General features: G+C 26.9%; 126 protein-coding genes, 1 tRNA gene, 1 pseudogene, 1 riboswitch and 1 other annotated feature (2 of these 130 running past the window's edge). Of the genes and pseudogenes, 81 read left to right on the top strand and 47 right to left on the bottom strand.

From position 1 onward, the window contains the following. From AAHF53_RS05390 to AAHF53_RS05360, 7 genes are all read right to left on the bottom strand, one after another. Positions 1-519, bottom strand: the 5' portion of a protein-coding gene (locus AAHF53_RS05390; RefSeq protein WP_342189739.1) for a hypothetical protein. Its footprint begins 471 nt before the window's first position; 519 of the gene's 990 nt are visible here — the first part of the coding sequence; the start codon lies at positions 517-519; its stop codon lies beyond the left edge, outside the window. 31 nt (positions 520-550) lie between these two features. Then, complete coding sequence (locus tag AAHF53_RS05385; RefSeq protein ID WP_342189738.1) at positions 551-793, bottom strand: hypothetical protein; 243 nt, start codon at positions 791-793, stop codon at positions 551-553. 15 nt (positions 794-808) lie between these two features. After that, positions 809-1,039 carry a hypothetical protein gene (locus AAHF53_RS05380; RefSeq protein ID WP_342189737.1) on the bottom strand — a complete coding sequence of 77 codons (231 nt, stop codon included), beginning with the start codon at positions 1,037-1,039 and terminating at the stop codon, positions 809-811. 164 nt (positions 1,040-1,203) lie between these two features. Beyond that, positions 1,204-1,416: a hypothetical protein gene (locus tag AAHF53_RS05375; RefSeq protein ID WP_215826178.1), complete on the bottom strand. Its 213-nt coding sequence runs from the start codon at positions 1,414-1,416 to the stop codon at positions 1,204-1,206. Between the two features lie 73 nt (positions 1,417-1,489). Next, on the bottom strand, positions 1,490-2,332 hold the full coding sequence (locus AAHF53_RS05370; protein WP_342189736.1) for a rolling circle replication-associated protein: 843 nt from the start codon (positions 2,330-2,332) through the stop codon (positions 1,490-1,492). A gap of 133 nt (positions 2,333-2,465) precedes the next feature. Continuing rightward, positions 2,466-2,765 (bottom strand): hypothetical protein, encoded by a 300-nt coding sequence (locus tag AAHF53_RS05365; protein ID WP_338966992.1) that lies wholly within the window; start codon positions 2,763-2,765, stop codon positions 2,466-2,468. Next, positions 2,758-2,913 (bottom strand): hypothetical protein, encoded by a 156-nt coding sequence (locus AAHF53_RS05360; RefSeq protein WP_338966990.1) that lies wholly within the window; start codon positions 2,911-2,913, stop codon positions 2,758-2,760. The genes AAHF53_RS05365 and AAHF53_RS05360 overlap by 8 nt, the downstream gene beginning before the upstream one ends. Positions 2,914-3,482: 569 nt before the next feature. Here AAHF53_RS05360 and AAHF53_RS05355 point away from each other — a divergent pair. Beyond that, positions 3,483-7,178: pseudogene (locus AAHF53_RS05355) on the top strand (DNA-directed RNA polymerase subunit beta); the annotation flags it as partial. 32 nt (positions 7,179-7,210) lie between these two features. Beyond that, positions 7,211-10,975, top strand: a complete 3,765-nt coding sequence (gene rpoC / locus AAHF53_RS05350; protein ID WP_342189734.1) for a DNA-directed RNA polymerase subunit beta' — start codon at positions 7,211-7,213, stop codon at positions 10,973-10,975. A 71-nt stretch (positions 10,976-11,046) separates the two neighbouring features. On the opposite strand, the gene AAHF53_RS05345 is transcribed toward rpoC, so the two are convergent. Further along, positions 11,047-11,697 carry a nitroreductase family protein gene (locus tag AAHF53_RS05345; RefSeq protein ID WP_342189733.1) on the bottom strand — a complete coding sequence of 217 codons (651 nt, stop codon included), beginning with the start codon at positions 11,695-11,697 and terminating at the stop codon, positions 11,047-11,049. A 202-nt stretch (positions 11,698-11,899) separates the two neighbouring features. Between AAHF53_RS05345 and rpiB the strand changes: the two genes are divergently transcribed. The 3 genes from rpiB to AAHF53_RS05330 all read left to right on the top strand — a co-directional run bounded on the left by rpiB (position 11,900) and on the right by AAHF53_RS05330 (position 13,986). Then, entirely contained in the window at positions 11,900-12,352 is a 453-nt protein-coding gene (gene rpiB, locus AAHF53_RS05340; protein ID WP_215826141.1) for a ribose 5-phosphate isomerase B, read from the top strand. Beyond that, positions 12,345-13,694 carry a serine hydroxymethyltransferase gene (gene glyA, locus AAHF53_RS05335; protein WP_342189732.1) on the top strand — a complete coding sequence of 450 codons (1,350 nt, stop codon included), beginning with the start codon at positions 12,345-12,347 and terminating at the stop codon, positions 13,692-13,694. The genes rpiB and glyA overlap by 8 nt, the downstream gene beginning before the upstream one ends. 61 nt (positions 13,695-13,755) lie before the next feature. Continuing rightward, positions 13,756-13,986 carry a hypothetical protein gene (locus AAHF53_RS05330; protein ID WP_342189731.1) on the top strand — a complete coding sequence of 77 codons (231 nt, stop codon included), beginning with the start codon at positions 13,756-13,758 and terminating at the stop codon, positions 13,984-13,986. A gap of 299 nt (positions 13,987-14,285) precedes the next feature. On the opposite strand, the gene AAHF53_RS05325 is transcribed toward AAHF53_RS05330, so the two are convergent. The 7 genes from AAHF53_RS05325 to AAHF53_RS05295 form a co-directional block, all read right to left on the bottom strand. Further along, positions 14,286-14,792 (bottom strand): hypothetical protein, encoded by a 507-nt coding sequence (locus AAHF53_RS05325; RefSeq protein ID WP_342189730.1) that lies wholly within the window; start codon positions 14,790-14,792, stop codon positions 14,286-14,288. A 31-nt stretch (positions 14,793-14,823) separates the two neighbouring features. Beyond that, complete coding sequence (locus tag AAHF53_RS05320) at positions 14,824-15,066, bottom strand: hypothetical protein (protein WP_342189729.1); 243 nt, start codon at positions 15,064-15,066, stop codon at positions 14,824-14,826. A gap of 15 nt (positions 15,067-15,081) precedes the next feature. After that, positions 15,082-15,312: a hypothetical protein gene (locus tag AAHF53_RS05315; RefSeq protein WP_338981367.1), complete on the bottom strand. Its 231-nt coding sequence runs from the start codon at positions 15,310-15,312 to the stop codon at positions 15,082-15,084. Between the two features lie 164 nt (positions 15,313-15,476). Further along, complete coding sequence (locus AAHF53_RS05310) at positions 15,477-15,689, bottom strand: hypothetical protein (protein WP_215825617.1); 213 nt, start codon at positions 15,687-15,689, stop codon at positions 15,477-15,479. 73 nt (positions 15,690-15,762) lie between these two features. Next, positions 15,763-16,605: a rolling circle replication-associated protein gene (locus tag AAHF53_RS05305; protein WP_342189728.1), complete on the bottom strand. Its 843-nt coding sequence runs from the start codon at positions 16,603-16,605 to the stop codon at positions 15,763-15,765. Between the two features lie 132 nt (positions 16,606-16,737). Next, positions 16,738-17,037, bottom strand: coding sequence for a hypothetical protein (locus tag AAHF53_RS05300; protein ID WP_338966992.1), 300 nt, complete (start codon positions 17,035-17,037; stop codon positions 16,738-16,740). Next, a complete protein-coding gene (locus tag AAHF53_RS05295; RefSeq protein ID WP_338966990.1) occupies positions 17,030-17,185 on the bottom strand; it encodes a hypothetical protein in 156 nt (51 codons plus the stop codon). The genes AAHF53_RS05300 and AAHF53_RS05295 overlap by 8 nt, the downstream gene beginning before the upstream one ends. Before the next feature lie 709 nt (positions 17,186-17,894). Here AAHF53_RS05295 and AAHF53_RS05290 point away from each other — a divergent pair. The 12 genes from AAHF53_RS05290 to AAHF53_RS05235 all read left to right on the top strand — a co-directional run bounded on the left by AAHF53_RS05290 (position 17,895) and on the right by AAHF53_RS05235 (position 26,374). After that, entirely contained in the window at positions 17,895-18,623 is a 729-nt protein-coding gene (locus AAHF53_RS05290) for a class I SAM-dependent methyltransferase (RefSeq protein WP_342189727.1), read from the top strand. A 77-nt stretch (positions 18,624-18,700) separates the two neighbouring features. Then, on the top strand, positions 18,701-19,327 hold the full coding sequence (gene upp, locus AAHF53_RS05285; RefSeq protein WP_338966889.1) for a uracil phosphoribosyltransferase: 627 nt from the start codon (positions 18,701-18,703) through the stop codon (positions 19,325-19,327). Between the two features lie 9 nt (positions 19,328-19,336). Next, entirely contained in the window at positions 19,337-19,750 is a 414-nt protein-coding gene (locus AAHF53_RS05280; RefSeq protein ID WP_338966887.1) for an MG406 family protein, read from the top strand. Beyond that, the gene (locus tag AAHF53_RS05275; protein ID WP_342189726.1) at positions 19,740-20,486 is read left to right on the top strand and encodes a F0F1 ATP synthase subunit A; all 747 of its coding nucleotides are present in this window, start codon (positions 19,740-19,742) and stop codon (positions 20,484-20,486) included. The genes AAHF53_RS05280 and AAHF53_RS05275 overlap by 11 nt, the downstream gene beginning before the upstream one ends. Before the next feature lie 56 nt (positions 20,487-20,542). Next, positions 20,543-20,827 carry an ATP synthase F0 subunit C gene (atpE, locus tag AAHF53_RS05270; protein ID WP_342189725.1) on the top strand — a complete coding sequence of 95 codons (285 nt, stop codon included), beginning with the start codon at positions 20,543-20,545 and terminating at the stop codon, positions 20,825-20,827. Between the two features lie 13 nt (positions 20,828-20,840). After that, a complete protein-coding gene (gene atpF, locus AAHF53_RS05265; RefSeq protein ID WP_342189724.1) occupies positions 20,841-21,377 on the top strand; it encodes a F0F1 ATP synthase subunit B in 537 nt (178 codons plus the stop codon). Positions 21,378-21,388: 11 nt separating this feature from the next. Then, on the top strand, positions 21,389-21,913 hold the full coding sequence (locus tag AAHF53_RS05260) for a F0F1 ATP synthase subunit delta (RefSeq protein ID WP_338966879.1): 525 nt from the start codon (positions 21,389-21,391) through the stop codon (positions 21,911-21,913). 14 nt (positions 21,914-21,927) lie between these two features. After that, complete coding sequence (atpA, locus tag AAHF53_RS05255) at positions 21,928-23,538, top strand: F0F1 ATP synthase subunit alpha (RefSeq protein ID WP_338966876.1); 1,611 nt, start codon at positions 21,928-21,930, stop codon at positions 23,536-23,538. A gap of 5 nt (positions 23,539-23,543) precedes the next feature. Continuing rightward, positions 23,544-24,380, top strand: coding sequence for an ATP synthase F1 subunit gamma (gene atpG, locus AAHF53_RS05250; protein WP_338966874.1), 837 nt, complete (start codon positions 23,544-23,546; stop codon positions 24,378-24,380). A gap of 14 nt (positions 24,381-24,394) precedes the next feature. Beyond that, positions 24,395-25,813, top strand: a complete 1,419-nt coding sequence (gene atpD / locus AAHF53_RS05245; RefSeq protein WP_338966871.1) for a F0F1 ATP synthase subunit beta — start codon at positions 24,395-24,397, stop codon at positions 25,811-25,813. Between the two features lie 4 nt (positions 25,814-25,817). Continuing rightward, positions 25,818-26,135: a F0F1 ATP synthase subunit epsilon gene (locus AAHF53_RS05240; RefSeq protein WP_338966869.1), complete on the top strand. Its 318-nt coding sequence runs from the start codon at positions 25,818-25,820 to the stop codon at positions 26,133-26,135. 17 nt (positions 26,136-26,152) lie between these two features. Beyond that, complete coding sequence (locus AAHF53_RS05235; RefSeq protein ID WP_342189723.1) at positions 26,153-26,374, top strand: hypothetical protein; 222 nt, start codon at positions 26,153-26,155, stop codon at positions 26,372-26,374. 56 nt (positions 26,375-26,430) lie between these two features. On the opposite strand, the gene hpt is transcribed toward AAHF53_RS05235, so the two are convergent. Both hpt and AAHF53_RS05225 read right to left on the bottom strand, forming a co-directional pair. Beyond that, complete coding sequence (hpt, locus tag AAHF53_RS05230) at positions 26,431-26,994, bottom strand: hypoxanthine phosphoribosyltransferase (RefSeq protein ID WP_342189722.1); 564 nt, start codon at positions 26,992-26,994, stop codon at positions 26,431-26,433. 382 nt (positions 26,995-27,376) lie between these two features. Beyond that, on the bottom strand, positions 27,377-27,976 hold the full coding sequence (locus AAHF53_RS05225; RefSeq protein WP_338966861.1) for a YigZ family protein: 600 nt from the start codon (positions 27,974-27,976) through the stop codon (positions 27,377-27,379). Positions 27,977-28,313: 337 nt separating this feature from the next. Here AAHF53_RS05225 and AAHF53_RS05220 point away from each other — a divergent pair, with 337 nt between their 5' ends. From AAHF53_RS05220 to uvrB, 4 genes are all read left to right on the top strand, one after another. Beyond that, positions 28,314-29,348, top strand: a complete 1,035-nt coding sequence (locus tag AAHF53_RS05220) for a phosphotransacetylase (protein WP_342189721.1) — start codon at positions 28,314-28,316, stop codon at positions 29,346-29,348. Between the two features lie 25 nt (positions 29,349-29,373). Beyond that, positions 29,374-30,594 carry an acetate kinase gene (locus AAHF53_RS05215; RefSeq protein WP_342189720.1) on the top strand — a complete coding sequence of 407 codons (1,221 nt, stop codon included), beginning with the start codon at positions 29,374-29,376 and terminating at the stop codon, positions 30,592-30,594. Between the two features lie 128 nt (positions 30,595-30,722). After that, on the top strand, positions 30,723-33,119 hold the full coding sequence (gene secA / locus AAHF53_RS05210) for a preprotein translocase subunit SecA (RefSeq protein ID WP_425289532.1): 2,397 nt from the start codon (positions 30,723-30,725) through the stop codon (positions 33,117-33,119). Positions 33,120-33,130: 11 nt separating this feature from the next. Further along, positions 33,131-35,095, top strand: coding sequence for an excinuclease ABC subunit UvrB (gene uvrB / locus AAHF53_RS05205; protein ID WP_342189718.1), 1,965 nt, complete (start codon positions 33,131-33,133; stop codon positions 35,093-35,095). A gap of 2 nt (positions 35,096-35,097) precedes the next feature. On the opposite strand, the gene coaE is transcribed toward uvrB, so the two are convergent. Beyond that, positions 35,098-35,685 (bottom strand): dephospho-CoA kinase, encoded by a 588-nt coding sequence (gene coaE, locus AAHF53_RS05200; protein WP_342189717.1) that lies wholly within the window; start codon positions 35,683-35,685, stop codon positions 35,098-35,100. 120 nt (positions 35,686-35,805) lie between these two features. Beyond that, a riboswitch (TPP riboswitch) is annotated at positions 35,806-35,895 on the top strand. Between the two features lie 39 nt (positions 35,896-35,934). Here coaE and AAHF53_RS05195 point away from each other — a divergent pair. The 23 genes from AAHF53_RS05195 (at position 35,935) to AAHF53_RS05085 (ending at position 52,739) form a co-directional block, all read left to right on the top strand. Then, complete coding sequence (locus AAHF53_RS05195) at positions 35,935-36,828, top strand: energy-coupled thiamine transporter ThiT (RefSeq protein WP_342189716.1); 894 nt, start codon at positions 35,935-35,937, stop codon at positions 36,826-36,828. Between the two features lie 31 nt (positions 36,829-36,859). After that, positions 36,860-39,730 (top strand): excinuclease ABC subunit UvrA, encoded by a 2,871-nt coding sequence (uvrA, locus tag AAHF53_RS05190; RefSeq protein WP_342189715.1) that lies wholly within the window; start codon positions 36,860-36,862, stop codon positions 39,728-39,730. Between the two features lie 10 nt (positions 39,731-39,740). Next, the gene (locus tag AAHF53_RS05185) at positions 39,741-40,598 is read left to right on the top strand and encodes a hypothetical protein (RefSeq protein WP_342189714.1); all 858 of its coding nucleotides are present in this window, start codon (positions 39,741-39,743) and stop codon (positions 40,596-40,598) included. Positions 40,599-41,095: 497 nt separating this feature from the next. Continuing rightward, positions 41,096-41,422: a hypothetical protein gene (locus AAHF53_RS05180; RefSeq protein WP_338967683.1), complete on the top strand. Its 327-nt coding sequence runs from the start codon at positions 41,096-41,098 to the stop codon at positions 41,420-41,422. Between the two features lie 2 nt (positions 41,423-41,424). Then, a complete protein-coding gene (locus AAHF53_RS05175; RefSeq protein WP_342189713.1) occupies positions 41,425-41,595 on the top strand; it encodes a hypothetical protein in 171 nt (56 codons plus the stop codon). A gap of 284 nt (positions 41,596-41,879) precedes the next feature. Continuing rightward, positions 41,880-42,164, top strand: a complete 285-nt coding sequence (locus tag AAHF53_RS05170) for a hypothetical protein (protein ID WP_342189712.1) — start codon at positions 41,880-41,882, stop codon at positions 42,162-42,164. Between the two features lie 309 nt (positions 42,165-42,473). Continuing rightward, the gene (rplK, locus tag AAHF53_RS05165) at positions 42,474-42,908 is read left to right on the top strand and encodes a 50S ribosomal protein L11 (protein ID WP_338968191.1); all 435 of its coding nucleotides are present in this window, start codon (positions 42,474-42,476) and stop codon (positions 42,906-42,908) included. A gap of 2 nt (positions 42,909-42,910) precedes the next feature. Next, a complete protein-coding gene (rplA, locus tag AAHF53_RS05160) occupies positions 42,911-43,615 on the top strand; it encodes a 50S ribosomal protein L1 (RefSeq protein ID WP_342189711.1) in 705 nt (234 codons plus the stop codon). Positions 43,616-43,787: 172 nt separating this feature from the next. Further along, entirely contained in the window at positions 43,788-44,723 is a 936-nt protein-coding gene (locus AAHF53_RS05155) for an NAD(P)/FAD-dependent oxidoreductase (protein WP_342189710.1), read from the top strand. A gap of 39 nt (positions 44,724-44,762) precedes the next feature. Beyond that, complete coding sequence (locus tag AAHF53_RS05150; protein WP_342189709.1) at positions 44,763-45,149, top strand: flavin monoamine oxidase family protein; 387 nt, start codon at positions 44,763-44,765, stop codon at positions 45,147-45,149. Between the two features lie 598 nt (positions 45,150-45,747). Then, on the top strand, positions 45,748-46,074 hold the full coding sequence (locus AAHF53_RS05145; protein WP_338967683.1) for a hypothetical protein: 327 nt from the start codon (positions 45,748-45,750) through the stop codon (positions 46,072-46,074). Positions 46,075-46,076: 2 nt separating this feature from the next. Further along, positions 46,077-46,298, top strand: coding sequence for a hypothetical protein (locus AAHF53_RS05140; protein ID WP_338967681.1), 222 nt, complete (start codon positions 46,077-46,079; stop codon positions 46,296-46,298). After that, complete coding sequence (locus AAHF53_RS05135) at positions 46,298-46,459, top strand: hypothetical protein (RefSeq protein WP_339023857.1); 162 nt, start codon at positions 46,298-46,300, stop codon at positions 46,457-46,459. Before AAHF53_RS05140 ends, AAHF53_RS05135 begins: the two co-directional genes overlap by 1 nt. Before the next feature lie 3 nt (positions 46,460-46,462). Beyond that, complete coding sequence (locus AAHF53_RS05130) at positions 46,463-46,693, top strand: hypothetical protein (protein ID WP_338967679.1); 231 nt, start codon at positions 46,463-46,465, stop codon at positions 46,691-46,693. A gap of 164 nt (positions 46,694-46,857) precedes the next feature. Beyond that, positions 46,858-47,100 (top strand): hypothetical protein, encoded by a 243-nt coding sequence (locus AAHF53_RS05125; RefSeq protein ID WP_338967677.1) that lies wholly within the window; start codon positions 46,858-46,860, stop codon positions 47,098-47,100. A 24-nt stretch (positions 47,101-47,124) separates the two neighbouring features. Beyond that, positions 47,125-48,108: a hypothetical protein gene (locus AAHF53_RS05120; RefSeq protein WP_342189708.1), complete on the top strand. Its 984-nt coding sequence runs from the start codon at positions 47,125-47,127 to the stop codon at positions 48,106-48,108. A 6-nt stretch (positions 48,109-48,114) separates the two neighbouring features. Beyond that, positions 48,115-48,399 carry a hypothetical protein gene (locus AAHF53_RS05115; protein WP_338967674.1) on the top strand — a complete coding sequence of 95 codons (285 nt, stop codon included), beginning with the start codon at positions 48,115-48,117 and terminating at the stop codon, positions 48,397-48,399. Positions 48,400-48,401: 2 nt separating this feature from the next. Beyond that, the gene (locus AAHF53_RS05110) at positions 48,402-48,650 is read left to right on the top strand and encodes a hypothetical protein (protein ID WP_338968622.1); all 249 of its coding nucleotides are present in this window, start codon (positions 48,402-48,404) and stop codon (positions 48,648-48,650) included. Positions 48,651-48,737: 87 nt separating this feature from the next. Continuing rightward, positions 48,738-49,295, top strand: a complete 558-nt coding sequence (locus AAHF53_RS05105) for a hypothetical protein (RefSeq protein ID WP_342189707.1) — start codon at positions 48,738-48,740, stop codon at positions 49,293-49,295. After that, positions 49,261-49,614 carry a hypothetical protein gene (locus tag AAHF53_RS05100; RefSeq protein WP_338967669.1) on the top strand — a complete coding sequence of 118 codons (354 nt, stop codon included), beginning with the start codon at positions 49,261-49,263 and terminating at the stop codon, positions 49,612-49,614. The genes AAHF53_RS05105 and AAHF53_RS05100 overlap by 35 nt, the downstream gene beginning before the upstream one ends. 265 nt (positions 49,615-49,879) lie before the next feature. After that, positions 49,880-51,193: a hypothetical protein gene (locus AAHF53_RS05095; RefSeq protein WP_342189706.1), complete on the top strand. Its 1,314-nt coding sequence runs from the start codon at positions 49,880-49,882 to the stop codon at positions 51,191-51,193. A gap of 214 nt (positions 51,194-51,407) precedes the next feature. Continuing rightward, a complete protein-coding gene (locus AAHF53_RS05090) occupies positions 51,408-52,070 on the top strand; it encodes a hypothetical protein (RefSeq protein WP_342189705.1) in 663 nt (220 codons plus the stop codon). 186 nt (positions 52,071-52,256) lie between these two features. After that, on the top strand, positions 52,257-52,739 hold the full coding sequence (locus AAHF53_RS05085) for a hypothetical protein (protein ID WP_338967666.1): 483 nt from the start codon (positions 52,257-52,259) through the stop codon (positions 52,737-52,739). Between the two features lie 255 nt (positions 52,740-52,994). Here the strand turns inward: AAHF53_RS05085 and AAHF53_RS05080 are convergent, their stop codons facing one another. Beyond that, entirely contained in the window at positions 52,995-57,884 is a 4,890-nt protein-coding gene (locus AAHF53_RS05080) for an ankyrin repeat domain-containing protein (RefSeq protein WP_342189704.1), read from the bottom strand. 248 nt (positions 57,885-58,132) lie between these two features. Here AAHF53_RS05080 and AAHF53_RS05075 point away from each other — a divergent pair, with 248 nt between their 5' ends. From AAHF53_RS05075 to AAHF53_RS04975, 21 genes are all read left to right on the top strand, one after another. Further along, on the top strand, positions 58,133-59,515 hold the full coding sequence (locus AAHF53_RS05075) for an Mbov_0401 family ICE element transposase-like protein (RefSeq protein WP_342189703.1): 1,383 nt from the start codon (positions 58,133-58,135) through the stop codon (positions 59,513-59,515). Between the two features lie 372 nt (positions 59,516-59,887). Next, positions 59,888-60,844: an SIMPL domain-containing protein gene (locus AAHF53_RS05070; RefSeq protein ID WP_342189702.1), complete on the top strand. Its 957-nt coding sequence runs from the start codon at positions 59,888-59,890 to the stop codon at positions 60,842-60,844. Between the two features lie 114 nt (positions 60,845-60,958). Then, positions 60,959-62,830, top strand: coding sequence for a tRNA uridine-5-carboxymethylaminomethyl(34) synthesis enzyme MnmG (mnmG, locus tag AAHF53_RS05065; RefSeq protein WP_342189701.1), 1,872 nt, complete (start codon positions 60,959-60,961; stop codon positions 62,828-62,830). A gap of 27 nt (positions 62,831-62,857) precedes the next feature. Then, positions 62,858-64,000, top strand: coding sequence for a hypothetical protein (locus tag AAHF53_RS05060; protein WP_342189700.1), 1,143 nt, complete (start codon positions 62,858-62,860; stop codon positions 63,998-64,000). Next, positions 64,000-65,670 carry an ATP-binding cassette domain-containing protein gene (locus tag AAHF53_RS05055; RefSeq protein ID WP_342189699.1) on the top strand — a complete coding sequence of 557 codons (1,671 nt, stop codon included), beginning with the start codon at positions 64,000-64,002 and terminating at the stop codon, positions 65,668-65,670. The genes AAHF53_RS05060 and AAHF53_RS05055 overlap by 1 nt, the downstream gene beginning before the upstream one ends. A gap of 2 nt (positions 65,671-65,672) precedes the next feature. Then, positions 65,673-66,800 carry an ABC transporter permease subunit gene (locus AAHF53_RS05050; protein ID WP_342189698.1) on the top strand — a complete coding sequence of 376 codons (1,128 nt, stop codon included), beginning with the start codon at positions 65,673-65,675 and terminating at the stop codon, positions 66,798-66,800. A gap of 2 nt (positions 66,801-66,802) precedes the next feature. After that, positions 66,803-67,696: an ABC transporter permease subunit gene (locus tag AAHF53_RS05045; RefSeq protein ID WP_342189697.1), complete on the top strand. Its 894-nt coding sequence runs from the start codon at positions 66,803-66,805 to the stop codon at positions 67,694-67,696. Position 67,697: 1 nt separating this feature from the next. Then, positions 67,698-68,384, top strand: a complete 687-nt coding sequence (gene rsmG / locus AAHF53_RS05040; RefSeq protein ID WP_342189696.1) for a 16S rRNA (guanine(527)-N(7))-methyltransferase RsmG — start codon at positions 67,698-67,700, stop codon at positions 68,382-68,384. 78 nt (positions 68,385-68,462) lie between these two features. Next, entirely contained in the window at positions 68,463-69,251 is a 789-nt protein-coding gene (locus AAHF53_RS05035) for an AAA family ATPase (RefSeq protein ID WP_338967619.1), read from the top strand. Beyond that, a complete protein-coding gene (locus AAHF53_RS05030; protein WP_342189695.1) occupies positions 69,223-70,137 on the top strand; it encodes a ParB/RepB/Spo0J family partition protein in 915 nt (304 codons plus the stop codon). The genes AAHF53_RS05035 and AAHF53_RS05030 overlap by 29 nt, the downstream gene beginning before the upstream one ends. Positions 70,138-70,331: 194 nt before the next feature. Continuing rightward, the gene (ychF, locus tag AAHF53_RS05025; protein WP_342189694.1) at positions 70,332-71,432 is read left to right on the top strand and encodes a redox-regulated ATPase YchF; all 1,101 of its coding nucleotides are present in this window, start codon (positions 70,332-70,334) and stop codon (positions 71,430-71,432) included. Between the two features lie 117 nt (positions 71,433-71,549). Continuing rightward, positions 71,550-73,007 carry a glutamate--tRNA ligase gene (gene gltX / locus AAHF53_RS05020; protein WP_342189693.1) on the top strand — a complete coding sequence of 486 codons (1,458 nt, stop codon included), beginning with the start codon at positions 71,550-71,552 and terminating at the stop codon, positions 73,005-73,007. A gap of 1 nt (position 73,008) precedes the next feature. Beyond that, positions 73,009-74,232, top strand: coding sequence for an HD domain-containing protein (locus tag AAHF53_RS05015; RefSeq protein ID WP_342189692.1), 1,224 nt, complete (start codon positions 73,009-73,011; stop codon positions 74,230-74,232). 19 nt (positions 74,233-74,251) lie between these two features. Continuing rightward, positions 74,252-74,647, top strand: a complete 396-nt coding sequence (gene rpoE, locus AAHF53_RS05010; protein WP_342189691.1) for a DNA-directed RNA polymerase subunit delta — start codon at positions 74,252-74,254, stop codon at positions 74,645-74,647. Positions 74,648-74,675: 28 nt separating this feature from the next. Then, positions 74,676-76,277: a CTP synthase gene (locus AAHF53_RS05005; RefSeq protein WP_342189690.1), complete on the top strand. Its 1,602-nt coding sequence runs from the start codon at positions 74,676-74,678 to the stop codon at positions 76,275-76,277. A 25-nt stretch (positions 76,278-76,302) separates the two neighbouring features. Further along, positions 76,303-77,172, top strand: a complete 870-nt coding sequence (gene fba / locus AAHF53_RS05000; RefSeq protein ID WP_342189689.1) for a class II fructose-1,6-bisphosphate aldolase — start codon at positions 76,303-76,305, stop codon at positions 77,170-77,172. Positions 77,173-77,403: 231 nt separating this feature from the next. Then, positions 77,404-77,673 carry a hypothetical protein gene (locus AAHF53_RS04995; protein ID WP_342189688.1) on the top strand — a complete coding sequence of 90 codons (270 nt, stop codon included), beginning with the start codon at positions 77,404-77,406 and terminating at the stop codon, positions 77,671-77,673. A gap of 234 nt (positions 77,674-77,907) precedes the next feature. Next, the gene (locus tag AAHF53_RS04990) at positions 77,908-78,033 is read left to right on the top strand and encodes a hypothetical protein (protein WP_342189687.1); all 126 of its coding nucleotides are present in this window, start codon (positions 77,908-77,910) and stop codon (positions 78,031-78,033) included. Positions 78,034-78,037: 4 nt separating this feature from the next. After that, positions 78,038-78,622 (top strand): hypothetical protein, encoded by a 585-nt coding sequence (locus tag AAHF53_RS04985; protein ID WP_342189686.1) that lies wholly within the window; start codon positions 78,038-78,040, stop codon positions 78,620-78,622. Beyond that, complete coding sequence (locus tag AAHF53_RS04980; protein WP_342189685.1) at positions 78,588-78,950, top strand: hypothetical protein; 363 nt, start codon at positions 78,588-78,590, stop codon at positions 78,948-78,950. The genes AAHF53_RS04985 and AAHF53_RS04980 overlap by 35 nt, the downstream gene beginning before the upstream one ends. 41 nt (positions 78,951-78,991) lie before the next feature. Next, the gene (locus tag AAHF53_RS04975) at positions 78,992-79,627 is read left to right on the top strand and encodes a hypothetical protein (RefSeq protein WP_342189684.1); all 636 of its coding nucleotides are present in this window, start codon (positions 78,992-78,994) and stop codon (positions 79,625-79,627) included. Positions 79,628-80,058: 431 nt separating this feature from the next. Here AAHF53_RS04975 and AAHF53_RS04970 read toward each other — a convergent pair whose 3' ends face one another. Beyond that, complete coding sequence (locus tag AAHF53_RS04970) at positions 80,059-80,193, bottom strand: hypothetical protein (RefSeq protein ID WP_338966916.1); 135 nt, start codon at positions 80,191-80,193, stop codon at positions 80,059-80,061. 526 nt (positions 80,194-80,719) lie between these two features. On the opposite strand from AAHF53_RS04970, the gene AAHF53_RS04965 reads away from it, so the two are divergent. Further along, positions 80,720-82,486 carry a ribosome-inactivating family protein gene (locus tag AAHF53_RS04965; protein WP_342189683.1) on the top strand — a complete coding sequence of 589 codons (1,767 nt, stop codon included), beginning with the start codon at positions 80,720-80,722 and terminating at the stop codon, positions 82,484-82,486. Between the two features lie 470 nt (positions 82,487-82,956). On the opposite strand, the gene AAHF53_RS04960 is transcribed toward AAHF53_RS04965, so the two are convergent. From AAHF53_RS04960 to rplJ, 7 genes are all read right to left on the bottom strand, one after another. Next, a complete protein-coding gene (locus tag AAHF53_RS04960) occupies positions 82,957-83,244 on the bottom strand; it encodes a hypothetical protein (RefSeq protein WP_342189682.1) in 288 nt (95 codons plus the stop codon). A 527-nt stretch (positions 83,245-83,771) separates the two neighbouring features. Then, positions 83,772-84,383 (bottom strand): type IV secretion system DNA-binding domain-containing protein, encoded by a 612-nt coding sequence (locus AAHF53_RS04955; RefSeq protein ID WP_342189681.1) that lies wholly within the window; start codon positions 84,381-84,383, stop codon positions 83,772-83,774. Positions 84,384-84,659: 276 nt separating this feature from the next. Then, a complete protein-coding gene (cas9, locus tag AAHF53_RS04950) occupies positions 84,660-85,862 on the bottom strand; it encodes a type II CRISPR RNA-guided endonuclease Cas9 (RefSeq protein WP_342189680.1) in 1,203 nt (400 codons plus the stop codon). 185 nt (positions 85,863-86,047) lie between these two features. After that, positions 86,048-87,061, bottom strand: a complete 1,014-nt coding sequence (locus AAHF53_RS04945) for a hypothetical protein (RefSeq protein WP_342189679.1) — start codon at positions 87,059-87,061, stop codon at positions 86,048-86,050. 21 nt (positions 87,062-87,082) lie between these two features. Then, positions 87,083-88,222, bottom strand: coding sequence for a hypothetical protein (locus AAHF53_RS04940; RefSeq protein WP_342189678.1), 1,140 nt, complete (start codon positions 88,220-88,222; stop codon positions 87,083-87,085). Between the two features lie 370 nt (positions 88,223-88,592). After that, positions 88,593-89,051, bottom strand: a complete 459-nt coding sequence (gene rplL, locus AAHF53_RS04935) for a 50S ribosomal protein L7/L12 (protein ID WP_338968401.1) — start codon at positions 89,049-89,051, stop codon at positions 88,593-88,595. Positions 89,052-89,087: 36 nt separating this feature from the next. Then, positions 89,088-89,612 carry a 50S ribosomal protein L10 gene (gene rplJ / locus AAHF53_RS04930; protein ID WP_342189677.1) on the bottom strand — a complete coding sequence of 175 codons (525 nt, stop codon included), beginning with the start codon at positions 89,610-89,612 and terminating at the stop codon, positions 89,088-89,090. 26 nt (positions 89,613-89,638) lie between these two features. Beyond that, positions 89,639-89,775 (bottom strand) — a sequence feature (ribosomal protein L10 leader region). Positions 89,776-89,993: 218 nt separating this feature from the next. Here rplJ and AAHF53_RS04925 point away from each other — a divergent pair. The 7 genes from AAHF53_RS04925 to AAHF53_RS04895 all read left to right on the top strand — a co-directional run bounded on the left by AAHF53_RS04925 (position 89,994) and on the right by AAHF53_RS04895 (position 92,914). Then, the gene (locus AAHF53_RS04925) at positions 89,994-90,149 is read left to right on the top strand and encodes a hypothetical protein (RefSeq protein WP_342189676.1); all 156 of its coding nucleotides are present in this window, start codon (positions 89,994-89,996) and stop codon (positions 90,147-90,149) included. After that, entirely contained in the window at positions 90,142-90,441 is a 300-nt protein-coding gene (locus AAHF53_RS04920) for a hypothetical protein (protein ID WP_338966992.1), read from the top strand. Before AAHF53_RS04925 ends, AAHF53_RS04920 begins: the two co-directional genes overlap by 8 nt. 132 nt (positions 90,442-90,573) lie before the next feature. Next, a complete protein-coding gene (locus tag AAHF53_RS04915) occupies positions 90,574-91,416 on the top strand; it encodes a rolling circle replication-associated protein (RefSeq protein ID WP_342189675.1) in 843 nt (280 codons plus the stop codon). Between the two features lie 73 nt (positions 91,417-91,489). After that, a complete protein-coding gene (locus AAHF53_RS04910; RefSeq protein WP_215826178.1) occupies positions 91,490-91,702 on the top strand; it encodes a hypothetical protein in 213 nt (70 codons plus the stop codon). Between the two features lie 164 nt (positions 91,703-91,866). Next, positions 91,867-92,097 (top strand): hypothetical protein, encoded by a 231-nt coding sequence (locus tag AAHF53_RS04905; protein WP_342189674.1) that lies wholly within the window; start codon positions 91,867-91,869, stop codon positions 92,095-92,097. A gap of 15 nt (positions 92,098-92,112) precedes the next feature. After that, complete coding sequence (locus AAHF53_RS04900) at positions 92,113-92,355, top strand: hypothetical protein (protein WP_342189673.1); 243 nt, start codon at positions 92,113-92,115, stop codon at positions 92,353-92,355. 31 nt (positions 92,356-92,386) lie between these two features. Further along, the gene (locus AAHF53_RS04895; RefSeq protein WP_342189672.1) at positions 92,387-92,914 is read left to right on the top strand and encodes a hypothetical protein; all 528 of its coding nucleotides are present in this window, start codon (positions 92,387-92,389) and stop codon (positions 92,912-92,914) included. Positions 92,915-93,176: 262 nt separating this feature from the next. Here the strand turns inward: AAHF53_RS04895 and AAHF53_RS04890 are convergent, their stop codons facing one another. The 3 genes from AAHF53_RS04890 to AAHF53_RS04880 all read right to left on the bottom strand — a co-directional run bounded on the left by AAHF53_RS04890 (position 93,177) and on the right by AAHF53_RS04880 (position 94,633). Next, on the bottom strand, positions 93,177-93,386 hold the full coding sequence (locus AAHF53_RS04890; RefSeq protein ID WP_342189671.1) for a hypothetical protein: 210 nt from the start codon (positions 93,384-93,386) through the stop codon (positions 93,177-93,179). 75 nt (positions 93,387-93,461) lie between these two features. Next, positions 93,462-93,878: a hypothetical protein gene (locus AAHF53_RS04885; protein ID WP_215826268.1), complete on the bottom strand. Its 417-nt coding sequence runs from the start codon at positions 93,876-93,878 to the stop codon at positions 93,462-93,464. Between the two features lie 53 nt (positions 93,879-93,931). Beyond that, positions 93,932-94,633, bottom strand: coding sequence for a hypothetical protein (locus AAHF53_RS04880; RefSeq protein WP_342189670.1), 702 nt, complete (start codon positions 94,631-94,633; stop codon positions 93,932-93,934). A gap of 195 nt (positions 94,634-94,828) precedes the next feature. On the opposite strand from AAHF53_RS04880, the gene AAHF53_RS04875 reads away from it, so the two are divergent. Continuing rightward, a complete protein-coding gene (locus AAHF53_RS04875) occupies positions 94,829-95,929 on the top strand; it encodes a hypothetical protein (protein ID WP_342189669.1) in 1,101 nt (366 codons plus the stop codon). 46 nt (positions 95,930-95,975) lie between these two features. Here the strand turns inward: AAHF53_RS04875 and AAHF53_RS04870 are convergent, their stop codons facing one another. The 3 genes from AAHF53_RS04870 to AAHF53_RS04860 all read right to left on the bottom strand — a co-directional run bounded on the left by AAHF53_RS04870 (position 95,976) and on the right by AAHF53_RS04860 (position 99,789). After that, positions 95,976-96,725, bottom strand: a complete 750-nt coding sequence (locus AAHF53_RS04870; protein ID WP_342189668.1) for an ECF transporter S component — start codon at positions 96,723-96,725, stop codon at positions 95,976-95,978. 96 nt (positions 96,726-96,821) lie between these two features. Then, positions 96,822-96,896 (bottom strand) — tRNA-Trp (locus tag AAHF53_RS04865). 130 nt (positions 96,897-97,026) lie between these two features. Further along, a complete protein-coding gene (locus AAHF53_RS04860) occupies positions 97,027-99,789 on the bottom strand; it encodes a hypothetical protein (RefSeq protein WP_342189667.1) in 2,763 nt (920 codons plus the stop codon). 670 nt (positions 99,790-100,459) lie between these two features. On the opposite strand from AAHF53_RS04860, the gene AAHF53_RS04855 reads away from it, so the two are divergent. From AAHF53_RS04855 to AAHF53_RS04830, 6 genes are all read left to right on the top strand, one after another. Continuing rightward, positions 100,460-101,320, top strand: coding sequence for a hypothetical protein (locus AAHF53_RS04855; RefSeq protein ID WP_342189666.1), 861 nt, complete (start codon positions 100,460-100,462; stop codon positions 101,318-101,320). Between the two features lie 3 nt (positions 101,321-101,323). After that, on the top strand, positions 101,324-101,608 hold the full coding sequence (locus AAHF53_RS04850; protein ID WP_342189513.1) for a hypothetical protein: 285 nt from the start codon (positions 101,324-101,326) through the stop codon (positions 101,606-101,608). Between the two features lie 2 nt (positions 101,609-101,610). Beyond that, positions 101,611-101,859: a hypothetical protein gene (locus AAHF53_RS04845; RefSeq protein ID WP_215826579.1), complete on the top strand. Its 249-nt coding sequence runs from the start codon at positions 101,611-101,613 to the stop codon at positions 101,857-101,859. 21 nt (positions 101,860-101,880) lie between these two features. Further along, on the top strand, positions 101,881-102,273 hold the full coding sequence (locus tag AAHF53_RS04840) for a hypothetical protein (protein WP_342189665.1): 393 nt from the start codon (positions 101,881-101,883) through the stop codon (positions 102,271-102,273). Between the two features lie 265 nt (positions 102,274-102,538). Continuing rightward, on the top strand, positions 102,539-103,414 hold the full coding sequence (locus AAHF53_RS04835; RefSeq protein WP_342189664.1) for a hypothetical protein: 876 nt from the start codon (positions 102,539-102,541) through the stop codon (positions 103,412-103,414). A gap of 404 nt (positions 103,415-103,818) precedes the next feature. After that, the gene (locus AAHF53_RS04830) at positions 103,819-104,496 is read left to right on the top strand and encodes a hypothetical protein (RefSeq protein ID WP_342189663.1); all 678 of its coding nucleotides are present in this window, start codon (positions 103,819-103,821) and stop codon (positions 104,494-104,496) included. Positions 104,497-104,622: 126 nt separating this feature from the next. Here AAHF53_RS04830 and AAHF53_RS04825 read toward each other — a convergent pair whose 3' ends face one another. The 14 genes from AAHF53_RS04825 to AAHF53_RS04760 form a co-directional block, all read right to left on the bottom strand. Beyond that, positions 104,623-105,705, bottom strand: coding sequence for a DDE-type integrase/transposase/recombinase (locus tag AAHF53_RS04825; protein ID WP_342189662.1), 1,083 nt, complete (start codon positions 105,703-105,705; stop codon positions 104,623-104,625). A 75-nt stretch (positions 105,706-105,780) separates the two neighbouring features. Beyond that, positions 105,781-106,221: a hypothetical protein gene (locus tag AAHF53_RS04820; protein ID WP_342189465.1), complete on the bottom strand. Its 441-nt coding sequence runs from the start codon at positions 106,219-106,221 to the stop codon at positions 105,781-105,783. A 512-nt stretch (positions 106,222-106,733) separates the two neighbouring features. Further along, the gene (locus tag AAHF53_RS04815) at positions 106,734-108,632 is read right to left on the bottom strand and encodes a hypothetical protein (RefSeq protein WP_342189661.1); all 1,899 of its coding nucleotides are present in this window, start codon (positions 108,630-108,632) and stop codon (positions 106,734-106,736) included. Then, entirely contained in the window at positions 108,625-109,008 is a 384-nt protein-coding gene (locus tag AAHF53_RS04810; protein WP_342189467.1) for a hypothetical protein, read from the bottom strand. The genes AAHF53_RS04815 and AAHF53_RS04810 overlap by 8 nt, the downstream gene beginning before the upstream one ends. A gap of 2 nt (positions 109,009-109,010) precedes the next feature. Then, positions 109,011-109,256, bottom strand: coding sequence for a hypothetical protein (locus AAHF53_RS04805; RefSeq protein WP_338967003.1), 246 nt, complete (start codon positions 109,254-109,256; stop codon positions 109,011-109,013). A 33-nt stretch (positions 109,257-109,289) separates the two neighbouring features. Beyond that, complete coding sequence (locus AAHF53_RS04800; RefSeq protein ID WP_342189660.1) at positions 109,290-109,472, bottom strand: hypothetical protein; 183 nt, start codon at positions 109,470-109,472, stop codon at positions 109,290-109,292. Positions 109,473-109,606: 134 nt separating this feature from the next. Next, complete coding sequence (locus tag AAHF53_RS04795; RefSeq protein ID WP_342189659.1) at positions 109,607-110,596, bottom strand: hypothetical protein; 990 nt, start codon at positions 110,594-110,596, stop codon at positions 109,607-109,609. A 35-nt stretch (positions 110,597-110,631) separates the two neighbouring features. Next, positions 110,632-110,874, bottom strand: a complete 243-nt coding sequence (locus tag AAHF53_RS04790; protein WP_342189470.1) for a hypothetical protein — start codon at positions 110,872-110,874, stop codon at positions 110,632-110,634. Between the two features lie 15 nt (positions 110,875-110,889). Continuing rightward, positions 110,890-111,120, bottom strand: a complete 231-nt coding sequence (locus AAHF53_RS04785; protein WP_342189471.1) for a hypothetical protein — start codon at positions 111,118-111,120, stop codon at positions 110,890-110,892. A 164-nt stretch (positions 111,121-111,284) separates the two neighbouring features. Beyond that, positions 111,285-111,497, bottom strand: coding sequence for a hypothetical protein (locus AAHF53_RS04780; protein WP_215825617.1), 213 nt, complete (start codon positions 111,495-111,497; stop codon positions 111,285-111,287). A gap of 13 nt (positions 111,498-111,510) precedes the next feature. Continuing rightward, on the bottom strand, positions 111,511-111,744 hold the full coding sequence (locus AAHF53_RS04775; protein WP_342189472.1) for a hypothetical protein: 234 nt from the start codon (positions 111,742-111,744) through the stop codon (positions 111,511-111,513). Further along, a complete protein-coding gene (locus AAHF53_RS04770; protein ID WP_342189473.1) occupies positions 111,728-111,868 on the bottom strand; it encodes a hypothetical protein in 141 nt (46 codons plus the stop codon). Before AAHF53_RS04770 ends, AAHF53_RS04775 begins: the two co-directional genes overlap by 17 nt. A gap of 12 nt (positions 111,869-111,880) precedes the next feature. Continuing rightward, positions 111,881-112,717, bottom strand: coding sequence for a rolling circle replication-associated protein (locus AAHF53_RS04765; protein ID WP_342189658.1), 837 nt, complete (start codon positions 112,715-112,717; stop codon positions 111,881-111,883). Positions 112,718-112,850: 133 nt separating this feature from the next. Next, positions 112,851-113,150, bottom strand: coding sequence for a hypothetical protein (locus AAHF53_RS04760; protein ID WP_338966919.1), 300 nt, complete (start codon positions 113,148-113,150; stop codon positions 112,851-112,853). A gap of 1,390 nt (positions 113,151-114,540) precedes the next feature. On the opposite strand from AAHF53_RS04760, the gene AAHF53_RS04755 reads away from it, so the two are divergent. Beyond that, positions 114,541-115,343, top strand: the 5' portion of a protein-coding gene (locus AAHF53_RS04755) for a DEAD/DEAH box helicase (protein ID WP_342189577.1). The gene runs 340 nt beyond the window's last position; 803 of the gene's 1,143 nt are visible here — the first part of the coding sequence; it begins with the start codon at positions 114,541-114,543; the stop codon falls past the right edge of the window.

The raw sequence follows: 115,343 nt of genomic DNA, 5'->3' as shown, positions 1-115,343 counted from the left end.
GGTAAATTGCCGAGCCGAAGCGAAATATTCTTGTAAGCCTTGGGTTACCCTATCATTTTCTTTATAGTCAGTACCTTCTAAAAATAAGTTGGTTTCATCTCATAACAGTAAATGCTTTTCATCTAAAATTGGATAATTATAATCTAATAAAGACATATGTCCTAATGAAAGCATTTGTTTATTGGTAATCGGAAAAGTAGAAATCGTCTTTCAACCACTTAATAAGTAAGAAGCTAAAACCATTAAAGCGGTTTTTCCAGTCCCTAAGGCACCAATGACTAAATTTAAGGGTGAATTTAATAAGAAATTAATAAAACTACGGCGAGCAAAGAAATGAGAAATTTTAGTATATAAAATATACAAAGCAATTAATAAATAAGTAATATCAAATAACATTCGTCAACTCTGAGGATTATAATAATGCAAAATTGTACCATAGAATCACGCAATAATAAATAAAGTGCGATTTAAAGCGACAAAATCATATAATCTTAAATTTATTTTTTTAAAAAATAGCATCACTTAAATCACACTTTCTTTATTTTTATTATTATCTGTCGGGCATTAATTTTTCAAACATTTTGAAAGCGATTAAAAATAAACCAATAATCACACCAAGCAAGAAAACTCAATATGTAGCAAAGAAATTAACAACATTTGGCATATTACCACCAATAATATCAGTTCAAATATTACCGAACGCTTTAATTAATGCTTTTCATAAGTTAGTAACCGCTTGTTCACCAGTAACAGCTATTGGCGTAACCACTCCTGTTAAGAAAGTTCCAATCATATAATCACCCCCTTTCTAAACAAAATATGATTTAACCTTATAAAATAAAATAACCATAAATAAGATAATGAATACTAACACCATTCAAAAGGCAATATTTGCTATTAAAAGTCAAAGTGGTTCTTTGATTAAATCAATCTCGTTACCAGTAACCCACGCCGGAATGGTTGTAATTTGGATAAATAAATCTCAAAAATACAATTTTGTCATTTCTCAGTCTAAATCTTTTCAAGCAACTAAAAACATAATAATTACCGCTTAAAAGGTCAAAATAGTAGAAAAATAATTGCGGAGAAGAGCATTACAATTATCAAAATTGAAAACAAAAATACAACTTGGGGTGGTAAATCGGTAGTCGGATAAATTAATTCAATTAACTCAATAATTATTTTTTTAAACATTTTCTAAACCTACTTTTTAATTTCTTTTTCATCTTGTTCTAATAAATTTCGCTTAAACTTTGCAATAAATATTCGTTGTGCATAAGTAAAATCTTTTGGCAACTGCTTTGCTTCACTACCATATTTCTTTTTATCTTTAAAAAAACGATAAATATTAACCGCAATATAGTATGCTAGTAATAATGTTAAAATCGTAAAGAACACTAGGCCAAATATACTCATCTTTCTTTTCTCCTTAATTTTTTAATTTTTAATTCTTATTTTAAATTGCAATTTTTCTTTCATTTTTTAACTCCTAATGTTTCATTTTTCTTAGTTGATTTCTAAATCTTAAACTTTCTAATGAAGCATAATTTGCACTTTCAAAGTCTATATAATTAATATTTTTAAATTCATAGATTGCTCCGCACATTTTGGTTTTAAATTTATTAACTGTTGATTTTAAGTATTTTACAAATTCAGAATTTACAGTTCGATTAACAATATTATTCAAAGTGTCGGTAAATACTTGTTTTCTAGTAATGGGATTTTGACAATTATATGAGAATTGATAAGCCTTGATATTTAAGTCATACTGGTTTAATGATTTTTCGTTCAGGACATTTTTAGTTATATATTTAGAGCAATATTTTACAACCATTTCATTAGTGTTTTCACGAACTCTAATATTTTTATTAATTCCATAAGGTCAAAATTGTAAAATAATTTTATGAGGTATTTTTTCGGTGATTAAAATATGAAAATGAATAACGCCTCGTTTCTGATATTCATAGGTATACAAGTACTTAATATTTTTATTTTTAACTTTAAATCAGTATTTTAATTTTTTAAAAAATTTATTTAAATCACTCTTACATTTTCTAATATCAAATTCATTAACATCAGCATAAGTAAGCGTTAAGAATGTAAGTTTTTTACAGTCTCAAAAATTATGATATGCCTTCCGAATGACATTAGATTTTGCACGAATATTGCTATTAAGCAATTTTGTATCACAATTACCTTTATTTTTGACTCCATTAGCATTACGAGTATTTGCTTTGATGCGTTCTAAAGGCATAACAATATTGCGAATATATTGCCCGTAATAAATGGTTTTCATATAAAAATCAGTCGGATTTTGAGGTTGTAAATTCATATTTTATGCTCCTATTTTAGGTTTTCGTTCAGTTGTGTTATTTAATCAAGTAATAGTCGGCTTCGCCGACTAACCCGCTAGCGGGCGGGGCATACGCCTTCCGCACCGCTTCGCAGACCGAAGTGATTATCAATTAACTGGACAAGTTTTTTTGATTTTTTGATAATTCAATTTTTTGCAAGTTAACTATTTTGGGGGTTTTTTCAAAAGTTAATTCGCAACTAAAAAATGATTTAACATTTTCTTTTAACAGTTTATAAATTTCTTGTTGTTCTAGATTGTTATCATCAATTCATAAAGCCTTTTGTTCGCCGGTAGGCTCAAATAAGTCATTTTCATAACGCAAAAATTCGGCAGAATAACCTGACATCATAGAGCCATCTTTATTTTTAAATATTTTTCTTTTTATACTAACTAATTTAACTTTAAACATTATTTTTTAAATTCCTTTTACTTTTATTTTTTAAAATTTTTTTAATATGATTAATAAATTTTTTCTCACAAGCAACATGCAAATATCGTTTATCACTAAATAGATGTAAACACCAGCGACATATTTTATAATCTATCGTTCCTTTCAAAATTTAAAAACCCTTTTCATCGCAAGAATTACAGATTCCAACTGTATTTTTATTACCAACAACATAACTTTCGTTGTCGCATTCAATACAAAATATTACTGCCAAAAGAAAACACCCCCTAAAAGTTTGTAGAAAACAAAATCTTGTCATATGTATATGGTTTCTACAACCTTATCAAAAGGGTGCATAAAGTTTTGTTAGGTGGGTAAAGATTTGAATAATTTTGAAAGAAAAGCAACTAAAAATTTATTACCTTTTTACTTGAAAAATAATTAATAAAACAAAATATTTAATATTAACAAACATATTCTTAATTAAAAGGTTATAAAAACTAAGTAAAATGCTTATAAAAACAACATTAAAATAATTTTTTACAACAAAAATCATACATAAGAAATATATACTTAATTTGCATATTGAAATAATTTATAGTAAATGACTATTTTTTCTTTTTTAAAAAATACCTAAGAAAACTAAACGCGACCTTATCAAAAGTATGTATTGATTTAAGAGTATAATTAGTATAAAATTATATAGTTTTAGTTATGAAAAACAAGGGGGATTTGTTAATGGCATTTAAGATGAAACATTTTGGAGATTATGTTCAAAGAAGAGATTATTCCAAAGTTTCAGGGAAATTAGAATTACCCAATTTGATTGAAGTACAAACTGATAATTATCAATGATTTATGAAAGATGGCATTCAGGAGGTTTTTGATGAAATATTTCCAATAACTGACCCTGAAGGTAAGACAATATTATCATTGTTAAGTTGAGAAGTAAAAAAACCACGACGCAACTTAAAACAAGCACAAGAAGAATCAAAGATTTATGAAGTACCAATTTATGCTAAATTGCAATTAACTGTTATTAAAGATGATGAAAGAATTAATAGTCAAATTGCTAAAACGCCAGATCAAGCAATGTTATTATGAGTAAGAGAAGAATTTGGTTTTAAAAATCCAGTATTATCAAAACAAGATGATAATGTTTTTTATTTTGAAGATATTAATGCTGATGATAAAATTGCTATTGAAATTATTATTAAAAAGCAAGATGAAGAAGAAATGTTAGTTGATTATACCCTTTGAAGAGCCGGTGAAGTTTTTTTAGGTGATTTTCCGTTGATGACCGATAAAGGAACTTTTATTATTAATGGTAGTGAAAAGGTTGTTGTTTCGCAATTAGTAAGATCGCCAGGAAGTTATTACAAAAAGAATATTGATCTGAAAACAGGAAAAATTATTTATTTTAATGATATTATCCCTTCACGGGGAACATGATTAGAGTTTGAAAGTCATATTAAAAAGGTTAAAAATAAACAAAATAATTTATATAAACATATTTTTCAAGTAAAAATTGATAAGTCACGAAAAACTAATGCTACTGTTTTGTTTACAGCGTTAGGTTTAAAAAAAGATGATTTATTAGCATTGTATAATGATGATCAGTTATTAATTGACACTTATGAAAGTGATTATATTAGTGGTTTAGAAAAAGATAGTTGAGAATTTGCGGTTCAAGAAATTTATAAAAAAATTCGATCAGGGGAAACAGCAACTGTTGATGGTGCTAGTAAGTTTCTTTTTGGATTATTATTTGATAAAAGAAAATATGATTTAACTAAAGCCGGCCGATTTAAATTGATTCAAAAGTTATCAATTGTTGATCGGTTATTAAATCGGATTTTGGCTGAAGATATTAAAGATGTTAAAGGTAATGTTGTTTTTAAAAAGGGATATTTAATTACTAAAAAAGATTTAGAATTGTTGCATACGATTTTAAATGCTGGGGCAATGTTGCAAGAAATTAATTTTCATCCAGATATTAAAAGTCATAATAAAATTCAAAGAGTTTTAGTTTATGCTAATAATGAAATGATTAATCCTGATGATAGTATTGCAATTTTAGGTGTTGATCCAAGTAATAAAATGGAACATATTACGATTCCAGATATTATTGCTTCTTTTTCATATTTATTAAATATAACTAAAGATTTGGGAAATATTGATGATATTGATCATTTAGGTAATCGTCGTGTGCGAACAGTTGGTGAGTTATTACAAAATCAATTTCGGATTGGGATGGCAAGAATTGAAAAAAATGTTAAAGAAAAGATGTCAACTGCTGATAGTTCTGTTATTAAGCCATCAAATATTATTAATAATAAACCGTTAACAGCTGTTATTGGTGAGTTTTTTAACTTATCACAGTTATCACAGTTTATGGATCAAACTAATCCGTTATCAGAGTTAACTAATAAAAGAAGAATTACTGCGTTAGGTCCGGGGGGATTATCTCGTGAACGAGCTGGTATAGAAGTTCGTGATGTGCACTACTCGCATTATGGCAGAATTTGTCCGATTGAAACTCCTGAAGGACCAAATATTGGTTTAATTAATAATTTATCAACTTACGCTCATATTAATAAATATGGTTTTATTGAAACGCCATATCGGAAAGTAAATAATGGTATTGTATTTGAAGTTAATCATTATTTAACGGCAGATCAAGAAAAAAATTATGTTATTAGTCAAGCAAATATTGCAATTGATGATCAAGGAAAGATTATTGAAAAGCAAGTTGCTGCTCGTTTTAGTGGTGAAAATATTATTGCGCCTAACAATGAAGTTGATTATATTGATGTTTCACCACGACAAATTGTTTCCATTGCGACATCTTGTATTCCTTTTTTAGAAAATGATGATGCTAACCGTGCTTTAATGGGCGCTAATATGCAACGTCAAGCAATCCCTTTAATTAAACCACAATCACCGTTAGTAGGTACGGGTGTGGAGCATGCTGCTGCTAGAGATTCAGGATTAGCAATTATTTCTTTAGATGATGGAATTGTTGATTATGTTGATAGTAAAAAAATTACTATTAAGCATAAGGAACGAGTTAAAGTTTATGAATTAAATAGTTTTGATCGTAGTAATAGTGGTACGGCTTTAATTCATTCACCATTGGTAAAACCAGGTGATACTGTTAGCAAAGGTCAAATTTTAGCTGATGGTGCTTCAATGGAAAAAGGTGAATTAGCGTTAGGTCAAAATGTTATGGTGGCATTTACAACTTGAAATGGTTATAACTATGAAGATGCGATTATTATTAGTGAACGCTTAGTATATGATGATGTCTTTACATCAATTCATATTGAAGAATATACTATTGAACGTCGCCAAACAAAACAAGGTGAAGAAGAAATAACTCGTGAAATTCCTAATATTCCAGATAGTATGCGTCGTTATTTAGATGCTGATGGGATTGTAATGGTTGGTGCGGAAGTTAAAGAAGGCGATATTCTTGTTGGGAAAGTAACACCTAAAGGACAAACCCAACTGTCAGCAGAAGATAAATTATTACAAGCTATTTTTGGTGAAAAGTCTCGTAATGTTAAAGATAATTCTTTAATTGTTCCAAATGGTGGTGCGGGAATTATTCAAGCTGTGAAAAGATTTTCTCGTAAAGATGGACATGATTTACCAGTTTCGGTATTAGAAATTGTTAAAATCTATGTTGTTCAAAAACGAAAAATTCAAGAAGGTGATAAAATGGCGGGAAGACACGGTAATAAGGGTGTTATTTCTAAAGTTTTACCGATTGAAGATATGCCCCATCTTATTGATGGTACACCTGTAGATATTATGTTAAATCCTTTAGGAGTTCCTTCGCGAATGAATATTGGTCAAGTACTAGAATTACATTTGGGAATGGCTGCTAAAAAGTTAGGGTTAAAAGTAGCTACCCCAGTTTTTGAAGGCGTAAGTAATGAAGAATTAATTGCCATTATGACAGAAGCCAAGATGGATAATTTTGGAAAAGAAACTTTAATTGATGGTCAAACAGGTGAAACATTTGGTAATAAAATATCTGTTGGTGTAATGTATATGTTAAAACTATCACATATGGTGGAAGATAAAATTCATGCTCGTAATGTTGGGCCATATTCTTTAATCACTCAACAACCATTAGGTGGAAAAGCACAAAATGGTGGCCAAAGATTTGGAGAAATGGAAGTATGAGCTTTGGAAGCTTATGGGGCGGCTCATACTTTAAGAGAAATATTAACAATTAAATCTGATGATATTATTGGAAGAACGAAGTTATATACTAAAATTGCTAAGGGTGAAAAATTGCCATTGTCAGGAATTCCTGAGTCATTTAATGTTTTAATTAAAGAATTACAAGGTTTATCAATCAATGTTGTTTTAAAAACTAAAGATGGTAAAGAACATAAGATGTTAAATTATGAAGAAGATGAAGAAAGTAAATTCTAGAGAGGAAGAAATGATAAATGTTTAATGATCACAAAAACTTTAAAGAAATTAAAATTAGTTTAGCTTCTCCAGAAGATATTCGTTCTTGATCGTATGGTGAAGTAACAAAACCAGAAACTATTAATTATAAATCATTAAAACCAGAAAAAGATGGTCTTTTTGATCAACGAATTTTTGGGCCGATTAAAAATTATGAATGTGAATGTGGAAAATATAAAAAAGAAAATAATCGTGGTAAAATCTGTGAACGATGTGGGGTGCAATTAACAGAATCAATTGTTAGAAGAAAAAGAATGGGACATATTGAATTAGAAGATTCCGTATCACACATTTGAATGTTAAAAGCATCACCTTCCCAAATTGCTTTGGCATTAAATATGCGTACTAAGGATTTAGAGGAAGTGATTTATTTTGTTTCTTATATTGTTTTAGATGCTGGTGATGCTAAAAATTTAAGAGATAAAATGGTTTTAGATTTAGGTAATGCTAAAACTTCACAAGAAACTCGTGAACGATTAATTAAAACTTTAGAAAATATTAAAAAAGATTTAACTGTGAAATCAATTGCTTTTGAAAGAGCACAAGGAATGATTGAAGATTTAAAAACTACTAATATTCCTTTTTCAATGGATGAATGTGCTCAATTTATTAATAAATATACTAATGCTAAATTTGGTATTGGTGCTGAAGCAATTGAACATTTACTTAAAAATTTAGATTTGAAAGAAGAAATTAAGAAAATTAAAAGAAAAATTCAAGGTAAAAAATCGCAAACGGATAAATTAAAATTAATGCGTTCTTTAAAAACCTTAAATGATTTTTTGCGTTCAGGAAATAAACCTGAGTGAATGATTTTACATGCTATTCCGGTGTTACCACCAGATATTAGACCAATTATTCAATTAGATGGAGGTAGATTTACAGCATCAGAATTAAATGATTTATATCGTAAGATTATTATAAGAAATGAACGATTAAAACGCGTTAAACAAATGGGAGCCCCTTCAATTATCATTAATAATGAAAAAAGGATGTTACAAGAAGCAGTTGATGCTTTAATTGATAATGATCGCAAAGCGCGTCCTGTAACCGGAAGAGATAAGCGACCTTTAAAATCATTAACAGCAATTTTAAAAGGAAAACAAGGCCGTTTTCGTCAAAACTTGTTAGGAAAACGAGTTGATTATTCTGGAAGAAGTGTTATTGCTGTTGGTCCAGAATTAAAAATGTATCAGTGTGGTTTACCACGCGATATGGCAATTGTTCTTTTTAAACCATTTATTATTGCTGAATTATTAAGAGATGCTAAAGAAAATAATAGTAATTTAACTTATAAGATGGCAGAAAAGATGATTGATCAACGCGATGAACGCGTGTGAGATTTTTTAGAAGTAGTTATTAAAGAGCGTCCAGTATTATTAAATCGGGCACCAACACTGCATCGTTTAGGAATTCAAGCTTTTGAACCGAAATTAGTAAAAGGGAAAGCAATTCGCTTGCATCCATTAGTAACACCAGCATTTAATGCTGATTTTGATGGTGACCAAATGGCAGTTCATGTGCCGATAACAGCAGAAGCTGTTGCTGAAGCGCGATATTTAATGTTAGGTTCAAAAAATATTTTAGGACCGAAAGATGGAAAACCAATTGTAACGCCAACTCAGGATATGGTTTTAGGAAATTACTATTTAACTTTTGAAAGTAAAGGTAAAATTGGTGAAGGAAATATTTATCGAAATTTTGATGATGCTGTTTTAGCTTATGATAATAAACAATTACATTTACATGCGATAATTGCTATTCCTGTTGATGCTATGGATGGTAAGATTAAAGTTAATGATAGTAAAAATAAGGTATTAATAACAACGGTTGGAAAATTAATTTTTAATAAAATTTTTCCTGTTGATTTCCCTTATTTTAATGAACCAACAGCAGAAAATCTTGATTATTTAGATGACCGTCATATTATTTTAATTACTGAGGATATCCGAAAATTTATTGCATCACGAGAAGCAATTTCTCCATTTAAGAAAAGTAGTTTATCAAATATTATTACTAAGTTTTTTAAGCAATATGGAACGCAAAAAACTGCTGAAATGTTAGATAATATGAAAAATTTAGGATTTAAATTTTCAACAATTTCTGGTATTACGATTTCGTCACAAGATATGCAAGCATATGATGATAAAAAAGAAAACTTTATTGAAGCTGATAAATATATTGCTGAAGTTCAAGAATTTTATCGTTTAGGAATGATAACTGAACGCGAAAAACATAAATTAATTATTGAAAAATGATCGGATGTTAAAGATTTAATTCAAAAGAAATTAGAAGTAGTGTTAAAGCAAGATATTAATAATCCGATTACGATTATGACTGATTCCGGTGCGCGGAGTAATCTTTCTAACTTTACACAGTTAGTAGGGATGCGAGGATTAATGAATAATCCTAAGGGAGAAGTTATTGAATTACCGATTCTTTCTTCTTTTATACAAGGATTAACGGTTCTTGAATTCTATATTTCTACGCATGGGGCGAGAAAAGGAATGGTTGATATGGCTTTAAAAACAGCTGATTCTGGTTATTTTACAAGAAGATTAGTAGATGTTGCCCAAGAAATTATTATTGTGATGGAAGATTGCCAATCAGAAAAAGGATTCTTAATTAAAGATATTGTTGATACTAAAAATTATATTATTATTGTGCCCTTACAAGATCGTGCTTTTGGACGATTTACAAAGTCAGCGATAATTAACAAAAATGGTAAGGAAATTGTTCCTGCTAATACTTTAATTACTGAAGATATTAATAATAAAATTGCCAAAAATAATATTACGGAATTTGAAATTCGTTCTGTTTTAACTTGTGATGCTTCTAAAGGGGTATGTAAAAAATGTTATGGACTTAATTTAGCAACGGGTGCAATTGTTGATATTGGTGAAACTGTTGGGATTATAGCAGCCCAATCAATTGGCGAACCAGGGACACAATTAACAATGCGTACTTTCCATACAGGTGGGGTTGCTGGTGGTTTAGATATTACTCAGGGGTTACCAAGAATTAAAGAATTATTAGATAATACAATTCCTAAGGGAGCAGTTGCCATTATTTCTGAAATTGATGGTACCGTTCAAGAAATAAGTGAAGAAAATGGTATTAATGTTATTACTGTTGTTTCTGAACATAATGAAAGAAAATATAAAACTCCTTATAACTCTAATATTCGTGTTAAAGTTGGTTCGCTAGTTAAAGCTGGTCAAAAATTAACTGAAGGAGCAATTAATGTTAAACATTTATTAGAAATTGCTGGGATTAAAGAAGTTCAAGAATATATTTTAAAAGAAGTTCAAAAAGTGTATCGTTTGCAAGGAATTCAAATTTCTGATAAATATATTGAAATTATTATTAAACAAATGTTAAATAAAATTCAAATTATTGATAATGGTGATAGTGACTTATTAGTTGGGGAAACAGTTACGATTAAAGAATTTAAAGATATTGTTGGTAAGTTATTATCAGAGGATCGTCGTCCGCCTTATGGATTTCCAATTATGTTTGGTATTAAAAAAGCACCATTGGAATCTAATTCTTTCTTATCGGCAGCATCATTTCAAGATACTACACGAGTATTAACAAAAGCAATTATTAAAGGTAAAGTTGATAATTTAGAAGGATTAAAAGAAAATGTTATTTTAGGTAATTTAATTCCTGCGGGGACAGGATTATTAGATTCCGAAGATATCATTGCTAGAGGAAAAATTGCTTATGAAGAGGAATATTAAAATTTAAATTATTAGATATTTTTTAAACATAAAAGAAACGCCATTATTGTAAAGATAATGGCGTTTTTGTTTTATTCAATTTTAGTAACTAATTGTTCATAAGTTAAGGATTGTGGTTTTCTTGGTAATTCGTTATTTTTAGGTAAATATCCGGCAGCAAGAACAACGGCAACATTGTATTCATTAGGAGCGATATGGTTATTTGTTTCTAAATAATTAATGATGTCAGCACCATCAAACCCTTCCATTGGACTAGTACCAATGCCTTTAGCAAAAGCACAAAGAATAATGTTTTCTAATAAAATATATGCTTGTCGTTTAGCTCATTCTTCTGGGTCATTAATATATTTTTTTAAATAATTTATTAAGTTATTTTGTAATTGTTCAAATTTTTCATCAAAATTCTGATAACGCGTTTGATATCTTAAACGAAGAAAGGCACTATTTTTTGTAAAGGCATTTTTTTTATTAGTTAAAATTAAAAATAGATGTGAAGCGTTAAGGACTTGTTTTTGTTTTCATATTAAAGGATGTAATTCTTGTTTTACTTTGTTATTACTAACAACAATAAGATGTCATGGTTCTGATCCAAATGCTGATGGTGAATGACGGGCTACTTCTAAGATTTCATTAATATCTTGTTCATTAATTTTTTGGGAATCATATTCTCGTCAAGAATGACGCGCTAAGAGGATTTCTTTTAGGATATCAAATTTATTCATAAGTTTACCTACTTTCTTGTAGTTATAATTATAAAACATTTTTTTACGAAGAGATAAATAAAGTTAAAAATTTAACTAATAATAAAATTAATGAAGGGGTTGTTACTTTTAAAATAAATTAATATTTGTTCAAAATAATTAATTTCTTTCTTTCATACTATATAATTAAATAAAAGGATATTGGAAGGAGGGAATTATAAATATGAAAGATAAAATTGCTATTGGATGTGATCACGCTGGATATGTATTAAAAACTGCTCTTATTGAATATTTAAAAAATAATGAATATGAGGTTATTGATTTAGGAACTAATAGTGAAGAAGAACAAGTGGATTATCCTGATTATGCCAAATTGGTTGGTAAAGAAGTAGGAAATGGTAATGCTAAGTATGGAATTTTAATTTGTGGCACAGGTATTGGAATAAGTATTAGTGCTAATCGCATGCCGAAAATTAGAGCGGCATTATGTTATGAAACAAAGTTAGCGGCCTTAGCTCGCGAACATAATGATGCTAATATTTTAGTTTTAGGAGGAAGAATTATTGCGCCTCAAAAAGCGATTTGAATTTTAGAAGAATTTTTAAATACTAAATTTTCAAACCGTCATCAACAACGAGTTGAAAAAATTGAATTAGGAGATATTAAAGATGTTTAAAGATGATACGCAAATAAATGATATTAGTTTAGAAGGAAAGGATATTGATTCATTAATAACTGATATTGATTCAGAAATACAAAATATTAATCGCAAAACAAATGATATTGATCCCGAACTAAAAGCAGTTGTTAAAGAAGAACTTATTAGACAACAACGCCATGTGGAATTAATTGCTTCGGAAAATTATGTTTCGCTTCCTGTATTAAGATTAGCAGGTTCAATATTAACTAATAAATATGCTGAAGGATTTCCAGGAAGAAGATATTATGGTGGTTGTGAATTTGTTGATAAAAGTGAAAATTTAGCGATTGAAAGATTAAAGACTTTATTTAATGCTGAGCATGCTAATGTGCAACCGCATTCTGGTAGTCAAGCTAATGCTGCTGCATATCAAGCGATTTTAAAGCCGAATGATATTGTTTTGGCAATGAGTTTAGATGCAGGGGGTCATTTAACCCATGGACATAAATTGAATTTCTCAGGAATTGTTTATCAATTTCATGGTTATGGTGTTGATGAAAAGACTCAACAATTAGATTATGAAGCAATTAGACAACAAGCATTAGAACTTAAACCAAAATTAATTGTTGCGGGAGCCAGTGCATATTCAAGAACAATTGATTTTACTAAGTTTCGTGAAATTGCTGATGAAGTTGGAGCATTATTAATGGTTGATATGGCTCATATTGCTGGTTTAATTGCTGCTGGATTACATCCAAATCCTGTATTAGTAGCAGATATTGTAACAACAACAACACATAAAACATTACGCGGTCCAAGAAGCGGTGCAATTTTATGTAAAAAAGAATTAGCAAAAGCGATTGATCGGGCAGTATTTCCAGGTCAACAAGGAGGTCCTTTAGAACATATTATTGCTGCTAAAGCACAAGCATTTTATGAAGCGGCAACACCAGAATTTAAAGCATATCAACAGCAAATTATGGCTAATTGTAAAGTTTTAGAAAATATTTTTAGAAAACATGATGTTAAATTGATTAGTGGTGGTACTGATAATCATTTAATGATTATTGATGTTAAAACATCATTTAATCGTACGGGGCAGGAATGTGAAAATATTTTGCATCAAGTTGATGTTATTTGTAATAAAAATATGATTCCATTTGATAAAGAAAAACCAATGACTACTAGTGGCATTCGAATTGGAACAGCAGCGATGACCACTAGAGGTTGAAAAGAAAAGGAATTTGAACAATTAGCAAATATAATTATTAGTGTTCTTAAAGAAAATGGTAATACTGAAGAGAATATTGCTAAGCATAAACACCAAATTGGTATTTTATTAAAAGATTTTCCAATATATGAAAATTACCAATTATAAGTTTAATTTATAATATTTAGTAATTTAAGAGGTGGTATGTATTTTTAGGGAATTTTTACTATTGTATTCAACAACTCTGTTAAGTGTTTCTAGTGTTGCTAGCATTACGATGTTAAACCAATCTTTGCAAGCAATTAATACTGATTTTAGTTGACGAGTTACTAATCGGAGTAAAAGTAATAATGGCTATTTACAAATTGAAGAAAGTTTTGTAATATACCACAGACTTATGACAAGCACAAGAATTTTTTTAAAAAGGGTGAATTTATTTTTTTATTTAAAATTTTTATAAATAACGAGGGCGCATAAAGTTTTGTTAGGTGGGTAAAGATTTGAATAATTTTGAAAGAAAAGCAACTAAAAATTTATTACCTTTTTACTTGAAAAATAATTAATAAAACAAAATATTTAATATTAACAAACATATTCTTAATAAAAGGTTATAAAAACTAAGTAAAATGCTTATAAAAACAACATTAAAATAATTTTTTACAACAAAAATCATACATAAGAAATATATACTTAATTTGCATATTGAAATAATTTATAGTAAATGACTATTTTTTCTTTTTTAAAAAATACCTAAGAAAACTAAACGCGACCAATATCTTGTAAACCTTGAGTTACTCTATCATTTTCTTTATAGTCAGTTCCTTCTAAAAATAAGTTGGTTTCATCTCATAACAGTAAATGCTTTTCTTCTAATATCGGATAATTATAATCTAATAAAGACATATGCCCTAATGAAAGCATTTGTTTATCCGTAATCGGAAAAGTAGAAATCGTTTTTCAACCACTTAATAAGTAAGAAGCCAAAACCATTAAAGCGGTTTTTCCAGTTCCTAAGGCACCAATTACTAAATTTAAAGGTGAATTTAATAAGAAATTAATAAAACTACGGCGAGCAAAGAAATGAGAAATTTTAGTATATAAAATATACAAAGCAATTAATAAGTAAATAACATCAAATAACATTCGTCAACTCTGAGGATTATAATAATGCAAAATCGCACCATAGAATCACGCAATAATAAATAAAGTGCGATTTAAAGCGACAAAATCATATAATCTTAAATTTATTTTTTTAAATAATAGCATCACTTAAATCACACTTTCTTTATTTTTATTACTATCTGCCGGGCATTAATTTTTCAAACATTTTGAAAGCAATTAAAAATAAACCAATAATCACACCAAGCAAGAAAACTCAATATGTAGCAAAGAAATTAACAACATTTGGCATATTACCACCAATAATATCAGTTCAAATATTACCGAACGCCGTAATTAATGCTTTTCATAAGTTAGTAACCGCTTGTTCACCAGTAATTGCTACTGGTGTAGTTGTTTCTACTAAGAAATTTATTAACATATAATCACCCCCTTTCTAAACAAAATATGATTTAACCTTATAAAATAAAATAACCATAAATAAGACAATGAATACCAATACCATTCAAAAGGCAATATTTGCTATTAAAAGTCAAAGTAGTTCTTTGGTTAAATCAATTTCTTTACCAGAAACTCACGCCGGAATAACTTTAATTTGAATAAATAAATCCCAAAAATACAATTTTGTCATTTCTCAATCTAAATCTTTTCAAGCAACTAAAAACATAATAATTACCGCTTAAAAGGTCAAAAGAGTAGAAAAATAATTGCCGAGAACAGAATTACAATTATTAAAATTGAAAACAAAAATACAACTTGGGGCGGTAAATCGGCAGTTGGATAAATTAATTCAATTAACTCAATAATTATTTTTTTAAACATTTTCTAAACCTACTTTTTAATTTCTTTTTCATCTTGTTCTAATAAATTTCGCTTAAACTTTGCAATAAATATTCGTTGTGAATAAGTAAAGTCCTTTGGCAACTGCTTTGCTTCACTACCATATTTTTTTTTATCTTTAAAAAACCGATAAATATTAACTGCAATATAATATGCTAGTAATAATGTTAAAATCGTAAAAAACACTAATCCAAAAATACTCATTTTTCTTTTCTCCTTAATTTTTTAATTTTTAATTCTTATTTTTAATTGCATTCTTTCTTTCATTTTTTAATTCCTAATGTTTCGTTTTTCTTAGTTGATTTCTAAATCTTAAACTTTCTAACGAAGTATAATTTTCACTTTCAAAGTCTACATAATTAATATTTTTAAATTCATAGATTGCTCCGCACATTTTGGTTTTAAATTTATTAACTGTTGATTTTAAGTATTTTACAAATTCAGAATTTACAGTTCTATTAACAATATTATTCAAAGTATCGGTAAATACTTGTTTTCTAGTAATGGGATTTTGACAATTATATGAGAATTGATAAGCCTTGATATTTAAGTCATACTGGTTTAATGATTTTTCGTTCAGAACATTTTTAGTTGTATATTTAGAGCAATATTTTACAACCATTTCATTAGTGTTTTCACGAACTCTAATATTTTTGTTAATTCCATAAGGTCAAAATTGTAAAATAATTTTATGTGGTATTTTTTCGGTGATTAAAATATGAAAATGAATAACGCCTCGTTTTTGATATTCATAGGTATACAAGTACTTAATATTTTTATTTTTAACTTTAAATCAGTATTTTAATTTTTTAAAAAATTTATTTAAATCACGCTTACATTTTCTAATATCAAATTCATTAACATCAGCATAAGTAAGCGTTAAGAATGTAAGTTTTTTACAGTCTCAAAAATTATGATATGCCTTCCGAATGACATTAGATTTTGCACGAATATTGCTATTAAGCAGTTTTGTATCACAATTACCCTTATTTTTAACTCCATCAGCATTACGAGTATTTGCTTTGATGCGTTCTAACGGCATAACAATATTGCGAATATATTGACCGTAATAAATGGTTTTCATATAAAAATCAGTCGGATTTTGAGGTTGTAAATTCATATTTTATGCTCCCGTTTTAGATTTTCGCCAGTTGTGTTATTTAATCAAGTAATAGTCGGCTTCGCCGACTAACCCGCTAGCGGGCGGGGCATACGCCTTCCGCACCGCTTCGCAGACCGAAGTGATTATCAATTAACTGGACAAGTTTTTTTGATTTTTTGATAATTCAATTTTTTGCAAGTTAACTATTTTGGGGGTTTTTTCAAAAGTTAATTCGCAACTAAAAAATGATTTAACATTTTCTTTTAACAGTTTATAAATTTCTTGTTGTTCTAGATTGTTATCATCAATTCATAAAGCCTTTTGTTCGCCGGTAGGCTCAAATAAGTCATTTTCATAACGCAAAAATTCGGCAGAATAACCTGACATCATAGAGCCATCTTTATTTTTAAATATTTTTCTTTTTATACTAACTAATTTAACTTTAAACATTATTTTTTAAATTCCTTTTACTTTTATTTTTTAAAATTTTTTTAATATGATTAATAAATTTTTTCTCACAAGCAACATGCAAATATCGTTTATCACTAAATAGATGTAAACACCAGCGACATATTTTATAATCTATCGTTCCTTTCAAAATTTAAAAACCCTTTTCATCGCAAGAATTACAGATTCCAACTGTATTTTTATTACCAACAACATAACTTTCGTTGTCGCATTCAATACAAAATATTACTGCCAAAAGAAAACACCCCCTAAAAGTTTGTAGAAAACAAAATCTTGTCATATGTATATGGTTTCTACAAATTGAAGAAAGTTTTGTATTGCAAAATTGGCATAATTATGCACAATCACTACTTGAATTTAGTAATGATTACCCGCTAATTTCGTTTGGTAAAAGTTCATAACTTAATATATGAACTTTTAATAATCAAAAAACTGTTCCGGCAATAGATTTACAGTGGCCAACTTCATTATGAGTTAAAACAACAAAAAATGAACCTAATAAAGTACATAATGAATATATTGGTTCTTATGATGACATTAATAAATCAAAACAGTCCGTTGATTTATCATTTTGAGCGTGAGAAGAAGATTATATTTTAGGAATGAGTGTTAAAATTACTTGTGCTTCTTTTCATAATACGAGTTTTTTAGGATATTCAATATTTTTAAATGGATTAAGATTTTCGGTTTAATTTTAAAAAACCTAAGGTAATTTACTTTAGGTTTTTTAATTTGAAGATTTTTTTGTTATTGGAAAAAAATGATTGAGTACTAAAATAAGTTTATATAATTATTAATGATATAATATATTGAAAAATTGACTTAGGAGTAGAAAAGTAATGAAACAAAATAAATATGATGATCCAATTTTTTTTGATAAATATAAACAAATGGCAAGAAGTGTTGATGGTTTGAAAGCAGCTGGGGAGTGACATATATTTCAAAAGTTGTTACCGAGTTTAAATAATAAAAGGGTTTTAGATTTAGGATGTGGATTTGGTTGGCATTGTCAATATGCTGTTGAGCAAGGGGCATCATCAGTAGTAGGAATTGATATCTCAGAAAAAATGCTAAATGTAGCAAGAGAAATGACGCCAATTGAAATTCAATATTTGCAAATGCCAATTGAAGATATTAATTTTCTTGCAAATTCATTTGATGTTGTTATTAGTTCGTTAACATTTCATTATATTGCGTCTTTTAGTAATATTTGTGCTAAAGTTTATGAATGTTTAGCAATTGGTGGTGCTTTTGTTTCTTCAGTTGAGCATCCGATATTTACTGCTAATTCCAATCAACAATGATGTGTTGATAATAACGATAAGCGGTTACATTGACCAATTGATAATTATTTTGATGAGGATATCCGAAAAACCAATTTCTTGGAAGTGGAAGTTTTGAAATATCATCGGACACTTACTACTTATATTAATACTTTAATTGAATGTGGTTTTAAAATAATAAGTGTTATTGAACCACAACCTGATAATGAGTTATTAAAAACAGATCCTTTAATGCAAGATGAATTGCGAAGACCTATGATGTTAATAATCTCTGTTAGCAAGTAATTTTTTTGCAATCATTATTATTTTTTATTACTAAAAATATAAGAAAGTAGTATAATTCTTAATAGGAGTGAAACAATATGGCACTATTTATTATTAAACATCCTTTAATTGATGATAAGTTAACAAGGTTACGAAAAAAAGATACGAATAGTAAGATTTTTAAAGAAAATGTTAATGAAATTACTAGGTTAATGGCTTATGAAGTTTTTCAGGATTTAAAGTTACAAGAAATTTCAATTGAAACGCCAATAGTTGCGACTACTGGTAAAAAAATTGCCCAAGATATTATTCTTGTTCCAGTTTTAAGAGCGGGTTTAGGAATGGTTGATGGAATGTTGGGATTGGTTCCTAATGCTAAAATTGGTCATATTGGTATTTATCGTGATGAAAAATCTTTGCAACCTAAGAAGTATTTAGAAAAAAAACCTAATAATGTGGAAAATAGTTATACAGTAATTTTGGATCCAATGTTAGCAACGGGTGGCACGGCAATAGCTGCAATTGATATTATTAAACAATGAAAAGTATCACATAATATTAAGTTTATTTGTTTATTAGCTGCCCCAGAAGGAATTGCAAAACTGGAAAAAGCGCATCCTGATATTAACATTTATACAGCTGCAGTTGATGAAAAGCTTAATGAAAACGGTTATATTGTTCCGGGTCTTGGTGATGCGGGAGATCGTTATTTTGATACACAGTAGATAGTTATAATGAAAAATATTAATTGGAAATATGAAAAACAAATAATGATTGTTTTTGGGTTGTTAATTTTTATTGGACTATTAGTAACAACAATTTTTACTATAATTAATTATTTATCTTGAAATTTGATTACTGGTTTTGTTACAACAAGTATTTTTAGTTTGTTGAATTATTTGTTGTTAATTTTTTTAACTTCGTATGTTATCCAAACAGGTCAATCAATTAATAAATTAGGAATAGGACTACTTTTTTTATTGCGAGTATTATTATATTTAATTCCTGTTCTGATTATTATGCTATTTAATGAATATTTTAATATTTTTAGTAGTATTTTTGGTTTAATACTTGCTTTTATTGCAACTTTAATTGTTAATATGTATAATGCTTTGATAGAAAAGAGGAACTTGAAGGATGAATCTTAAAATGTATGCAAGTTTTGAATTGTGAGATCCGTGAAAACTTGTTCCGCAAATAACAACGATTATTTTAACAACTTTAATTATTATTATTATCACTTTAATATACTTTTTTAAAGTAAAAAAACTTGATCCTAAAGCTGAACCGCGAGGGTTAGTATTAATTGTGGAACTTTGTGTTAAAGGTGTTGAAAATTTAGTTATTAGTATTTTAGGACCGAGTTTTAAATGATTAACATTATATTTCTTATATTTGTTGTCATACATTATTGTTGGTAATTTGTTAGCAATTGTTGGGTTTGAATCGCAGATGACATCGTATACAACAACATTTGCGATGGGATTAGTAACATTTATCGGGATTTATATTTTTGGCATTAAATTTCAAAGATTAGCTTTTTTTAAACGATATTTAAATCCATTAGAATTGTTAACGCAATTTGTGCCATTGGTTTCCATTTCATTTCGACTTTTTGGAAATATTTTAGGTGGCAGTATTATTATGGCGTTATTGTATCAATTTAGTGATTTAATTTCCCGACAAGTTCCAATTATTGGTCAAGTGAATTTTTTAGCAGGATTTTTAGCACCATTTTTTCATTTTTACTTTGATATCTTTTTTGGTGTTATTCAAGCGGTTATTTTTTCAATTTTAACATTAGTTTATTGAAAATTAGAAATTGGTGATGAAAAATCCGGTAGTAAAGAAGGTGCTATTAATAGGCGTGAAGCTGATGGATAATTGTTGCATTTAGTTCACAAAATATTTAATATAATGTCTAAAAGGAGGATAAGTAGATGATGAGTGTGGAAATAATAAATAGTATTAATACTGTAGGAGCGATTTTGGCTAGTGGTGATGTTTCATGAGGCAAATTTATTGGAGCAGGGATTGCTGTTTTAGGTTGTTTTGGTGCGGGGATTGGTCAAGGTTATGCTGCTGGTAAAGCTGCTGAGGCGGTAGGAAGAAATCCAGAAGCTAATGGTAAGATTAGAACAATGTTAATTATTGGTTGTGCCATTGCAGAAACTGGCGCTATTTATAGTCTTGTTATTGCTTTAATTTTGATATTTGTTGCGTAAGGAATAAGATTAGATGTTGTTAAGTTATTTAGCAATTTTTTATAAAATTGAACAAGAAAATATTATTAATCAATTATTTCCTAATGTGTGGGTATTCATTGCTCATATTTTAGCAACTGTTGTTTTATTAGTTGTTTTAGGTTTTTTTCTTTATAAACCTTTTAAACAATTAATGCGAAAGCGAAGAAGTATTATTAAAGATTTAATTGATGATGCGATTAGGAAACAAACACAAGCAACAAAGTATGAAACAGAAGCTAATTCGTTATTAAAGGATTCTAAAATGCAATCACAACAAATTATTGATGATGCTAAAGTGGAAGCTTTAACGCAAAGACAAGAAATTATTAATCAAGCGAGCATTGAGGCGAAGTTAATTGATGAACAGTCGCAAAGAGATATTTTAAAAGAGCGGATTAAAGCGGAAGAAAACATTCGTCAAGAGATTATTGATGTTGCTTTTAATATGGCACAAAATATTTTGGAAAAAGAGATTGATCGTGAACAAAATGAAGTTTTGATTGATGATTTTATTAAACAATTAGATTAGGAGTTAGTTTAATGATTCAAAATTGAGCATGAGCACTACTAAAGCTAGGCGAAGAAGAAAAACAACTTGACATTATGTTAAGGCAATCAATTCATTTAATTAAATTATTTTTTGAATATCCACGAATTATTGATATTTTGTCAACACATAATTTAGAAAAACAAAAACAAAAAAAGATTATTGATAAAATTTTTCAAGATAAAGCTAATGATATTTTTGTTAATTTTTTTAAATTATTAATTGATCGCAATAATTTTCGGCAAGTAAGATTAATTCTTAAAGTGTTTCGTAATCTGTGCAATGAAAGAGCAAATGTTTTTTATGGGATTGTTTTTTCAACGATAAAATTGCAAGAAGAAGTTATTGATAAAATTGAGAAGAAAATTGGAAAAATTTTACAACAAAAAGTGGAATTAATTAATAAAATTGATCTTAGTTTAATTGCGGGTATAAAAGTAAAAGTTCAAGATCAAATTTTTGATGGTTCAATAAAAGGACGATTATTAGCAATGAAACGAAATATTGAAAATAAGTAAGGCAGGTGATATTGATGTCATTTAAGGTAAATGAAATTGCTGATGTAATTAAAAGTCAAATTAAACATTATGGTAAAAAGATGGAATTAAGTGAAGAAGGGAGTGTTATTAGCGTCGGTGATGGAATTGCTGTGCTTCATGGTTTAGATAAAGCGATGCTGGGTGAATTATTACTTTTTGATAATGATGTTTATGGAATGGTTTTAAACTTAGAAGAAGATGCTGTCGGTGTTGTTTTAATGGGTGATGATACTTATATTAAGGAAGGCGATGCTGTTAAACGCACGAAACAAGTTGTTGAAACTGTTGTTGGTGATGAGTTACTAGGAAGAGTTGTTAATGCCTTAGGACAACCGATTGATGGTAAAGGTGCGATTAAAAGTAAAAAGAAACGCCCTGTTGAAAGAATTGCTCCGGGGGTTATGACGCGACAATCAGTTGATGAATCATTACAAACAGGTATTTTAGCAATTGATGCGATGATTCCTATTGGTAAAGGACAACGAGAATTAATTATTGGTGATCGCCAAACTGGTAAAACCGCCATTGCGATTGATACGATTTTGAATCAAAAAGGGAAAGATGTTAATTGTGTTTATGTTGCCATTGGTCAAAAATCTTCTACTGTTGCCCAAATTGTGGAACGATTAAAACAAACGGGAGCAATGAGTTATACGACGATTGTTGCTGCTGGAGCCAGTGAATTAGCACCATTACAATATTTAGCACCATATACGGGTATTACTATTGCTGAGGAATGAATGGAACAAGGGAAAGATGTTTTAATTGTTTATGATGATTTAAGTAAGCATGCGGTTGCATATCGGACAATGGCCTTGTTGTTACGAAGACCACCAGGGCGAGAAGCATATCCCGGTGATGTTTTTTACTTGCATTCACGATTGTTAGAACGAGCAGCAAGATTAAATAAAGATAATGGTAATGGTTCAATTACAGCGTTACCAATTATTGAAACGCAAGCTGGTGATATTTCAGCTTATATTCCGACAAATGTTATTTCTATTACGGATGGTCAAATTTTTTTAACTAGTCAATTATTTAATGCGGGGATTCGTCCCGCTGTTGATCTTGGACTTTCAGTTTCGCGAGTTGGTAGTGCTGCGCAAATTAAGGCCATTAAGCAGGTTGCGGGAACATTAAAGTTAGAATTAGCACAATATAATGAATTGCAAGCTTTTGCCCAATTTGGTTCGGACTTAGATGAGATGACAAAAAGAGTTTTAGAACATGGACAACGAGCGATTGATATTTTAAAACAAACGCAATATAATCCATTATCACAAACTAATCAAGCAATTTTATTATTAGCAATTAATTTACGAAGAATTCAATGAATTCCTTTAGATAAGATTTTATTGTTTAAAGAAAATATTATTACTTATTTTAAAAATAATAAAGAAGCTCATAAGATATATCAGGAATTAAAAAAAGTTAAAACCTTTTCTAAAGAGTTAAAAAGTAAAGTTGATACGGAAATTATTAAAGTAGTTTATCATTTAGTTAGTAAAATTGATAAATATGAAATTACGAGTTATGGGACAAAAGAACAATGAGAATTGTTATTGATTCAAGGTAAAATTAAAGTTAAAAAAGGTCGTCATTAATAGTTATGCCACAAGATTTTCGGATTAAAAATCGTATTCAAACAATTAATACGATTGGTAAAATTTCTCGTGCTTTACAATTAGTATCAACAGCAAAATTGAAAAAAGCTAGTAAAAGAATTCAAGAGATTAGACCTTATAGTGAAGAAATGTATGATGTTTTTCATCATATTATTAGCAATACTAATGATTCTATATATTTACAAAAAGATGCTGGTTCCCATTTTCGAACAGTATGAATTATTATTAATTCTAATATTGGTCTTTGTGCTGGTTATAACTATAATATTCATAAATTAGTCATCCCAGAAATTAAAAAAAGTGATTTATTAATTGTAATTGGTGCGAAAGGGATTAGTTATTATCAAAATCGTGATTATAATGTCATTAGTAGTTATTCTAATTTAGATTTAAATTTTGAATATCATCAAGCACAAGAAATTGGCTTTCAAGTTTTAAGTATGTTTAATAATAAAGAAATTGAACGGATTAAATTAGTTTATACAAAATTTATTAATAGTATTTCGTTTCAACCAACAGTATTGCAGTTGTTACCAATTGCTAAAATTAATACTCAGCAAAATTCATTGTTTGAGTTTGAACCGGATGCGCAAACGGTATTAGAAACAACAATTTTATTATATTTAAATACTATTATTTATAGTGCCATTAGTGAATCGCAAGTATCGGAACAAGCATCAAGAAGGTTAGCAATGGAAAATGCTACTAATAATGCTAATGAGTTGAAAGATAATTTAACATTGCAATATAATCGTTCTCGTCAAGCTAAAATAACGCAAGAGATTGCGGAAATTATTGCAGCGGCTGATAGTACAAATTAGGAAAGGAGATAATTATGAAAAAAGTTGAAAAACAAAAGCATAATGAAGGTAAAGTTATTCAAATTTTAGGACCAGTTATTGATATTCGTTTTTCGCATAACAATTTACCTAATTTGTATAATGCTGTGGAAATTGATAATAATGGTGAAAAGTTAGTTGTTGAAGTAATGCAAGCATTAGGCGATGATATTGTGAGAACAATTTCAATGGGACCAACAGAAGGATTAACTAGAGGTTTAAAAGCGATTGATACTGGAAAAGCAATTATGGTTCCCGTAGGAAAAGAAACTTTAGGAAAAATTTTTAATGTTTTAGGTGAACCGTTAGATGGTTCAATAATTCCCAAAGGAACCCGAAGAATGCCAATTCATCGTGTTGCTCCGAGTTATGAAGAACAAAGCACAACAGCGGAAATTTTAGAGACGGGAATAAAAGTAATTGATTTGTTAGTTCCATATGCTCGTGGTGGTAAGATTGGTCTTTTTGGTGGAGCTGGTGTTGGTAAAACGGTTTTGGTGCAAGAATTAATTAATAACATTGCTAAAGAACATGGTGGAATTTCTGTTTTTGCTGGTGTTGGTGAACGAACTCGTGAAGGGAATGATTTATATTATGAAATGATTGAAGCTAATGTTATTAATAAAACGGCATTAGTTTTTGGACAAATGAATGAACCTCCGGGTGCTAGAATGCGCGTGGCATTAACAGGATTAACAATGGCTGAGTATTTTCGTGATGAGCAAAATCAAGATGTGTTATTGTTTATTGATAATATTTTTCGTTTTACGCAAGCTGGAAGTGAAGTTTCGGCTTTATTAGGAAGAATGCCTTCAGCAGTAGGTTATCAGCCAACTTTAGCAACAGAAATGGGAGCTTTACAAGAAAGAATTACTTCAACAAAGAAAGGTTCAATTACATCGGTACAAGCAATTTATGTTCCCGCTGATGATTTAACCGATCCGGCGCCAGCAACTACTTTTAGTCATTTAGATGCTAGAACGGTATTAGATCGTAGTATTGCGGCTTTAGGGATTTATCCAGCGATTGACCCTTTAAGTTCTTCTTCGCGATTATTAGATCCAGAAGTTGTTGGTCAAGAACATTATCAAGTTGCTAGAAAAGTGCAACAAATTTTACAAAGATTTAAAGAATTACAAGATATTATTGCAATTTTGGGAATGGAAGAATTATCAGATGAAGATAAATTGCTTGTTAATCGTGCTAGAAAGATTCGAAATTTTTTATCCCAGTCATTTTCGGTTGCTGAAAAATTTACGGGAATGAAAGGTAGTTATGTTCCGATAGCAAAAACGATTCAAGGTTTTAAAGAAATATTAGCTGGTAAACATGATAAATTACCAGAACAAGCGTTTTTGTTTGTTGGTAGCATTGAAGAAGCGATTGCTAAGGCTAAAGAATTAGCAGAGGGTTAAAGTAATGGCGATAAAACTAAAAATTATAACACCATTAGGAATTTTCTTTGATGATGTTGTTGAAATTGTAACTGTTAAAACTACTGAAGGTTATATCGGAATTTTAGAACAACATATTCCTATTGTTGCTAATTTAGAAATAGCACAAATGTTTGTTAAACAACATAAAAAAACTTATAAGTTACTTATTTCTTCGGGAATATTATATTCAACAAAGAAAGAAGTTAAAATTTTAACTGATTATATTGAATATGATGATAAAGCGAAAGATCATTTATTACAGTTAGCAAAAGATCGGCATACTAAGATGACTAATTTTTAGTAGAAGGGAGTTTATTTGTGGATACGGCGTTATCAATTCATTTAATTAAAATTGCGATTTATTTAATTGCTTTTTTGTTTTCTAGTTTGGGAACTAGTGCTGTATTATGAAATAGCATTTTGAATCCTAAAAAACCTCGTGAGGCGTTGCTATTTTATTTTCTTGTTACCTTGGCGTTAACATATTTGGTGGGTAGTTTGTTTATTGCTTTTCTAGGGATTGAATTGTGAATAAAGTAATAATTTAATTAAAATACCTAACATTGTATAATGTTAGGTATTTTTGTTTAGAGAAATTATTGTTTTTCTAGGAGGGCTATTTTTTCCATATCAGCAATGGCAACATAAGGTAAGTTACGGAGTTTTTCTTGATAATCAAGACCATAACCAATAAGAAATTCTTGGGGGGCTTTAAAACCGGTTCAATCAGCGTTAAGTTCTACCTTTCTTCCTTTAGTTTTGTCTAATAATGTTACCATTTTTACGGTTTTAGCTCCTTTTAGAAATAAATATTCTTTGATGGTTAGTAAACTGGCACCACTTTCAATGATATCTTCAATAATTAAAATATCACGATTAGTAATATCTTGGTTAATGTCCATAATAATTTGCGGTGTGCTACTAGCTTCGGTTCCACCGTGGAAAGAAGCAATCGCCATAAAGTCAATTTCACATTCAATTGTTAAGTGACTAATAAATTCAGCTAAAAACGGAATACATCCTTTAAGAATTCCTAAAATAATAATTGTTGAGTCGTTAGCTTGATAGTATTTACTAATTTCTAATGCTAACGCTTTAGTTCGTTCAATTATTTGTTGATGGGTAAATAAAATTTCTTTAACCGCAGGATGTTTTTCCATTAATAAGCTCCTTATTTTTTTAGATATGTTAATATTTTACCGTTTTTTTGTTTATTTTAGTAGTTTTTTTAATCATTTGGTCGCGTTTAGTTTTCTTAGGTATTTTTTAAAAAAGAAAAAATAGTCATTTACTATAAATTATTTCAATATGCAAATTAAGTATATATTTCTTATGTATGATTTTTGTTGTAAAAAATTATTTTAATGTTGTTTTTATAAGCATTTTACTTAGTTTTTATAACCTTTTAATTAAGAATATGTTTGTTAATATTAAATATTTTGTTTTATTAATTATTTTTCAAGTAAAAAGGTAATAAATTTTTAGTTGCTTTTCTTTCAAAATTATTCAAATCTTTACCCACCTAACAAAACTTTATGCACCCTAATCATTTTTTAATTTTCTTTTTTGAATAATTGTTTGCTTAGCAAATTTTGTATTATTAGGTAATAGGTGCTGTCAAGTATTTTTATTACTAGTAAAAGTAATCATAATTACTTCACTATATAATTGTTTAATAATATTGCCTTGATGTTCTTTAATAATTTTATTAATTAGTTTTTGATGTTCGTATGGGAAAGAAATTGTATATTCATAAATTATTTCTAGTGGATATAGTTTAAGGTTTAAAAATAATTTTTGTAATCCAAATTTATAGGCGTGAATTAATCGTGATTTTCCTAAAAGGATTTTTCCAAAATAGCGAATGTTTAAAACAACGATATTAGTAATATTTTGTTTTTGTAAATAAGTAAGCATTGCAAATCCTGCGGTTCTGATTGGTTCTTTATCGTCATCATATTTTTGGATTTCATTATTATTGGTAATATAGCAATAACAATTATGTGTCGCTTTGGGGTCTAAATATTGATTAATGAATTGTCGGGCGTCTTTTTCGGTGGTAACATATTTAATAAGACAAATAAAACGCGAATTTTTAATTGTATATTCAATTTTGTGAAGAGCATCATCAATAACTTTCATTGTTTTTCACCGTTATTTCGTTTTAATTTTTATTTTGTTTAGTGTTATGATAGCATTAATAGTGGAAAATACATATAGAGGAGACTAGAGAGGTCGCGTTTAGTTTTCTTAGGTATTTTTTAAAAAAGAAAAAATAGTCATTTACTATAAATTATTTCAATATGCAAATTAAGTATATATTTCTTATGTATGATTTTTGTTGTAAAAAATTATTTTAATGTTGTTTTTATAAGCATTTTACTTAGTTTTTATAACCTTTTATTAAGAATATGTTTGTTAATATTAAATATTTTGTTTTATTAATTATTTTTCAAGTAAAAAGGTAATAAATTTTTAGTTGCTTTTCTTTCAAAATTATTCAAATCTTTACCCACCTAACAAAACTTTATGCGCCCGACTAGAGATGTTACAAGAATTATTAGAAAAAGCGAAAATCGAATTACAATCATTGGATAATAAACGCCGGTTAATTTTTCCTGAGGGTACTAATTCAAAAATTCAAGAAGTAGCACTCAAATTAAAAAGTGATAATTATATTGAACCAATTTTATGTTTTGAAAATAAGATAGATATTCCTAAAAGTTTGTTAGGAGCAGGTATTAAAACGATTGCGATTGATGATAGTTTAACTGATGAATTAGCCCAACAGTTGTTTACAATGCGTAAAAATAAAATTACTTTAGAAAAAGCTCAAGAATTAGTTCAAGAAACTAACTATTTTGCAACAATGCAATTAAAGAATAATAATGCTGATTGTTTGTTAGGGGGGATTGAGTATGCAACAAAAAATATTTTAGTCCCAGCATTACAAATTATTAAAACGACAAAAGATGTAGGAATTGCATCAAGTGCTAATTTACTAGTTAAAGATAATCAACGGTATGTATTTACTGATATTTCTTTAAATATTGACCCAACTACTGAACAATTAGTAAGTATTACAAAATCAGCAATTAATTTAGCTCATAAATTGGGCATAACATCGCCACAAGTAGCAATGTTATCTTTTTCTACTGCTAATAGTGCTAGTAGTGATTCGGTTATTAAAGTTCAAGAAGCAACAAAGATATTACAAAAAGAAAATTTAGATGCTTTAATTGAGGGTGAGATGCAGTTTGATAGTGCTTTGTTAGAAGAAGTACGAATGAAAAAAATGCCTTATTCAAAGATGAAAGGTAGTGCGGATATTTTTGTATTTCCTAATTTAGATGCTGGTAATATTGGTTATAAAATTGCTGAACGATTAGGGCAATATCATGCTGTTGGACCAATGATTTTAGGTTTAAATCAAGTTGTTAGTGATTTATCACGCGGGTCAACAGTGGAAGATATTTATTTGACAGCGATTTTAACAGCTTGAAGATCAATTTAAAATATTAATGAAAGGAAATAAAATGATGCTATCTAATTTAAAGAAAAAAATTTTAGTTATTAATACTGGTTCAAGTTCAATTAAGTTTCAGTTATATGAAATAACAACAAATAAAGAATTTAATCCAATTTGTAAGGGATTAGCAGAAAGAATTTTTGTTGATGGTAAAACGACGATTAAATATAATAATAATGAATTTGTTAGTGATACCCCGTTATCAAATCATAATGTGGCCGCAGAAGTTATTTTAGAACTTTTAAAATCACAAAATGTGATTCAAAATTTTAATGAAATTATTGCTGTGGGGCATCGCATTGTTCATGGCGGTGAAAAAATCAAAGAAAGTGTCTTTGTTAATGATGACATTACAAAGATAATTGCCGAAAATATTAAGTTGGCACCGTTACATAATCCTGCGGGGTTAAGTGCTTTAAAAGCATTTCAAGCGGTTGCTAACTGTCCGCATATTGCTGTTTTTGATACAACATTTCATACCACAATGCCAAAAATAAATTATATTTATCCCGTACCATATAATTGATATACTGATTATAATGTTCGAAGGTATGGATTTCATGGTATTAGTTATCATTATATTATTAATAAACTAAGTTTGATTATTAATAAACCGGTTAGTAATATTAATGCGATTGTTTGTCATTTAGGAAATGGTGCTAGTATTTGTGCAATTAAAAATGGGAAATCATATAATACATCAATGGGATTTACACCCTTAGCAGGATTAATGATGGGTTCTCGTAGTGGTGATATTGATCCAGCGATTCATCAATATATTGCTGAACAATTAAATTTAGATATTGTTGGTGTTGTTAATAAACTAAATAATGAATCTGGTTTATTGGGAGTTAGTCAAATTTCTTCTGATACGAGAGAAGTTAGTCAGGCTGCTAAGGATGGTAATAGTCAAGCACAATTTACCTTGGAATTATATGCTAAAAGAGTTGTTGATTATATTACTCAGTATCAAAATGATTTGGATAATAAGGTTGATGCGATTGTTTTTACGGCTGGTGTTGGTGAAAATAGTGCTTTAATTCGCGAAATGATTATTAAAAATATTAAAACTATGCCATTAGATTATAATCGTGGTAAGAATAACCAATCATATGATGATTATTTACAAATATCTAATGATTTGAGTTCGGTGGCGATTTATGCGATTCGAACTAATGAGGAATTAATGATTTGTGAAGAGACATATCGGTTATTAAATAATATTAATTAAATTAACATATTTTATAAAAAAACTGAAATTAATCAGTTTTTTTGTTTATTAAAGATTTTATTAGTATTTTAAAGTATGATAAAATTAATAATGTTATAGGCGAGAAATTAGAAACTGGAGCGATATATATGAAGTTTTTTAATAAATATAAAAGTGTTTTAAAAAGCATTAGAGCTGATGTTCAAGAAATTTTAAATCTAGATTTAGAAATGCAAGAATTATCTGCTGATAGTTTAAAAAATAAAACTAATGAATTTAAAAAGCGATTGGAAGCGGGTGCCACTATAGATGATATTTTAATTGAAGCTTTTGCTGTGGCGCGTGAAGCAACGAGAAGAGTTTCGGGATTACATGCTTTTGCTGTTCAGTTAGAAGGCGGTATTGTTTTACATAATGGTGATGTTGCGGAAATGCGAACTGGGGAAGGAAAAACTTTAACAGCGATTATGCCAATGTATTTGAATGCTTTACTTGGTAAGGGCGTTCATATTGTTACTGTTAATGAATATTTAGCACAGCGTGATGCTGAAATTAATGGAGCGGTGTTAGAATTTTTAGGTTTAACAGTTGGTGTTAATTTAAGAGATTTAAGTAATGACCAAAAGCGAAAAGCTTATTTGTGTGATGTTACATATACTACTAACTCGGAATTAGGATTTGATTATTTAAGAGATAATATGGTACATACTTATGATGAAAAAGTCCAACGCGGGTTGAATTTTGCAATTGTTGATGAGGCGGATTCAGTTTTAATTGATGAATCAAGAACACCGTTAATTATTTCTGGTGGTTCTAAAAGTCGTGAACCTTTATATGAAAATGCTGACCGGTTTGCTAAAAGTTTGGATAAAAAGGCAGATATTAAAATTGATTTAGAAACTAAGCAGGCAGCTTTAACAATATCTGGTGTTAAAAAGGCAGAAAAACATTTTGGTGTTAAAAACTTGTTTAGTTTGGAGCAATCAGAATTATTTCATCATATTTTAAATGCTTTAAAAGCTGTTCATGTTTTTACGAATGGGATTGAATATGTTGCTCAAAATGATGAAATAATTTTAGTTGATCAATTTACGGGGCGATTAATGCCAGGAAGAGCTTATAGTGATGGTTTACAACAAGCTTTACAAGCTAAAGAAGCAGTTACTATTGAACATGAAACAACAACGCTGGCAACAATTACTTATCAAAATTTCTTTCGCTTATATAATAAATTGAGTGGGATGACAGGAACAGCAAAAACGGAAGAAGAAGAGTTTATTAAGATTTATAATATGCGAGTAATGGAAATTCCTACTAATCTTCCAATCGTGAGAAAAGATGATACGGATTTAGTTTTTGCATCACAAAGTTCTAAATATAAGGCTTTACTTAAAGAAGTTAAAGAACGACATACCAAAGGGCAACCAATATTAATTGGAACAGCATCAATTACAACATCTGAGGAAGTATCAAATATTTTAAAAGAAGCTAAAATAGCTCATAATGTTTTGAATGCACGAAATCATGTTCAAGAAGCAGAAATTATTGCTGGTGCGGGACAAATTGGTGCTGTTACAATTGCTACGAATATGGCAGGAAGAGGTACTGATATTAAGTTAGGTGCTGGTGTTATTGCTTTAGGTGGTTTGGCTGTTTTAGGTACGGAACGAAATGAAGCGAGAAGAATTGATAATCAGTTACGGGGTAGATCGGGGCGTCAAGGAGATCCGGGTTATTCACGATTTTATCTTTCAGTAGAGGATGAATTAATGCTTCGTTTTGGTAGTAAAAAATTACAAGGATTATTTAGTCGTTTAGGCGATGACCATATTCAATCAAAATTGTTATCACGAAGTATTACTAATGCTCAGAAAAAAGTTGAAGGATTAAACTTTGATACTAGAAAGAATTTGTTGGATTATGATAATATTTTAGCTCAGCAAAGAGAAGTAATGTATGAACAACGGGATGCAATTTTACAAACTAAGGTTTATGCTCCATTAGTTGAAAGAATGATTTTTACTGTTAGTGGTGATTTATTGGATATTTTTACAAAAGAGATTAATAAAGAAATTATGATTGATTTTGTTAGTTTAGTAAAAAGTTTAGAAACAAAGTTAATTAATAGTAATCATGAATTAGATGCTAAAGAATTACGATCAATGACACGGCATGATGCTGTTTTAGCAATTAGTCGGGTAATTTTTAATCACTATGAGAAAACTATTGAAAATATTCCAGAAGTGATGTTATGAAAAATTGAAAATCAAATTATTTTACAAGCTTTTGATCATCATTGGACAGAACATATTGATGGTGCTAGTAAATTAAGAACGGGAATTTATTTACGAAGCTATGGACAGTCAAATCCATTACATGCATATATTGATGAATCAGCTCAATTATTTAATCGGATGCGAATTAATATTGCTCATCAAGTAGTTATTAGTTTATGTAGTTTAGAAATTGGTTCTGATATTGATGATGGTATATCCGATGAGGTAATGGAGGCTATTGAGAGGACAAAGGCAAAGCAAGGTGGTTAGGAAAAATTTTTATGTTTAAATTAGTTGCTGATTTTAAGCCAGCAGGTGATCAACCAAAAGCAATTGCGAGTTTAATCCAAGGAATAAAAGAAAATCAACAATTTCAAGTATTATTAGGAGCAACGGGTACGGGAAAAACTTATACGATTGCTAATGTTATTGCTAAAATTAATAAACCAACTTTAATTTTGTCACATAATAAAACCTTGGCAATGCAATTATATGGTGAATTAAAAGGCATGTTTCCTGAAAATCGGGTAGAATATTTTGTTTCTAACTTTGATTTTTATCAACCAGAAGCATATATGCCAAAAACGGATACATATATTGATAAGACAGCAAAATCTAATAGTGATATTGAAATGATGCGGTTAAGTGCGATGAATGCTTTAGTTACTAGAAAGGATGTTATTGTTGTAGCATCAGTTGCTGCGATTTATGGTGCACAAGACCCTGACGAATATAAAAAATCTTTTTTTGAAATTCGTCAGGGTCAAAAAGTTGAAAGAAAAGTATTATTATATTTTCTTGTTAATTCTGGTTACACTCGTAATGATTTAGAAATTCGTCCGGGAATGTTTACGGCAAAAGGTGATGTTATTAAGTTAGCACCGGGTTGAACGGATGAATTTTATTTACGCATTGATTTATTTGATGATGATATTAATGAAATTGCTAAGATTGATGTTTTAACTGGTAAAGTAATTGAAAGATATCAATCTTTTACAATTTTTCCTGCTCAGGACTATATTACTTCTAAAGAAAGATTAGCAAAGGCAATTACTAGAATTGAAGCAGAATTAATAAAATATTTAGAAGTTTTAAAGGCTAATAATCAATTATTGGAGTATCAAAGGATTGAACAAAGAACTAATCATGATTTAGAAGCATTGCAAGAGTTTGGTATTTGTAGTGGTATTGAAAACTATTCACGACATTTAGATTTAAGAGATAAAGATGTGCCACCATATACTTTAATTGATTATTTTGGTGATGATTTTGTAACTATTATTGATGAATCCCATATTTCTTTACCACAAGTTAGAGGAATGTTTAATACTGATCGGAGTAGAAAACAAACATTAGTTAATTATGGTTTTCGCTTACCGAGTGCCTTAGATAATCGGCCATTAAATTTTACAGAATTTATGAATAAATTAAAAACGGTGATATATACATCAGCAACTCCTGGTGATTTTGAATTAAATCAAGTTAATTATCAAGTGACGGAACAAATTATTCGTCCGACAGGTTTAGTGGATCCAACGATTGTTGTTAAACCAACAATGAATCAGATTGATGATATTATTGAAAATGTTTTAGTGCGAAAAGAAAATTGTGAAAGAGTATTAATTACCACTTTAACAATTCGACAAGCCGAAGATTTAACTACTTATTTGCAAGAGCGAAATATTAAAGTAGCATATTTGCATAGTGAATTAAAAACTCTGGATCGTTCAAAGATTTTATTAGAACTAAGAAAAGGGGTTTATGATGCTGTGGTAGGGATTAATTTATTACGCGAAGGCTTAGATATTCCTGAAGTTTCGTTAATTTGTATTTTAGAAGCTAATAAGCAAGGATTTTTACGCGATGCGCGGTCATTAATTCAAACTATTGGTCGGGCAGCAAGAAATGTTAATGGTAATGTTATTATGTATGCTGATACAATATCGGATGCAATGCAAAAGGCGATGGCTGAAACGCTACGCCGAAGAAATGTGCAAATTGCTTATAATAAAGAACATAATATTATTCCTCAAACAATAAAGAAAAAGATTGATGATTCGTTATTTGCTAATAAATTATTACAAGAATTTAATATTGTTAATAAAAGAAAGTCTAAAGATTATGTTGCAACAAAAACGCAAATCATTAATGATTTGCGAAAGGAAATGTTAGTCGCAGCAAAAGATTTACAGTTTGAACGAGCGGCACAGTTACGAGATTTAATTTTGGAATTGGAAACCGAATAAGATTAAATATTTCATTGTTCTTTTTCAAAGATTTCATCAACTTGCCGATAAAGTTCTTTTGTGGAGTCATTATTGATGATTTGATAATCAATAACATCTTTATAAGTTTCGTAATCATCTTGTTGTTGACTAATCTTCATAATTTCTTCAACAGTAAGGTTATCGCGTTCAATAATTCGTTTAACACGGGTTTCTCAATCGCTATTAACAAAAATAATTTTATTAACGAGTTTGTTTCATTTGGCTTGTAAGATGACTGCGGCTTCAACAATAATTAATGTCTTATCACTGTGATTTTTAATTTGTTGTTGGAGACTTTTTTTTAGTAGTGGTCACATAATGTTATTAAGTTTTAGGCGTTCTTTGGAGTCATTAAAAATGATTGCTCGGAGTTTTTTAGTGTCTAATTCATTATCAGTAAACGCAACACTTCCAAAGCGTTTTTTGATGGTTTTTATTACTTTGGGAAGGGTTCTTACTTCTTGACTTAGAATGTCCATATCAATACAATAGGCACCTTTTTTTTGCAAATATTTACTAACAATACTTTTTCCGCTACCGATTTTTCCTGTGATGGCAATAATTAGCATTTTGTTCTCCTTAGTTTAATTTTTAACTTTACAATTTACATTATAATTGATTTTATGGAAATATAATAGTACTTTATATTTTATCGTAAATTCACTATAATATATATGGATATATCAATTGATATAAGACAGAGGTGGCATTTTGCCTGAGAGATACTCTTGGAACTTGAACTAGGTAATACTAGCGGAAGAAGTCTTGTATATTTTAAAGTATATTAGATTTCTTGCTATCATTAAGGAGGTTAAAAAATGATGCAAGAAGTAAATAAGACTAATCAAATTTATCGTTGAATTTTAATGTTAATTAATGGAATTTTTTGTTTCTTAATTGTCGGAGTAATAATTTTGATAACGATAAGTTCGGAAGAAAAATTTTTAAGCATTTTTTCTTCTAATGTTAGGAATACACAATTAATTAATAATAAAATTGTCTTATTTATTAAAATTGCAGTTATTGTGATTTTATTATTATTTTTAGTTGCTAGTTTAATATTAATTTGGTTATTAAGTTGGCAAAAAATAATAAAATCTAATGTTGATTTTAAAGTGATTAAAAAACAATGCTTTAAAATTTACCATTGAAAAACATTTGATTTAGTATTAATCGCTTTTTTTGTTAGTTTATCATTAATTTTTGATTATCTGATGATATTTTTTCCTAAATTACCAATGGGGGGCAGTATTGGTTTAAAATATTGACCCGTATTTTTAATTGCTTTCGTTACTAGTTTTTGACACGGAATTGTAACCGGTGGTATTAGTGCTTTAATTTCGTTAATTATTATTCCCCAAGGAGCAATTATTAATCCTTGACAATATTTACTAGATTATTTTATTCCTATGATTATGCCTTCTTTAATAGGAATAGTGAATATTAATTTTAAAAAGCGGTTTAATGCTAACATTAAAATTTCCTTTATAATAACAGTTATTTGTATTATTATATATATATGCAATGTATTATCGGGAGTATTATATTTTGGTAATTATGCGTGAGATGGTTTTAGTATTTGAGGTTATGCATTAATATATAATTTAATTTATGTTTTTATTTTTGTGTATCCTTTAATGATATTATCATTGCCGTTATTATTTAGAGTATTAATGCCGTGAAAAGAAAAATATAATGATCAAATTAATTAGCATTTGCTAATTAAATATTGGAGGTGATTTGATGGATGATGCAACAAAATATATTATTGTTAAAGGAGCTAGAGAACATAATTTAAAAAATGTTGATTTAACAATTCCTAAAAATAAATTAATTGTTTTTACTGGCGTTTCTGGTAGTGGAAAGTCATCATTAGCCTTTAATACGATTTATGCTGAAGGACAAAGAAGATATATGGAGTCACTGTCGGCTTATGCCCGACAATTTTTAGGTAATAGTGAAAAACCTGATGTTGATTCTATTGAAGGATTATCACCAGCAATTTCTATTGATCAAAAAACCACTAGTAATAATCCTCGTAGTACTGTGGGCACGGTGACGGAAATATATGATTATTTACGATTATTATATGCTCGTGTGGGGCTACCATACTGTATTAATGGTCATGGTTTAATTAAAGCAATGACAATTAAGGAAATGATTAAACGATTAAAACAAATAACAACGGAAGAACGCATTGAAATTTTGTCGCCAGTAGTTATTGATAAAAAGGGGACGCATTATGAGTTGTTTTTAACTTTACGACATGAAGGATTTTTACGGGTTAAAGTTAATAACCACGCTTATTCGTTAGATGATGATATTCAATTAGATAAAAATAAACGGCATAATATTGATATTGTTGTTGATCGCATTAAATTAAGTGATGATGATAATGTTTGATCTAATATTCATGATAGTTTAGAAAAATCATTAAAATATAGTAAAGAATTAGCAAAAGTTGTTCTTGTTAATAGTAAAGAACAATTATTATTTTCGCAAAATCATGCGTGTAATCAGTGTAATTTTACCATTCCGGAGTTAGAACCCCGTTTATTTTCTTTTAATGCGCCAATGGGGGCTTGTTCTGAATGTAAAGGTATTGGGATTCGCTTGGAAGTTGATGAAGATTTATTATTTCCTAATCGTAATCTTTCAATTAATCAAGGTGGGATTGAATTTTATAAAAATTTTATTGGTGGTGATACTTTAGAATGACAGAAATTAAAAATTATTTGTAAAGAATATGGTATTGATTTAGATCAACCAATTAAAAATCTTAGTGATGAACAAATTAATTATTTAATGTATGGTAGTGATGAACAATTAAATTATACTTTAGTATCTAGTAATAATAATACTTATAAAAGTTATGACTATATTGAAGGTGTTGCTAGTATTATTGAACGACGCTTTGTTGAAACTGTTAATGAAATGCGTCGTGAATATTATCGGAAATTTATGAGTGATAAAACTTGTTGGTCTTGTAAAGGGGCACGACTAAATCCTAAAGCATTATGTGTTAAAGTAGGAACGATAAATATTAATGAATTTACTAATTTAGATATTGATGAAAGTTTGGATTATATTCTTAGTTTGAAATTATCAGAACAACAACAAGAAATTGCTAAGTTAGTTATTAATGAATTAGTAAATCGTTTAAGTTTTTTAAATGATGTTGGTTTACGATATTTAAATTTATCAAGACCAGCCCAATCATTATCTGGTGGCGAAGCGCAACGAATTCGTTTAGCAACGCAAATTGGTTCAAAATTGACAGGAGTATTATATGTATTAGATGAACCTTCAATTGGTTTACATCAGAAAGATAATGACCGCTTAATTAAAACTTTAAAATCGTTACGAGATTTAGGAAATACCGTTATTGTTATTGAACATGATGAAGATATGATGCATCAAGCTGATTGGCTTGTTGACATTGGTCCTAAAGCTGGTAAATTTGGTGGCGAAATTATTGCTGTGGGAACAATGGCAGATATTATCGCTAATGAAAAGTCAATTACAGGGAGATATTTATCACATCAAGAAACGATTACAATTCCAAAAAAGCGCCGAAGTGGCAATGGCAAGAAAATTATTATTATTGGAGCAAGAGAAAATAATTTAAAAAATATTGATGTTACTATTCCTTTAGGAAAACTTATTGTTGTTACAGGGGTTTCTGGCAGTGGAAAATCAACTTTAGTAAATGAAGTGTTATATAAAAATCTGTTACGAAATTTAGGACAAAAGGTTAATCGTCCGGGTAAACATCAAAATATTAAGGGAATGGATAATATTGATAAAGTTGTTAATATTTCGCAAGAACCGATTGGAAGGACACCGCATAGTAATCCAGCAACTTATACTTCAGTTTTTGATGATATTCGTGATTTATTTGCTGCGGCGCCATTAGCTAAAACTCAAGGTTATCTTAAAGGAAGGTTTTCTTTTAATGTTCGTGGTGGCAGATGTGAACGCTGTCAGGGAGCAGGAATTATTAAAATTGCGATGCATTTTTTACCAGATGTTTTTGTTACTTGTGAAATATGTGAAGGAATGCGCTATAATGATGAAACTTTACAAGTTAAATATAAAGGGAAAAATATTTATGATGTTTTAAATATGTCAGTTATTGAAGCGCAAGTGTTTTTTGCAAATATTCCAAAAATTAATGTTAAATTGCAAACCTTACTTGATGTTGGTATGGGATATATTAAGTTAGGACAACCAACAACTCAATTATCTGGTGGGGAAGCGCAAAGAGTTAAATTAGCGACTTACTTACAAAAAAGAGCAACTGGAAAAACACTATTTATTTTAGATGAACCAACAACAGGATTACATATTGATGATGTTAAAAGATTATTGTCAGTTCTTAGCCGTATTGTTAATAATGGTGATACTGTTCTTGTTATTGAACATAATTTAGATGTTATTAAGTTAGGTGATTACATTATTGACTTAGGACCTAATGGTGGGAAGTATGGTGGGGAAGTAATTGTTACAGGAACACCAGAGCAAGTAATTAATAGTAATAAAAATTCATATACGGCTGAATATTTAAGAAAAGTTTATCAAATTAATGATAATATTAAATTAAATATAAAGTAGGTGACTATTAATGAAAATTCGTTTGAAAATAGCAATAATCATTTGTTTAACAATATCACCAGTTGTAGTTATTGTGGCTTGTAATAGTGCTAGTGATGAAACTGGTGATGTTGCTGAAGCAACTAAAGCATTGGAAAATGTTGTTTTAAATGAGATTGATTTGGGGTTAGTTAAAGAAAATCAAGATATTAAAGAACAAGTCATTGATAATTTATTAATTGATAATGTCATTGAAGCTCCGCTTGATAAAGTAACTGATTTACGAATTATTTTAGATACTGATAAAATAATTAGTGATGATGTTTTTGTTGTTGAGAAAGATATTGAATTTAAAGAATTTTTTGTGCTTTTAATTGGTAAAACTATTGGAACAAAGCCACAACAAATTACTGTTAGTCGGAAAGTAAAATTTGTGTTTGAAATTGAAAACCCAGAGTTATTAGCAGCGCAAAAAGCACTTAATGAGGTTTCATTAAAGGAGATTACGATTTCGGAGTTAGTTATTCGTGGAAGTAATATTACGACTTTAATTGCATCAAAAGTTCAAGAATTAATTGCTTCAATTCAAAGTCCTGATTTTACAGATTTATCATTTGCTTTAAAAGATAAAGTCATTCCGGCGCCTAATGCTGGTTTACTTATTAATATTGGTGTTAGGTTAATTGCCAAAGCAAAAGATTCTGAACAAAGCCGAATTAGAAGTGAAAAAACGGTAATGGTTAATTTTACTAATATTAAAACCCAAGCTGAGGATGATGCTGAGAAAATAATAGCAGCAAGAACGGCATTAGATAGTATTGTGTTAAAAGAAATCGTTTTTAGTGAAAGTTTTATTATTGGGAAAAATATTACGGTGACGGACGCATAAAGTTTTCTTAGGTAGGAAAATATTTGAATAAGTATTAAGGCAGTCAGTAATGATTGTCTTTTTATTTTATAAGGTGTTAAAAATTTGTTCTTTGAAAATTAAATACAAGTGAATTAATAATGTTGGTATGTATTAAAGCACGATAAATTGTGGGTGGTCGCCATAACCAAAAGAAGTTTACCAGTTAATAGATAACACCCTATTAGCTATAGCAATTTGTTTCGTTTTGCAATAAAAAAATGAATGGGTGGATTTCCTAAAAATATACACGCTATTAAATTAGTTCCAAGGGTAGGATGCGGATGTTAAAGTGTAGAAATTTCTAAATAGGGGTATGCTAAGTTTAAAATTATTAAAATATTTATCTAATTAAAAAAACAAAATTTAATAACAAAGCTTGTTAAACACTTAAATCTGCGATATATAAGTGTTTAAAAAACTAAGTTAGTTAACTTAGTTAATATAACTTAGTTTATCTATAAGAAAGGTAATTTATTATGAAAAACATTGAAAACATTTTCTTAAATACTAAAAAATATCTCTTAAAAGAAACGCAAAACGCAATGCTTATTAAAGCACCAAAAATACCGTGATTTAATGAACAAATCGGCATTTGGTTTCCAAAACGATTTGTTTATAAAGGAAAATACGAAAATTCAATTTGTATTGGAATAATAAAAGATAGTAAATATCAAGTAATCTCAATTAATCAAAAAGAAAAAGAAACCAAATTAATTAAGGGACAAGAATTATTAGGCTTCTTCATTGCCGAAAAAGAAAACAACAAAAAAGATATAAATTATAACTATTTTAAAGGAGATTAAAAATGAATATTGCGATTGGAATAATATTTATTATCATTTGCATAATGCTATTGGCATATTTTGCTTATAAAATTTATGCCAAAATAAAAATGCGAATTAAATATAAAAATGCCATTAAAAATAATACTGGTAATTTTACAAAAGACGAAAAAGTATTGCCCGGTCGCGTTTAGTTTTCTTAGGTATTTTTTAAAAAAGAAAAAATAGTCATTTACTATAAATTATTTCAATATGCAAATTAAGTATATATTTCTTATGTATGATTTTTGTTGTAAAAAATTATTTTAATGTTGTTTTTATAAGCATTTTACTTAGTTTTTATAACCTTTTATTAAGAATATGTTTGTTAATATTAAATATTTTGTTTTATTAATTATTTTTCAAGTAAAAAGGTAATAAATTTTTAGTTGCTTTTCTTTCAAAATTATTCAAATCTTTACCCACCTAACAAAACTTTATGCGCCCCTTGATATCGCATTTAGTAAAACAACAATTAGGATATGGGGCAAAAATATATAATCATAAGAATTTAAATAACTTATTACATTTAAGAATGGCAAATTTAAACAAATTAAATGTATTACATTTCATTAATGAAAATATTAATTTAGAAATAGAAATCAGAAAAGAAATATATAAAAATTCATTATGAAATAAATATAATAATAAAAATGATGATAGTTGAATTAATAAGGGCAGTATTGTATATACGAATAAATATAGAAAACATAAATTTAGATAATTAGTGAAAATTTAATAAAATTAATAATTTTTCATTGTGTAAAAATTCAATAATATGATAAAATGATAATGAATAAAAATGACAATAACAAGAAAGGTAGGGTTAGTTTAGTAATTAAATAGTATAATTAGCTGATTGTTTTACTTCTTCAAAGCAATACCTAAGAAAACTAAACGCGACCTCTAATAGTAGTTATGTTGAATTGTGACAGTAATAATGTTATTATATATAAGCCTGAAAAAAATAGGTTAATGTGGGAGAGATATCGTTGACCACAGCGAGAACAATTATGTATAGGAGGTGTTGCTCGTGGCTAAAAAAATTAAAAGAATTGCTAAATTACAGTTTAATGCGGCACAAGCTAAGCCAGGTCCGGAATTGGCTTCATTAGGGATTAATATGCCACAATTTTGTATTGCTTTTAATGATGCAACAAAAACAAGAATGGGTGATGTTGTCCCTGTTGTTATTACTGCTTATGATGATAAGTCATTTGATTTTGTTTTAAAAACAACGCCAGCAGCTGTTTTATTAAAAAGAGCAGCTAATATTGAAAAAGGTTCAAGTAGTAGTAAAAAAGAAAAAGTAGCAACGATTACTGAAGATAAAATCAGAGAAATTGCTGAATATAAAATGGTTGATTTAAATGCTAATGATATTGAAAAGGCAATGAAAATTATTGAAGGAACAGCAAGAAATATGGGAATTGTTGTTGAAAAGCTATCAAAAGGGGAACAAAAATAGTTATGGTAATTGTTGTTAAAAAGAGTCGTTATTCTAAAAATTATCAAAAAGTATCCCGAATGTTTGATAAAACTAAAATATATTCAATTGATGAAGCTGTTTCATTAGTTAAAAAAACTTCAATAACAAAATTTGATGCTACGGTTGAGTTAGTTTTTCTTTTAAATGTTGATCCAAGACATGCTGATCAACAACTTCGTGGAGCGTTAGTATTACCGGCAGGAACTGGTAAAAAACAAAGAATTTTAGTATTAACTAATAGTATGAATCAAGTGGCGATTGATAATAAAGCTGATTTTGTTGGTGGTAAGGATTTAATTGAAAAAATTCAAAAAGAAAATTGATTTGATTTTGATGTTATTATTGCAACACCAGATATTATGGCTGAATTAGGAAAGATTGGTAAAATATTAGGACCTAAGGGTTTAATGCCAAATCCAAAAACAGGAACGGTAACTACTGATGTGCAAAAAGCAATTGCAGAAATTCGTAAGGGTAAGATTGAATATCGTGTTGATAAACAAGGTAATGTTCATGTAATTATTGGTAAGGTTTCTTTTAGTGAAGAGCAGTTAAAGGAAAATTATCAAGCGATTTATGAAACGCTTAGAAAAGTTCGTCCCGCAGCCGTTAAAGGTGCTTATGTAAAAAATATTAGTATTAGCACTACTATGGGACCAGCGATTAAAGTTGCTATTGAGCATTAATGATATAGTATAATGTTTTAAAGTGGTAGAGAAGATTTTTCTCTACTATTTTTTTATATATTATTCTTATAATCTTTGCGATTAGTTAGTAGTATTGCTAATAACTGGTAATTTTGATATAACTATAATAAGTAATTATTTTAAGGTAATGCTATTGAGGTGTACATTCGTAATGAAAAATAATCAAACGAAGTATGATGTTATTATTATTGGAGCTGGATTTTCTGGTTTAGCGGCAGCATTACGCTTAAAACCTTATAAGTTAAAAGTATTAATTTTAGAAGCTGATGATGATATTGGTGGTCGTAGTTGAAATAAAGTTTTAGATGATGGAACAATAGTTGAATTAGGCGGTCAATGAGTTGGTTGACAACATCAAAGGATGTTATCGTTTATTAATAAATATAAGTTACAAAAATATATAACACCGCCTTTTCCAGAAGGTAAAACATTGTTTCAATATAATGGTAAAATTATTGATGAGTTTCCCGAAGAGGCAATGTTGTTAGTTAATAATTTTGATAACTTAACAAAAGAAATTGATTTAGAAAAACCGTGAATGCATCCTAATGCTAAATTATGAGATAATATTACCTTTGAACATTGATTAGAAATGCAAGATGCAACAGTAGATGCTAAAAAAATGGTAGGAAGAATTATTGCTGGGGGATTATTATCTCGTGATACTAGTCATATTTCAATGTTGCAAGCATTATTTTATGTTGCTACCAGTTCTGAAAAAGGTGCTCAGCATTATCGTGTTATTGGTGGTAGTTATAAAATTGCTAGAAAAATGGTTGGTGATTTAAAAGGAACAGATATTATTTTAAATGAACCAGTAACAGTTATTAATTATGATCAAGAATGTGCTACTGTTTTATCAATGAATAATAATGTTTATCAGGGAAAGTATTTAATTATTGCAATTCCCCCTGTGCTTGCAAGTAAAATTCATTATCATCCAAGTTTAGGTTCACAATACTATGGTTTATTACAAAATTTTCCTGGTGGTGATGCTCTTAAAGTTCATTTTGTTTATGAAAGACCTTTTTGAATTGAAGATAATAATTCTGGTAATGTTTATTTACAAGAAGGCTGACTTACCTAAGTAACAGATAATACCACACCAAGTGATCCGCATGCTATTTTGACAGGATTTATTTATGGTAATAAAAAAAGAGAACTAATTCAAAAGGATTTAGAAAAAAGAAAAAAGTTATTACTGAATGAGTTAGCATTATTTTTTGGTGAAGAGGCTAAAAATATTTTACAGTATATTGAATATGATTGATTAAATTCGCCTTGAACAGGTGGATGTTTTTCAGGTAGTTTAAGAATTGGTTGTTGAACTAGTTATGGACCATATTTAAGGCGCCCCATTGGTGCAATTCATTGAGCAAGTACAGAGTTAAGTATTCATTTTAATGGTTATTTTGAAGGAGCAGTGTTATCTGGTGAAAGAGCTGCTGATGAAATTATTAAGGAATTAAAAGTTAAAAAACCTAAAATTAAAAAAATTACAAAAAAGAAATAAATAATAATTATATCAAACATTTGTATTGATATTTTTATAATTTTATTTCACAATTAAAGTATTAATTTGTAAAAAAATAGCAGTTTGGTTAGGACGCATAAAGTTTTCTTAGGTAGGAAAATATTTGAATAAGTATTAAGGCAGTCAGTAATGATTGTCTTTTTATTTTATAAGGTGTTAAAAATTTGTTCTTTGAAAATTAAATACAAGTGAATTAATAATGTTGGTATGTATTAAAGCACGATAAATTGTGGGTGGTCGCCATAACCAAAAGAAGTTTACCAGTTAATAGATAACACCCTATTAGCTATAGCAATTTGTTTCGTTTTGCAATAAAAAAATGAATGGGTGGATTTCCTAAAAATATACACGCTATTAAATTAGTTCCAAGGGTAGGATGCGGATGTTAAAGTGTAGAAATTTCTAAATAGGGGTATGCTAAGTTTAAAATTATTAAAATATTTATCTAATTAAAAAAACAAAATTTAATAACAAAGCTTGTTAAACACTTAAATCTGCGATATATAAGTGTTTAAAAAACTAAGTTAGTTAACTTAGTTAATATAACTTAGTTTATCTATAAGAAAGGTAATTTATTATGAAAAACATTGAAAACATTTTCTTAAATACTAAAAAATATCTCTTAAAAGAAACGCAAAACGCAATGCTTATTAAAGCACCAAAAATACCGTGATTTAATGAACAAATCGGCATTTGGTTTCCAAAACGATTTGTTTATAAAGGAAAATACGAAAATTCAATTTGTATTGGAATAATAAAAGATAGTAAATATCAAGTAATCTCAATTAATCAAAAAGAAAAAGAAACCAAATTAATTAAAGGACAAGAATTATTAGGCTTCTTCATTGCCGAAAAAGAAAACAACAAAAAAGATATAAATTATAACTATTTTAAAGGAGATTAAAAATGAATATTGCGATTGGAATAATATTTATTATCATTTGCATAATGCTATTGGCATATTTTGCTTATAAAATTTATGCCAAAATAAAAATGCGAATTAAATATAAAAATGCCATTAAAAATAATACTGGTAATTTTACAAAAGACGAAAAAGTATTTAATGCCCGCTTTGAAGAATGAGTTAAAGCTCCTAATTCAAAAGAAAATAATGAGAATAAAAAATAATGTTTTGAAAAATTATTATGGAATTTTTAGAACTGTTTGTTCCGATAGAAAAAATGCCTGCACAAGTTGCTTTTATTGCCGGATTAATTATTATCATTACTTTTCTTTTCGCGTTAATTTCAATTATGTATTTACCAATAAAAATGATTTTTGGGAGATAAAAAATGACAGTAAATTTAAAAGAATTTAATTGAGAACAAATTAAACAAACTTTCTGAGATTTATTTATTCAAATTACAACTATTCCCGCTCATATTAGTGGTGGTAAAGAAATTGATTTAACCCAAGAAACACTTTGACTTTTAATAGCAAACATTGCTTTTTGATTATTAACAGCGATTATGGTGTGATTTATTCTAATGCTACTTTGGAAAACCATATCAGTATTTAGATAGAGACAAAAGTAATGTCGCGGAGTTACATTGTGATGCATTCACAAAGAAATTCAAAATTAATTAGGAAAAAATACAATCATGTTAAGGTTAACCGCGGTTTTAACAAATTTAAGAAAAACTTTAAATATAAATGTGAATGTTTTAAAAAGAAAGGGGGTGATTATATGATTGGAACTTTCTTGGCCGATACACCAGCAGTAACAAAAATAACAGCTAGTGACGCGATGACCAAATTGTGAAATGCGATTATAACAGCGTTTACTAAAATGTGAGAAATTATTGCTGTTAATATGCCACAAGTCGGTAACTTCTTTGCTGACTACTGAATCTTCATTTTTCCATTTATTTTGGCAATATTCTTTATTTGCTTTAAAATGTTTGAAAAACTACTTGGAGCAGTACGCTAATAAAAAAATAAAGTGAGGTGCAAGATGAAATTTTGCAAATGAATAATAGAAAAAAATAACCATTTTATTGAATTAAATCGCACCTCATTTTTAATTTTATGACATTGGGGAGCAATTTGATATATTTACAACGGTTATTTTAAAAACATTGTAAGCTATTTATTTTTAGCAGGTTGTATTTTAATTTTTCTTTTTAAAATAAGTAATTTAACACAAATTAACAAAGTTATTAATTTCTTAAAAAACTCACCATTAAATATTGTGATTGGTTCATTAGGAACTGGAAAAACCGCTTTTCTAGCGTACGCATCAAAATTACTAAAAAAGAAAAAATATCACATCGCCTCAACATTTCCATTACTAAAAACCCAAAAATTAAGTTTAGGACATATGGGATTATTAGACTTTGATTATCCGGTATTGCCAGACAAAACATTACTGCTATGAGATGAAACCAATTTATTTTTAGAAGGAACCGATTGAGAAAAAAATAATACCAAAAACGAAGAAACCGGTATTCAAGAATATTTCGCTCTGGCACGCCATTTTGGTCATATTGTGCTTGCTAGCGGTCAAAGAGATAAACATATTTGAGTTAAAGTTCGTGATATTGCCAATAATGTGATTGTGGGAATTCGTAAAAAACCAGTTAATATTTTTCGCCCCTACTTAAAAGTCATCTATGGTATCTTTACGAGCATTGAAGAATATGAACGCTGACGAAACACCTTAATTGATGCAAAAAATAGCAAAAAGGGTCGCCGTATTAAATATCGTGATATTCCTGAACTTGATATTTATTTTTTTAAATTAAAAATTCCTTTACCAATACTTAACACTTACAATTCTTTTTACCTAGCGTTTTTAAGAGATTACTTAAATTCAAAAGTAAATCCTGACTATGAAGACAAATACTATAATGACACAGCAATTGATTTAGAAGACTTAGAATACTTAAAAATGGATAAATTTAGCAAATTTTTAAGAAAAATGAAAGAAAAGGAATAATAAAAAATGGAAAATCTCGCAAAAATGGCCGACTTTCTCGCCCAAATGCTTTATAAAGTTTTTGATTTAATTTGAAGTCTTGAAGTGCCGGGAACAAATATTCAACTAATATTTCCTTTATTCTTAACACTGGCTGTAGAATTTCTTATGGCAATTATTCTTGGATTTGGTAGTCAACAAGTTAATTTAGAAAAACAACGCCAATATGCTGTTAAAAATAAGGGGCGTTTAAGTGTGTGAGGAAAAGCTAAAAAACAAATAAAACCAATAAAAACAAAACAAGGTAACTAAAAATGTTTAAACTAATTATTATTTTTATCTTAATAACTGTGCTTGGGTTATTAGCTGGTAGTCATTTTGAAACTTTAACGAACTATATTAGCGAAGGTCTTGCTAATTTCCAAAAATTTATTACCAGCAATTTAACAATTTTAGAACTGTTTAAACCAATGGCACGAACATTTTCGCAACACCCAATTTTTACTATTCTTGGCGTCACTTGTGTACTTGTTGCTTTATTTATTGTGATTAAAGGTAGGTAAAAAATGAAGAAATGAACTAAAAAACAAGAATTAAAAAAATAGAGAATGACAAATTAGAAAGACAAAGAAAGGAATTAATAGTTAATTATGTTAAATTCTAATTTATTAAATAAAATTAATGTTAATGATGAATGATATACACAGGAATATGCTGTTAAACCAATTTTAGAATTTTTAAAACCTAATAGTACTATTTTATGCCCTTTTGATAAAGTTGATAGTAAATTTGTATGTGTTTTAGAAAGAAATGGGCATAAAGTTTGGAATAGTCATATTGATGATGGAATTGATTTCTTTAATTACATTAAAAGTGATGTGGATAGATATGATTATATTATTTCTAACCCTCCGTTTAGTAAAAGAAAGCAAGTAATAGAACATTTATTTAATTTGGGCAAACCGTTTGCGATGTTAATACCATTAGTAAGTATTGCATTAAAACCAATTAGAGAAAAAATAGATCAGTGTGAGTTATTAGTTTTTGATAAAAGAATAAAATTTATTACTTATAATGGTATAGTTTGCAAAAATCCACCAAGTGAAACTGCTTATATTTGTCATAATGTTTTGCCTAAGCAAATTGTTTGTAGAAAATTAAAGGAGTTTAAAAATGAAAGAAAAAATGCCATTAAAATTAAGAATTAAAAATTCTTTTAAAAAGCAGTGGTTAAAAATAGTGTTAAGTATCATTTTTATCTTTATAAGCTTATTAATTTGTGCATTAACAGTAAGCGATGCTAAATGAATAACTGGAACAAGTGACGAATTTAATAATTTTATGAGTGAAGAAATGGTTAAATTCTTTGGCAAGTTCAATAGTGGTATTATGCTCGCAGGAATATTTGTTTTTTGATGAGGCGGAGCAATATATTTTGCACTTAAATTTGAAAAATTAATTCGCTTGATTGTTCAGAAAATTAAAGCAAAAAGAGCCTTGAAAAATGAAATCAAACAAACTCATTAATTCTTTAAAAAAATATTGATGAATAATACTTAATTACATTATATTCATATCTTTAAATATAGTTTTATTATTACATACAGATATTGAAAATTTGCAACAATTTATTAAAAATTTTGGAGCAATTGGTAAGTTAATGATTATAGGTTATTCATTAGTATGAGTAACCATAACAGAAATAGCAAACTGCTTAATTCGTTTTATATTAAAAAAGATTAAAGCTAAAAGAATAATGAAAAATAAAATATTTTAAAAAGGAGCGATAAAAATGTTTATGAAAATATTTACCGTGTTAATTATTAGTTTCAATAACATTTTTACCATTCCACAAAACATTAATAATGACAAATCAACAGCACAATCACTAATTAGAAGTAAAAGGCAAAATAATGAATCATACGAATTAAACTTAAAAAAATCAAAATTAACACTTAAATCATCAAAAGATGATAACAGCAAGTGAAATCAAAAATGAGAAATAAAAGTTAATGTAGAAAATGAATTTATTCCCAAAAACTTGCCTCCACGAATGAAACTTAATGATTGAGAATTTTATGTTGACAAAAATGACAAGATCACACTGCCAATATTAAAATCATTAGAATATGATTTAAATTGAGAAAAAAACAGTGAACCAAGATATTGAGAAAATAAAGATTTTTTATCATATCAAAATAAAAAATTAAAAAACATAAAAATGAAAGTACAAGAATGAGATAAAAATGAAAGATATGCCAAATGAAAAATATTAGAATTTAACGCACAATCAGAAATTAAACCCTCGACTGATATTGATTTATCAGAAAAAACCACCAAATTTGATGGCAACTATAACTATAACGATGTTGTTGATAATCTTGATTACTTAATGATTCACCGTGGTGATTTTGATAAATTTAATTACTCGTATCTCTATTGAACGCCCGTATTTAATTTCATTGACACCCTAGAAAAAGGTTATTACAAAGAATTTACGATTAAAAATTATGGCTTTAAAAACGAGAGCTATTTTTATCATAAAACTTCTAGTGATAAAAATGTAGTAAATGAGAATGTTTTGAAAATTAAGGCATTTAACAAAACTCTAATTGCTGGAAATAAGTATTTACAATTGCTACACGGTGAAAATGAAATCTGAAAATATGGCACTACGAATTCTAACGATTATTACCTAATTAAATATCTTTTTGGTACCTTAAATTACCTCAATGTTAGATTTAGTTTTCTACGCTATGACCCCGATTTAAAAAATGATATTTACCTATATTTTAAAAACAACATTCCTAGTATTAACAATAGCGATTACAAAAATGTTTTTAACGAAATCTATGAAATTCTTGGCAATTTCTTTGCTAGTTTATTTTATGCGACTTTTGATATGGACGAAAAAACTCATACCGAAATTGATTTTAAGGGTGTAGAAAACTATAAGAAGGATTACTTTATTCAAATCGGTTTCTTTTATCGTTCATTAATTACCTTTTATCCCAAAAAATACTTAGTAAATATTATAGGAAACTCAGAATTATTACTAAGAAGTTATTTCTTTAGGTCGCGTTTAGTTTTCTTAGGTATTTTTTAAAAAAGAAAAAATAGTCATTTACTATAAATTATTTCAATATGCAAATTAAGTATATATTTCTTATGTATGATTTTTGTTGTAAAAAATTATTTTAATGTTGTTTTTATAAGCATTTTACTTAGTTTTTATAACCTTTTATTAAGAATATGTTTGTTAATATTAAATATTTTGTTTTATTAATTATTTTTCAAGTAAAAAGGTAATAAATTTTTAGTTGCTTTTCTTTCAAAATTATTCAAATCTTTACCCACCTAACAAAACTTTATGCGCCCATTTCTTTACTTTTGACAAAAAAATGCACCAAGATAATTACAATGCTATTAACAACACCAATAGCATTTATCAAATTGATTTTAATGTCCTTAAATCTTATGATAATAAACTCATTGCCTTGCCAACCAACAAAACCGCTAACAGTATTAATTATCTAAATACCGATATTGATATTCGCTATGGTATTAACATTTTTACCTTAACTTTTCCACTTTATCACAAAGGGAATATCTCTAACTACAATTTTAAAATTTATGACTTTAATGTATTAAATTCAACAGCCTTTATCCCTGATGGCTCAAATAACAGTGAATGAGACGATTTAATTCCACCAGCAAATTGCAAATATTCTGGACGATGAATACCAACCTTTAATGATATTGGTTGTGCCATTCAAAATGCTGGTATCAAAATGATAAACTGAATACTCACAGCTTCACAAATCATCACGATTTTGCGACCGTTAGCAATTATTGCAAAAGCAACAGTTAACTTTTCAACCGCCATTTTTCCAGTTTTTAAAACGGTACCAGCTTTTTACTATACCTTTCAATTTTTAATCGGTTTTGCCATTTTTCTAATGATATTAAGAATTTTTGTATAATTATATATATTAGACTTGGTACATAACTATAACATTTTATGTATATTAGACTATAAAATTCATTTTTATCTTTGTATTTATCTAACATTTGTGCTTCACCTAGGAAATAATATTATCAAAATAGTAGATAAAATTAAAGGTTATGTACCAAGTCTATTGAAAAAATAAAATGAAGGAGTTAAATTTATGAAAATTTTAAATATAATAGCTCTTTTGGGGCTGACAACATTGCCAATAGTCGGGTGTTCTAAAAAAGAAAATAAACCAATATTACAAATTAAGAATGAGTCATACGACTTAAACTTAAAAAAATCAAAATTAACACTTAAATCATCAAAAGATGACAACAGCAAGTGAAATCAAAAATGAGAAATAAAAGTTAATGTAGAAAATGAATTTATGCCCAAAAACTTGCCTCCGCGAATGAAACTTAATGATTGAGAATTTTATGTTGATAAAAATGACAAGATTACAATACCGATATTAAAATCATTAGAATATGATTTAAATTGAGAAAAAAACAGTGAACCAAGATATTGAGAAAATAAAAATTTTTTATCATATCAAAATAAAAAATTAAAAAACATAAAAATGAAAGTACAAGAATGAGATAAAAATGAAAGATATGCCAAATGAAAAATATTAGAATTTAAAACTGAATTTAATTAAAATAATTAAACTGTTAAAATCGCTACCCCAAAATGTAGCTTTATATGACGATACTGCTCTTAAACAATTTTTTCATTTTTTCTATTTTGACAAAATAAAAAAGCAGTATTTAAATTTAAATACTGCTTTAGTAAAAATATTTTTAATCTTAATTTAAATAATTAACAAATATATTAAAATTAAAATTTGAAGTTAGGTTATTCTACATAACACATATAAGAAATATTTTTCTCTTTTAATTAATAATGTTAAATTTTATTCTATTCCTAGTCAATCACCTTCAGTGTTGGTTATAATGACAAAACCATCATTTTCATTATCTAATATTTCAAAATAACCATTTATTTGTTCAAAATGAAGCAGTATTACTTTTACGAGAGTATTGAAATCTTCATTTGTGACACTTTCGCCTCAGCCAGAATGGTCATTTATAATAAATTTATTTTTAATAATTTTAGTAATGGTTGCTTGTGAATTTTTATTTTGTTTAATTTCATTTCATGTATTTTTGTTAATTTTAATTTTTAATTGATCATGGGCTAGAAATTTATATCATTTTTCAATGTTATCATAAACATTATGATGAATTGAAGTTGGCAACGCAATATCAGATGTTGCATGATGATGAAAAGTCAAATACATTCATGTTCCGGCAATTGCCAATCCTCCAATCACTAAGGATAGGCCTAGGGTTTCCGGAGCCAGAGCGGCAGCAGTACCAGCTTCTCCGGCTATAACTCCGCCTTCAACCGCCGCTGTTTCGGCAACAGTAATTGTTTCTGCGGCGGCCAAGCTTTCTGTTGTGCTTGTTGATAAGAGCGGGGCCATTTCCATTGCTTCTGCATTTGTAACACCAGTAGCGGCGGCGGTGCCACTAACAGTTATTTTGGTTCCATAAGCTGTTAATGCACCCCCACTTAAAGCTGCTAATCCAGTATTTGTTAATTTTTCTTTAAAAGTTTTTTTATCGTTTTCCGGTAATGTTTGATAATAACGATTAATTTCATTTAATTTTTTTAATTTTTCTTCTTTTGAAAGAGCGTTGTATTGATTTATTGCCTCAGCAGTTGTTGTTTGTAAATTCTCAATATTTGTACTGATGGATTGATTTCCTGCCGAGGCATTTTGTTTTATTTCGTCTTTATTGTTTTTAATTAAGTTAATTTCTAAATTTTCATCATTTTTTAAACTATCATCTTCTGTTTTTTTATCTACAAAATGATATTCATCTTTTTGCAATGGGGTTGTTGCTGGTTCTGGTGCTTTGGCAATATTATTACCTTGATTAGCATCATCATCATTATTGTTGTTGGCCAAATTGGCGTGGTATTGACCATGATCATCAACTGCTAATTTAATTGCGTTCGCCTCTGGTTTTGGCGTGATTGGTAGTAAATTATCTGGTCTCTTGGTTATATCAACGACCGGGGCATTTCCCTGATTGTCATTAATAACAATAGGGTGATTTGTTTGATCTTCTTCTGGTGTTAAAGCAAAATTATAATGATTGTTAATACCCGAACCTTTTTCAAGCTCAACATAAGATATCGCGATGTTATTATTATTTGCATTTTGATGCACGGGTTGATAAGATCCGTCATTATTTACACTAATGTTAGAATTTAAAATATTACTCATTGCTATTATTTCTGGCACCCCACCCCACGATGAAGATTGTCGCATTCTTTCTAAGTAGTTAGAAGCAACTTCATTATTTTCTTGAATAAGATTTCTAAAAGTTGGTGCTTGGCTTCTATTAGAATTGTTTTGAATAGGATTATCTAAATTTTTTTCAATATAATCCTCAACACTATTACGAAAAACATTTGTGACTAAATTATTTACTATTACATCTTTATATCATAATTGATTTAAATTTCTATTATTTATTAAATCATATTGTTGTAGTAATTTTTGAAGATGTAATATATTTTTTAAATTTTCTTCACCAAATAATTGAATGAATCTTGCTCTAAATTCTTCATAATTATTTCGGACCGGCAATAAATAAGCTGTTGCCACAGACCAAAATAAACAACTATTATCTGCAGGAACATCATATAGATTATTTTGATGTGTTGGTGCATTTAAATTATTTTGTCCTATACCAGCATTATATTCATATTCTGTAATTGTTTTTTGTGTATAAATTGGCGTATATATTTTTTTATCAAGTGTAACATACAATAATTTTTTTAATTTATCCTCAGATTTTTTTAAATTGTTATTAATTTTTGTTTTTTGTTCATTAATTTTTATCTTTTTTAATTGTTCATTTAATGATTCTATTTTATTTTTTAAATTTATAAAATTTTTAAAAAGATTCTCAATTTTTATATATTTGTTATATTTTGAATAAAGTAAAGGAGTTAAACCATTTTTATTTTGAAGATTAACATCCGCATCATTGGCAAGCAATAATTTAACGATTTCAATGTTCTCTTCATTTATTGCATAGTATAAAGGAGAAAAATCATTTTCATCTTGCATATTAACATTAGCTCCTTTATTAATTAATAATTGAACCATTTCTTTATTGTTGGTACTTATTGCATAGTATAAAGGAATTAAACCATTTACACCTTTATTAACATTAGCACCTTTTTTAATCAATAACTTTACCATTTCTTTTTTATTGTTTAGAATTGCATAATGTAAAATAGTTGCACCATCTGATGTTATTTTAATGTTAACATCAGCATTATTATTAATTAATAATTGAACCATTTCTTGATTATTTTCTTCTATTGCAAAATGTAAAGGAGTTAAACCGTTTTCATCTTGCATATTAACATTAGCACCTTTTTCAATTAATAATTGAACCATTTCTTTATTGTCTAAAATTATTGCGTAATATAGTGGGGTTAAACCATTCTTAGTTATATTTTTAATATTAGCTCCTTTATTAATTAATAATTGAACCATTTCTTTATTGTTGGTACTTATTGCATAGTATAAAGGAGTTGCATCGTTTTCATCTTGAAGATTAACATCAGCACCATTATCAATCAATAATTCTGCTATTTCTAAATTATTTATATTTTTTGAATTTAAACTTATTCAATGTAAACATCCTATATTTAGATAACTTTTATTATTAATTTTATTTTTAATGTTTTTTGATTTTAAAAGCACTTCCACCACTTCTTTTTTGTTTTTTATAATTGCATAATGTAAAGGTGAAATAAAATCATTATTACAATCTAAAACATTAGGATCAGCACCATTATCAATCAATAATTTTACTATTTGAATGTCACCTGTATCTATTGCATTCTCTATTGCAAAATGTAAAGGAGTTAAACCGTTTTCATCTTGAAAATTAACATCAGCACCATTATCAATCAATAATTTTACTATTTGAATGTCGCCTGTATCTATTGCATAATATAAAAGACTTAAGCTATTTTTATATTGAGGATTAATATCAGTAGTACCAGCATCAATATTAATCAGTAATTTAGTTAAATCAAGGTTGCGTTGTAAAATTGTTACATGTAAAAATTTAAAACAACCAAATTCTATTTCTTTTCAGTTTTTTAATGGAAATAATTTATCTAATCTTTTTTTTCAAGTAATAATATCTTTTTTTATACTAAGCAAAAAAATAATAGCTTGTTTATTATCTAAATCATATTTATTTATTTTTTGAATTAAATTAGTTTCTTGTGCAATTTTTAAAATTTGTTTTATTTTCTCTACATTATTATCTAATATTTTTGTTAGAAATTCGTTTACTTCATATTTTGAATCATTAATAAAATTAAAAATTTTTTTAAATTCATTTAATTCATTTCAAATTTCTATTCTAAATTTATTGAATTGTTCTGAATATTTTTTTCAATCACCCCTTAATTGTGATGTATAATCTTTTCAATTTATTTTTTGATTTTTAATAAATATTTTTTCTTGAATATTTATTAATATATTTTGACTCTCAGCTATGATTTTTTTTAATTCATTGGTATTTTTAATTTCTGCAAAAATTTCTAAAGTTTTTTCATCACATTGAAATCTCATAGCTTCACTTGTAATAAAAATCATTCTTACTAAATCATCTTTTATTGATTGATTTTGTTGTTTATTATGATAATTTGTTAAATTTGTAATTGCATTATTTAAAGTATCTTTTGAAATAATAATATCTTTTCCTTTATCGAGTTTTCCATTTTCTTTTATTACAACATTTAAACCGTCACTTGTATATGCTCCTGTATAATTTAAATTAATATTTTGACAATTATATTTTTTAATTACTGATTCATTTAAAGCTTTAATTTTTTTTTCTTCATCTTTTAAATTTTCACCTTGTAAATTATTAATTTTTTTATTTAAAGAATTTAATTCATTATTATAATTTAATTTTTTAATTTTTTTTTCTTTTTCTTTAAGTGGAATAAGTTCATTTTTTTGTTGTAAATATTCTTTTACTTTTTCTTCATTAAATAAAAGTTTGTTTTCTTTTAAATTATTTAATTTTTCCTTTAAATTATTAAGTTTTTTGATTTCTTCTTGATTATGTTGTTTTATTTTTTCTAAAAGTTCATCATCAAAATAAAAATATTGATTTTGATTATTAATAAATCCCAGTAAATAAAGATTATTTAAATTAATTACTAATTTTATCCTTTTATTATTACTATTTTTTAATGTTAATATTAGTATTTTTTCTTTGTTATTTTGTTGTTTTTTAATTCAATTAATCATTTTAGGATCTAATTCTTCTAATTTAGAAATAATTGTTTTATTATCAAGTTCTTTGCTTATAAGTCCGCCCATATTGATACTTCTTAATGGATCAATATATTTTTCATCAATCAGTTCTTGTAATATTTTTTTAATACCTTCGGAATAATTTTTATCCAGAGTAACTTCTTTTTCAATAATATCAATTTGATTATCTGAATTTGATGAAAATTGAGATTGTTGTTCATCTTGTATTTTTGGAGTATTTGAAATATCTTCGTTGTTTTGTCTTTTACTTCTTTGGAGATTTTCTAAATTATTTGTTTGTGAATAATTAAGCTCACTATTTAATAATTTAGTTTTTGTTCTTTGTTTTCGATTAGGAGCAGCTGCAATCACGGTCGGCAAGGCGTTGCCAGTTATTAAAATTGTTCCTAATAATCCTAAAAGTTTTTTCATTTATTAAATCCTTTACCTTTATGTCAATTTTTACTAAATTAATAAATTTTTATAGTAATCATCCCGTAAATCTTTTCTTAAATTTATAAAATTTAATTAATACAAATTAATTATAAATCATTAAAATAAGAATTTATATCATTTTTTCAGGATATTGAATACTAGTTCTAAAAAAATATTTATCATTAAAGCAGAAAAATAAGCTAACTAAACTTTATTAAAATTACTATCAAGAAAGGTAACTTATTATGTTAGAAATTAATAATAATGTAAAAACCTTAGAAAATAAGCATTGATTAAACTTATTTACAACGCATAAAAATATGTACACCAATAAATGCAAACAATTAACTAATGAATACGAAAAATTAGATGAATATTTATATAAATATCATTATCGGTTAAAACAAGGTTATAAAGTAGTTCATTTTGCATCAAGAACAATTATTACAATTTTTGATGATGTTACTTTTAAACGACGCCGATATAAATATTGAAATCAAAAATCAGGTAAATTCGAATATGTATGTTTACTAGATAAAGAAATTGGTTTATTGCCCAAACAACGCATTTATTTTGATGTCCAATTTAAAGTTTTAAGTCTTTTGGGCGATGGTAAACGGTATCGCGATGTTTTAGATGCTCTAAATCATTGTTATATTTCAAAAAGTAGTATTTCAAATATTTTAAATAAATACAATATTGCCGAATATTTTCAATTAGCAGAAAAAGAAACTAAAACTAGAATTGATATCAAAAATAAGAATTTATATATTCAACTAGATGAAACATTTTTAGCGACATTAGATCAGAAAGTTAAACAAGACCAAAGAATTCGTTTAGTTACTTTTCATACCGGACATAAAGAAAAAAAATACAAAAATGCTCGTAGAGAGTTAGAAAATAAACGAGGTCATTTTCTAATGTTAAAAGTTGGTAAACAAATAAATACGATGGATTATCGTGATTTATTAATTAAAGAATTGCAAAAACATTATGTTAATATTAATTATGACAAAATAATTGTTTGTGGTGATGGTGCTACTTGAATTAGAGAAATTGCCAATAGTTTTGGTAATGTTAGATATATTTTAGATGGTTATCATGCTATTAAAAAATTAAAACAAACTGCATTTAATATTATTTTTGAAAATCGTAAAGTAACACTAAATAGTTGAATTAAATTATATAAGGATGGAAATCATCAAGAATTAATCAAAAACATTCGTAATGTTGCTAAAAATGAATTAAATAAAGATATTAAAATAAATTTAAGAAAGGCGAGTAATTATTTCAGTAATAATAAGCAAGGTATTCATAATCAAAATTTAGAATGAAATATTGGTTGTAGCATTGAAAGTGATGTGTCACATTTGGTAAAACAACAATTAGGATATGGGGCGAAAATATATAATCATAAAAATTTAAATAACTTATTACATTTAAGAATGGCAAATTTAAACAAATTAAATGTATTACATTACATTAATGAAAATATTAATTCAGAAATAGAAATCAGAAAAGAAATATATAAAACTTCATTATGAAATAAATATAATAACAAAAATGATGATAGTTGAATTAACTATAAAGGTAATGCTGTAACAAATAAATATAATAGATTTAAGTAAGTAAAAATATTAGTTAAAATTTAATAAAATTAATAATTTTTGTTGTGTAAAAATTCAATAATATGATAAAATGAAAAAGAATAAAAATGATAATAACAAGAAAGGCAGGGTTAGTTTAGTAATTAAATAATATAATTAGCTGATTGTTTTACTTCTTCAAAGCAATACCTAAGAAAACTAAACGCGACCAATTAATAATTTTTTATTGTGTAAAAATTCAATAATATGATAAAATGAAAACGAATAAAAATGACAATAACAAGGAAAGGCAGGTTAGTTTAGTAATTAAATAATATAATTAGCTGATTGTTTTACTTCTTCAAAGCAACACCTAACAAAACTAAACGCGACCTTCATCAAGTTACTCTTACAGTGGGTTCATTTAATGATACAATAGAACTTTTCTTTAAAAATATTAAAAGAACTGATGAACAGTTATTTAATAAAGTAAAAGAGTATTTAGCGAAATTTACTAAAAATAATCCTTTTGACTTAGAAGGAATGACTGCTACTGAACAAATTCGCGATATTTTATCAAAAATGAGAAAAGATTTAAAAAGTCAATTTGGTGATGAATCTAGTCGGATGGCAATTACTATGAAGAATGTTAATAACACCATAGAAGAAGATGGTCGTTTTGACCTTAATGAAAATTATAAGAGAGTTAGTTTGACAATTGGTTCATTTACAGGCGAAATAAATGTTTATTTTAATAATTTTAAAAGAACTGATGAACAGTTATTTAATAAAGTAAAAGAGTATTTAGCGAAATTTACTAAAGATAATCCTTTTGACTTAGAAGGAATGACTATTGATAAAAAGATTAGTGATGTTTTAGAAAAACTTCGAAAAAATTTAAAAAATCAATTTGGTAAAGAATCTAGTCGGATTACGATTAGTATGTATAATGTTAATAATACCATACAATCTGATGGTCTTTTAAAGCTTGATGAAAATTATAAAGCAGTTATTTTTAAAGTTGGAACATTTAGTAAAGAAATAAGAGTTTATTTTAATAATTTTCAAAATATTAGTGATTTTTTAAATAAAATAATTGAAAAAGATGTTAATTTCTTTGATGAGATAGTAGATATTGACTATTCTAATAACAAAGAAGATGATTTAATTAATGCTAAAAAAATTGCTAATTTTTATAAAAACAAATTTGGTTGAAAAGTTAAAGTAGGTTTCACATATAGATTAAAAAATTTTGTTATTTCGTTAGATGATTATCATTTTAAATTTACTAAGTTTCTTGATGACACATTTGTTGTCCCTATTAATAAAAGTGTTATTGAAGATCAAGATTTTATTAAGGTTTTTGGTTAATAAAAATATAAATTTAAAACAAGACTTGTAAAAAAAGTCTTGTTTTTATTTGGGAGACAAATAAGATATAATTTAAGGGAAATAAATTAAAAGGTATTAAAGTAGGTGATTTAAATGGTATATGATGTAATTGTTATTGGCGGGGGACACGCTGGGGTGGAAGCAGCTTTAGCTTGTGCACGGTTGAAACATAAGACACTGATGGTCACTCTTGATCCAACAAAGATTGCGAGTATGCCTTGTAATCCATCAATTGGTGGTCCTGCTAAGGGAATTGTTGTTAGAGAAATTGATGCTTTGGGTGGTGAGATGGCTAAAGCTGCGGATAAAACAGCATTACAAATGAAGCTATTAAATAGTTCACGCGGACCAGCAGTGTGAGCAATAAGAACGCAATCCGATAAGATTGCATATAGTAAATATATGTATGATGTTATTAGGCAACAAGATAATTTAACGGTACTATCAGCAATGGTAAATGAGTTATTAATAGAAAATCATACTGTTAAGGGTATCATTTTAAATGACGGTACAATAATTAAAGCTAAAAAAGTTATTTTAACAACAGGTACTTATATGGAAGCTAAAGTTTTACAAGGGTCTAGTGTTAAACAGGAAGGTCCTGATGGACAAAAAGGTTCTTATGGAATATCAAAACAATTAGCACAATTAGGATTTAAAGTTATTCGCTTAAAAACTGGAACACCACCACGAGTTCATAAAGATAGTATTGATTACAGTAAAATGCAATTAGAATTAGGAACTGATTTACCATTAGCATTTTCTTTTTCTACAAAAGAGTTTGTGCCTTTAAAAAAACAAGTTCCTTGTTGACTTATTTATACTAATGAAAATACCCATCAAATTATTAATGAAAATTTAAAGGCATCAGCAATGTATCGTGCTATCCCCACTAGTGTTGGACCAAGATATTGTCCAAGTATTGAAGATAAGGTTGTTAGATTTGCTGATAAATCACGACATCAAATTTTTTTAGAACCAGAATCAGTTGCTTTAGAAACAATTTATGTTCAAGGATTTTCTACATCAATGCCGATTGATATTCAAGATCGGATGTTAAGAACTTTGCCGGGATTAGAAAATGTTCAAGTTCTTAAATGAGCATATGCCATTGAATATGATGCTATTGATCCTTTACAACTAAAACCAACCTTAGAAACCAAAATAATTAAAAATTTATTTAGTGCTGGACAAATTAATGGTACTAGTGGTTATGAAGAAGCTGCTTGTCAAGGATTAATGGCAGCGATTAATGTTCATTGTCAATTAGTGAATAAAGCACCATTTATTTTAAGAAGAGATGAAGCGTATATTGGCGTTTTAATTGATGACTTAGTTACTAAAGGAGTATCGGAACCTTATCGGTTATTAACTTCACGAGCTGAACATCGGATTTTTTTAAGAAATGATAATGCTGAAGATCGTTTAAAACAATATGCTTATGATATTGGTTTAGTAAGTAGGGTAGAGTGAGATGAATATCAAAAGCAATGTCAATTACAAAATATTGTTGAAAATGAATTAAGAGTAACACGATTTACACCTAATTCAACAATTCAAAAGGCATTACAAGAGAGTAATTTTTCATTGTTAACTGCTGGTATTAGTGCGTGAGATTTACTAAAACGACCAGAAATATCATTGAATTTTTTAGTACCTTATGTTACTAGTATTAATTTGTTAAATCAAAATCAAAAAACTAATTGTGAAATTAGAAATAAATTTAGTGGTTATTTAGATCGGCATCAAAAGCAAATTACGCGAAAAATTAAATTAGAAAAAAAACAAATTCCGCGAGATATTAACTATGATTTTGTTGCTAATATTGCTATTGAAGCCAAAGAAAAATTAAAGTTAGTTCAACCGCTAACAGTCGCTCAAGCTTCACGAATTTCGGGAGTTAATCCCGCCGATATTGTATCATTGTTATTTCATTTACAAAAAAAATATCCAGAAACTAGTTAATAATTAGTTTGTTAAGGTGGGAATAAAGTGGATAAAATCTTTAAATTAATAAATAGTATTAATATTGCTAGTATCTTTGCTCTTCCCATTTTTGGTTGTAGTCTTTCTGTTACTGATCAAGCAGTTATTTTTGCTAATCATCCATTAAGTATTTATGATAATGCAACAACAAAAAACTTTTATAATTCATCAATTGATATTTTAGATAATTATTGAATTATTGATAATATTGCTGATAAGAGTACGCAATTGTTATTTTGACAAAATATGTTGAATACGCATACTAAAAATAAAACAAAATATTTTATTGCTTTAAATCATAATTTTGCTAATAATATTCCTAATTTAACAAAAGAGTTAGAAAAGTCGGTTGCTACGGGTAATAAAATTATTACCTTAGATTATGATTATGTTCATAATTCTGTTAGTAATAAAATTGTTAATTTAGTTGAAATTAAATTTGATGTTTTGACAATGGGTTATAATTTAGGATATCAATCAGGTATTTATATGTTAAAAAATCATCAAGATTTTACAATGATTGATAATAAAATTCAAGTTAGTGCTGTTGAATATTTAAATGATCAATTAGCACAACGATTAACTTTTGGGTTTCAACAAGGACTATATCAAGCGCAAATTGATAGTAAACAAGATGGTGGTTATGAGTTTAATTTTGTTGATTGACAAACATCAATTGATAATCGTGATCCTTTAATTATCTCTGATTGGAATCGTAATAATATGTATAATACTGCAAAAGCATTATTAGAAAATCATCAAGTTAGTTTAATTTTTGATCCGTTGTTATTATATAGTAATAATTTAGTAAAAGCTTTTATTGATAATAATGATAATTTAAAAAAACATTATTTTGTTAGTGTTGATATTATGAATAAAGAAAAATATCATATTAAACCCAAAAATTATTTACTTGCTAGTATTAATCGTAATTTTACGGGTATATTATCTAAAATTTATCATTCTGAGGAAATAAAACCACAGTTATTAACTGATTGAAATTTCGTTAGTGATATTATTGTTGATATCCAAGATATTAAATTTTCTCATCAACAATTTGATAATAATAAATTTGTGTGAAAGTCTTTGCAATGTAATGTTATTAATGCTCCATTATCACAACATTTTTGTAAAGAAGGAACTAGCTAATGTCATCACCTTTAATTGAATTTAATAATGTTTATAAACAATATCAAGATAATTTAGTTTTAAATAATATTACTTTAAAGGTAAATTCTGGTGAAATTCATGCCTTAGTTGGTGATAATGGGGCTGGTAAAACAACTTGTGTGCGTTTATTAGCTGGTTTGGAAAATCCCACCAATGGTGTGATTAAAGTTGCTAATAAACGCATCGGACAGTTTTTGACTCCTAACTATCAAATTAGTTATGCTGGACAAGATACTTACTTTATTCCTGATTTTAGTGTTCGACAAAATATAGTTTTGGGAAATGAACCACAATTTTTGAAAATATTTATTAATTGAGGAAAAACTGAAGCTAAAATTGAAAAATTAATGCGGAAGTATAAAATTTATGTTGATTTAAATAAACAGTTTGGGATTCTTTCATTATCAGAACAAAGAAAGGTGGCATTACTAAGAGCCTTGTACCAAAAACCACGAATTTTAGTTTTAGATGAGCCAACAGTCGGTTTACCGTTGGAACAAGAAGAGGAGTTTTTACCAATTTTTAAATCTTTTATTAAAGATAAAATTACAGTAATTTTTTCAACACGAAGTAAAGAATTTGCTAAAGCAGTGTCAAATCATTATTCGTTATTAAATAAAGGTCGGATTGTGTGGACAAAGCATAATAAAAATGTTTTAAAAGTAAAGAAAATTCAACATAAATATTGAACAACAATGATTGACCATAAAAAAGAATCTTTTAAAAAAAGGGAATTAGTATTATATGCTGAAGATATTAGTTTTAATAAACGCAATTATCCAAAATTAGAAGGCATTGATTTAATTTTACAAGTTGGTGAAATTTTAGGAGTTTATGATCGCACAAATATTAGTAGTTCCTTAATTGGGGATATAATTTCAGGAAAAACTAAATCACCAACAGTAAGAATATTTTTTAAAAATGATAGTATTAATAAAAAGAATCAGGCGTATCGTTATAAATTAGGCATTGATTTAGTACCAGAAAATTTTTTACAAGATGCAACTATTGATAGTTATTCTTTAATTGATAATTTTATTTTATGACATCATAATAATCCTAAATATTTAAATGCTGGGGTTTTAAGGCGTGATGATATTTGATTTAAATTAAAAAAGATTTTACAAAATTATCAAATGCCTGATTTTATTAATGGTAATAGTATTGCCAATACTTTATCTAATGGTGAATTACAAAAATTTGTTTTAGCAAGGACATTAGAAACAAACCCGAAAGTTGTTATTTTAGTTAATCCGTTAATGCATTTAGATAATGATTCAGCAAAATTGATTATTAATCGTATTATTGCCTTGCAAAAAAAAGGCGTAGCATTTCTTTTAATTGATTGTGATTCGCATCTTTTAGAATTATTAGCTAATCGGGTGACAGTTATTCAAAATGGGAGAATGGTTGCTACCTTAGAAGGGGATGATGTTAAAAGTAATATTTTAAACAATCCACTGATTCTTTCTAAAAAACGCGAAGATTTGATTGATAAACATATTCAAATTACTAAAAGTGAATTAAAATATAAAAGTATTTCTCGAAAAGTTTTATTGTGGCAAAAAATTATTAATAAAATTACAATAGTTAAAGATAAAATTGTGCAAGTAATAGCGACAATTAAAATAAGGATTACTGGTGGTTAGAAATGAATATTATAAGAAATTTTTGAACTAACAAAAAATTAAAAGCAGCAACGGTGGTTTCATTAACAGTAGTTTTGCTTTTTGTCTTATCGGCAATAATCTTTACGCTTTTTAAAGTTAGTTCTTTGAAAGCATATGATACATTATTTTTAATGCCTTTTAATGATATTAATCATTTTCATAATTTTGTAAATTCATTTTCATATTTGCTATTAGCATCATTAGCTTCGTTAGTAGCATTTCGGTTTCGAATTTATAATCTTGGAGTTATTGGGCAAATGATTATTGGGGCAACAATCACATTTATTACTTCACGATTATTAAGTGCTGTTGGTATTACTACTAAATTTACAACAATGTTATTAATTTTAGTATCAATTATTGCAGGGGCATTGTATGCTCTCATTGCTGGTTTTTTTAAAACTTATTTTAAGATTAATGAAATGGCATCAACTTTGTTGCTTAATATTATTGCTTTTAATATTTATTATCATTTACCAGAATGAAGTCAATATAATGATGGTATTATTAATAATAATGCTTCTTTAATAATTAAATTAAGTATGACGGTTTATTTTTCTATTACAATTTTTATTGCTTTGTTTATTTATGGTTTTGTAACGATTTTATTAGATCGTCGCGTGTTTGGTTTTCGTTTAGAATTAACCGTTGCTAATGCTGAGGCGGCGCAATATGCAAGATTAAATCCTAATGCTAAGCAATTAATTATTATGACAATTTCAGGAGCAATTGCCGGAATCGCAGGCTATACTTATTTTGTTGCTAATCTAAATAAATTAGGAACATTAAGTTCAACAATGTTACAAGAATTTGATAATTTGTTGATTCCCTTATGAGCATTTAATTCGCGTATTGGGGTTTTGTTGCTTAGTATTTTAGTTGGTTTAATTCGTTCGCAAACTCAATTTCTTTCGTTGACATCATTTGATTATGAAATCATTGATATTATTTTTTCATTTTGTATTACCATTTCTGTTTTAGTAAGTTATATTATTTTATGAAAACAAGAACCAAAGTTTTTAATTAATTTTAGAATGCGGGAGGCGTTAGTAAACCAACGACCTGATGTTAATGATGCAACTAATATAATTAATAAGGGGCGACGATAATTATGAATATTGTTAATATTTTTATTAGTAGTTTATCATTATCAGCACCATTACTATTCGCAGCTATGGGATGTTTAATAATGCAAAAAGCGGGGATTTTAAATTTTGGTGTTGATGGCGTAATGATTTTAGGGGGGTTATCGTATGCAATTGTGATTAAACAATATTTATTTCTTGGTGATAATATTTGTTTTTTAGGTTTTTTTTTAGCATTTGTTATTGGTATGGGATTAGGTTTAATTCATGCGGTATTAACGGTTTCTTTAAAAACTAATCAGTTTCTTGTTTCATTTATTTGAAATTATTTGGCTTTAGGTTTGAGTTCGCTAATTTTAATATTTAATTATGGACAAAGAACATTAGATGCTAATGAAATTTTTATTGCTCCAATATTTATCGGATATCCGTTATCTTTAGTTTTTATTTTTAATGTTATTTTAATATTAGTTGTTTCTTCTTTTTTCTTTTTAACGCGAATGGGGTTATATTTTAAAGCAGCTGGAAAGAATGCTGTTGTTTTAACTTTAAGTCAAATAAATGTTGTTAAAATTCGTTATTTAGCAGTTATTGTTGGCTTTGGTTTAATAGCATTAGGTGGTGCATTTTTTACAAACCAAAAAGGCACTTTTGATGTTAGTGTTAATAATATCGGATTAATTGCTTTTGCGATTGTGGCATTAAGTCAATGAGCAGTATTTCGCAGCGCATTTTTTACTTATTTAGTAACAGTTTTACTTGAATTTAGTGGATTTTTACGACAAGATAGTAATAAGTGATGATGGACAATATTACCTTATGTTTTACCATTATTAATTGCGCCACTATTTGCATTATATGAAAAAAATGATCGGATGTCAAAAATGTTAAATACGCCGTATACGAAGGAAAAAAGTTAAGATGTTAGTTAGTTTATTAAAGAAAATAAATATTGTTTGTTCTAATGAACAAATAAAACAATTAGAAAAATATTTTGAATTATTGCAACAATGAAATGAGAAAATGAATCTTACAACAATAATTAGTAAAGAAGAGGTTTATCAAAAACATTTTTTTGATTCATTGTTATTAACAAAAAATGTTGTTTTAGAACAACAACTCATATGTGATGTTGGTACGGGAGCTGGATTTCCAGGAATCGTTATTAAGATTTTATTTCCGAAGGTTAAATTATTTCTTGTTGAAGCAATTACTAAAAAGTGTTTATTTTTACAAGCAGTAGTTGAAAACTTATTTTTAAAAGATGTAACGATTATTAATAATCGTGTTGAAAATATTGCGATTCAATATCGTGATTTTTTTGATATTGTTACTGTCAGAGCGGTTGCTCAGTTGAATATGTTATTAGAATTATGTATACCAATTGTAAAAGTTAAAGGAATGTTTATTGCTTTAAAATCAGAAACTAATCAAGAATTATTTAATAGTCAAAATGCTTTAAAAGTTTTAAATACAGAGTTAATATCTACTTATAGTAGTAATTGAAATTTTTTAGGTAAAAGAACAATTTTATATTTTATTAAGCAAAAAGCGATTGATAAATTATATCCGCGAGATTTTGCTAAAATAAAACGGTGACCATTATAATTTTTAATAAACTCTTGTTATAATGTTAATATAATTAGGTAAAATATTTGGAAATCTTAAAAAAGGAAGTTAAAATTTATGGCTAAAGTAATTGCAATTGCTAATCAAAAAGGTGGTGTTGGCAAAACGACAACATCAATAAATCTTGCTGCTGGTTTGGGCAGATATGGACAAAAAGTTTTGCTGATTGATTTAGATCCACAAGGAAATAGTACAACAGGAATTGGTGCTGATAAAAGTAAAATTGAAAGGTGTATGTTTGATGTTTTAGTTAATGATATTGCTCTTAGTGAAATTATTCAAAAAAATGTTTGTCAAAATGTTGATTTAGCACCAGCAACATTATCATTAGCAAGTGCTGATTTACATTTATTAGAACAATCTAAGGATAAGCAAAATATTTTGTTGGATAAGTTAAAAGGTATTCTTAATAATTATCATTATATTATTATTGATTGTCCACCATCATTAGGATTATTAAATCGTAATGCGTTAAGTGCATCTAATACGGTAATTATTCCGATTCAAGCTGAATATTATGCTTTAGAAGGATTAACGCAATTGTTAACTTCAATTAGATTTGTTCAACAAAGAAGTAATAAAAATTTAACTATTGAAGGTATTTTATTAACAATGTTTGATACTAGAACAAAGTTATCGTATGAAGTAATGCAAGAAGCACAAAAGTATTTTAAAGAGAAAGTATATAAAACTTATATTCCGCGAAATATTAAAATATCGGAAGCGCCATCAAATGGGGATGATATTTTTAGTTATGCCGAAAATTCATCGGGGGCAATTGCTTATATGGAACTAGTTAAGGAGGTATTGCTAAATAATGGCACAGAACAACAAATTAATAACTAAAAAAAGATTATCGGTTAAAGGATTAGATAAGATTTTTGGTGAAGAAATTAATGATTTAATTAGTGAAATTGAAGCCAATGATGAAATTAAGCAAAATGCGGTTAAAATTTCATTAGATGAAATTCGTAGTAATCCTTATCAACCACGAATTGTTTTTGATGATGCTGAGATTACACAATTAGGACAATCAATTGTTAAGCATGGGGTTATTCAACCAATTATTGTTAAGAAATCAATTAATGGTTATGAAGTTGTTGCGGGAGAAAGAAGAATGCGGGCTTGTAAAAAGGTCGGATTAACTCATATTCCAGCAATTATTATTAATTTATCTGATAATTTATCTGATAAACAAATGATGGAAATTGCTTTAATTGAGAATATTCAAAGAGTTGATTTAAATACCATTGAAGAGGCACAAGCATATCGTGATTTAATGAATAAATTAAACTTAACGCAAGGTGAAGTGGCAATGCAAGTCGGAAAGTCACGGCCACATATTGCTAATATTATGCGAATTTTAAATTTACCGCAAAAAATCCAAGATTATGTTTTAAATGGTCAATTAACGATGGGGCAGGTGAAGCCATTATTAGCTTTACAAGATGATATGGAATTAGTTTATCGTTTAAGTGAACGCATTTTTAAAGAAAATTTAACATCTAGAAAGGTTGAAGATATTGTTCGGGCCTATCAATTACAAATTGGTAAGAAAGATAAAAATGACCAAAAGGTTGGTGTTTTGCCAAAGTGAGAATATGCACCTGTCGCTGAAAAAATGATTAAAATTTTAGGAACTAAGGTTGTCATTGATGATAATCGTATTATCATTAAGTTTTCTAATGATAAAGATTTGAATCGCATTTTGGAAGTTCTTAAAATTATTTAAATTATTAAATAATTTTCTGTAAAATAAATCAGATTTTAAATTTTTCTAAATAATAGAAAAATTGCGATTTTATTAAGATTATTGGTATAATTAATAGATAAATATTTGTTTTAGGAAATTAATATTTTATACTATTAGCATTTTATTTATTTTTATTAATTAAATATTAAATATGAAAGAGGAATAAAGAAATTATGTCTTTAAAAGCAGGAATTGTTGGATTACCTAATGTTGGAAAATCAACATTATTTAATGCCATTACCAATTCTAAAGTTGAAGCTGCAAATTATCCTTTCACAACGATTAATCCTAATGTTGGTATTGTTAAAGTACCCGATAGTAGACTTAATAAGTTGGAAGAAATTTTTCAACCTGAGAAAGTTATTGCTAATAATTTTGAGTTTACAGATATTGCGGGACTTGTTAAAGGGGCATCATTAGGCCATGGTTTAGGTAATAAGTTTTTAGGTCATATTCGTGAAGTTGATGCGATTTGTGAAGTTGTGCGTTGTTTTGATGATAGTAATGTTAATCATGTTGAAACTACGATTGATCCGATTAGAGATATTGAAATTATTAATTTAGAATTAATTTTAGCAGATTATGATATCGTTATTAAAATATTACAAAAATTAGAAAAACTTGTTAAAAATGATAAAAATCCAGTTTTACTGAAAGAAATTAATTTATTAAAGAAAATTAAAGAAGCGTTATTTGATGGTAAACCGATTCGGCGTTTAGAATTAACAGTTGAAGAAGTTAATTTGATTAAACATTATAGTTTTTTAACTAGTAAACCAATTTTGTATATTGCAAATATTAGTGAAAAAGATTTAGTGGATAAAACTAATAAGTGAGTTGAAAAAGTTAAGGATTATGCTATTGCTGAGAAATCACAAGTTATTGTTATTTGTGCAAAAACAGAATTAGAAATTTCATCGTTAGAAGATAATGATAAAGAAGAGTTTTTAAAATCATTAAATTTAGAAACATCAGGCTTAGATCAGATGATTTCAAAAACATATCGCACATTAGGTTTATCAACATTTTTTACAGCTGGTAAGAAAGAAGTTCGTGCTTGAACATTTAAAAGTGGTATGGAAGCTGTTGAATGTGCTAGTATTATTCATACTGATATTTCTCGTGGTTTTATTAAATTAGAAGTTTATAGTTATGATGATTTAGTTAAATATGGTAGTGAGAATGCCGTTAAATTGTCAGGAAAGTTACGATTTGAAGGGAAAAATTATTTAGTTTCTGATGGTGATATTTGTTATTTCCGTTTTAATGTTTAAAGTCTTTAAGTTATTGAGCATTTTTATGTACAATAAAGTAATTATTATAGTGTAAAATAAATTAGTAGTTAAAAACTAATTTATTTTTTTATATATTAAAAGAAATGGAGATAATGGATGAAGAAAATACGATTACGCTATGCACCTAGTCCAACAGGATATTTACATATTGGTGGTGCCAGAACAGCAATTTTTAATTATCTATTTGCTAAACATTATAATGGCACATTTATTGTGCGAATTGAAGATACTGATTTAGAACGAAATGTTAGTGGTGGTATTGCGTCACAATTAGATAATTTGCGATGATTAAATATTGTTATTGATGAAACTATTGATACATTAGGTAATTTTGGTCCATATCAACAAACTGAGCGCTTACAAATTTATATTAAATATGCTAATGAGCTTGTTACTAATAATTTAGCATATTATTGTTATTGTTCAGCAGAACAATTAAGTCAAGTGAAACAAAAGCAAATTGATCAAGGAATAGCGCCAAGTTATGATGGTAAATGTTGAAGTCTTTCTATTAGTGATATTAAAGCAAAAGAAGTTTTAGGGATTAAACCAAGTATTAGAATCCGAATTCCAGAAAATAAATCTTATATTCTTAATGATTTGGTACGAAAAGAAGTAATATTTGCTAGTAAAGATATTAGTGATTTTGTTATTATTAAATCAAATGGGGTGGCGACTTATAATTTTGCTGTTGTTATTGATGATTATTTAATGAAAATTAGTCATGTTTTACGAGGTGAGGAGCATTTATCTAATACTCCAAAGCAATTAGTAGTCTATGAAGCTTTTAATTGAACACCATCAATTTTTGGTCATTTACCATTAATTGTTAATGAAAATCGGAAAAAATTGTCAAAACGCGATGGAACAATTGTACAATTTATTAGTCAGTATCGCGAATTAGGATATTTACCAGCAGCGTTATTTAATTTTTTTGTTTTATTAGGCTGATCACCACCAGATACGCAAGAAATTTATTCAATATCGCAATTAATTGCTATTTTTGATGAAAATCGTTTTAGTAAATCTAGTAGTTTGTTTGATGTTAATAAACTTAATTGAATTAATAATAAGTATATTCAAAAATTAGATGCGATTGCTTACTGAGAATTATGTTTGCCATTTTTATGTAAAGTTTATGAAATAAAAGCATATCCGTTAGTTTGATGACAAGAAGTAGTTGCTTTGTATCAGCAAGAATTAATTTATGGACAACAAATAAGTGGTTTAGTTGCGATGTTTATTGAAGATGATATTGTGGCTACGGAAGTTATTGAATATTTAAAAACTAATGATGTTTTATTAGTCATTAATAATTTTAAGCAATTAATTCAAAATTTAAAGCAATGAGATGATGATAGTATTAATGGTATTATTACTACAATTAAAAAAGAACAAAATCTTAAAGGTAAAGACTTATTGATGCCAATTAGAATTGCTAGTTCAAAACGAATGGTAGGACCACAATTAGTAAAAACAATTAAACTTTTAGGTCAAAAAAAAGTAATGAATAATATTAATGAAATATTAGAAATATTTAATAGGGTGGGGTAAGATGATGAGTCAATGAATGGTTCGTGATAGTATTTATGGTAATATTAATGTTCAAGAATCAGTTATTATTGCTTTAATTAATAGTAAAGAGTTTCAACGCTTAAGAAGAATTTTGCAATTAGGTGGTGGACAATTTGTTTTTCCTAGTGCTGTTCATAATCGCTTTAGTCATTCATTAGGAGTTTATTATTTAATTGATAAAATTTTTAGAAATTCTAGTTTTGATAATGTATCTAATGAAGAAAAAACTTTAACAAAAATTGCTGGTTTATTACATGATTTAGGGCATGGTCCTTTTTCTCATAGTTTTGAAAAAGTTTCGCCAATTAATCATGAACAATGAACAATTGCCATTATTCAAAATGAACAATCGCAAATTAATCAAGTTTTAAAAGCATTTAATATTGATGTGCAAGCTGTTTGTCAAATTATTGCTAAAACCCATCCTAATAAAATTCTTTTATCATTAGTAAGTTCCCAACTTGATTGTGATCGGATGGATTATTTGTTAAGAGATTCTTATCATACAGGTGTTGAATATGGAAATTTTGATATTGATTGAATTATGGAAAATTTACGAATTATTAATAATGAAATTGTTTATGATGAAAAAGCATTATTTGCAATTGAAAATTATTTGTTAGGTCGTTATCATATGTATTGGCAAATTTATAATCATAAAGTTGGCATTAGTTTTGATTATTTATTAGTAAATATTTTTAAACGCTTAAAATATTTATTTACAAAAAATTTTAAGTTTAAAACTGATATTGCTTTAGTTGTACCTTTATTACAAGAAAATAATTCCGAACAATTAAATGTAAGTCATTATTTACAACTTGATGATTATAGTTTAATGAGTCTTTTTAGTTTATTAGCTAAAGAAGAAGATAATATTTTGCAAGATTTAACAGACCGCATTGTTAATCGAAGATTTTTTAAATTAATTCCTAATGTCAATGCTAATGATTTAAAAAACTATCAAAAATTGTTAGTTGCAGGAAATTATGATTTAGATTATTATTTAATTATTGAAGAATTTAATCAGCCAACATTATATCAGCAAAACTTAATGGAGCAACCAATTAAATTAGTTAATAAAAATGATCTAGTATTTAATTTAGAAAAAAAATCTAAATTGATTAATACTAATGAACAAAGTAGTAAACAAGTTGAAAAACAACAATATGTATTATTACCAAAAGAAGTTTTAGTACAAACATAGATTTAGAAGGAGATAATATATGAATAAGTCTTTAGTTGATCTGGCATATGAATTTCTTATTAAGCGAAAACACGCTGGTTTTAAAGAAATTTATGATTATGTTAAGATTGCCAAGGAAACACCAATTGAAGCTGAAGCAAAAGAAATGGTTAATTTATATACTGATATGGTATTGGATAATCGTTTTTTGTTAATTCAGGATAACGAATGGGGGTTACGACAAGATTATAAGTATGATGAAATTAAGAAACAATTAGAATTTTTATTTGCTATTAATGATGATATTGATCCTAAGAAATTAGAAGTTACTGAAATTATTGATGAAGTTGATGATACTTTTGAAGAAAGTATTGATGATGAAGAAGATGAAGTTGATTGAGATGAAATTGAAAAAGAAATGGAAGAAAATAACTAGTTGTTAGAGTTAAAGAAGGTGAATTATAATGACAAAATATATTTTTATTACGGGTGGTGTAGTTTCCAGTTTAGGTAAGGGAATTGCTGGCGCTTCAATTGGTCATATTTTAAAAGATAGTGGATTAAAGGTTTTTATGCAAAAATTTGATCCATATATTAATGTTGATCCAGGAACAATGAATCCCTATGAGCATGGTGAGGTTTTTGTTACTGCTGATGGTAGTGAGACTGATTTAGATTTAGGTCATTATGAACGCTTTATTGATGAAAATTTGACTTGCTATTCATCAATTACTGCTGGTAAAGCATATTTAGAAGTAATTGAAAAAGAGCGGAATGGTGATTATGAAGGTAAAACAGTTCAAGTAGTACCGCATTTAACAGATATTATTAAGAATAAGATTTATTTAGCGTCAACTGTTAGTAAAGCCGATATTATTATTGGTGAAATTGGGGGCACAGTTGGTGATATTGAGTCATTACCATTTATTGAAACGATTCGGCAAATAAGAATGGAAAAAGGGAAAGAAAATGTGTTATTTATTCATGTTGCTTTAGTACCATTTATTGCTGCTAGTGGTGAATTTAAAACAAAGCCAGTTCAACATTCAGTTAAAGAATTATTGTCGTTAGGAATTCAACCAGATATTGTTCTTGCTCGTAGTGAACAAGAATTATCAGCACAATTAATTGATAAAATTTCTTTATTTTGTAATGTTAATCGTAATGCTGTTTTTAGTGCTTATGATGTGGATAATATTTATAAAGTACCAATTGTTCTTTATGAACAAGATATTTTAACAACGCTTGCTTCGTTGCTACATTTAAAAATTAAACATAATAATTTAAAGAAATTAAAATTGTTTTTACAAAAAGCTAGTGATGCTAAAAATAAAGTTATTACAATTTATTTAGTTGGTAAGTATATTGAATTACCGGATGCGTATTTATCAGTTTTAGAGTCATTAAAGTTAGCTGGTTATGAAAAAGGTGTTGAAGTTAACGTGCAATGAATTAGTGCCAATGATATTGATGAAAATAATTATGAAGATATTTTTAAACATTGTAAAGGTATTATTGTACCTGGTGGGTTTGGTTATCGGGGCATTGAAGGAAAAATATTAGCTGCTAAGTATGCTAGAAAACATCATATTCCTTATTTTGGCATTTGTTTAGGCATGCAAACGGCATTAATTGAATTTGCCCAAGATGTTTGTAAATTACCAGATGCTCATTCTGAGGAGTTTTTTCCTGAATGTAAAAATCCGATATTACATTTAATTAGAGGAAAAAACTCAACTGATCATATTGGTGGTACATTGCGACTAGGAAATTATGATATTACTATTGAAGATAAAACGCATGTTTCGAAATTATACAAGAAGAAGGTTATCCAAGAACGCCATCGGCATCGTTACGAAGTAAATAATGATTATTTGGATTTATTTAAAGAAAAAGGAATTATTTTTAGTGGTATGTATAAAGAACAATCTTTAGTGGAAATTATTGAATTAAAGAACCATCCGTTTTTTATTGGTAGTCAATTTCATCCTGAATTTACTTCCCGACCAAGCAAATCAAATCCATTATTTATTGGATTTATTGAAGCAGTAATTAAAGCATATTAACAAATTTTAATCTTGGAGGATAGAAATGACAAAATTAGTTAATCCAACAGCAATGTTGCAAAAAGCGAGAAAAGAAAATTATGCAATTGCGCATTTTAATATTAATAATTTAGAATGAATTAAAGCAATTTTAAAAGCAGTACAAGAAACTAATAGTCCAGTAATTTTAGGAGTATCCGAAGGGGCAATTAAATATATGGGGGGAGTTAAAACGGTTTATGGATTAGTTACTAATCTAATGGATTTCATTAAGGTGACTGTTCCCGTAGCATTACATTTAGACCACGGTCAAACTGTTGAATCGTGTATTGCAGCGATTGATGCTGGTTTTTCTTCAGTAATGTTTGATGGTAGTCATCATCCTCTTGCTGAAAATTTAAAATTAACTGCCCAAGTAGTAGATTATGCTCATCGTAAAAATGTTGCTGTTGAGGCCGAAGTGGGAACTATTGGTGGTGAAGAAGATGGTGTTATTGGTACGGGCGAATTAGCAACCCTTGATGAATGTCAAGCAATGAAAAACTTGGCGGTTGATTTTTTAGCTGCCGGAATTAACAATATTCATGGTCCATATCCTAAAAATTGGGACGGTTTAAAATTAGATTTGTTAAAAAATATTTCTGAAAATATTTCTTTACCACTAGTATTACACGGTGGTTCGGGAATTGATATGGAACAAATTAAACAAGCGATTAGTTTAGGAATTAGTAAAATTAATGTTAATACGGAATTACAATTAGAATTTCAACAAGCAACCCGACAGTATATTATTGCTGAAAAAGATCAAGTGGGTAAAGGTTATGATCCGCGAAAATTATTAAATCCGGGAACTGTTGCTGTTGAGAATAAAGCGAAACAATTATTAGCAGAGTTTGGTAGTTTAGGTAAAGCTTAATTTAAAAAAGAATATTAATGTATTAAAAGAACGCCTTTAAAGGCGTTCTTTTTTTATTTATCATAATCCATAATCCAGATAAAGGATAAATCAGTTAATTGAAAAGTAAAACTTTTAATATTGATTTACTATCAAATAATACTTTTTAAAATTATGTGATAAAATATTTTATATTAAAGGATATTAAACTATCACTTGTAAACTTTAAAAATATTTTAGGAGATAATTGTAATGTGAAAAATGATTAGTTTTTTTAATATTTATTTATTAGTAAGTATTAGTTTTGTAAAACCACTATATCTTGTTAATGAGGATAATGAAAATCTTTTAACTGGTTATCGTTGTGCTTTTGAACCCAATAATCGTAACGAACTAATAATAAGAGATAAAAATCGTAGTCAATATTTAGATGTGAATAGTGATGATGCTATTGGTATGGAAGTTATTATGCAGTATGCAAAGATGGTTAGAAAATATTATTTTCAATCTGGTCGCGTTTAGTTTTCTTAGGTATTTTTTAAAAAAGAAAAAATAGTCATTTACTATAAATTATTTCAATATGCAAATTAAGTATATATTTCTTATGTATGATTTTTGTTGTAAAAAATTATTTTAATGTTGTTTTTATAAGCATTTTACTTAGTTTTTATAACCTTTTATTAAGAATATGTTTGTTAATATTAAATATTTTGTTTTATTAATTATTTTTCAAGTAAAAAGGTAATAAATTTTTAGTTGCTTTTCTTTCAAAATTATTCAAATCTTTACCCACCTAACAAAACTTTATGCGCCCTTTCAATCTCAAGAAATAGCATCATTAAGGTCTTGTTATGAAGAAATATTAAAAGTTTCGGAAAATAGTAAATTGGCGTATGATAAGTTTATCCATAATACTAAACAATTACAAAATGAATCAGGTTATTTTCCTTCTTTAACAACATTAATTGCTAAAATTAGAACAACAATATTACGCCATAATTATTATCCGCTGTTAGATTTTAATTCTATTATTAATGTTGTTGGTAGCGAAGAACAACATTTATTAAGTTTATATAATTATCTAAGTAAATATTATGGTATTGAAAATATTAAGCGTTGACTGTTTACTCTTGTTTTTACTAATAATATCCAAAAACGCTATTCAGGAGTTTTAGGGATTACAGTATTAAATAGTTTTTATGGCTATCAGTTTATTGCTTTAGATTCAAATATTTTAAGTAAAAATGTTGTTTTTGAAAATTATCAGTTAGGTCATTGAGTATCTAATAATATTATTACGGGTGTTATTCATGAATATGGGCATATGTTAGAATTTGCTTTATCGTTTTTACCTGAACAATTAAATAAAAACATTTTACCAAATAAAGTTACTAATAATGAAAGCAATTATTTTTTAAACAATTGGTTTTCACAAGTTGATTATAAAAATATTAATAATAATATTAATTAGAGGTTATAAAGTTCAACCAAGTAATTTTTCAGCATCTAATGAATTTATTCGTTTTATTGGTGAAAAATTAGGTTTTAATCCTGCCAATATTAATGTTTGAAAAGTAGAAGATAATAATGAATTTTTGGAAATTAATCGTAGTACCTTAATAAGTGCTTTAGTATCAAAATTATTTGTTGATAGTCGTTATGGCAAGTTTACTGATTGAAATGAGCAATTTGCCGAGTTAGTTAGTCAATGATTATTAACACCGAATAATTATAAGCAAAATAAACTTTCCGTTCGTTGAACTTTATTAAATGAGTTTTTTTTTAGAATACTTACCTAAAAAATATCAACAAATTCTTGGTAATGATTAGGAGTGAAAAAATGAAATCATTGGTTTTATTAATAGTTATTAACTTACCTTTAACAATTATCGGTTGTTCACAAGGTAATATTGATAATATTATTAGTAGTACATCTTTTTGTGATTATCAAAGTAATTTAGTAAAAGAACAATTAATTTTAGAATCATCAGAAGAAGAAAGGTTAAATTTATTTAAACCAGAAAATAATTGGGATAAGTATGAAGAGGCTTTAAATAGTAAGAATTCTTTTACTAATATTCAAAAAGCAAAAATTCAAGGATGTTTTAATGTTTTTAATAATAAAAAAATGCAAATAAGTCAAATCCATACTTATGCTAATAAAATTAAATATAAAAATGATCAAATTAGTTTTAAAAATTGAGATGCTTTAAAAATTTATTTTCATCAACAAAAACTAAGAAATAAACAAGATTTTCTTTTTCAATTTGATAAATTAGAAAAGTTTGTTGAAAATGATATTTTTCTTAATTTATATAATTATCTAAGTTATGCTTTTGGTAAAGAAAATGTTCATGAGTGGTTGTTTATGTTAGCTTTTTCACAAAAAATGACGGAATTTATTGCCGAAAAAAAGAAAGAAAATAATTTTCAAGGAAAATTATCAGGGGCGCATAAAGTTTTGTTAGGTGGGTAAAGATTTGAATAATTTTGAAAGAAAAGCAACTAAAAATTTATTACCTTTTTACTTGAAAAATAATTAATAAAACAAAATATTTAATATTAACAAACATATTCTTAATAAAAGGTTATAAAAACTAAGTAAAATGCTTATAAAAACAACATTAAAATAATTTTTTACAACAAAAATCATACATAAGAAATATATACTTAATTTGCATATTGAAATAATTTATAGTAAATGACTATTTTTTCTTTTTTAAAAAATACCTAAGAAAACTAAACGCGACCTGGTTTGATTTTTTAATTGAAATTTAAAATTTCAAGATTTAAAATGAGTTTATTTATTTAAAGAAGAAGGTTGATTTGTAGTTCAATTTATTATTGGTATTGTTTGAATTCTATATTTAATTTTTTATAGGTTTAAAAAATAAATTTCTTACTTTTTTAGTGTGCTTTATTTTTATTTTTTAATATTTTTTTAATATGATTAATAAATTTTTTATCACAAGCATCGTGATTTCCTAAGTTTCTAATATGCAAACACCAACGACATATTTTATAATCTATCGTTTCTTTCAAAATTAAAACCCCTTTTCATCGCAAGAATTACAGATTCCAACTGTATTTTTATTGCCAACGATATAGCTTTCGTTGTCACATTCAATACAAAATATTACTGCCAAAAGAAAACACCCCCTAAAAGTTTGTAGAAAACAAAATCTTGTCATATGTATATGGTTTCTACAATATAAACATTATTCTTTATTGACAAATAAAATTTAATATAAGTTTTATGTTTTCGGGGCTAATATGGGCTTATTGCTTCCTTTCCTGGCTAAATAAAAAAGGTCGAATGATGTTGTTTTTCATTCGACCCATGTTATAATTCAATTAGGAAGAATGATGGTGATATCATCATTTTTCTTTTTATTTAATTATTTTTATTATAGCATTAATATTTACAATAAATTTATTTATTTAAAATTTTTAAAAATAATTTATAATTAATTTGTATTAAATAGAATGTAAAAATTTGAGAAAGGTTGTTGATTCGTGAATAAATTTTATTAATTACTAAAAATTAACAAAAAGGATTTGATTAATAATGAAAAAATTACTAGGATTAATAGGAACAATCACCATCGCCGGAAGTGGAATGATGGGAATTGTTGGCAATGCCCCAACTTCAGCAAAAAACGAAATTAATTATTCACAACTAAATAACTTAGAAAAATTAAATAGAATTAAAAAAGCAACACCATTTTCAAGTCCAAGTAGAAAAATTGTAACAATAAGTGAACAATTAGTTGTTGATAAAAACAACCCCACAGAATTTTTTTCATCTTTGCAAAGAATTATTCAAGAACTCTCAAATATTAATATTTTAGAATTTGTCAGTAGTTTAATTCCACAAGGTACAGAAGAGAATTCATCAGAAGATAATTCATTTTATAGATTAAGCACTGAGCAATATGGTTATTTTAGGATTCCGGTTGTTTTTAGAAATACTAATAATATACAAAGTCAACGAAATTTAGAATTAGTTTTTAGAACGGATAATTTATATCTTGAAGGATTTGTTGTTAATGTTGAGCCACAAGGTGGTCACACGGGACCTGAATATAATTACTATCATTTTGATTTTAAATCAGAAAGATATCAACCATATGGACATCCTCATCTAACACAAATTGCGGGAACAAATTCAAATAATTTAAAATTTAGTGGTGCTTATCGTGATTTGCGTATAGGAATGGGCGACAATAGAAATATTTCTTGAACTCATATTTATAATTCTTTTTTATGATTAAGTAACACAAATAATTATCAATTAGATGAACCCGATTATATTTCTACAAGAACCTCTCTAGGCCAAACTATTTTAGTCACTGCAGAAGCAATAAGATCTATAGAATTATATAATATTCTTAGAGATAATTTTATTAATAATAGATCTATTGATTGAAATAATAATACAAGAGAAAATAATATTCATAGAATTTTAATGAACTGAGGAAGAGATTCCAGAGCTTTGGAACAGCAATTAAATCAATTTATTAGAATAAATAATGATGTTTCAGCAAGTAATAATAATAATATATTTCGTGTAGAAGAAATTGCAGAAACAAATGATTTGTGAGAAAATTTATATTCACAAGGTATTAGAGTAGCATTAGCATCTATATTTTTGTTAAATTGATATATTAATTTAAATTGCAATAGACAACAAAGAGATTTAAATAATGTTTTAAATCAAAAATTTTGTGATTTAAAACCTGAAATTGACAAAATTCAAGGAAAAATAAACATAGTTAGAATATTAGAAAATGATAGTTCTGAAAATCCTTGAGTTAAAAAAGGATATGTTATTTTAGGTACTAAAAATGGTGTATATACAATTCATCAAAATGATTCTGTTAATAAAAGAATGGGAGATTTTAATGAAGAAGTTACTAATATAATTATTAAAAATTATAATAGTGCTTTTATTTTTACAAAAAATAATTTATATGTTCTTAAGTTTAAAGAAACAGATGGTGAATATTGAAATAGTTTTAAAATAAATATTCCTTTTAATTTAGATGATATAACCAAGTTTAAAGTATTGACAAATGATAGTTCTGAAAATTCTTGAGCTAAAAAAGGATATGTTATTTTAGGTACTAAAAATGGTGTATACATAATTAATCTAAAGGGTGAGGTTGGTAGAAGAATGTCTACCATTAATAGTGAAGTAAAAAATATATTTGTAGATCCAAGTAATAATTTTGCTACTGTAATTTTTAAAAATTTTGAAGATACAAGATATGAACTTAATTTTAAAGATTGAAGTTATTCATCAATTCGCGATTTTAATCACAAATTTAGATAAAAAAATATTAAGTATTTTAGAAACAATCAATTTAATTGGAACAAGTAAAAAAAAATTTAATCTCTGTGAAAAATAAAAAAATATTTAAACCGGTAATTAATTAAAATTACTGGTTTTTATTTTGACAAAATAGAAAGGAGAAAAAATTAAAAATTGCTTATTCGTTTGTGGGTATTGTCATCATAGAAAACTACTTTTCTAGGGTAGTGGTAACATTTAATAATTTTTAAATTTAGTTAACTTATTTTTAAGTTTTAATGATAAATTTTTTTCTAGGATTTATTTCTATTCTATATCCGCTTGAGTAATCATAGTAATTTATTGTCATTTCTAATTGGATAGCCTTTTGGATTTTGTATGTTTTTCTATTGTTATTTGAATTGATTATTATGCCATATTTTTCTATTAAATATTTGGTATTTTTTCTTATTTCATTGTTTTTTAAAAAAGCAGGAGTTATAAGTTCAAGTTTATCATTTGTCGGTTTTGCTGATGGGTAAGGAAATCAGTTTATTATCATAAGATTTAAGGACATTAAAATCAATTTTGTAGATACTATTATTGTTTTTAAAGGCACTATAATTCTCTTGATGCGTTTTTTTATCAAAAGTAAAGAAATAACTTCTTAGTAATAATTCTGAATTACCAGTAACATTGATTAAATATTTTTTGGGATAAAAGGTAATTAATGAACGATAAAGGGCGCATAAAGTTTTGTTAGGTGGGTAAAGATTTGAATAATTTTGAAAGAAAAGCAACTAAAAATTTATTACCTTTTTACTTGAAAAATAATTAATAAAACAAAATATTTAATATTAACAAACATATTCTTAATAAAAGGTTATAAAAACTAAGTAAAATGCTTATAAAAACAACATTAAAATAATTTTTTACAACAAAAATCATACATAAGAAATATATACTTAATTTGCATATTGAAATAATTTATAGTAAATGACTATTTTTTCTTTTTTAAAAAATACCTAAGAAAACTAAACGCGACCTATCCGCTAGGGCGCATAAAGTTTTGTTAGGTGGGTAAAGATTTGAATAATTTTGAAAGAAAAGCAACTAAAAATTTATTACCTTTTTACTTGAAAAATAATTAATAAAACAAAATATTTAATATTAACAAACATATTCTTAATAAAAGGTTATAAAAACTAAGTAAAATGCTTATAAAAACAACATTAAAATAATTTTTTACAACAAAAATCATACATAAGAAATATATACTTAATTTGCATATTGAAATAATTTATAGTAAATGACTATTTTTTCTTTTTTAAAAAATACCTAAGAAAACTAAACGCGACCTATCCGCTAAAATAACTTTATTTTTATTGGCAAATGGATTATATTCAGTTACTCCCCCAATTTTTCAAATAAAGGCGTTAGGTTCTAGTTGTTTAACTTTATTAATTAAATCAACATCACCTTTACCATCAATAATTATGGTTGTTTCACGGAATTTAACTTTTAACTCTTTTATGATTTGCAATAGTGTTGTTGTTTTACCACTACCCGTGGTTCCAATAAGCAGAGTGTGTTGAGTTAGATTAGCTTTTATTAAACCAATATCATTGCTTAATTTAACTAGATTATTTTGTGGAATTTGTTTAAATTCTTGTTCTAATATGTTTGTTTTTTTCTTTTGCTCATAAGCAAACATATTAAAGTGTTTCCATTTTTGATAACCAATAAAACCAGTAAAAATAAATATAATTATTATGGTAATAATTGTTGAAATTTTTAAGGAGATATCTTTTACAAAAACTTTTGCAAAATTGTTTCAAGTAACTTCTTTTAGTTTTATTCCAGTATAAGTAAGGGCAACAATTATGTTAATTAAAGTAATAAAGAAAATGAAAGCTAAAATAATTGAAAAAGACAGCAAGGGTCGCGTTTAGTTTTCTTAGGTATTTTTTAAAAAAGAAAAAATAGTCATTTACTATAAATTATTTCAATATGCAAATTAAGTATATATTTCTTATGTATGATTTTTGTTGTAAAAAATTATTTTAATGTTGTTTTTATAAGCATTTTACTTAGTTTTTATAACCTTTTATTAAGAATATGTTTGTTAATATTAAATATTTTGTTTTATTAATTATTTTTCAAGTAAAAAGGTAATAAATTTTTAGTTGCTTTTCTTTCAAAATTATTCAAATCTTTACCCACCTAACAAAACTTTATGCGCCCCTGAAGTAGAAATTTTATGCTTATTGTCTAAACTAGCTTCAATTTTCTTTTTAATTTCAGTTTTATCAATTTTTTCTTTACTGTTAATAACAAAATTAAAAACTGCTTGTGCTACTTTTTTGTTTTCTTCTTCTGAAAATCTAACTGTATATTTAGATAATTCAACAACCAAATGATAAATATCAAAGATTAATGATGACATAAAGCCTCGTTCTTCATCTTTAAAAAAGTTGCACTTAGCTTTTAAACTTAAAAAATTAGGATAAAATCTTTGTTTCATTCTTGGATGTTTTTCCATAAACTTTTTTCATTTTTCAAATTGGATTTCAGTTTTAGGTCTTGGTCCTGACTCAAAATCTCGTTGTCGTAAAATTATTTCTTCAACTAACTTATATACTTTGCCTTTTAATTGCGGATAAAATTCCGTTTGCTTTTCCAAGATTAAATTTAATTCTTTACGATAATCTTCTCTAGCAAACAAAAATTTATAGCCAACAGCATCTTTATTATTAGTATTATCTTTTTCTTGATTTTCATTGTTCTTAGTACTTTTCTTTTTAACAGATGCTGATAAACGATTACGAACAACAATTAAATTCGCATTTTCTTTTGATTTAAATTCTTGTTCATTAACAATTGCTTCAGCAATTGTTTTATGAGATTGAATTAATAAATTAGCTTTATTTAACGCACTATCTAATTTAGCTGCTTGCTTTTTATCTTCTTCATTAAAAGAAAACTTATCATTATAACCACGACTATTGGCAATATGAATTAAAATAACACCCAACTCTTCACCAGTTAATTTTTCAGTTAATCCCTTTACTCGTAATCCATAAGGATTAAAATATTGGTCTTCATTATATTTAATTAAATTAGTAGTTTTCTTTTCGCGATAAAAATTTGCTAATTGTTCATCTGTAACAATATTATTTTCTCTTAAAAAATCTTTGATTTCTTTAATTCTTTGTTTTCTTCGTCGATTTAATCTTCTGGCCCCACGAAATGTTCTTCTTTCTTCAGCATGAGTTGTTCCTTTTTTAGGATCTTCAGCCACTTCAAAAAGTCTCACACCAAAATCATCAATATAATACTCATCCCCTTCTTCACACATAACAGCTCACCCTACAGATGATATTCCTAAATCTAAACCTAAATAATATTTTTTATCCATTTTTTATTCCTTTCCCTATTTATACATTTTATTTAAAATTAGTATAACATAGGTTAATTCAAAAAATTGATACTTATAAACAAAAAGAAAGATTATGGTAACTGTAAACATCAATCATTTTACAATTCCGATAATCTCTCCTATATATTATGAAATAAATAATAATTTTATTCTATATAAAAAAATTAAAAACAAAATTTATCTTGCTTAATTATTCCTTGCATTTGGGTATTAACAAATAAATTATAATTATAACCATTGTCAAACTCTATCGTAGCAATTTGGTGATTGGGATTTAAATGAACTAATAAATCTTTTTTATTGCAGTCTCATCGGCCTTTCCATAATAAACTTGTTTTTTCCATAATTTCAAATGGATAGTTATTACCAATAATTCCCCTTATTTTTTCACATAATATTTCAATAAATTTTTTATTCAATTGTTCCCTTGTTTTATCACTTGAATCTAACCAAATTGTTCCAATAGTTTGAGGAGAAATTTTATTAAGAACTTGTTTCATCGCTCTTAGCGAGTCATTAAAATATGTTCAATGAATTACTTTTCTACCAAAAAAATAACCATCATAACTATAAAAAGCAAAAAAATTGGGAACTATTGTATCTTTTTCTCCTAAGACAACACGAGAAAAAGCAGCACTTTTTCCTACTAACATTTGAATATTTTTAACTTTTGAACTATATAAAGGATATTCATTAATTAAAATTTTATAAAACTCAGTAAATTTTTTAATATTCATCACATTTGGATTATTAATCAATACTTCATCCACTTCTTCTAATTTATTAATGGCATTAGCTTCTTCTTTTGACAAAACATATATCTTTGAACAACCTAATTTCACAAGTTGATTAACTTTAAAAATTTGATAATCAAACTTAAAATATTTTCCTTCTTTTAATGAAATGTTTAATATTTCTGAGGTAATCTTAACATTATTATAAAAAATTTTGACATTATTAAAGTCAAAACCTCAGGGATCAAAATCATTTTTTTCTAAATCATCACTACTAAGATTTTTAGCAGCCACTTGTTTTAAAACATCAATATTAATTTCAGATTTCAAATATATGCCATCAGTTTTAATATTGATATTAAAATTATTAGGATAAAAAGATACTAATCCCATCATTAGAAAAAAACATATTATTATTAATAGTGTTTTTCGAATTCTTATCATTTCAAAAATCCTCCTTAAAAATTAAATATTTCAAAGTTTAAAACTTCAATCTCATTTATCTCAAGTAACATATTTATAAATGGGAATTGTTTCTCAACTCATACAACATCCTGGGTCATTATCACTAACACAATGTCAACGATGCATTTTACATGTAGTTTCATAATAATCAACTAGCGTTACTCTAACATATCTTTCTTCGGACAATTTATAAGTATCAATTTCAAGTTTTACTGAATTTAAATCATTATTATTATATACCACTACTTTTTCACTTAAAATTTTTTTATCCCAATTATCAATTTTAATGCTATGTCTTAAAACTAAACCTTCGGTAAAATTATTAGTAAACTCCTTAAATGCATTAGCAGAAATCGTTCTTCGCGGTGTTTTTGAGTCCAGATTATAATAGAAATTAAGATTTCCTGACAATGTAAATTGAATTGCTGTTAATAATCTTTTAGTAAAACTAATATTATTAGCAGTATATATTCAGTTATTATCTCAAACATTTAGAACGCCCGTAATCGCATCAACAACTTCACTAACTTTACTAATAATATTACCAACAACCGGAATATATCCAATAACTGGTGAAGCAATTTGCTCAATAATTTTTAAAATGTTATTGCTTTCTTCTTTAAAATCCAATTGTAATGCTTCATTAGGAAATTTCGGGTTAAGATAACCATTGTGTTCTAAAAGTTGGTTATAATGTTTAAAAGGAATAACAATATCTTTTAAAGAATAGTGATCAGATATTAATGATGACAGCACTAAGGCATCGCAATTATCAACAAAATAATCAGTAATATAGTATTTCTCCACTCATAGAAAAGATGTTTGCACCTTACCTTCAACTTTATAATCAAAATTTCAAGTTGATTTGCCTTTTCTTTCAATTTTATTAAATGAACTTTTCGGATATCTTAAAAAGAAATAATCAACATCATTTATATGTTCACCATATTTATATTGATATCCACAAAAATTATTATTAAGAATTCCTGCTTTTGGTTGTGATTTTAATGAATTAGAAGTTACTGCCACTAAATCATTATTTCCAGTTAACTTATTAGCAAATAAAAATTTTGTACCATTAGTACTAATAAATAACGAAGCAATTACTAATAATGGTTTATAAAATAAAAACTTACTCATCATTATTCCTCACTTTGAATTATTTAGTTATTTATACAATCTTAACTACAACAATTATGACACAAAAATGTCAAAATAATCATATAATATTTAAAGTTGAAACATCTTTTCAAGATAACGATAATCCGCCCATTATTTGACAAACAAAAAACCTAGCAAAGGTATATTTGCTAGGTTTTAGTGAGGAACATTTCGGATACCCCAATACCGCACAGGACTAAGCTACTTAAAACAGTGCTGTGCGAATTAATATCGCACGCCTTTATCTTAGTCATCGGACATTTTTGTGTAGAATGTCCTTGAATAGGACACCTTTATATTAACATATCCTAATATAAGATGTAAATACTTTTTTAGTTATTTTTAAAATTTATTTAATTTCAACCCCAGCACCAGCAGCAACAAGTTTTTCCTTAATTTTTTCGGCTTCTTCTGGTTTAACTTTTTCTTTAATTACTGGATTTTCACCCTCAACTAATTTTTTAGCTTCCATTAAAGGTTTTTCGGTAATCTCGGCTACTGCTTTAATAACTGCAATTTTAGAATCACCAAGTTTAGTTAAAATAACATTTACCTCTGTCGGTGCAACATTACCATCACCCTGTGAAGCTGCTTGCATCATCACTGGTGCACTAGCAGTAACATTAAAATGTTCTTCAATTGCTTTTACTAATTCATTTAGTTCAATTAATTTCATCTCTGCTAGCGAAGCGATAATATCTTGTTTTGTTATTTTATTACCTTTTTTAACACTACCAGTTTTTTCTTCGTTAATTTTATTTTCTATTTCTTCTTGGGTATCTTTTTTTATTGGATTATTTTCTGCCATAAATATAATTCTCTCCTTTTATTTTTATATATCAGTTTATTCTGTTAGTTGTTTATCAGCAATGGCTTTAATTGCTAAAGCAACATTAATTAATGGACTAATAATTGCTGAAGCAAACATTGAAATAAGGCTGTTTTTTGAAGGCAATGTGGCTAATACTTGTAATTCATCATATAACACTACTTTACCATCCAAAATAGCACTTTTTAATACTAAATTTTTATGTTCCTTAGCAAAATTAGCTAATAATCTTGGGCCTACAATTTCATCAGTTGCCGAAAACACTAATGCATTAGGGCCTAATAAGACATCATCTAAATTATTAACACTTAACTCTTGTAATGCTCTTCTTACTAATGTATTTTTATAAATTTTTAAACTAGCATCTTCACTTCTTAACTGTAACTTTAAATTAGTTAAATCTTGAACAGAAAATCCATGATAATGAATAATAGTTGTTGACTTTGACGATGCAATCTTTGTTTTAATCTCTTGAACAATATTATTTTTAGTTTCTATTGCTGGTCGCATTCATCCACCCCTTCCTAATTTCTCAAACATAACCGTTTAATCCTGAAATCAATATCTATCTTACATAAAAAAACTCGGTATGTAATACCGAGTTTAAAAGAGTTTTTGTAATCCAAAATCCTATACCTTTTAATCCTCGGCAACATAATTAAGGTTTCCCCGTTGCTGTCTATAGACTATTGATAGCATAAAATAATAATAATATGTTTTTAACACAAATGCAATACTTATTTTAAAATTTTATGTAGAAACCATATACATATGACAAGATTTTGTTTTCTACAAACTTTTAGGGGGTGTTTTCTTTTGGCGGTAATATTTTGTATTGAATGCGACAACGAAAGTTATGTTGTTGGTAATAAAAATACAGTTGGAATCTGTAATTCTTGCGATGAAAAGGGTTTTTAAATTTTGAAAGGAACGATAGATTATAAAATATGTCGCTGGTGTTTACATCTATTTAGTGATAAACGGTATTTGCATGTTGCTTGTGAGAAAAAATTTATTAATCATATTAAAAAAATTTTAAAAAATAAAGGTAAAAGGAATTTAAAAAATAATGTTTAAAGTTAAATTAGTTAGTATAAAAAGAAAAATATTTAAAAATAAAGATGGCTCTATGATGTCAGGTTATTCTGCCGAATTTTTGCGTTATGAAAATGACTTATTTGAGCCTACCGGCGAACAAAAGGCTTTATGAATTGATGATAACAATCTAGAACAACAAGAAATTTATAAACTGTTAAAAGAAAATGTTAAATCATTTTTTAGTTGCGAATTAACTTTTGAAAAAACCCCCAAAATAGTTAACTTGCAAAAAATTGAATTATCAAAAAATCAAAAAAACTTGTCCAGTTAATTGATAATCACTTCGGTCTGCAAAGCGGTGCGGAAGGCGTATGCCCCGCCCGCTAGCGGGTTAGTCGGCGAAGCCGACTATTACTTGATTAAATAACACAACTGGCGAAAATCTAAAACGGGAGCATAAAATATGAATTTACAATCTCAAAATCCAACTGATTTTTATATGAAAACGATTTATTATGGTCAATATATTCGTAATATTGTTATGCCTTTAGAATGCATCAAAGCAAATACTCGTAATGCTAGCGGTTTAAAAAATAAGGGTAATTGTGATACAAAATTGCTTAATAGCAATATTCGTGCAAAATCTAATGTCATTAGGAAGGCATATCATAATTTTTGAGACTGTAAAAAACTTACATTCTTAACGCTTACTTATGCTGATGTTAATGAATTTGATATTAGAAAATGTAAGCGTGATTTAAATAAATTTTTTAAAAAATTAAAATACTGATTTAAAGTTAAAAATAAAAATATTAAGTATTTGTATACCTATGAATATCAGAAACGAGGCGTTATTCATTTTCATATTTTAATTACCGAAATAATACCACATAAAATTATTTTACAATTTTGACCTTATGGCATTAATAAAAATATTAGAGTTCGTGAAAACACTAATGAAATGGTTGTAAAATACTGCTCCAAATATATAACTAAAAATGTTCTGAATGAAAAATCATTAAATCAATATGACTTAAATATCAAGGCTTATCAATTCTCATATAACTGTCAAAATCCCATTACTAGAAAACAAGTATTTACCGATACTTTGAATAATATTGTTAATCGAACCGTAAATTCCGAATTTGTAAAATACTTAAAATCAACAGTTAATAACTTTAAAACCAAAATGTGCGGAGCAATCTATGAATTTAAAAATATTAATTATATAGACTTTGAAAGTGCAAATTATGCTTCATTAGAAAGTTTAAGATTTAGAAACCAACTAAGAAAAATCAAACATTAGGAGTTAAAAAATGAAAGAAAAATTGCAATTTAAAATAACAATTAAAAATTAGAAAATTAAGGAGAAAAGAAAAATGAGTATTTTTGGATTAGTGTTTTTTACGATTTTAACATTATTACTAGCATACTATATTGCGGTTAATATTTATCGTTTTTTTAAAGATAAAAAGAAATATGGTAGTGAAGCAAAACAGCTACCAAAAGATTTTACTTATGCACAACGAATATTTATTGCAAAGTTTAAACGAAATTTGTTAGAACAAGATGAAAAAGAAATTAAAAAGTAGGTTTAGAAAATGTTTAAAAAAATAATTATTGAGTTAATCGAATTAATTTACCCAACTGCCGATTTACCACCCCAAGTTGTATTTTTATTTTCAATTTTAATAATTGTAATGCTCTTCTCAGCAATTATTTTTCTACTCTTTTGACCTTTTAAGCGGTAATTATTATGTTTTTAGTTGCTTGAAAAGATTTAAATTGAGAAATGACAAAATTGTATTTTTGAGATTTATTTATTCAAATTAAAATTATTCCGGCGTGAGTCTCTGGTAAAGAAATTGATTTAACTAAAGAACTACTTTGACTTTTAATAGCGAATATTGCCTTTTGAATTGTATTAGTATTCATTATCTTATTTATGGTTATTTTATTTTATAAGGTTAAATCATATTTTGTTTAGAAAGGGGGTGATTATATGATTAGAACTTTCTTAACAGAAGTGGTTACGCCAGCAGCTGTTACTGGTGAACAAGCGGTTACTAACTTATGAAAAGCATTAATTAAAGCGTTCGGTAATATTTGAACTGACATTATTGGTGGTAATATGCCAAACGTCGTTAATTTCTTTGCTACATATTGAGTTTTCTTGCTTGGGGTGATTATTGGTTTATTTTTAATCGCTTTCAAAATGTTTGAAAAATTAATGCCCGGCAGATAATAATAAAAATAAAGAAAGTGTGATTTAAGTGATGCTATTGTTTAAAAAAATAAATTTAAGATTATATGATTTTGTTGCTTTAAATCGCACTTTATTTATTATTGCGTGATTCTATGGTGCGATTTTGCATTATTATAATCCTCAGAGTTGACGAATGCTATTTGATATTATTTATTTATTAATTGCTTTGTATATTTTATATACTAAAATTTCTCATTTCTTTGCTCGTCGTAGTTTTATTAATTTCTTATTAAATTCACCCTTAAATTTAGTCATTGGTGCTTTAGGGACGGGAAAAACTGCTTTAATGGTTTTAGCTTCTTACTTATTAAGTGGTTGAAAAACGATTTCTACTTTTCCGATTGCGGATAAACAAATGCTTTCATTAGGGCATATGTCTTTATTAGATTATAATTATCCAATTTTAGATGAAAAACATTTACTGTTATGAGATGAAACTAACTTATTTTTAGAAGGAACTGATTATAAAGAAAATGATAGAGTAACCCAAGGTTTACAAGAATATTGGTCGCGTTTAGTTTTCTTAGGTATTTTTTAAAAAAGAAAAAATGGTCATTTACTATAAATTATTTCAATATGCAAATTAAGTATATATTTCTTATGTATGATTTTTGTTGTAAAAAATTATTTTAATGTTGTTTTTATAAGCATTTTACTTAGTTTTTATAACCTTTTATTAAGAATATGTTTGTTAATATTAAATATTTTGTTTTATTAATTATTTTTCAAGTAAAAAGGTAATAAATTTTTAGTTGCTTTTCTTTCAAAATTATTCAAATCTTTACCCACCTAACAAAACTTTATGCGCCCTTCGTTGCATTCTTAAAATATTTTTTAATAAGTTTTGTTAAGGTGGTTTCTTCAATATAGAAATAAGTGCATAAATTTAAATAGGCCGTAATGCGTTTTTTAGTTTTATAGTAATAAGGATTACGGCACTTAGCATTTAGTCAACTTTGGATTTTTGCTTTTAAATCGGCTAAATCAGCTTGGGAAATAATATATTTCATTTTTTAAACTCCTTAAATTAAGAAAACCGTATTACAAAAAATACGATTTTCAAACATATTTATTAAAATTGCTAATTAATTAGGTATTTTCGCTAAAAATGAACTTATAAAATATTGTGGTTTATTTAATTGATATCTATCTAAATAAACAAATGACACTTTAATACTTTCAAGTTTAGGAATTTCTCAGCCATAAGTAGTCAATATATCTTCAGATGGTTTTGGTTTATAAACACCTTCTCGTTTAAAAAAATCCTTTATAGGATTATTAATACTTTGATTTTCGATTAAAAAGCTTTTTTCAGACATATCATCTGGAAAACGAACACTTTCATCATAAAAAGTTATTCTTCCAGCAGAGCCAAAACTCTCTACATTAAAAAATGTATTATTTAAACTAGAAAATTGTAATTTTTTTTCAGAAACATTACTTCTACATCCAAAAATAAACATTACACATACTAAATTTAAAGCTGATAAAAATTTTCGCATAAATAAAAATCCTCCTTTCAAAGGAATTATATTATAAAAAATATTGGCAATATTTAAGAGAACTTTTTTAATATCATTAATAAGATTGCTAATGGAACTACAAATTCAAATAACATCTGAAACGCCGGAATAACTTCAAATACCGGAAAGGCAGTTTTGGTAAAATTAATCGTTGTTTTAGCAATATCGGCAAGGGGGCGAATTAAAAGATTAATCCCTGAAAGACCAAGTAATCAATTCAACACACTAACAGAGGCGTGCTGAATACCACACGATATTGCACTAAATAAATCTCAATAAGAACAGATGGGTGTTGGAATTAAGTCATCCATATTACCATTTATTCCACCGCCAATAAAAGCCGTTGAATTCAAAATGTTAAAATCGTATAAAAAATAATGATATTCAGTACTTTCATTTTTCTTTTTATATAGTGGAAAGGTCAGTGTAAAAATATTAATACCATACATGACATCAACTTTGGCATTGTAAAAATGCAGTTTATTACTAGTGGCATTTCACAATTGATTATCATATGCTTTTAACACGTTAAAATCTATTTGATAAGAACTTTTACCAGTATTAAAACCATTGGTAATTTGTTTATCTTTAACAAAGAAATAAGAACGAAAAATCATATTCTTACTATTTTCGATTGTTGAACCAAAGTTAATTAAATACTGTTTGGGATAAAAAGTAATTAAGGAACGATAGAAAAAACCCATTTGTAAAACATTTTTAGGAATTTGTTGCATCCCTTTGTAATCTAATTCTACATAAGTAGAGGCATCTGTATCAAAACTCGCATAAAAGAATTGTACAAAAAACTCACCTAAAACTTTATAAATTTTATTAAATAAACCTTACAATTAAAAGATAAATAAAATTATTTAATAGTTGGAAGGACATGAATAATTATGTTGGGGGAAAAATTATTATTAATTATTATTTTGCCAGTCTTTATGAATCATATTCCTAATATGAAACCAGTATTTAATTCTAATTTAAAAAAAGAAAATAAAAATTTAACTTGAAAAAGTATTGAGACTTTAAGAAATGATTTATTTTATGAAATAAATAAGTTGGATACCAATAGTAAAGAATTACTACGACAATCTTATTATTATAAATTAATCAGTAATCAAGATTTAATTGAATTTTCTGAGATTAATAATTTTGTTAATCAACTTATCCAAATAGATGTTTTAATAAAACAGTTTCAGGTAAATAATCAATTATTTATTGCACCGGATATGAATATTATTAAAAATCCCTATTGCATTTGAAAAGATGAAATTGGTGAACCATTAATAAATGAGTTTGATGAAAGTATTGTTAAAATGTTAATGGCTAACGAGATTCGTTATTTAGATCGCAAAATTATAACTAAAACAAATTGAGATGGTTATTGAACTACAGCATATTATTATAATTTTTATATTAATAATTGTGATTTGCTGACATATTATATATTTCAAACTGGTAATTTTGATGATTTATCTTCTATCCAAGAAGAGGCATTGTTTTCAAGAATTAAAACTTTAAAAAATTTCAATTATTGAGAATTAATTGATAATTCTGATAGCTATGTGAAAGAAATTGTTAAAAAAACATTAGGTGGATTATTAACGATTGTTAATTATTTACCAATTCCTGGGAAACTATTTATTAGTGCCTTAAAAGGTGTATTTTTTGCTTATAGTGCTTTAGATAAAATGGATAAAAAAAATTATTTATATTATGTTTGAGGTTCATTATTTATAAGTCAAAAAAAGTTAGATATTTTAAAATATATGATTACTGCTAGTAATAATTTTAATAACGGGATTAATGTTTTTTGACGACAAGGTTGACTAGATGATCAAAGTTTAATTGTTAAACAAATGGGTCCGAGTGAAAAGCATATTAAAACATATAATAAACATGATATTGTAAAAGCTCGTTATACTGATTGTACAAAGCAGTTAATATCAAATCGTTCACGATGAAGATGTTATGATACTTGAACAAATTCGTGGGATGAAGGTAACGGTTTATATCCGTTTTTGTAAAAACTAAAAATGTAGAATTATGAACATCAACATAATTCTACATTTTTTATTTATTTACTTTCTTTTGTTTCTTTTCTTCTGCTTTTTCTTTTTCTCGTTGGTGATAAGAATAGTGAGCTGATTCAGCATATCGTAAGATTGGCTTTTCCAGAATTAACATTACACCAAAGGTGATGAGATATTTTACAAAAATGAAACCCCCATAAATGCCATAAAAAATTAGCATTTGTGTTTTTAGTGGTTGCTTGGATATTTCTTTGATTGGGTCATGAAGAGAAAAATTCTTACACTTATTAATTATTATTGGATTTATTGTCATTGGATGAGTGTGTGTATGAAAACCTAAAGCATCAGCAGCTCACAATTGAGCATTTACAGCAGCAAATAGTGCAGTTGCTAAACAACAAATAAGAATACTGGTGCATTTAGTATAAATGTTTTCTTTGTGAAATAATCTTTTCCATATTCAGTTTAATAGAAAATATAGTCCAATAACAAGAGCATTTAACATCATTCCCATTGTGGCACTAACAACAATATTACCGTGAGCAATGTGGTGGGGAATTATCATATGTAATCAAGGTTTAATTGCACCAATTAGCATTGCAAATCAAGGACCAATTAATGGAATAACTAATAAAATTAGGGTATCACCAATTTCAAAGTTGGCTGCTGGTAAGTTAGGTAAGGGAATAGGAATTTCTAGCATTGATAATGCTAGTGCTAGTGCTAATGCCATTGATGAAATGGTAATTTTAAATATAATATGTTTTTCTTTGAGCATATTTTTCTCCATAATATTAATTGATAATAATTTTTAGTACTAATTATTTATAATAATTATGAATTGGATAATATGTATTGTCAATTAAAATTGGTGTAATTTAATAATTGGCGAGGGTAGTAGGACTTGAACCCACAACATTTAGTTTTGGAGACTAACGTTCTACCATTGAACTATACCCTCAATGCTATATTCTAATTATAAAGGAATTTTAATTAATTTTTTAATTAATCTATATATTTTATTTATTGAGTAATTAAAAATTACGCTAAGAATTATATTCTTAGCGTAATGTGACAACATTATTTAAATATTAAGATTTAATGATATTTTTAAGACTTTTAATCTCTTTATTAATTTCATTAATGAACTTTTCATAATCTTTTATTTGTGTATTGATATTTTCATCATCAATTAATGTTTCTATCTCATAGGTAATGTTAAATCAAAAGCTTTTTTGATAGAAATATTCTTTATGGTTAACATGCCCAGCAGAAAAGAATTCATCCATCGATTGATCTTTGCCTCAGTCTAAATCGCCAGAATAGGCATTAGTTCAAACATAACCAGTACCTTCATAATTAAGGATAGCATTTCATGTTACTGTAAAAGCTTTTTGTTGTTGAAAATGATTTTTAATGATGTTTAGTTGTTTAATACCTTGACTAGTTTCTTGACTTCAAATATTTTCATAATGGATAGAATCTTTATTGGTATTATAACCAACATTTACTTCTTTGATTTTAATTGAATCCATTTTGATATTTGGTGCTTTTAATTGAGGGATATTGATATCAATGATTCTTTTTTCGTTGTTACTTTTATAATATATTTGTTTTTCGTTTTCATCATATCAATAGTTAATAAATTCATTTTTTCCGATATGAGTTACTTTCTCATACTTACCTGAATTTTCTTTAAGTTTTTTATTAAGATCAGTAATTATTTTTTCATAATCTAATTTTTGTTGCTTAATTTGATTATAACGATTACTATCAAAAATAACTTTTATGTAAGGTAATTGGTAATCAACAAATTCATTATCATCATTAAACTTTAAGGTTATTTTTGATTTTACAATAAAGTTTTCTTGAATTTCTTGGTTTCAATCAAATAATTCTTCGTTATGAAAAAAATTACCTGCTGAAAGAAGTTTGTGCGGATCTATAGTTGCTCGGCTGTTATCTAGTAGGTTATTAAATTTTATTTGTATTATCCTTTCAGCAGTGTTTTGAAGTTCACTAATTTTGGTTTCACCTTTCGCAAAGTTATATGGTAGGGAATTTTTTTCATTATAATCTTCAATAAGTTTTTGAATTTTCAATACAACAGCCAATTTATTGTTGTGGTTGTCTAATGTTTTTTTATCTTGTTCTAATTGCTCTTTATCTCTTATTAATTGATTTTTTTCTTTTTCTAATTCTTTATTTTTATCTCTTAATTTTTCTTTTTCTTCTTCGGTTGTATTCTTATCGTTTATTAATTTATGGTTTTCTGTTATTAGTTCATCTCTTATTACTATTAATTTATTTTTTTCTGCTATTATTTTTTCTTTTTCTTTTAATCATTTATTTTCGGTATCTTTATTATTAAAGTATCCGATTCATTCGTTGATAAAAGAACTTACTTGATTAATTTTTACTTCAAAATCTGAGAGTTCAGTTTCATCGGTTCAAAAATCTTTATTTGTAATATTAGCGTTTTTACTAGTAAAGTTAAGTTTATCGTAAGCATTAAAATCATTTTGATATTTATTAAATAGTTTTAAGAAAATTTCTTCAATTTGGTTAAAATTATCTTTAATTGCTTTAAAATATTGGTTTCTTTTTTGTTGTAATTCATCTTCTGATATTTCTGAAGCGGTTAGTTGATATTCAGTATTGTCAGTAGAACTAATAATATGTTTAACTGACATCAAAGCGTTAATTAAGTCAACTTTAACTTTTTCAATTTTCTTAAAATTGTTTATTACTGTTGCGTCTTTGATATTATTTAAGAATTTTTTAAAATTTTCTAAATTTTTTTTAATTTGTTGGTAATTTTCATCACTAATTTTGTGGTCAAAGGTATCAACAATTTCTGAAAATAAACTATGATTTTGTTTATTATATTTCATCATTGTATCTCTGATTTTTTCTAATAGGGGGGCAATACTAATCTTATCTAAATTGGTTTGCGTGCTAGCAATTTTATCTAAAATATATTGTTGTAGTTCTTGGGTTAAATCGTTCATTGCTTTACGGTCATCATTTCCATAACCGGTGTTAGAACTAATTATATTTAATAATCTTGTACATACTTTATCTCAGTTAGAAAGTGCTATGAGATATAAATTTAGCAGTTCTTTTTGATAGTTGTGGGGCATTTGTGGATTTTTAATAAATTCGCGATTTATTTCTAATTCAATATCATTAATACGGTTTGTTAGACCTTTAATTACTTCTTGGTAGGCGTCTACTCTTTGTTGTAAACCATATTGGGTATTATTTAAAGTAGCTTCAGCCGAGTCAATGAATGAATTACTAATTTCATGGACTTTCTTTTCAATTAGTCGTTTAATATTTAAATTAAACCCTGTTAGTACTTCTAATAATTCACTAATCTTATGACTGCTTTTTTCAATTTTTTTAATTTCATTTTGAACAAAATGTAATTTTTTAGGAAGAAAAGCATTTTGATGTTGACCTTCTTTTTGATATGTAGAAATTTCTTTTTCCGTTCATATAAATAAGTCCTCTAAATTTCAAGCAGTGTTTAAAAATAAATTAAGGATATTTATTTGTTGACTTTTTGTAATATCAAGATTTTCATAAATATCTTGATGAACGATAGTTTGTAAATGCTGTAATGGTTTTACATAATTAGTTTCAAAATGTAATTCAAAGGAATTTTCTTGAAAAAATATTGAATCGGCATTTTTTACAAAATCTAAAAATGATGCTTTAAAATGAGTCATATTATTGCTGAGAGAATTTAATGAATTGCAAAACTTGCTAATATTTTTGTTAGTATCTCATTCAAATTCGGTGTCACAAATACTAGGTTCTGTTTTAACTATTGATAAGTCTGAGTTCATAGTTATACCTCCGGCGTAATTTAAATTTTTAGTACTGTTACTAAAAATTTATCTTTGATGACATCACTCCAAACTTAGTTGATTTAAAATTATTATAGCAGATATTTTTTTTCATTAACAAAATCACTTTTAGACTTTTTTGAAAATAAATAATTTGGGTTATTTCTTTAAGGATATTTTGATAATAACTTTACACATTCGCAATAACTCTATAAGAGTTGTAACAGTTAAATATAATTTTAGTTCCCTTGTTAATGAGAAAAGATTTAAAAATTATTTAATTATATTTAAATAATTTGGGCGCATAAAGTTTTGTTAGGTGGGTAAAGATTTGAATAATTTTGAAAGAAAAGCAACTAAAAATTTATTACCTTTTTACTTGAAAAATAATTAATAAAACAAAATATTTAATATTAACAAACATATTCTTAATAAAAGGTTATAAAAACTAAGTAAAATGCTTATAAAAACAACATTAAAATAATTTTTTACAACAAAAATCATACATAAGAAATATATACTTAATTTGCATATTGAAATAATTTATAGTAAATGACTATTTTTTCTTTTTTAAAAAATACCTAAGAAAACTAAACGCGACCCCTCATTTTTAATTTTATGACATTGAGGAGCAATTTGATATATTTACAACGGTTATTTTAAAAACATTGTGAGCTATTTATTTTTAGCAGGTTGTATTTTAATTTTTCTTTTTAAAATCGGTAATTTAACACAAATTAACAAAGTTATTAATTTCTTAAAAAACTCACCATTAAATATTGTGATTGGTTCATTAGGAACCGGAAAAACTGCTTTTCTAGTATACGCATCAAAATTACTAAAAAAGAAGAAATATCACATCGCCTCAACCTTTCCGTTGCTAGAAACTCAAAAATTAAGTTTAGGTCATATGGGGTTATTAGACTTTGATTATCCGGTATTGCCAGACAAAACCTTACTTTTATGAGATGAAACCAATTTATTTTTAGAAGGAACTGATTGAGAAAAAAATAATACCAAAAACGAAGAAACCGGTATTCAAGAATATTTCGCTCTGGCACGCCATTTCGGTCATATTGTGTTAGCTAGTGGTCAAAGAGATAAACATATTTGAGTTAAAGTTCGTGATATTGCCAACAATGTGATTCTGGGAATTCGCAAAAAACCCGTTAATATTTTTCGCCCCTATTTAAAAGTCATCTATGGTACCTTTACGAGCATTGAAGAATATGAACGCTGACGAAACACCTTAATTGATGCTAAAAATAATAAAAAGGGTCGTCGCATTAAATATCGTGATATTCCTGAACTTGATATTTATTTTTTTAAACTAAAAATTCCGCTACCAATATTAAACACTTACAATTCTTTTTACCTAGCGTTTTTAAGAGATTACTTAAATGCAAAAGTAAATCCTGATTATGAAGACAAATACTATACTGACACCGCAATTGATTTAGAAGACTTAGAATACTTAAAAATGGATAAATTTAGCAAATTTTTAAGAAAAATGAAAGAAAAGGAACAATAAAAAATGGAAAATCTCGCAAAAATGGCCGACTTTCTCGCTCAAATGCTTTATAAAGTTTTTGACTTAATTTGAAGTTTAGAAGTACCAGGAACAAATATTCAACTAATATTTCCTTTATTCTTAACGCTGGCTGTAGAATTTCTTATGGCAATTATTCTTGGATTTGGTAGTCAACAAGTTAATTTAGAAAAACAACGCCAATATGCGGTTAAAAATAGTGGCCGTTTAAGTGCATGAGGAAAAGTCAAAAAACAAATAAAACCAATAAAAACAAAACAAGGTAACTAACAATGTTTAAACTAATTATTATTTTTATCTTAATAACTGTTCTTGGATTATTAGCTGGTAGTCATTTTGAAACTTTAACAAACTACATTAGCGAAGGTCTTGCCAATTTCCAAAAGTTTATTACTAGTAATTTAACAATTTTAGAACTATTTAAACCAATGGCACGAACATTTTCACAACATCCAATCTTTACCATTCTTGGCGTTACTTGTGTACTTATTGCTTTATTTATTGTGATTAAAGGACGATAAAAATATGAAAGGAGAATTAAAATGAAAAAATTTTTAGCAAAATTATTTAAAAAAGATAATTTAAAAGAAAAAATGTCATTAAAATTAAGAATTAAAAATGCTTTTAAAAAGCAGTGGTTAAAAGTAGTATTAAGTATCATTTTCATTTTTATAAGCTTATTAATTTGTGCATTAACAGCAAGCGATACTAAATGAATAACTGGAACAAGTAATGAATTTAATAATTTTATGAATAAACAAATGGTTGATTTCTTTGGCAAATTTAATAGTGGTATTATGCTAGCGGAAATATTTGTTTTTTGATGGGGTGGAGCAATATATTTTGCAATTAAATTTGAAAAATTAATTCGCTTGATTATTCAGAAAATTAAAACAAAAAGAGCCTTGAAAAATGAAATGAAACAAAATCATTAGTTCTTTAAAAAAATATTGATGGAGAATTTTACCTTACATTTTTATGATTACTATCTTTTTCATTGCATTTTTAAAATTGGAAATTAATGATTTGAAATTGTTATATGAAAAATTTGAAGCATTGATTTCACTTATGATACTGGGATATTTAGATATATGCATTACAATAGCTGTAATTATAAATTGTGGTATTGAGTGACTTATTAAAAAAATAAAAATTAAAAGAACAATAAAAAATAAAATATTTTAAAAAGGAGTGATAAAAATGTTTATGAAAATATTTACGGTGATAATTATTAGTTTTAATAACATTTTTACCATTCCCCAAAACATTAACAATGACGGAATAACAACACAATCACTAATTAGAAACAAAAGAGAAAACAGTCAAATTTCTGAAATTAACTTAGAAAAAGCAGAATTTCTAATATGAAAAAATGAAAATCCTTATAAACCTGCATCAACGTGAAAAACAGAATTACAATTTTTATTAAATGACATAGAAAAGCAATCAGGAATAAAACCGATAAATCCTGTGGAAGAATTATGAAACAATAAAGGGCGAATTCAAAGTTATATAAACCAAAATCAAATTAATATTATTAAAAAACTTAACGAATTACAAATAAATACAAAATGAACAGAAGTTGAAAAAGAACAAAAACAAAATATTAAAATAAAAAATATTAAAGTAAAATTTGAATACCAAAAAGATACCTTTGCCGGTGCAAGATGAAACTGATGAAAAATACTAGAATTTGATGCAAAATCAGAAACCAAACCTTCGACTGATATTGAATTACCAACAACAAACACCAAATTTGATGGCAACCATAACTATAACGATGTTATTGATAGCATTGATTATTTAATGATTCATCGCGGTGATTTTGACAAATTTAATTATTCTTATCTTTATTGAACACCAATATTTAATTTTGTTGACACCTTAGAAAAAGGCTATTACAAAGAATTTACCATTAAAAACCACGGTTTTAAAAACGAAAGCTATTTTTATCATAAAACTTCTAGCAGTGAAGATAAAATAAATGAAAATGTTTTGAAAATTAAAGCATTTAATAAAACTTTAATCGCAGGAAATAATTATTTACAATTATTACATGGTGAAGGTCGCGTTTAGTTTTCTTAGGTATTTTTTAAAAAAGAAAAAATAGTCATTTACTATAAATTATTTCAATATGCAAATTAAGTATATATTTCTTATGTATGATTTTTGTTGTAAAAAATTATTTTAATGTTGTTTTTATAAGCATTTTACTTAGTTTTTATAACCTTTTATTAAGAATATGTTTGTTAATATTAAATATTTTGTTTTATTAATTATTTTTCAAGTAAAAAGGTAATAAATTTTTAGTTGCTTTTCTTTCAAAATTATTCAAATCTTTACCCACCTAACAAAACTTTATGCGCCCATAATGAAATTCCAAAGTAAAGAAATTGCAGATTAAAATTTGGAGAAAGGTTGTTGATTGTTGAATAAATTTTATTAATTAGTAAAAATTCACGAAAGGAATTTGATTAACTATGAAAAAAATACTAGGAATCTTAGGAACAATAATAACAGCAGGAAGTGGAACATTAACATTAGTTGCAAACAGCCCCTCATCTATAAAAACAGAAGAAAAAATTTTAAAAAGAAGCAAACGATGAGGAGAGACCCAATGAATTTATATTCAAAACGAATGAAAAAATGTCGAGCAAGCATATCAAAATGCAGCAAACGAATTTCAAAGAACACAAAATCATTGACAATTTTCTCAAGCTCAACAATCATATAATAATTCAGTTTGAGAATGACAACAAGGGTTAACACAGTGAGCAAACGAAATTAGAAATGAAAGAAATCAACAATGATGAATTCAGGTTGACACACGACAAAAAAGAAATGCAGGAAAACAATGAACAAGTAATAAAATAGATGCATTAGCTATGAAATTAGGTAAAGAAATAAAACCAGAAAGTAATCCAGTTCTAAAAAATAATGAAAATTTTAAAATTAAAACTGAAACACATATTGAAAGAGATATTTTTAAGGGTATAATTTCGGGAGTTACTGGTGTGATAGGATCAATTTTCGGAGGACCAATTGCTGGATTAATAATTGGCGGAGGTAGTTATGGTGTCTCTACTTTTTTAGATAAAGCATCTGATAATTGATGAGATAGTTTATGAGAGGGAATGTCTCAAGTTAGATTTAATTAAAGTGAAAAAATATTAATTTAATCTCTGTAAAACGAAGAAAAATATTCAAACCAGTAATTTTAACTAATTAAAATTACTGGTTTTTGTTTTGCCAAAATAGAAAATAATTATTTAGACTTACAAAAATTACTTTGTTAAAAATTTTTGTAATGTTTGAAATGGCGATTTATTTTGTAATGATGAGTGACTACGTTCAAAGTTATAAAAGTAATAATATTTATTTAAATAATGTTGGAGTTCATTTTGATTTAATTTTTTATCCGTAGCATAAAATAATTTGGTACAATGTTGGTGGAATCGTTCAATCTTTCCGTTGCTCTGAGGCGAGCGGATTGGTGTGGTTTCATGAACAATTCCGTTTCTTGAAAGAAAGGTTGTAAAAGGCCTTTCTTTTACTTTGTATGATTTTTTATTACTTCAGTTAGAAGTAGTAAATTCAGGAGCATTATCAGTACGAAGGCGTTTAATGGTTATGCCAAGCTCGCTAAAATCTTTCATTGCTCTTTGTACGGCATTAATTGCGTTATTGGTTCCTAAACTATCATAAACATAACCAAATACTATCCGTGTTATTTCGTCAATGAAATCATAAATGTAATACTTTTTATCAACCGGAAAATTTGATGTGGTAATAATTTTAGCATCCATTTGTAAAAGACCAATCTCGGAAACTTCATTACGCTTAAAATGGCGTTTTGTTTGTTTAATTTGTTGTTTTAATTCTTTTCAGCGAGGGTCAGATTTAATTCAACGATAAAAAGTTTTGATGTTTTTAGGAACTTCTGAATTTTTAATATCGTGAAAACCGATTTTTAAATTGTTAAATAAAGACCACATTCCACCGGCTTGAAGATTTTTGTAATCAAAATATAAATCACATACTTTTTCACGAGAATTTAAACTATATTGATAATTAAGATTTTGTGGTTTTGTAGTTTTAAACAATAACAAATCTAAATTGTCAGAATAATAAGCAGTCATAATTTTTTCCGCCCAACGATAAAAGGTTTTCGTTGCATTCTTAAAATATTTTTTAATAAGTTTTGTTAAAGTAGTTTCTTCAATATAGAAATAAGTACATAAATTTAAATAGTTAGTAATGCGTTTTTTAGTTTTATAGTAATAAGGATTACGGCAATTAGCACTTAGTCAACTTTGGATTTTTGCTTTTAAATCCGCTAAATCAGCTTGAGAAATAATATATTTCATTTTTTAAAACTCCTTAAATTGAGAAAATCGTATTTTTTTAATACGATTTTCAATAATATTTATTAAATTACTAAATTAATGAGGCATTTCGGCAGAAAAAGATATTACGCCTCATTCTTGACGATAATTTTTATTAGAAAATGTAATTTTAACATCAACAAGTTTATCAATAATATATCTATCATAAGGAGTGTTACCAAAATTACCGCTAACTTTTTTTGCATTAGATTTATAAAAGTTTTGAACCTCCTGTCTAGTTGAATAACCATCATATCTAAAACTGTGAGAATCAAACTCAGTCCACACATGTATATCAGGAACAACATTAGAAGGCAATTGACTTTTAACATCATCAATATTTATAAACATAGTTGGACCCCCGTTAATTACCGTTAAATAGCTATTTGAAATCTCGGAAAATGAGAAATCATATTTTTTAAAATCGTTGCTATTTTTACTACAACCAAAAATAAACATTACACATATTAAATTTAAAGCTGATAAAAATTTTCGCATAAAGAAAAATCCTCCTTTCAAAGGAATTATATTAGACTTGGTACATAACCTTTAATTTTATCTACTATTTTGATAATATTATTTCCTAGGTGAAGTATAAATGTTAGATAAATACAAAGACGAAAATGGGGCGCATAAAGTTTTGTTAGGTGGGTAAAGATTTGAATAATTTTGAAAGAAAAGCAACTAAAAATTTATTACCTTTTTACTTGAAAAATAATTAATAAAACAAAATATTTAATATTAACAAACATATTCTTAATAAAAGGTTATAAAAACTAAGTAAAATGCTTATAAAAACAACATTAAAATAATTTTTTACAACAAAAATCATACATAAGAAATATATACTTAATTTGCATATTGAAATAATTTATAGTAAATGACTATTTTTTCTTTTTTAAAAAATACCTAAGAAAACTAAACGCGACCCGAAAATGAATTTTATAGTTTATTAAGAATAAAATGATATAGTTATGTACCAAGTCTATTATAAAAAATAATGGCAATATTTAAGAGAACTTTTTTAATATCATTAATAAGATTGCTAATGGCACTACAAATTCAAATAACATCTGAAATGCTGGAATAACTTCAAACACTGGAAAGGCGGTTTTGGTAAAATTAATCGTTGTTTTCGCAATATCCGCAAGGGGGCGAATTAAAAGATTAATCCCTGAAAGACCAAGTAATCAATTCAACATACTAACAGAAGCGTGCTGAATACCACAAGATATGGCACTAAATAAACCTCAATAAGAACAGTTGGGTGTAGGAATTAAGTCATCCATATTACCACTTATGCCGCCGCCAATAAAAGCTGTGGAATTCAAAATGTTAAAATCGTATAAAGAATAATGATATTCAGTACTTTCATTTTGTTTTTTATATAGCGGAAAAGTCAGTGTAAAAATATTAATCCCATACATCACATCGACGTTAGCGTTATAAAAATGCAGTTTATTACTAGTAGCGTTTCATAATTGGTTATCATACGCTTTTAAAACATTAAAATCTATTTGATAAGAACTTTTACCAGTATTAAAACTATTGGCAATTTGTTTGTCTTTAACAAAGAAATAAGAACGAAAAATCATATTCTTACTATTTTCGATTGTTGAACCAAAGTTAATTAAATACTGTTTGGGATAAAAAGTAATTAAGGAACGATAGAAAAAACCCATTTGTAAAACATTTTTAGGAATTTCTTGCATTCCTTTATAACTTAATTCTACATAAGTAGAAGCATCCATATCAAAACTCGCATAAAAGAATTGTACGAAAAAACCACCTAAAACTTTATAAATTTTATTAAATAAATCATTAATGAAATCAATAGTTAAATCTTTTTGATAATGAAACATAAAATCTTTAAAATCAAATTTTAATTTGTCATCATAGCGTAAAAAATGAAAGGTATTACCATAATAATTAACTTGTCCAAAAAAGGTATTAATAAAATCTCCTCCAAAACTTGTTCGCGAACCAGATTTTCAAAGCGATTTACCATTTTCTAAAAACTCATTATTACCTCTAATCCTACCATGTTCAGTTTTTATAGTAATAACATCACCAAAACTAGAAAAGGAAAGTTCTCTAAAAATAACTTTTTCAATGAAACCAGACGGATATGAATTTTTACGACTTAAACTAAATTTACTATTTTGTTTAAAACCATTTAATTTAATTGAAATTTCACTCATATATTTAAAATTATCATCAAAGAAATTAAAAATTGGAACTCAATATAAGTAACTATAATTAAATTTATCAAAATCTCGGCGTTGTATCATCAAATAGTCTAACTTATCTTGAAACTGATTATACTGATATTCACCATCATGTTTAGTTATTTCTGTAGGCAATTGTTGTTCATTATCTTTTTCAGGCAAAGGAGGAGGAGTATATACTGTTGCAGAAAAAGATATTACGCCTCATTCTTGACGATAATTTTTATTAGAAAATGTAATTTTAACATCAACAAGTTTATCAATAATATATCTATCATAAGGAGTGTTACCAAAATTACCGCTAACTTTTTTTGCATTAGATTTATAAAAGTTTTGAACCTCCTGTCTAGTTGAATAACCATCATATCTAAAACTGTGAGAATCAAACTCAGTCCACACATGTATATCAGGAACAACATTAGAAGGCAATTGACTTTTAACATCATCAATATTTATAAACATAGTTGGACCCCCGTTAATTACCGTTAAATAGCTATTTGAAATCTCGGAAAACTTTAACTCACAGCTATTACCACATTGACTGGGATTTGTAGCTCGTTTTTCTCGTTTCATAAAGGATTGTTCCATATTAGGTTTTGGTGGTTGTTTTGTATCAAAGAAGGCACCTAAAGGAACTAAACCAATAAACATTATAATAAATCAAGAAATAATCTTATCCATCTCATCACGCCTTAAAACTCTTTTTTATCGCTTTAAAAGCATCAGAAAATTTATATTGATTATGTTGTGGACATTCACAATTAACAACTTGCATTTGATGCTTTCTAAAAATTTTATTAAAGTAATAACCCCTAATAATTAACTTAATACCAGTTATTAAGAAATAAATAATTAATAATCAAATATAAACATTAAAAAATACACTTTGAAAATTTAATGGTATAAAATCTTTAAAAAATTTATCCCCTTTAATTTGAAGGACCGTTAAAAATATTCAAATTATAATAACAACACTATGAAGTATAATAAAAAAATGTATAAAACCTAAAACGCTTTTAAATCATTTAATACCTAATATTTTCTTTAATTTTTTCATTTTTAACTCCTTAAAATTAAATATATTGTTGATAAAATACAAATCGTTCCTAAAATTTGGAAAATCGGATGTTGAGAAAATAACCTTATCATTGGTTTAAACAAATCTAAAATTTTAATATTATTTGATAGAACTTTATTAAAATATTCTAAACCCTCACGCACATAGGCTCATAAACCTAAAAAGTCATTTAAAGCAAAAATAGAAAAAACAGCAACAAGAATAAATAAAATTATCAATTTAAACATTTTAAAAACCTACCTTTTTATTCGCCGTCCATGTTAGTTAACTCACGGTCTATTTTTAGGACTATTACCACTGAATTTCTTAATTGGACCACTAGATGATTTTTTCTTAGCTCCTCAATTAGCAACTGATTTTTGATATTTTTTACGAAAACCAACTTTTGGTCGTTCAATATGAATACCTAAAATACCACCAATTACAAGATTTATTACAAGCATAATTAGCGGAAAAAATAATAATGCGAATATCTGTTCCAGGAATGGTTAAAGTTCAAATTAAATCAAAAACTTTATAAAACATATCGCCAATCAAACTAGCCATTTTTTCTAAGTTTTCCATCTTTTAAACTCCTTTACTTATTTTTCTTATTCAGATTATTTTTTAACTTAGTAAGTATCTTACTAAATTTTTCCATTTTTAAATATTCTAACGCTTCAATATCCATTACATTATCATTTCAAAATTTATGTTGATAATTATCATTCAAAGCACGATTACTTAATTCACGCAAGAAAGATAAATATTTATTATCATAAAGGTTTAAAATTGACATCGGAATTTTTAATTTAAAGAAATAAATATCTAATTCCGGAATGCTACGATACTTGATTTTGCGACCTTTTTTATCATTTTTAGCATTAATCAGAGTTAATCGTCATTGTTCGTATTCGCTTACCGATTTAAAAGTGCCATAAATAACTTGTAAATAAGGACGAAAGATACTAACTGGTTTTTTTCTAATGCCAACAATTATTGAATTCGCAATATCACGAACTTTAACTCATATATGTTCGGCTCGTTGTCCGCTTGCTAATACAATATGGGTAAATTGCCGTGCTGAAGCAAAATATTCTTGTAAACCTTGAGTTACTCTATCATTTTCTTTATAGTCAGTTCCTTCTAAAAATAAGTTGGTTTCATCTCATAACAGTAAATGCTTTTCTTCTAATATCGGATAATTATAATCTAATAAAGACATATGCCCTAATGAAAGCATTTGTTTATCCGTAATCGGAAAAGTAGAAATCGTTTTTCAACCACTCAATAAGTAAGAAGCTAAAACCATTAAAGCAGTTTTTCCAGTTCCTAAGGCACCAATTACTAAATTTAAAGGTGAATTTAATAAGAAATTAATAAAACTACGACGAGCAAAGAAATGAGAAATTTTAGTATATAAAACATACAAAGCAATTAATAAATAAATAATATCAAATAACATTCGTCAACTCTGAGGATTATAATAATACAAAATCGCACCATAAACTCACGCAATAATAAATAAAGTGCGATTTAAAGCGACAAAATCATATAATTTTAAATTTATTTTTTTAAACAATAGCATCACTTAAATCACACTTTCTTTATTTTTATTACTATCTATCTGCCAGGCATTAATTTTTCAAACATTTTGAAAGCGATTAAAAATAAACCAATAATCACGCCAAGCAAGAAAACTCAATATGTAGCAAAGAAATTAACAACATTTGGCATATTACCACCAATAATATCAGTTCAAATATTACCAAATGCTTTAATTAATGCTTTTCATAAATTAGTAACCGCTTGTTCACCAGTAACAGCTACTGGCGTAGTCGCTTCTGTTAAGAAAGTTCTAATCATACAATCACCCCCTTTCTAAACAAAATATGATTTAACCTTATAAAACAAAATAACCATAAATAAGATAATGAATACTAATACCATTCAAAAGGCGATATTTGCTATTAAAAGTCAAAGTAGTTCTTTAGTTAAATCAATTTCCTCGCCAGAAACTCACGCCGGAATAACTTTAATTTGAATAAATAAATCCCAAAAATACAATTTTGTCATTTCTCAATCTAAATCTTTTCAAGCAACTAAAAACATAACAATTACCGCTTAAAAGGTCAAAAGAGTAGAAAAATAATTGCTGAGAAGAGCATTACAATTATTAAAATTGAAAACAAAAATACAACTTGGGGTGGTAAATCGGCAGTTGGATAAATTAATTCAATTAACTCAATAATTATTTTTTTAAACATTTTCTAAACCTACTTTTTAATTTCTTTTTCATCTTGTTCTAATAAATTTCGTTTAAACTTTGCAATAAATATTCGTTGTGAATAAGTAAAATCTTTTGGCAACTGTTTTGCTTCACTACCATATTTCTTTTTATCTTTAAAAAACCGATAAATATTAACCGCAATATAGTATGCTAGTAATAATGTTAAAATCGTAAAAAAAACTAATCCAAAAATACTCATTTTTCTTTTCTCCTTAATTTTCTAATTTTTTAGTACACAAATCATAAGCACGAATATCTCAATCATAACTATTTTTCTTTATTCAAGCTCGAACACAGACTCACTTTTTACCATTTAAATCAGTTCTAATTAAGTGAATAGTATCTCTACAAGCTCAAAATCTTTGTTCTAATCCAGTTTTTTTATTAATAGAATGTATAAATTCTCGATGATAATTTTTATCTTTTAAATTAACTCATATTTTCATTTTTAAACTCCCAAGTTTTGTAGTGATTATTTTTAAAACCATGATTAACTTTAACCCGACTGTATTTTTTTCTAATTAATTTTGAATTTCTTTGTGAATGCATAACGATATAACTACGAGACATACTTATTAACTCCTAATATTTCATTTTTCTTAGTTGATTTCTAAATCTTAAGCTTTCTAACGAAGCATAATTTGCACTCTCAAAATCTACATAATTAATATTTTTAAATTCATAAATTACTCCACACATTTTAGTTTTAAACTTGTTAACTGCTGATTTTAGGTACTTTACAAATTCAGAATTTATGGTGCGATTAACAATATTATTCAAAGTATCGGTAAATACTTGTTTTCTAGTAATAGGATTTTGACAGTTGTAAGAGAATTGATAAGCCTTGATATTTAAGTCATACTGATTTAATGATTTTTCATTCAAGACATTTTTAGTAATATATTTAGAGCAGTATTTAACAACTGCTTCGTTAGTATCTTGTTTAACAACCAAATTTTTATTTAACCCATAAGGTCAGTGTTTAAGAACTAATTTATTTGGTATTTTTTTATCAAGTAAAATATGAAAATGTATAGCACCTCTTTGTTGATATTCATATGTATAAAAATATTTAATTTCTTTATTCTTTTTTTTAAAATAATATTTTATATTTCTAAAAAATTTTTTTAATTCTTTTTTACATTTTTTAACATCTGTTTCCTTTAACTTATAAGTCAAAGTTAAAAATGTAAGTTCTTTAACTGAAAAATTATGATATGCCTTTCTAACAGCACTACATTTAGCACGCACATTACTATTTAACATTTTGGTTTCTCGTTCTCCTTTATTTTTTAAGCCACTAACATTACGAGTATTTGCTTTAATGCGTTCTAAGGGCATAACAACATTACGAATATATTGACCGTAATAAATGGTTTTCATATAAAAATCAGTTGGATTTTGAGCTTGTAAATTCATATTTTTTGCTCCTATTTTAGGTTTTCGTTCAGTTGTGTTATTTAATCAAGTAATAGTCGGCTTCGCCGACTAACCCGCTAGCGGGCGGGGCATACGCCTTCCGCACCGCTTCGCAGACCGAAGTGATTATCAATTAACTGGACAAGTTTTTTTGATTTTTTTCTAATTCAATTTTTTGCAAATTAACTATTTTGGGGTTTTTATCAAAAGTTAATTCGCAACTAAAAAATGATTTAACATTTTCTTTTAACAATTTATAAATTTCTTGTTGTTCTAAATTATTATCATCAATTCATAAGGCTTTTTGTTCGCCGGTAGGCTCAAATAAGTCATTTTCATAACGCAAAAATTCGGCAGAATATCCTGACATCGTAGAGCCATCTTTATTTTTAAATATTTTTCTTTTTATACTAACTAATTTAACTTTAAACATTATTTTTTAAATTCCTTTTATTTTTCTTTTAATTTTGATTTTTTTTAATACAAAACGAATTAAACAGTTCACTATTTGTGTTATGGTTACTCATACTAATGAATAACCTATAATCATTAACCTACCAATTGCTCCAAAATTTTTAATAAATTGTTGCAAATTTTCAATATCTGTATGTAATAATAAAACTATACTTAAAGATATGAATATAATGTAATTAAGTATTATTCATCAATATTTTTTTATAAATTTATTTACAGTTTTCATTTTCTTTTTTTATCCTTTTATTCTTTTTAAAATTAGGAGGTTTTATATGTATTTATTAGATAAATTAGAAGATATTTCAGATAAGATAATTTGCTTTTTAGAAGTTAATCTTAATTATTTTGGCATAACTATTTGAATAGGTTGAATTTTACAAGGAGTTGCTTATTTTTGAACTCCGGATAAAGATAATTCATTTGGACAAGCATTATATGCTATGGTTTGATGGGCGCATAAAGTTTTGTTAGGTGGGTAAAGATTTGAATAATTTTGAAAGAAAAGCAACTAAAAATTTATTACCTTTTTACTTGAAAAATAATTAATAAAACAAAATATTTAATATTAACAAACATATTCTTAATAAAAGGTTATAAAAACTAAGTAAAATGCTTATAAAAACAACATTAAAATAATTTTTTACAACAAAAATCATACATAAGAAATATATACTTAATTTGCATATTGAAATAATTTATAGTAAATGACTATTTTTTCTTTTTTAAAAAATACCTAAGAAAACTAAACGCGACCTTGTTTATCTTGATTATTGTAAAATTCTTTTGTAAATAGGAAAATAAGTTTGTTGGGCGCATAAAGTTTTGTTAGGTGGGTAAAGATTTGAATAATTTTGAAAGAAAAGCAACTAAAAATTTATTACCTTTTTACTTGAAAAATAATTAATAAAACAAAATATTTAATATTAACAAACACATTCTTAATAAAAGGTTATAAAAACTAAGTAAAATGCTTATAAAAACAACATTAAAATAATTTTTTACAACAAAAATCATACATAAGAAATATATACTTAATTTGCATATTGAAATAATTTATAGTAAATGACTATTTTTTCTTTTTTAAAAAATACCTAAGAAAACTAAACGCGACCTTTTTTAAAAAACCTCTTGTGCTTGTCATAAGTCTGTGGTATATTACAAGTTTATTTAAGGTAATGTATAATATTAGTTGTAGTATTAGATAAAATAGTTTATAATAATTAAGTTGTTAAATAAAATACTGTACATTACAATTCCCTTGCTTTATAGGTGCTGATATGTGATGAATTGACAATAAAAAATGTCATAACACCATTTATTTATGCAACTATATTCAAGGAGGAAAAAATATGAGTTTTAATGAATTAAATTTAAAGGAAGATAATATAAGTTTTGATGACTTAAATTTAAATAATAACTTAAAGCGTGCAATTTTAAAGGCGGGTTATGTTAACCCTACTGAAATTCAAAAGAAAACAATTCCGTTAGCATTAGAAAATAAGGACATTATTGGAAAAAGTCATACAGGAACTGGAAAAACTGCTGCTTTCGTATTACCAATCTTAAATAATTTAAATCCAAAACTACGAAGAGTACAAGCAATGATTGTTTGTCCAACAAGAGAGTTAGCATTACAAGTTTTAGATCAAGTAAGAAAATATGCTTTTTATTTAGAAGGAGTTAATGCGACAGCATTATTTGGTGGTTCGGATTTACGAAGACAAATTTATAGTTTAAAAAATAGTAATATTGTTGTTGGGACACCAGGAAGAATTGTTGATCATATTCAACGCAGAACTTTAAGATTGAATGATATTCAAACTGTAGTTTTAGATGAAGCTGATGAAATGTTAAAAATGGGATTCAAACAAGATATTGATAAAATATTTACTAGCATTACATCAAAGTATCAAACATTATTGTTTTCAGCAACAATAAATCGTGCTGTTTTAGAAGTTGCTAATAACTATCAAAATAGTCCGGTTCAAATAAGTATTAAAAGAAATGCTGCGGAATTAAATAATATTAAGCAATATTTTATTAATACAAGAAATACAAGTAAAGATCGCGCGTTAGTGGATTTATTTTTGAAAATTCAACCAAATTTAAGTATTGTTTTTTCTAATACCAAAGCATATACTGAAAGAATTTC

Source organism: Spiroplasma endosymbiont of Dilophus febrilis (genome assembly GCF_964030685.1).
GTDB lineage: Bacteria > Bacillota_I > Bacilli_A > Mycoplasmatales > Nriv7 > Nriv7.
Note: the sequence above shows the minus strand (reverse complement) of the source record. Positions and strands in the feature narration are given on the sequence as shown.